At 41.3% G+C, this 115343-nt stretch carries 100 protein-coding genes, 1 tRNA gene, 3 pseudogenes and 1 other annotated feature; of the genes and pseudogenes, 65 read left to right on the top strand and 39 right to left on the bottom strand.

What is annotated here, in order from left to right; translation table 11 throughout:
- Nucleotides 1–42: 42 nt before the first annotated feature.
- From manA to ABR397_RS06625, 5 genes are all read left to right on the top strand, one after another.
- Nucleotides 43–1218 carry a mannose-6-phosphate isomerase gene (gene manA, locus ABR397_RS06645; protein ID WP_350305021.1) on the top strand — a complete coding sequence of 392 codons (1176 nt, stop codon included), beginning with the start codon at nt 43–45 and terminating at the stop codon, nt 1216–1218.
- A 136-nt stretch (nt 1219–1354) separates the two neighbouring features.
- On the top strand, nt 1355–2905 hold the full coding sequence (locus tag ABR397_RS06640; RefSeq protein ID WP_350305020.1) for a YdgA family protein: 1551 nt from the start codon (nt 1355–1357) through the stop codon (nt 2903–2905).
- Nucleotides 2906–2982: 77 nt separating this feature from the next.
- A complete protein-coding gene (gene add / locus ABR397_RS06635; RefSeq protein WP_350305019.1) occupies nt 2983–3984 on the top strand; it encodes an adenosine deaminase in 1002 nt (333 codons plus the stop codon).
- A 129-nt stretch (nt 3985–4113) separates the two neighbouring features.
- Nucleotides 4114–4515 carry a hypothetical protein gene (locus ABR397_RS06630; RefSeq protein ID WP_350305018.1) on the top strand — a complete coding sequence of 134 codons (402 nt, stop codon included), beginning with the start codon at nt 4114–4116 and terminating at the stop codon, nt 4513–4515.
- A gap of 219 nt (nt 4516–4734) precedes the next feature.
- Complete coding sequence (locus ABR397_RS06625) at nt 4735–5004, top strand: CCDC90 family protein (RefSeq protein ID WP_350305017.1); 270 nt, start codon at nt 4735–4737, stop codon at nt 5002–5004.
- Between the two features lie 21 nt (nt 5005–5025).
- On the opposite strand, the gene ABR397_RS06620 is transcribed toward ABR397_RS06625, so the two are convergent.
- From ABR397_RS06620 to ABR397_RS06610, 3 genes are all read right to left on the bottom strand, one after another.
- On the bottom strand, nt 5026–6003 hold the full coding sequence (locus ABR397_RS06620; RefSeq protein WP_350305016.1) for a bile acid:sodium symporter family protein: 978 nt from the start codon (nt 6001–6003) through the stop codon (nt 5026–5028).
- Between the two features lie 105 nt (nt 6004–6108).
- A complete protein-coding gene (locus ABR397_RS06615; protein ID WP_350305015.1) occupies nt 6109–6756 on the bottom strand; it encodes a Qnr family pentapeptide repeat protein in 648 nt (215 codons plus the stop codon).
- Nucleotides 6753–7790, bottom strand: coding sequence for an oxidoreductase (locus tag ABR397_RS06610; protein ID WP_350305014.1), 1038 nt, complete (start codon nt 7788–7790; stop codon nt 6753–6755). Before ABR397_RS06610 ends, ABR397_RS06615 begins: the two co-directional genes overlap by 4 nt.
- Before the next feature lie 164 nt (nt 7791–7954).
- Here ABR397_RS06610 and ABR397_RS06605 point away from each other — a divergent pair, with 164 nt between their 5' ends.
- From ABR397_RS06605 to ABR397_RS06480, 26 genes and pseudogenes are all read left to right on the top strand, one after another.
- Nucleotides 7955–8395 (top strand): DUF2569 domain-containing protein, encoded by a 441-nt coding sequence (locus ABR397_RS06605; protein WP_350305013.1) that lies wholly within the window; start codon nt 7955–7957, stop codon nt 8393–8395.
- 106 nt (nt 8396–8501) lie between these two features.
- Nucleotides 8502–9083, top strand: coding sequence for an electron transport complex subunit RsxA (gene rsxA / locus ABR397_RS06600; protein ID WP_088374295.1), 582 nt, complete (start codon nt 8502–8504; stop codon nt 9081–9083).
- Complete coding sequence (gene rsxB, locus ABR397_RS06595; RefSeq protein WP_350305012.1) at nt 9083–9715, top strand: electron transport complex subunit RsxB; 633 nt, start codon at nt 9083–9085, stop codon at nt 9713–9715. Before rsxA ends, rsxB begins: the two co-directional genes overlap by 1 nt.
- Entirely contained in the window at nt 9708–11807 is a 2100-nt protein-coding gene (gene rsxC / locus ABR397_RS06590) for an electron transport complex subunit RsxC (protein ID WP_350305011.1), read from the top strand. Before rsxB ends, rsxC begins: the two co-directional genes overlap by 8 nt.
- A gap of 12 nt (nt 11808–11819) precedes the next feature.
- The gene (gene rsxD / locus ABR397_RS06585; protein WP_350305010.1) at nt 11820–12899 is read left to right on the top strand and encodes an electron transport complex subunit RsxD; all 1080 of its coding nucleotides are present in this window, start codon (nt 11820–11822) and stop codon (nt 12897–12899) included.
- 9 nt (nt 12900–12908) lie between these two features.
- Nucleotides 12909–13538 (top strand): electron transport complex subunit RsxG, encoded by a 630-nt coding sequence (gene rsxG / locus ABR397_RS06580; protein ID WP_350305009.1) that lies wholly within the window; start codon nt 12909–12911, stop codon nt 13536–13538.
- Nucleotides 13535–14233: an electron transport complex subunit E gene (locus ABR397_RS06575; protein WP_350305008.1), complete on the top strand. Its 699-nt coding sequence runs from the start codon at nt 13535–13537 to the stop codon at nt 14231–14233. Before rsxG ends, ABR397_RS06575 begins: the two co-directional genes overlap by 4 nt.
- A 1-nt stretch (nt 14234) precedes the next feature.
- Nucleotides 14235–14870, top strand: coding sequence for an endonuclease III (gene nth, locus ABR397_RS06570; protein WP_350305007.1), 636 nt, complete (start codon nt 14235–14237; stop codon nt 14868–14870).
- 365 nt (nt 14871–15235) lie between these two features.
- Nucleotides 15236–17179, top strand: a complete 1944-nt coding sequence (locus tag ABR397_RS06565; protein ID WP_350305006.1) for an exoribonuclease II — start codon at nt 15236–15238, stop codon at nt 17177–17179.
- 726 nt (nt 17180–17905) lie between these two features.
- Nucleotides 17906–18355: a phage tail protein gene (locus ABR397_RS06560; RefSeq protein ID WP_023045791.1), complete on the top strand. Its 450-nt coding sequence runs from the start codon at nt 17906–17908 to the stop codon at nt 18353–18355.
- Between the two features lie 41 nt (nt 18356–18396).
- The gene (locus ABR397_RS06555; RefSeq protein WP_350305005.1) at nt 18397–19473 is read left to right on the top strand and encodes a phage tail sheath family protein; all 1077 of its coding nucleotides are present in this window, start codon (nt 18397–18399) and stop codon (nt 19471–19473) included.
- A 56-nt stretch (nt 19474–19529) separates the two neighbouring features.
- Nucleotides 19530–20846: a phage tail sheath family protein gene (locus ABR397_RS06550; protein ID WP_350305004.1), complete on the top strand. Its 1317-nt coding sequence runs from the start codon at nt 19530–19532 to the stop codon at nt 20844–20846.
- A gap of 64 nt (nt 20847–20910) precedes the next feature.
- On the top strand, nt 20911–22092 hold the full coding sequence (locus tag ABR397_RS06545; protein ID WP_350305003.1) for a phage tail sheath family protein: 1182 nt from the start codon (nt 20911–20913) through the stop codon (nt 22090–22092).
- 18 nt (nt 22093–22110) lie between these two features.
- The gene (locus ABR397_RS06540; RefSeq protein WP_350305002.1) at nt 22111–22569 is read left to right on the top strand and encodes a phage tail protein; all 459 of its coding nucleotides are present in this window, start codon (nt 22111–22113) and stop codon (nt 22567–22569) included.
- Nucleotides 22566–22745, top strand: a complete 180-nt coding sequence (locus ABR397_RS06535; protein ID WP_350305001.1) for a DUF5908 family protein — start codon at nt 22566–22568, stop codon at nt 22743–22745. The genes ABR397_RS06540 and ABR397_RS06535 overlap by 4 nt, the downstream gene beginning before the upstream one ends.
- The gene (locus tag ABR397_RS06530; RefSeq protein WP_350305000.1) at nt 22732–23415 is read left to right on the top strand and encodes a CIS tube protein; all 684 of its coding nucleotides are present in this window, start codon (nt 22732–22734) and stop codon (nt 23413–23415) included. The genes ABR397_RS06535 and ABR397_RS06530 overlap by 14 nt, the downstream gene beginning before the upstream one ends.
- Entirely contained in the window at nt 23412–24962 is a 1551-nt protein-coding gene (locus ABR397_RS06525) for a phage baseplate assembly protein V (protein ID WP_350304999.1), read from the top strand. The genes ABR397_RS06530 and ABR397_RS06525 overlap by 4 nt, the downstream gene beginning before the upstream one ends.
- A gap of 12 nt (nt 24963–24974) precedes the next feature.
- Nucleotides 24975–25397 (top strand): GPW/gp25 family protein, encoded by a 423-nt coding sequence (locus tag ABR397_RS06520; RefSeq protein WP_350304998.1) that lies wholly within the window; start codon nt 24975–24977, stop codon nt 25395–25397.
- The gene (locus ABR397_RS06515) at nt 25394–25810 is read left to right on the top strand and encodes a hypothetical protein (RefSeq protein WP_350304997.1); all 417 of its coding nucleotides are present in this window, start codon (nt 25394–25396) and stop codon (nt 25808–25810) included. Before ABR397_RS06520 ends, ABR397_RS06515 begins: the two co-directional genes overlap by 4 nt.
- Before the next feature lie 85 nt (nt 25811–25895).
- Nucleotides 25896–28616 (top strand): hypothetical protein, encoded by a 2721-nt coding sequence (locus ABR397_RS06510; RefSeq protein WP_350304996.1) that lies wholly within the window; start codon nt 25896–25898, stop codon nt 28614–28616.
- Entirely contained in the window at nt 28616–32005 is a 3390-nt protein-coding gene (locus tag ABR397_RS06505; protein ID WP_350304995.1) for a hypothetical protein, read from the top strand. The genes ABR397_RS06510 and ABR397_RS06505 overlap by 1 nt, the downstream gene beginning before the upstream one ends.
- A gap of 110 nt (nt 32006–32115) precedes the next feature.
- Complete coding sequence (locus tag ABR397_RS06500) at nt 32116–32946, top strand: tail fiber protein (protein WP_350304994.1); 831 nt, start codon at nt 32116–32118, stop codon at nt 32944–32946.
- Nucleotides 32947–33065: 119 nt separating this feature from the next.
- Nucleotides 33066–33939, top strand: a pseudogene (locus ABR397_RS06495) (ATP-binding protein); the annotation flags it as partial.
- A 24-nt stretch (nt 33940–33963) separates the two neighbouring features.
- The gene (locus ABR397_RS06490; RefSeq protein WP_350304993.1) at nt 33964–34872 is read left to right on the top strand and encodes a DUF4255 domain-containing protein; all 909 of its coding nucleotides are present in this window, start codon (nt 33964–33966) and stop codon (nt 34870–34872) included.
- A 299-nt stretch (nt 34873–35171) separates the two neighbouring features.
- Nucleotides 35172–35945 (top strand): hypothetical protein, encoded by a 774-nt coding sequence (locus ABR397_RS06485; protein WP_350304992.1) that lies wholly within the window; start codon nt 35172–35174, stop codon nt 35943–35945.
- 545 nt (nt 35946–36490) lie between these two features.
- Nucleotides 36491–37201: a hypothetical protein gene (locus ABR397_RS06480; protein ID WP_350304991.1), complete on the top strand. Its 711-nt coding sequence runs from the start codon at nt 36491–36493 to the stop codon at nt 37199–37201.
- Nucleotides 37202–37210: 9 nt separating this feature from the next.
- Here the strand turns inward: ABR397_RS06480 and ABR397_RS06475 are convergent, their stop codons facing one another.
- Nucleotides 37211–37363: a hypothetical protein gene (locus ABR397_RS06475; RefSeq protein ID WP_350304990.1), complete on the bottom strand. Its 153-nt coding sequence runs from the start codon at nt 37361–37363 to the stop codon at nt 37211–37213.
- A 723-nt stretch (nt 37364–38086) separates the two neighbouring features.
- Here ABR397_RS06475 and ABR397_RS06470 point away from each other — a divergent pair.
- Together ABR397_RS06470 and ABR397_RS06465 are read left to right on the top strand one after the other, a co-directional pair.
- Entirely contained in the window at nt 38087–43090 is a 5004-nt protein-coding gene (locus tag ABR397_RS06470; protein WP_350304989.1) for a putative adhesin, read from the top strand.
- A 382-nt stretch (nt 43091–43472) separates the two neighbouring features.
- Nucleotides 43473–43622: pseudogene (locus ABR397_RS06465) on the top strand (VapC toxin family PIN domain ribonuclease); the annotation flags it as partial.
- 81 nt (nt 43623–43703) lie between these two features.
- Here ABR397_RS06465 and ABR397_RS06460 read toward each other — a convergent pair.
- From ABR397_RS06460 to ABR397_RS06435, 6 genes are all read right to left on the bottom strand, one after another.
- Nucleotides 43704–44183, bottom strand: a complete 480-nt coding sequence (locus tag ABR397_RS06460; RefSeq protein ID WP_350304988.1) for a nuclear transport factor 2 family protein — start codon at nt 44181–44183, stop codon at nt 43704–43706.
- 14 nt (nt 44184–44197) lie between these two features.
- Nucleotides 44198–44857 (bottom strand): TetR/AcrR family transcriptional regulator, encoded by a 660-nt coding sequence (locus ABR397_RS06455; protein ID WP_350304987.1) that lies wholly within the window; start codon nt 44855–44857, stop codon nt 44198–44200.
- Nucleotides 44858–45318: 461 nt separating this feature from the next.
- Nucleotides 45319–45645, bottom strand: coding sequence for a stress response translation initiation inhibitor YciH (gene yciH, locus ABR397_RS06450; RefSeq protein ID WP_350304986.1), 327 nt, complete (start codon nt 45643–45645; stop codon nt 45319–45321).
- Nucleotides 45635–46381, bottom strand: coding sequence for an orotidine-5'-phosphate decarboxylase (pyrF, locus tag ABR397_RS06445; RefSeq protein WP_350304985.1), 747 nt, complete (start codon nt 46379–46381; stop codon nt 45635–45637). Before pyrF ends, yciH begins: the two co-directional genes overlap by 11 nt.
- A gap of 44 nt (nt 46382–46425) precedes the next feature.
- A complete protein-coding gene (gene lapB / locus ABR397_RS06440; protein ID WP_350304984.1) occupies nt 46426–47595 on the bottom strand; it encodes a lipopolysaccharide assembly protein LapB in 1170 nt (389 codons plus the stop codon).
- 6 nt (nt 47596–47601) lie between these two features.
- Nucleotides 47602–47913: a LapA family protein gene (locus ABR397_RS06435; RefSeq protein ID WP_021325448.1), complete on the bottom strand. Its 312-nt coding sequence runs from the start codon at nt 47911–47913 to the stop codon at nt 47602–47604.
- 532 nt (nt 47914–48445) lie between these two features.
- Between ABR397_RS06435 and ribA the strand changes: the two genes are divergently transcribed.
- A complete protein-coding gene (ribA, locus tag ABR397_RS06430; protein WP_350304983.1) occupies nt 48446–49033 on the top strand; it encodes a GTP cyclohydrolase II in 588 nt (195 codons plus the stop codon).
- Between the two features lie 84 nt (nt 49034–49117).
- Here ribA and acnA read toward each other — a convergent pair whose 3' ends face one another.
- Nucleotides 49118–51793 (bottom strand): aconitate hydratase AcnA, encoded by a 2676-nt coding sequence (acnA, locus tag ABR397_RS06425; protein WP_350304982.1) that lies wholly within the window; start codon nt 51791–51793, stop codon nt 49118–49120.
- A 252-nt stretch (nt 51794–52045) separates the two neighbouring features.
- Between acnA and ABR397_RS06420 the strand changes: the two genes are divergently transcribed.
- Entirely contained in the window at nt 52046–52873 is an 828-nt protein-coding gene (locus ABR397_RS06420) for a hypothetical protein (RefSeq protein ID WP_350304981.1), read from the top strand.
- A gap of 50 nt (nt 52874–52923) precedes the next feature.
- On the opposite strand, the gene cysB is transcribed toward ABR397_RS06420, so the two are convergent.
- Both cysB and topA read right to left on the bottom strand, forming a co-directional pair.
- A complete protein-coding gene (gene cysB / locus ABR397_RS06415; protein ID WP_350304980.1) occupies nt 52924–53898 on the bottom strand; it encodes an HTH-type transcriptional regulator CysB in 975 nt (324 codons plus the stop codon).
- A gap of 309 nt (nt 53899–54207) precedes the next feature.
- The gene (topA, locus tag ABR397_RS06410; protein WP_350304979.1) at nt 54208–56805 is read right to left on the bottom strand and encodes a type I DNA topoisomerase; all 2598 of its coding nucleotides are present in this window, start codon (nt 56803–56805) and stop codon (nt 54208–54210) included.
- A 510-nt stretch (nt 56806–57315) separates the two neighbouring features.
- Here topA and ABR397_RS24995 point away from each other — a divergent pair.
- On the top strand, nt 57316–57420 hold the full coding sequence (locus tag ABR397_RS24995) for a DUF2498 family protein (RefSeq protein ID WP_407072868.1): 105 nt from the start codon (nt 57316–57318) through the stop codon (nt 57418–57420).
- Between the two features lie 49 nt (nt 57421–57469).
- On the opposite strand, the gene ABR397_RS06400 is transcribed toward ABR397_RS24995, so the two are convergent.
- Entirely contained in the window at nt 57470–58303 is an 834-nt protein-coding gene (locus ABR397_RS06400) for an alpha/beta fold hydrolase (protein WP_350304978.1), read from the bottom strand.
- Between the two features lie 331 nt (nt 58304–58634).
- Entirely contained in the window at nt 58635–59681 is a 1047-nt protein-coding gene (gene sohB, locus ABR397_RS06395; protein ID WP_350304977.1) for a protease SohB, read from the bottom strand.
- A 198-nt stretch (nt 59682–59879) separates the two neighbouring features.
- On the opposite strand from sohB, the gene ABR397_RS06390 reads away from it, so the two are divergent.
- Both ABR397_RS06390 and cobO read left to right on the top strand, forming a co-directional pair.
- Entirely contained in the window at nt 59880–60644 is a 765-nt protein-coding gene (locus ABR397_RS06390; RefSeq protein ID WP_350304976.1) for a YciK family oxidoreductase, read from the top strand.
- Between the two features lie 5 nt (nt 60645–60649).
- Nucleotides 60650–61240 carry a cob(I)yrinic acid a,c-diamide adenosyltransferase gene (cobO, locus tag ABR397_RS06385; RefSeq protein ID WP_350305027.1) on the top strand — a complete coding sequence of 197 codons (591 nt, stop codon included), beginning with the start codon at nt 60650–60652 and terminating at the stop codon, nt 61238–61240.
- Nucleotides 61241–61303: 63 nt separating this feature from the next.
- Here the strand turns inward: cobO and rluB are convergent, their stop codons facing one another.
- The 3 genes from rluB to rnm form a co-directional block, all read right to left on the bottom strand.
- Nucleotides 61304–62239: a 23S rRNA pseudouridine(2605) synthase RluB gene (gene rluB, locus ABR397_RS06380; RefSeq protein ID WP_350304975.1), complete on the bottom strand. Its 936-nt coding sequence runs from the start codon at nt 62237–62239 to the stop codon at nt 61304–61306.
- A 660-nt stretch (nt 62240–62899) separates the two neighbouring features.
- Complete coding sequence (locus tag ABR397_RS06375; RefSeq protein ID WP_350304974.1) at nt 62900–63520, bottom strand: L-threonylcarbamoyladenylate synthase; 621 nt, start codon at nt 63518–63520, stop codon at nt 62900–62902.
- 27 nt (nt 63521–63547) lie between these two features.
- On the bottom strand, nt 63548–64408 hold the full coding sequence (rnm, locus tag ABR397_RS06370) for an RNase RNM (RefSeq protein ID WP_350304973.1): 861 nt from the start codon (nt 64406–64408) through the stop codon (nt 63548–63550).
- Between the two features lie 558 nt (nt 64409–64966).
- Here rnm and ABR397_RS06365 point away from each other — a divergent pair.
- The 11 genes from ABR397_RS06365 (at nt 64967) to trpA (ending at nt 76935) form a co-directional block, all read left to right on the top strand.
- The gene (locus ABR397_RS06365) at nt 64967–66025 is read left to right on the top strand and encodes a 3-oxoacyl-ACP synthase III family protein (protein WP_350304972.1); all 1059 of its coding nucleotides are present in this window, start codon (nt 64967–64969) and stop codon (nt 66023–66025) included.
- Nucleotides 66015–67745, top strand: coding sequence for an HAD-IIIC family phosphatase (locus ABR397_RS06360; protein ID WP_350304971.1), 1731 nt, complete (start codon nt 66015–66017; stop codon nt 67743–67745). Before ABR397_RS06365 ends, ABR397_RS06360 begins: the two co-directional genes overlap by 11 nt.
- Nucleotides 67735–67974, top strand: a complete 240-nt coding sequence (locus tag ABR397_RS06355) for a phosphopantetheine-binding protein (protein ID WP_350304970.1) — start codon at nt 67735–67737, stop codon at nt 67972–67974. The genes ABR397_RS06360 and ABR397_RS06355 overlap by 11 nt, the downstream gene beginning before the upstream one ends.
- Complete coding sequence (locus ABR397_RS06350; protein WP_350304969.1) at nt 67952–68665, top strand: 2-oxo acid dehydrogenase subunit E2; 714 nt, start codon at nt 67952–67954, stop codon at nt 68663–68665. The genes ABR397_RS06355 and ABR397_RS06350 overlap by 23 nt, the downstream gene beginning before the upstream one ends.
- A 9-nt stretch (nt 68666–68674) precedes the next feature.
- A complete protein-coding gene (locus tag ABR397_RS06345; RefSeq protein WP_350304968.1) occupies nt 68675–69766 on the top strand; it encodes an alpha/beta hydrolase in 1092 nt (363 codons plus the stop codon).
- 481 nt (nt 69767–70247) lie between these two features.
- Nucleotides 70248–70348, top strand: a sequence feature (Trp leader region).
- A gap of 28 nt (nt 70349–70376) precedes the next feature.
- Nucleotides 70377–71945 carry an anthranilate synthase component 1 gene (locus ABR397_RS06340; protein WP_350304967.1) on the top strand — a complete coding sequence of 523 codons (1569 nt, stop codon included), beginning with the start codon at nt 70377–70379 and terminating at the stop codon, nt 71943–71945.
- Nucleotides 71945–72523, top strand: coding sequence for a glutamine amidotransferase-related protein (locus ABR397_RS06335; protein WP_350304966.1), 579 nt, complete (start codon nt 71945–71947; stop codon nt 72521–72523). The genes ABR397_RS06340 and ABR397_RS06335 overlap by 1 nt, the downstream gene beginning before the upstream one ends.
- 15 nt (nt 72524–72538) lie before the next feature.
- Nucleotides 72539–73537: an anthranilate phosphoribosyltransferase gene (gene trpD / locus ABR397_RS06330; protein ID WP_350304965.1), complete on the top strand. Its 999-nt coding sequence runs from the start codon at nt 72539–72541 to the stop codon at nt 73535–73537.
- A 2-nt stretch (nt 73538–73539) separates the two neighbouring features.
- A complete protein-coding gene (gene trpCF / locus ABR397_RS06325; RefSeq protein WP_350304964.1) occupies nt 73540–74904 on the top strand; it encodes a bifunctional indole-3-glycerol-phosphate synthase TrpC/phosphoribosylanthranilate isomerase TrpF in 1365 nt (454 codons plus the stop codon).
- Nucleotides 74905–74938: 34 nt separating this feature from the next.
- The gene (gene trpB / locus ABR397_RS06320) at nt 74939–76129 is read left to right on the top strand and encodes a tryptophan synthase subunit beta (RefSeq protein ID WP_350304963.1); all 1191 of its coding nucleotides are present in this window, start codon (nt 74939–74941) and stop codon (nt 76127–76129) included.
- Nucleotides 76129–76935, top strand: a complete 807-nt coding sequence (gene trpA / locus ABR397_RS06315; RefSeq protein ID WP_350304962.1) for a tryptophan synthase subunit alpha — start codon at nt 76129–76131, stop codon at nt 76933–76935. The genes trpB and trpA overlap by 1 nt, the downstream gene beginning before the upstream one ends.
- 73 nt (nt 76936–77008) lie before the next feature.
- Here trpA and ompW read toward each other — a convergent pair whose 3' ends face one another.
- Nucleotides 77009–77650: an outer membrane protein OmpW gene (gene ompW / locus ABR397_RS06310; RefSeq protein WP_350304961.1), complete on the bottom strand. Its 642-nt coding sequence runs from the start codon at nt 77648–77650 to the stop codon at nt 77009–77011.
- A gap of 437 nt (nt 77651–78087) precedes the next feature.
- Between ompW and ABR397_RS06305 the strand changes: the two genes are divergently transcribed.
- Nucleotides 78088–78852, top strand: a complete 765-nt coding sequence (locus tag ABR397_RS06305; RefSeq protein WP_350304960.1) for a YciC family protein — start codon at nt 78088–78090, stop codon at nt 78850–78852.
- A 207-nt stretch (nt 78853–79059) separates the two neighbouring features.
- Here ABR397_RS06305 and ABR397_RS06300 read toward each other — a convergent pair whose 3' ends face one another.
- The 3 genes from ABR397_RS06300 to ABR397_RS06290 form a co-directional block, all read right to left on the bottom strand.
- Nucleotides 79060–79602 carry an Ail/Lom family outer membrane beta-barrel protein gene (locus tag ABR397_RS06300; RefSeq protein WP_350304959.1) on the bottom strand — a complete coding sequence of 181 codons (543 nt, stop codon included), beginning with the start codon at nt 79600–79602 and terminating at the stop codon, nt 79060–79062.
- A gap of 314 nt (nt 79603–79916) precedes the next feature.
- Nucleotides 79917–80318 (bottom strand): HVO_A0114 family putative DNA-binding protein, encoded by a 402-nt coding sequence (locus ABR397_RS06295; RefSeq protein ID WP_350304958.1) that lies wholly within the window; start codon nt 80316–80318, stop codon nt 79917–79919.
- 130 nt (nt 80319–80448) lie between these two features.
- Nucleotides 80449–82161: a SulP family inorganic anion transporter gene (locus tag ABR397_RS06290; protein WP_350304957.1), complete on the bottom strand. Its 1713-nt coding sequence runs from the start codon at nt 82159–82161 to the stop codon at nt 80449–80451.
- Between the two features lie 225 nt (nt 82162–82386).
- On the opposite strand from ABR397_RS06290, the gene ABR397_RS06285 reads away from it, so the two are divergent.
- Nucleotides 82387–82923: a septation protein A gene (locus ABR397_RS06285; protein ID WP_350304956.1), complete on the top strand. Its 537-nt coding sequence runs from the start codon at nt 82387–82389 to the stop codon at nt 82921–82923.
- A 77-nt stretch (nt 82924–83000) separates the two neighbouring features.
- Entirely contained in the window at nt 83001–83432 is a 432-nt protein-coding gene (gene yciA / locus ABR397_RS06280) for an acyl-CoA thioester hydrolase YciA (protein ID WP_350304955.1), read from the top strand.
- Nucleotides 83433–83507: 75 nt separating this feature from the next.
- On the opposite strand, the gene tonB is transcribed toward yciA, so the two are convergent.
- Both tonB and ABR397_RS06270 read right to left on the bottom strand, forming a co-directional pair.
- Nucleotides 83508–84188 carry a TonB system transport protein TonB gene (gene tonB / locus ABR397_RS06275; RefSeq protein ID WP_350304954.1) on the bottom strand — a complete coding sequence of 227 codons (681 nt, stop codon included), beginning with the start codon at nt 84186–84188 and terminating at the stop codon, nt 83508–83510.
- A 102-nt stretch (nt 84189–84290) separates the two neighbouring features.
- Nucleotides 84291–84473 carry a YciY family protein gene (locus ABR397_RS06270; protein WP_046976119.1) on the bottom strand — a complete coding sequence of 61 codons (183 nt, stop codon included), beginning with the start codon at nt 84471–84473 and terminating at the stop codon, nt 84291–84293.
- Nucleotides 84474–84722: 249 nt separating this feature from the next.
- On the opposite strand from ABR397_RS06270, the gene cls reads away from it, so the two are divergent.
- Both cls and ABR397_RS06260 read left to right on the top strand, forming a co-directional pair.
- Nucleotides 84723–86183: a cardiolipin synthase gene (gene cls / locus ABR397_RS06265; protein WP_350304953.1), complete on the top strand. Its 1461-nt coding sequence runs from the start codon at nt 84723–84725 to the stop codon at nt 86181–86183.
- A 112-nt stretch (nt 86184–86295) separates the two neighbouring features.
- Entirely contained in the window at nt 86296–86625 is a 330-nt protein-coding gene (locus tag ABR397_RS06260; RefSeq protein ID WP_350305026.1) for an HI1450 family dsDNA-mimic protein, read from the top strand.
- A 298-nt stretch (nt 86626–86923) separates the two neighbouring features.
- Here the strand turns inward: ABR397_RS06260 and oppF are convergent, their stop codons facing one another.
- The 7 genes from oppF to ABR397_RS06225 form a co-directional block, all read right to left on the bottom strand.
- Complete coding sequence (oppF, locus tag ABR397_RS06255) at nt 86924–87925, bottom strand: murein tripeptide/oligopeptide ABC transporter ATP binding protein OppF (RefSeq protein WP_350304952.1); 1002 nt, start codon at nt 87923–87925, stop codon at nt 86924–86926.
- The gene (gene oppD / locus ABR397_RS06250; protein ID WP_350304951.1) at nt 87922–88920 is read right to left on the bottom strand and encodes an ABC transporter ATP-binding protein; all 999 of its coding nucleotides are present in this window, start codon (nt 88918–88920) and stop codon (nt 87922–87924) included. The genes oppF and oppD overlap by 4 nt, the downstream gene beginning before the upstream one ends.
- Before the next feature lie 9 nt (nt 88921–88929).
- Entirely contained in the window at nt 88930–89838 is a 909-nt protein-coding gene (oppC, locus tag ABR397_RS06245) for an oligopeptide ABC transporter permease OppC (RefSeq protein WP_021325325.1), read from the bottom strand.
- A 14-nt stretch (nt 89839–89852) separates the two neighbouring features.
- Entirely contained in the window at nt 89853–90773 is a 921-nt protein-coding gene (gene oppB / locus ABR397_RS06240) for an oligopeptide ABC transporter permease OppB (protein WP_350304950.1), read from the bottom strand.
- 85 nt (nt 90774–90858) lie between these two features.
- The gene (gene oppA / locus ABR397_RS06235; protein WP_350305025.1) at nt 90859–92499 is read right to left on the bottom strand and encodes an oligopeptide ABC transporter substrate-binding protein OppA; all 1641 of its coding nucleotides are present in this window, start codon (nt 92497–92499) and stop codon (nt 90859–90861) included.
- Between the two features lie 137 nt (nt 92500–92636).
- Nucleotides 92637–94274, bottom strand: coding sequence for an ABC transporter substrate-binding protein (locus tag ABR397_RS06230; protein ID WP_350304949.1), 1638 nt, complete (start codon nt 94272–94274; stop codon nt 92637–92639).
- A 560-nt stretch (nt 94275–94834) separates the two neighbouring features.
- Entirely contained in the window at nt 94835–95479 is a 645-nt protein-coding gene (locus ABR397_RS06225; protein WP_350304948.1) for a YchE family NAAT transporter, read from the bottom strand.
- A 410-nt stretch (nt 95480–95889) separates the two neighbouring features.
- On the opposite strand from ABR397_RS06225, the gene adhE reads away from it, so the two are divergent.
- Complete coding sequence (adhE, locus tag ABR397_RS06220; protein WP_350304947.1) at nt 95890–98538, top strand: bifunctional acetaldehyde-CoA/alcohol dehydrogenase; 2649 nt, start codon at nt 95890–95892, stop codon at nt 98536–98538.
- Between the two features lie 135 nt (nt 98539–98673).
- Here the strand turns inward: adhE and ABR397_RS06215 are convergent, their stop codons facing one another.
- Complete coding sequence (locus tag ABR397_RS06215; RefSeq protein WP_350304946.1) at nt 98674–99270, bottom strand: thymidine kinase; 597 nt, start codon at nt 99268–99270, stop codon at nt 98674–98676.
- Nucleotides 99271–99911: 641 nt separating this feature from the next.
- Between ABR397_RS06215 and hns the strand changes: the two genes are divergently transcribed.
- The gene (gene hns / locus ABR397_RS06210; RefSeq protein ID WP_021325507.1) at nt 99912–100316 is read left to right on the top strand and encodes a histone-like nucleoid-structuring protein H-NS; all 405 of its coding nucleotides are present in this window, start codon (nt 99912–99914) and stop codon (nt 100314–100316) included.
- Between the two features lie 294 nt (nt 100317–100610).
- Here the strand turns inward: hns and ABR397_RS06205 are convergent, their stop codons facing one another.
- The 4 genes from ABR397_RS06205 to rssB all read right to left on the bottom strand — a co-directional run bounded on the left by ABR397_RS06205 (nt 100611) and on the right by rssB (nt 105358).
- The gene (locus ABR397_RS06205; RefSeq protein WP_350304945.1) at nt 100611–101624 is read right to left on the bottom strand and encodes an NAD-dependent epimerase; all 1014 of its coding nucleotides are present in this window, start codon (nt 101622–101624) and stop codon (nt 100611–100613) included.
- Nucleotides 101625–101632: 8 nt separating this feature from the next.
- Entirely contained in the window at nt 101633–102976 is a 1344-nt protein-coding gene (locus ABR397_RS06200) for a UDP-glucose dehydrogenase family protein (protein ID WP_350304944.1), read from the bottom strand.
- A gap of 24 nt (nt 102977–103000) precedes the next feature.
- On the bottom strand, nt 103001–103918 hold the full coding sequence (gene galU, locus ABR397_RS06195) for a UTP--glucose-1-phosphate uridylyltransferase GalU (protein ID WP_350304943.1): 918 nt from the start codon (nt 103916–103918) through the stop codon (nt 103001–103003).
- Between the two features lie 414 nt (nt 103919–104332).
- Nucleotides 104333–105358: a two-component system response regulator RssB gene (rssB, locus tag ABR397_RS06190; RefSeq protein ID WP_350304942.1), complete on the bottom strand. Its 1026-nt coding sequence runs from the start codon at nt 105356–105358 to the stop codon at nt 104333–104335.
- A gap of 156 nt (nt 105359–105514) precedes the next feature.
- On the opposite strand from rssB, the gene ABR397_RS06185 reads away from it, so the two are divergent.
- The 9 genes from ABR397_RS06185 (at nt 105515) to ABR397_RS06145 (ending at nt 113522) form a co-directional block, all read left to right on the top strand.
- Nucleotides 105515–105976 carry a YchJ family protein gene (locus ABR397_RS06185; RefSeq protein WP_350304941.1) on the top strand — a complete coding sequence of 154 codons (462 nt, stop codon included), beginning with the start codon at nt 105515–105517 and terminating at the stop codon, nt 105974–105976.
- Nucleotides 105977–106023: 47 nt separating this feature from the next.
- Nucleotides 106024–106872 (top strand): formyltetrahydrofolate deformylase, encoded by an 849-nt coding sequence (purU, locus tag ABR397_RS06180; protein ID WP_350304940.1) that lies wholly within the window; start codon nt 106024–106026, stop codon nt 106870–106872.
- 153 nt (nt 106873–107025) lie between these two features.
- A tRNA-Tyr gene (locus tag ABR397_RS06175) sits at nt 107026–107110 on the top strand.
- A 492-nt stretch (nt 107111–107602) separates the two neighbouring features.
- Nucleotides 107603–108895, top strand: coding sequence for a 3-oxo-tetronate kinase (otnK, locus tag ABR397_RS06170; protein WP_350304939.1), 1293 nt, complete (start codon nt 107603–107605; stop codon nt 108893–108895).
- Nucleotides 108888–109526, top strand: a complete 639-nt coding sequence (gene otnC, locus ABR397_RS06165) for a 3-oxo-tetronate 4-phosphate decarboxylase (RefSeq protein WP_350304938.1) — start codon at nt 108888–108890, stop codon at nt 109524–109526. The genes otnK and otnC overlap by 8 nt, the downstream gene beginning before the upstream one ends.
- A gap of 22 nt (nt 109527–109548) precedes the next feature.
- Nucleotides 109549–110328: a 2-oxo-tetronate isomerase gene (gene otnI / locus ABR397_RS06160; protein ID WP_350304937.1), complete on the top strand. Its 780-nt coding sequence runs from the start codon at nt 109549–109551 to the stop codon at nt 110326–110328.
- Nucleotides 110329–110340: 12 nt separating this feature from the next.
- Nucleotides 110341–111108: a DeoR/GlpR family DNA-binding transcription regulator gene (locus ABR397_RS06155; RefSeq protein WP_350304936.1), complete on the top strand. Its 768-nt coding sequence runs from the start codon at nt 110341–110343 to the stop codon at nt 111106–111108.
- Nucleotides 111109–111168: 60 nt separating this feature from the next.
- A complete protein-coding gene (gene denD / locus ABR397_RS06150) occupies nt 111169–112134 on the top strand; it encodes a D-erythronate dehydrogenase (RefSeq protein WP_350304935.1) in 966 nt (321 codons plus the stop codon).
- 2 nt (nt 112135–112136) lie between these two features.
- Nucleotides 112137–113522: a GntP family permease gene (locus tag ABR397_RS06145; RefSeq protein ID WP_350304934.1), complete on the top strand. Its 1386-nt coding sequence runs from the start codon at nt 112137–112139 to the stop codon at nt 113520–113522.
- A 221-nt stretch (nt 113523–113743) separates the two neighbouring features.
- On the opposite strand, the gene ABR397_RS06140 is transcribed toward ABR397_RS06145, so the two are convergent.
- The 3 genes and pseudogenes from ABR397_RS06140 to ABR397_RS06130 all read right to left on the bottom strand — a co-directional run.
- On the bottom strand, nt 113744–114430 hold the full coding sequence (locus ABR397_RS06140; RefSeq protein ID WP_350304933.1) for a hypothetical protein: 687 nt from the start codon (nt 114428–114430) through the stop codon (nt 113744–113746).
- 161 nt (nt 114431–114591) lie between these two features.
- Nucleotides 114592–114888 (bottom strand): hypothetical protein, encoded by a 297-nt coding sequence (locus ABR397_RS06135; RefSeq protein ID WP_350304932.1) that lies wholly within the window; start codon nt 114886–114888, stop codon nt 114592–114594.
- 248 nt (nt 114889–115136) lie between these two features.
- Nucleotides 115137–115343: pseudogene (locus ABR397_RS06130) on the bottom strand (helix-turn-helix domain-containing protein); the annotation flags it as partial.

Here is a 115343-nt window from a genome sequence, read left to right as displayed (position 1 = left end):
CTGAAGGAAATAGATTGATTTTTTAAAAAGAGAGCAACGACCATGTTGAAAATGATAAATCAAATCCAACACTATTCATGGGGGAGTAAAACCGCCCTGACTCATATTTATGGTGTTGAAAATCCAGATGATCTGCCAATGGCTGAACAATGGATGGGCGCCCATCCTAAAAGCAGTTCGATTGTGGTAGATCGCGAAACTGGAAAACCAGTTGCTTTAAATGAATTAATAGCCAGTGATCCGGAAAAATATCTGGGGAAAAAGGTTTCGGACAGATTTCACCGTTTGCCGTTTTTATTTAAAGTGTTGTGCGCAGCTCAACCTCTATCTATTCAGGTTCATCCTGATAAAGCATCCGCCGAAGAAGGTTTTACCAAAGAGAATAGCGCAGGTATTCCACTGGACTCACCTGAAAGAAATTACAAAGATGATAACCATAAGCCCGAATTGGTTTATGCCCTGACGCCTTTTCGGGCCATGAATGGGTTCCGTCCATTAAACGAAATTGCACAATTATTGGAAGTTGTTACCGCCGCGCATCCCAAAATTCAGTTCTTTATTCAGAAACCAGATGAACAGAATCTTGCATTTTTATTTTCCCAATTACTCCATATGAGAGGCAAACAAAAACAGCTGGCGCTGGGTGTATTAAAATCAGCATTGAACAGCCGTATTGGCGAACCTTGGGATACCATTAAAAAAATGACGGAGTTTTATCCTGACGACAATGGCCTGTTTACCCCACTTTTACTCAATGTTATTGAACTTGAACCCGGCCAGGCGATGTTTTTATGCGCCCGTACGCCTCACGCTTATCTGGAAGGTGTCGCTCTTGAGGTTATGGCAAATTCAGATAATGTCCTGCGGGCGGGTTTGACCAATAAACATATGGATATTCCTGAGTTAATGGCAAACCTTGATTTTGTATCAAAACCAATAAACACATTATTAACCCTGCCCAAAAAGCAAAAAACAGTGCAAAACTTCCCTGTTCCTGTCAATGATTTCGCATTTTCTGTTTATTCTTTATCAAAACAGCCAATTATTCTTGAAAATGATTCAGCATCGATTGTTTTTTGTATTGAAGGTCAAACAGTTATACAATCTGGAGAACACCAATTAAGCATTTTCCCAGGTGAGTCAGTATTTATCTCTGCGGCAGAAAAGGCTGTGATTATTCACGGTAATGGTTTTACCGCCCGGGTTTTTAATCAATAATGCGGATCTGGGTTTAAAGCTTAATTCATAGGCTGTTAAACGCGACGTAAATTCCAAGCGGTATTAACGGCCATTTTTATACGAAGAGAGTGCATATTTACCTGCTAAATATGCACTAAGAGGATAGATTTAGATTATGAAAAAATCGTTAGTGGCAGTAGGCGTTATTGTTGCCTTGGGTGCAGCCTGGACTGGGGCTTCATGGTATACAGGTAAACAAATCGAACAACGTATCGGCCAATCAGTTTCCCGCGCAAATGCTGAATTGGAAAAAGCATTCCCTGAAACGGGTCTGGTACTACAGAGTAAAGATTTCCATCGTGGAATGTTCAGTTCTGATGTACGACTTGTCCTGACGGTTAAAGATGGCGTTAAAAACGCAGAAATCAAGCTAGGTGAAGAGATTTCAATTAAGTCTGTGATTGATCACGGTCCTTTCCCGCTGACACAAGTGAAGAAATTCACACTTATTCCTAGCCTAGCTTCCGTTCATTCTGAACTGGAAAATAACGAAGCGCTAAAACCATTATTCGAAGTGACTAAGGGAAAATCCCTGTTCACTGCTGATTCCCGTGTTAGTTATAGCGGTTCTGTTATTTCCGATGTGGATATCATCCCCGTCGATTTTGAACAAAATGGGGCTAAATTCAATTTTTCCGGCGCCAAACTGACTTCAGATCTCAGCCGTGATCTGAAAGAGGTATCACTGGCAATAAAGAGTGACCAATTGACCATCAATAAAAACAATGAAAATTTCGTTGTTAAAGGGATTAATTTGGACCTGTCCAACAAAAAAGGCAAATTTGATATCTATGTTGGCGATCAAAACATCAACATTCAGGAAATCAGCCTGAAAGGGATCGGCAATGAAGATATAGTTCTTTCCGGTGTTAAGATAAATTCAAACATCGGTGAAGACGAAACTAATCTGAAAGGGAAAGTCACTTATAGCTTAGATAGCCTCAAACTGAAAAATACCGATTTCGGCTCAGGGAAATTTGCTATTACCGCGGATCGTCTGGATGGTGAATCTGTCCGTAAATTCACCCAAGCATACAATGATGCCACAGCTAAATCCCTTGCATCTGATGATCTCTCTTCCGATGCGGCAAACACGGCCATCATTGACGCCGTTTTTTCTAACTTTCCTATTCTGCTGAAAAACAATCCACAATTTGGTATCGAACCCCTGACCTGGAAAAATGCTAAAGGTGAAAGCAGCATCAGTTACAAAGTAAGCCTGAAAAACTTACCAAAAGATAAAAGCAATCTGTCTGCAATGAAAACCGAAGACGCTATCCGCACTTTAATTCAGGATATGTCTTTGAATGTCACCTTACCCAAACCCATGCTGACTGAGTTCGCAACCCAGGCAAAGATGATGAATGGTACGGATAAAGCGAAAGCTGAGAATGATGCGGCAAAACAGATAGAACAGTTTGAACAATTCGGCCAACTGTTTAAAATCACCACTGTTGATAAAGATGCCATCAGCATTAAGTTTAACTATGCAGACGGTAATGTAGAAATGAACGGTAAGAAAATGCCCTTACATCAGTTCATGTCTGAATACAATTTAGCCGACCCTTCTGACGATGAAGCAACGCCAGAACAAATAATGCCAGAAAGTGACACTCACAACAGTAAAAAGGTACAAATAGAAGGTACTGTGAAGCCTGCGCAATAAAACGGCCATAAACATTTTTGGTAAATTGCCAGTCAACCAATTTGACTGGCTTTTTTATATAAAAAAGGACCCGGAATATGATTGATATACAGCTCCCGCTAACAGATTTACACCGCCATCTTGACGGAAATATTCGTCCAGCGACCATTTTAGATCTCGCCCGCCAGCATAATATCCAACTTCCGGCTAATAATCTGGAATCACTCCTTCCGCACGTACAAATTATTAGCAATGAACCCGATCTCGTCAGCTTTTTGCAAAAACTGGATTGGGGAGTGGCGGTACTAGCTGATTTGGATGCCTGTCGTCGTGTCGCCATCGAGAATGTTGAAGATGCTGTCAATGCCGGGTTGGATTATGCTGAGTTACGTTTCTCTCCTTATTACATGGCAATGAAGCATCAATTGCCGGTTGAAGGCGTTGTTGAAGCCGTTATCGATGGTATCCATTCCGCCCGTCAAAATAACGATATCGATATTCGTCTTATCGGTATTCTGAGCAGAACGTTTGGTGAACAAGCCTGTACTCAGGAACTGGCCGGCCTGCTGACTCACCACCAGCATATTACTGCATTGGATCTAGCGGGTGATGAATTAGGTTTCCCCGGACATCTTTTCCGGTCTCATTTTACCAAAGCCCGTGATGCCGGCTGGCAAATAACCGTCCATGCCGGCGAAGCAGCTGGCGCTGAAAGTATTTGGCAGGCTATTCGTGAATTAGGTGCGACTCGTATTGGTCATGGTGTAAAAGCGATTACTGATCCGGCTCTGATGGATTATTTGGTTGAAAACCGTATCGGTATTGAATCTTGTTTGACATCTAACCTTCAAACAAGCACTGTTAATTCTTTATTGAACCACCCACTGAAACAATTCTTGGAAAAAGGTATTCTGGCTTCTATTAATACGGATGATCCAGCCGTTGAAGGTATTGAGATCCGCCATGAATATGAAGTAGCTGCACCTGCCGCGGGCTTATCTGCCGTTCAAATCCGTCAAGCTCAAATTAATGGGCTGGAAACCGCTTTTATCAGTGATGCAGAAAAACAGGTATTACGAGTGAAAGCAGCAAGTCGTTAAATTTAAACTTCTTTCTCAGGAGTGGGAAACCCATTCCTGATTATATTTTTCACTTGAAATATAATCATTCTAAGCTACAGGCCCAGGTGATTGCTATATGTGGTTTTTAAATATGACAGGTTCGAAATTATGAAAAATCTATTTGTTATTATGATATTCCTCTCCGCAATAGCCGGATGTTCCGATAAAAACAATCGAAATAGGCTAATGCAAACGAAAGAAGGGTTAAAATTTGAATTTTTATCCGGTGATAAATTTATCTTAACTCAAGCGTGTACAGATCAAATTGATTATTTAGGATCACATAATGGAATGAATGATGAGTTATCAGTCGTAGTGAAAAAAGATAAACCCTGTTTTCCTCGATTTAATGCTCTAATCACTAAAAACATTGGAACCCAAATGACAGTATCATTCAACGGTATTCCTATGTACACAACAACTATTCAAACCTCTTTACCTCCTTCGTTTAGAATGGGGGCCAATGATAAAAAACAAGCCATTAGTATTGTGAACACATTAAAAAATTAGATAGGTTGCCCTAAGTAGTTTTCAAAATAGCCCTGTCATATCAACACAGATTTGTCTAGGTTTAACTCAGCAATACTCTCTAAATGCACACCCTACCTGCCTTCTCTTCACAGGGTGATGGTAAACCCATTTACTGTCGTGTTGCATTTGTGCCCTTATGGTCTTATTCTTACTTTAAACGTAATCAATCAACTGTCTTATGTTTTAGAGGATGAGAGAATGACTTCACTTACAATGAGCACACTTACAGCAGTTAAAGCACTCAAAGCATCGGGTTTTAACGATGAGCAGTCTGAAAAAATCGTTGAAATTATTGCAGAACTACAAAACACAAGTGCCGCCACCAAAGCAGATCTGACAGCTGCTACCGAAAGCATTAAAACCGATATTAATACCATAAAAACAGATTTAGATTGGATGAAGAAATTGATATTAGCCGTTGGCATTGCGGTTGTCATCGCGGCATTGAAATATATCTTCATCGGTTAAAGATGGCGAGAGTATACATATCTATTTCCGCCTTAACCTCCGGGCATAACGTTGCGCTAATACCGCACACACCATCAACTGAATCTGATGAAAAATCATTAACGGCAACAACATCACGCCAACCGTCGCAGCCGGGAACAAAACATTCGCCATCGGCACACCATTAGCCAAGCTCTTTTTCGAACCACAAAAGACAATGGTAATTTCGTCTTCTTTATTAAAACCTAACCAACGAGCAAGATAAGTATTAATAACCAACACAACCGCCAGCAAAATACAGCAAACCACCCCAATCATCAGGAGTGAATAACCATCAATCTTACGCCAGATACCTTCTACCACCGCCTCACTGAAAGCCACATAAACCACTAAAAGAATTGATGACCGGTCCGTCATATTAACCAGTTTTTTATGTTTCTCTACCCAATGGGCAATCAATGGCCGTGACAAATGCCCAACAATAAAGGGAACCATCAATTGAAGCACAATGGATTTTATTGCTTCTAATGTATCAGAGCTGCCTTCATCCTGTGTATGGATCATCAACCCAACTAATATTGGCGATAAAAACACCCCCAAAATACTGGATGCCGAAGCACTGCAAATAGCCGCAGCAACATTACCACCCGCAACAGAAGTAAAAGCAATAGCGGATTGAACCGTGGCTGGTAATGCACAAAGGTAAAGAAATCCCCAATAAACTGTCGAGGTCATGATCTCAGGAACCAGCAGATTCAACCCTAATCCTATAATCGGGAATAAGACAAAGGTGCTGAGAAAGACCACTAAATGAAGCCGCCAATGCCCCATGCCGGCAATAATAGCTTGTCGGGATAATTTAGCCCCATGCATAAAGAACAGCAAAGCAATAGCAGCTGTCGTTAGCCGTTGGAACCAGACTTTAATTTCCCCCTCACAAGGCAAGAATGTCGCAATAACAACTACCGTCACTAATATCATCAAAAAAGGATCTATTTTTAACTTTTGCCACCAAGTCATTAGTTATTTTCCTTGCTTTGCAAACAGTTAGCCTGGCAAACCAAGCTAACTAATAAGAATTTAATAGCTGAACATAAACAGATTCTTAAGAAATTCTGTAGGCGCTTATTCCATCACCACGATACCAAGCCGTTCCATCAACTCCGACGCTTGATAGGTATCGATTTTCACCCCCTCCAGATCGATGCTACGGATGTCGAGTTCACCCAGCATTGAGTTAGTTAGATTACAATGTGTGAAATTTGCTGTACGCCAATCAAAAGCGGCAAACTCACCACCAGAAAGATCTGAGCCACTGAAATTCGCACCAAGAATATTCGCCCCATTCCAACGGTTTTCCCATAACTCACACTTCTCAAGAATGACCTTAGAAAAGTTGGCATAGCTCAAGTTACTTTTGGTTATGTACGCACTACAAAACCAGACACGAGAGCTGATCATATTCATAAAACGGGTCCCACTAAAGTCTGAACCTTGAGCTCTACATTCCCTGATCTCTATACCAAATGCGTTAGCATTCCCGAAATTAGCCATCGACAGATCACAGCTTTTAAAGCTGGCATCCTTTAGCACAGCATAGCTGAAGTTACACCCCATCTGACGTTCCTGGTCATAAAACTGGCAACCGATAAACTGTGTTTCGCTCAGATCGGCCCTTGAAAAATCACAATTAAGGAATTTACCGTTTTCAATTACCTCTCCGGTAAACTGGTTACGTCCAATCTTCTCATCACACAATATTAACGTTTTCATATAATGACTGTTCGTTGTTGTTTTGCAGACTCGGTACCGGCTTCAATTAATTTCATGATTTGAATGGCTTCACTTGCCGTTACCGGATTGGGTTTATCTATCGTAATTGCATCACGGATAGCAGCATAATAGGCAGAATAATTACCGGGCAATGTCGGAATATATTCAGTCACTAATTCATCTTTGCGTGACAACGTCACAATTCCATCACGAATATCATATCCCCAATCGGCATGTGGCTGCCTTTCACCGACTTTCAATCGTTCTTCCTGAGGATCAAGGCCATATTTTACATAGCTGCCTTCCATACCATGCAGCGTATAAACCGCAGACTCAGCCGCCGCTAGTGTTGTTGCATGTAGAACCACTTTAATATCCGGGTAATTCAGCAAGACATGAAAATAATCCACCGCTTCGGCTTGTGGACGGATTATCCCCAAATCAGCAGTAATGGATTGTGGTTTACCAAACAGTTGAACCGCCTGATCAAGTAAATGAGGACCTAAATCATACCAAATACCGCTTCCCTCTCCTGCCGCTTCACGCCATCTTTGACGTACAACCGGACGATAGCGATCAAAATGGGATTCAAAATATCTCAATTTTCCCAATCGATTTTCTTTAATCAGAGATTTTATTGTCAGAAAACCGGAATCCCAACGGCGGTTATGAAATACAGAAAGTAATAATCCCGCCTGTTCTGCTTGTTGCTTTAAAGATTCGGCCTGTTCAACCGTAATGGTAAAGGGTTTATCCACCACAACATGTTTACCGGCTGCCAGCGCCTGCTGTGCCAAAGGGTAATGAGTGTCATTAGGCGTAGGAATAACTATCAAATCAATTTCAGGATCATTGAAAAGATCCTCAGGGTGGGATACGACCGCAATATTTGGCCAGTCTGATTTCACTTTTTCAGCGTTACTACTGGAAACGGCAACTAATCTAACACCGGCAGTCCCGGCAATTAATGGTGCATGGAAGGTTTTGCTGGCGTAACCATAACCCACCAACCCAACCTTTAACAGATCACTCATAACAGGCCCCAAACTTATTATCCATATGCTGCAATTCAACATCAGTAAAAAATATCATCGGTGATTACCCTTACGCAAATTATCTCTGAACCAATCTATCTATTCACTAACCAGGCAGAATCGCCTACTATTTCTTTTTCACATAGCTTGAATGAGAATAGCTCATGTATAAAACTAATGATTACCACAGAATTAATGGCTGGATTCTGGCCCCGACGGCTTATCTGATCATGACCTTTCTCAGTGCCAGTGTCATGCTCGCTTTATATATTATGACTTTTTTCAGTCAGAACCTTTCGTTGAGTAGCGGGAATAATCACTTTACTTTAATGTGGTTTCTTTCTGTTGCCATTACGGCGGTAATGTGGTGTTTCACCCTATGGGTATTGAAATTGCTTTTTCACCGGTCAAAAAGATTTCCGCAAGTCTTTATTATCTGGCTGATTGTGACCATATTAATCGCATTAAAAACGTTCACCTTCTCCCCCATTCCTGATCAAATTGCGCTACGGGCATTAGCATGGCCACTATTAGCCGCCGCTATTTTTGTCCCCTACATTAAGCGTTCTTACCGGGTCAAAATGACTTTCACACAAGATCGATAACCGCAATTTTCTTCGATTGTTATCATAGCAATAGATTGCCCCACAGTAAGGTGCGGGCATTTTTATAATTTTATAAAAAGTAAACGACTTTATTTCAGGCACAGCAATGACTGACTACTTTCTTTTATTTGTCGGAACCGTATTGGTTAACAATTTCGTTCTGGTGAAATTTCTCGGCTTATGTCCTTTCATGGGCGTATCTAAAAAGCTGGAAACCGCCATCGGAATGGGATTTGCGACCACATTCGTTATGACATTGGCTTCAGTATGTTCATGGCTGGTAAATACCTTTATTTTACTGCCACTGGACTTAATCTATCTGCGTACCCTGAGTTTCATTCTTGTCATTGCCGTTGTGGTGCAATTCACAGAACTCGTTGTACGTAAAACCAGCCCGATGCTATACCGGTTACTGGGTATTTTCCTGCCGTTGATTACAACTAACTGTGCTGTGCTGGGTGTGGCGCTGCTGAATATCAATCAATCACACGATTTTCTACAATCCGCTATCTATGGATTTGGTGCTGCCGCCGGTTTCTCTCTGGTGATGGTACTGTTTGCCGCTATTCGTGAACGCCTGGCTGTTGCCGATGTCCCCGCCCCTTTCAAAGGTTCATCTATCGGTCTGATTACCGCAGGATTAATGTCCCTAGCTTTTATGGGTTTTAGTGGTTTGGTGAAATTCTGATGATATCGTTATGGATTGCTATTGGCGCGCTAAGTGCACTAGGGTTGATTTTTGGGTTAATCCTGGGTTTTGCTGCCCGTCGTTTTCAAGTGGAAGAAGATCCTATCGTTGAAAACATTGATGATATTTTGCCTCAAAGCCAGTGTGGACAATGTGGTTATCCTGGCTGCCGCCCTTATGCCGAAGCGGTGGCGAATAATGGTGAGATGATTAATAAATGCGCGCCTGGCGGCGAACAAGTCATGCTGAAAATGTCAGAACTGCTTGGCGTCGATCCACAACCACTGGATGGTGATGAAAGCATAAAAAACCCTGTCCGCAAAGTCGCATTTGTTGATGAAGAGAATTGTATTGGCTGCACTAAATGTATTCAGGCGTGTCCTGTAGACGCTATCGTCGGTGCAACCCGTGCCATGCATACCGTTGTTGAAGATTTATGTACCGGATGCGACCTGTGCGTTGCGCCTTGCCCGACTGACTGTATTACGATGATCCCTGTAGCAACAACGACTGCGAACTGGAAGTGGGATTTAAAAACCATTCCGGTAAAAAATATCACGGTTCAGCCATCCCAGGCAGCTTCCGTTAACAGTATCCCGGTTAGAAACATTGAGGTTGAACACCATGCTTAATTTGTTCAATTTACTCAACAAAAACAAAATCTGGGATTTTGAAGGTGGTATTCACCCACCTGAAATGAAGCTGCAATCCAGCCAGACACCATTGCGCATTGCACCACTGCCGGACGAGTTAATCATCCCGTTGCAACAACATTTGGGTACCGAAGGCGAATTGCTGGTTAAAACCGGTGATAAAGTACTGAAAGGCCAGCCTCTGACGTTTGGCGCTGGCCGTACCGTACCGGTTCATGCATCAACTTCCGGCACTATCATTGCCATTGAACCCTGCATAACCGCGCATCCATCCGGGTTAAAAGAGTTGTGTGTGCGTCTGCTCCCTGATGGTGCAGATCAATGGTGTAAACGCATTCAGACACCTGATTATCAATCACTTGACACAGATACAATCCTTAACCGCATCCATCAGGCAGGGATCGCCGGTTTAGGTGGCGCTGGCTTTCCTACTGCCGCCAAACTGCAAAGTAGCCGGCATGGTATTAAGACGTTGATCATCAATGCCGCAGAATGCGAACCTTATATTACCGCTGATGACCGCCTGATGCAGGAACATGCGGACGAACTCATTGAAGGCATTGGTATTCTGGAACATCTGCTTAAACCGGAGCAGATCCTGATGGGTATCGAAGATAATAAACCCGAAGCAATAAAAGCAGTTAAAACCGCTCTAAACGGCGATAAATCTATTATCGTCCGGGTTATTCCGACCAAATACCCTTCCGGTGGCGCGAAACAGCTGACCAAGATTTTGACCGGTAAAGAAGTACCTTCCGGTGGACGTTCCTCTGCTATCGGCGTTCTGATGCAAAACGTCGGGACTGTGGTTGCGATCAAACGAGCCATTATTGACGGCGAACCTTTGATTGAGCGTGTCGTCACCCTTACCGGCGAAGCAGTAGCTTCACCGGGTAACTTCTGGGCGCGACTCGGTACTCCGGTACAATTTCTTCTCCAATTAGCCGGTTTTCAACCACAATCAGAACAGATGGTAATTATGGGTGGCCCTCTGATGGGCTTCACTCTGCCTGACTTGAATGTACCGGTTGTTAAAATCAGTAACTGTATCCTGGCGCCATCACATCAAGAAATGGACTCAAATACAGCGGAAGAGGCCTGTATCCGTTGTGGGTTATGTGTGGAAGCCTGCCCTGCCAATTTATTGCCACAACAACTCTATTGGTTCAGCCGTGGACAAGAGCATGAAAAAGCCAGAGATCACAACCTGTTCGACTGTATTGAATGTGGCGCCTGTGCTTATGTCTGCCCAAGTAATATTCCTCTGGTGCAATATTACCGTCAGGAGAAAGCTGAAATTCGGGCTTTGGATCAGGAAAACCTCCGTTCAGCCGAAGCCAAAATTCGTTTCGAAGCTAAACAGGCTCGTATGGAACGGGAGAAACTGGCCCGTGAAGAACGACATAAAAAAGCCGCTGTCCAGATCGATAATACAGATAAAAGCGCTGTGCAAGCCGCGCTCTCCCGTGTGAAGGAAAAACAAGATGACGCTGGCAAAGTTGTCTCTATAGAACCGGGACAAACGCCAGACAATTCAGCAGTCATCGCTGCACGTCAGGCAAGAAAAGAGCAACTTCGTGCTCGTCAGGCAGAAAAACAGGCTACTGAAAATATCAATACTGTTACACCTGAACCAGCAGGTTCAGAAGATCCTCGCAAAGCCGCATTAGCCGCTGCGATTGCTCGTGCCAAAGCCAAAAAAGCTCAAACACAGCAAGTAACCGACATTCAGGCAGAAGCACCGCCAGCAGAAGAAACTGATCCACGCAAAGCTGCCGTTGCCGCCGCTATCGCGCGTGCCAAAGCCAAAAAAGCTCAAACACAGCAAGTAACTGAAACTCAGGCAGAAACTCCACCAGCAGAAGAAACTGATCCACGCAAAGCTGCCATTGCCGCCGCTATCGCGCGTGCCAAAGCCAAAAAAGCTCAAACACAGCAAGTAACCGACATTCAGGCAGAAGCACCACCAGCAGAAGAAACTGATCCACGCAAAGCTGCCGTTGCCGCCGCTATCGCCAGAGTTAAGGCAAAAAAAGCCGCTCAGGAACAACAGAAAATTTCAACAGAATAGTGATTGTTATCAATGAAATTCAGGCCCGTTCAAACTGACAATAAAAAGCTAAAAGTCGCAAGTTCGCCTTTTACACACAATCAGCAAAGCACCAGCCGCATTATGCTGTGGGTTGTGCTGGCAGCGATACCCGGTATTGCGGTACAAACTTACTTTTTTAGCTACGGTACATTATTCCAGATCCTGCTTGCAGTTATTACTGCCCTGTTGGCGGAATCATTTGCTCTGTCTCTGCGTAAACAGGCGATTATGACGCGTTTGCAGGACAATTCCGCGTTGCTGACAGGCTTACTTTTAGGTATCAGTCTGCCACCACTGGCTCCCTGGTGGCTGATTATATTGGGAACCGCTTTTGCAGTGATCATTGCCAAACACCTGTATGGTGGTCTTGGTCAGAACCCGTTCAACCCGGCAATGGTTGGTTATGTCGTACTGCTGATATCATTCCCTGTGCAAATGACCAGTTGGTTGCCGCCGATGGATTTGATGGCAGCACAAATCACACCGTTGGATAGCCTGATAATGATCTTCACCGGACATACTCCCGATGGAGCAACATTGCAACAGTTACAGCAAGGTTTCGATGGAATAAGCCAGGCAACACCACTGGATAGTTTTAAAACCGGTTTACTGACTCACAATATTGATGATGTTCTGCGTCAGCCAATATTACAAGGATCTCTGGCAGGCATCGGCTGGCAATGGGTCAACATTGCCTATCTTGTTGGCGGGCTTATTATGCTCAACAGAAAGATTATCAGCTGGCAAATTCCTGTGGCATTTATCGTCATGTTAGGTCTATGTTCACTCACAAGCTGGCTGATTGATCCCAGCCGTTATTCCCCACCATTATTACAACTGTTTTCTGGTGCAACCATGCTGGGCGCATTTTTCATTGCAACCGATCCAGTCAGTGCATCCACAACCCCCAGAGGCCGTTTAGTTTTTGGCGCAATGATTGGCTTGCTAGTCTGGGTCATCCGTGTTTATGGTGGTTATCCTGATGCGATAGCATTTGCTGTCTTATTGGCGAATATCACCGTGCCACTGATTGACCATTACACTCAACCCCGCGCTTACGGGCACAAATAAGGAGCCGTTATGTTAGAAACAATGCGACGTCACGGCATCACCCTGGCTATTTTCGCTGCAATCACTACCGGACTGACGGCTGTTGTGAATTCACTGACTAAAAGCACTATCGCAGAACAGGCCGCGTTACAGCACAAATCACTGCTTGATCAAGTTGTTCCACCTGCTTTGTATGACAACGATATGCAAAACGAATGCTATCTGGTCAGTGCTGATGCTTTGGGAAACAAACTACCTCATCGTCTCTATCTGGCCCGCAAAAATGGTCAGCCAGTGGCGGCAGCGTTGGAAAGTACAGCACCAGATGGTTATTCAGGGGCTATTCAATTACTGGTCGGTGCGAATTTCTCAGGAAAAGTATTAGGCGTGCGGGTGACAGAACATCATGAAACTCCTGGCCTGGGCGATAAAATCGAAACCCGGATTTCAGACTGGATCAAGGTATTCTCAGGGAAAACCGTAAAATCAGATAATAACCGCCACTGGGCGGTAAAAAAAGATGGTGGTGAGTTTGATCAATTTACCGGCGCCACTATTACCCCACGCGCTGTGGTAAACTCCGTCAAATGGACCACTCTCTATTTACAAACCGTACCTGAACATCTCTCTTCTCTGGAACCCTGTGGAGAAAAATCATGAGTGACACCAAAAACTTATTTACTCAAGGACTGTGGAAAAATAACTCCGCTTTAGTACAGCTGCTGGGATTATGTCCACTGCTGGCGGTGTCTTCCACTGCAACCAATGCGCTTGGTTTAGGGCTGGCAACCACACTGGTTCTGGTCTGTACCAACATTGCTGTTTCCAGCCTGCGTCGTTGGGTTCCCAATGAAATCCGCATCCCGATTTATGTCATGATAATCGCTTCGGTTGTCAGTACCGTACAAATGCTGATTAACGCCTACGCTTTTGGCCTGTATGAATCACTGGGGATTTTCATTCCGCTGATTGTCACTAACTGTATTGTTATTGGTCGCGCTGAAGCCTATGCTGCCAAAAATCCGATCATGCCATCTGCCATTGATGGTTTAGCCATGGGGTTAGGCGCCACTTTTGCGCTGTTTGTTCTCGGTGCGATGCGAGAAATTCTCGGCAATGGAACTCTGTTTGATGGCGCTGATCTGCTGCTGGGCAATTGGGCTAAAGTGTTACGGATAGAAATTGTTCATATGGATTCCCCTTTTCTGTTGGCTATCCTGCCACCGGGCGCTTTTATTGGCTTGGGGTTAATGCTGGCAGCGAAATACCTGATTGATGAAAAAATGAAAACCAGAGCAATAAAAGCAAAGAGCAATACAGTAGCAATGTCACCAGGACCAGAGAGCTCCATTTAATATGAACAAACAAAAGCGGATCGAAATTTTAACGCGTTTACGCGATAACAACCCAAAACCAACAACTGAATTAGTTTTCACCACCCCCTTTGAGCTGCTTATTTCAGTACTGCTTTCAGCTCAAGCGACAGATGTAAGTGTTAATAAAGCGACAGCGAAACTCTATCCAGTTGCCAACACACCTCAAGCCATTCTCAACCTTGGCGTAGATGGGCTGAAAGAGTATATAAAAACCATCGGCCTGTATAACACCAAAGCGGAAAACACCATTAAAACCTGCCGGATTTTGCTGGAAAAACATGGTGGTGAAGTTCCTGAGGATCGTGCTGCGTTGGAAGCACTGCCAGGCGTTGGCCGCAAGACAGCCAATGTGGTATTAAACACTGCATTTGGCTGGCCAACCATTGCTGTAGATACACATATTTTTCGGGTGTGCAACCGTACTCATTTTGCTCCCGGTAAAAATGTTAATGAAGTCGAAAATAAATTACTGCAAGTCGTTCCGGCTGAATTTAAAGTCGATTGCCATCACTGGCTTATTTTACATGGACGTTATACCTGTATATCCCGTAAACCTCGTTGCGGTTCTTGCATTATTGAAGATTTATGCGAGTACGATAGCAAACAAGAGCTGTAAAGGGCTAAGGGCCGTTGCGGTGAGACGAATAATCGGAAAAAGATGATTGCACTCTCACCCTCCTCTCTTTAAAGCACGCTTTGCTGCCGTCGAGGTGAAGATGGCCGCACTTCTGAAGGCCAGATTGTAAAAAATTTAGACTGCCAATTGATTTATTTTACAAATGAGATTTTCAACTTTGACTACATTATATTGCCTTTAAACTTAAAGAAAAAGTTTACCCTGAGTAACTATTATAATTTTCATTGCAAAATCCATACTGTTTTATGCTATTTTGAAGATGTTGCTTGCTCGACACCGCTTATTCGCGTAAAAATGTTGTTCCAAAACTATCTGATAATAACCCTCAACTTTCTCCGGATATTATGTTTCAAAACAATCCGCTGCTTGCACAGCTAAAACAGCAACTTCATTCCCAGACACTCCGTGTAGAGGGCCTCGTAAAAGGCACAGAAAAAGGTTTCGGATTTCTGGAAGTCGATGGGCAAAAAAGCTATTTCATTCCGCCTCCACAAATGAAAAAAGTGATGCATGGCGATCGGGTGACCGCCGCTATTCACACGGATAAAGAAAGAGAGATCGCTGAACCAGAAACATTGGTCGAGCCATTTCTGAATCGCTTTGTTGGCCGTATCCAGAAAAAAGAAAATGATAATCGTCTATGGATCGTTCCTGATCATCCTCTGCTAAAAGACGCTATCCCTTGCCGCTCGGCTAATCAAGTCACTCATCCGTTTCAAAACGGTGACTGGGCCGTCGCTGAAATGCGCCATCATCCTCTGAAAGGAAGCCGTGGCTTTCATGCAGAAATTACTGGCTACATCACCGAAGGCGACAATCACTATGCGCCCTGGTGGGTAACACTGACCCGTCATAATCTGGAACGTAATGCGCCAGAGATGACTGCCGATTGCCAGTTGAATGATGGCGATCTTGAGCGGATAGACTTAACTTCTCTGGATTTTGTCACTATCGACAGTGCGACCACAGAAGATATGGACGACGCTTTGCATGTCGCCAAACAAGATGACGGCAGCCTGAAACTCAGCATAGCCATTGCTGATCCAACAGCTTATATCGCGGCTGACAGCGAACTGGACAAGATTGCTCATCAACGTGCTTTCACTAACTACCTGCCGGGTTTCAACATCCCCATGCTGCCGCGCGATCTGTCAGAAAACTTATGTTCTCTGCGTCCTAATGAGCGCCGCCCCGCATTGGTTTGTCAGGTGTCTATTCTTGAAGATGGTCAGATTGGTGACGATATCGCGTTTTTCTCTACCTGGGTTGAATCAAAAGCGAAGCTGGTTTACGACGAAGTTTCTGACTGGCTGGAAGGAAAAGGTACTTGGAAACCTGATTCTGAATCTATTACAACGCAAATCAATCTCTTAAAAGAAATGAGTGAACGCCGTAACCAATGGCGTCATCAACATGCCCTTATTTTCAAAGATCGCCCTGATTACCGCTTTATCCTTGATGAAAATGGTTATGTACTGGATATCGTCGTAGAACAACGCCGTGCATCAAACCGTATTGTCGAAGAAGCAATGATCACTGCTAACCTATGCGCGGCAAAAATACTGCGCGATAAGTTAGGCTTTGGCGTCTACAATGTCCATACCGGTTTTGAGCCACTCCAGATTGATCAAGTGGTTGATTTATTGAAAGAAAATGGTATCGAGGAAAATGCAGAAGAGTTACTGACATTGGATGGTTTCTGCAAATTACGCCGTGAATTGGATAAACAACCAACACAATTCCTTGATAGCCGTATTCGCCGTTTCCAGACTTTTGCAGAAATTAAACCTGAACCTGGTCCTCATTTTGGTCTCGGTTTTGATGCTTACGCCACCTGGACATCACCAATCCGTAAATACAGCGATATGGTTAACCATCGCTTGCTAAAAGTGATTATTCAAAAAACGGATGCAGAAAAACCAGCAGAAGAAACCTGCCTGCAACTGGCTGAACGTCGCCGCCTGAACCGTATGGCTGAACGCGATGTGGGTGATTGGCTGTATGCCCGTTTCCTACAACCACATGCAGGAACAGAGCAACAATTTACCGCAGAAGTCATTGATATTACCCGCGGTGGTTTACGTGTCCGTCTGGTAGAGAATGGCGCGGTCGCCTTTATACCCGCACCATTCCTGCATGCAGTGCGCGATGAACTGCAATGTAGTCAAGAAACTGGCACCGTGATTATCAAAGGTGAAGCCGCTTACCAATTGAATGATATTATCAACGTCCGTATTGAAGAAGTAAGAATGGAAACGCGTAATATCGTCGCCCGTCCCGCTGCCTGACTTTTCTGACAAAACTATGTTGAATCAAACTACAGCGTAATCGCTGTAGTTTGTATTTAAAAAATCTATCATCAGATGTCAGAACTTACATCATATTCAGCTCTAAATAATGAAGGACTAAAAATGGCAACCGATACCACAGTTGAAATAATTGATAATCATTTATAATTCATTAGATAACATTCCTTTAGACAGATTAGGTTATTAATACCAGAAATAACTTTATCCATAACAATCAAAGCAATATAAAAATATTTTCTATTATATGAAAACTATAAACAACAACATTAACCACCACTCTTCGTTATTAAAACTTAATAACCTGACATATTAAACCTGATAAAAAAGCATACGTAACCTTCTGTTAATAAATCTATTTACTGAAACTCGCCATCATTTATATATCAAAATTTATAACACACTATTTATTCATCCTTTTATAGAAAAATATAACTATGTGATTGCAAAATAATTTACATTGTGATTATTTTATTGATTGATAATTTTAAATATTAATAATTAGTGTTTGAAATTTATTTGAGTTGACTATAATCCAACGTGATCATCAATGTGATCTCAAATTCACCGAATAACGTTTCTATATAAAGAGTAACCAAGAAAAACCAGGTTAGTGCGGTAGCTATTGTCTATAGCTACTGCACTAATAAAAACAAAGCAATAATCGCTTTTAATTCGCAATATAAATGAAAAATAAAGGAAATAATTATGGCCATAACTACAGATCAAATCGCTGTTGACTATCCGATTCCTACTTATCGATTTGTCGTCTCTGTTGGTGATGAACAAATCCCTTTTAACAGCGTTTCTGGGCTCGATATTACGTATGATGTCATAGAATATAAAGATGGTACTGGTAATTACTATAAAATGCCGGGTCAACGTCAATTAATCAATATTACGCTACGTAAAGGGGTATTCCCTGGGGATACTAAACTTTTTGACTGGCTTAACTCCATTCAGCTTAATCAGGTTGAGAAAAAAGACGTTGCAATTAATCTGACCAATGAAGCCGGCACTGAAATTTTAATGACCTGGAGCGTAGCAAATGCGTTCCCAACGTCATTAACCTCCCCTTCTTTTGATGCCACCAGCAATGATATTGCGGTTCAAGAAATAAAACTTACTGCGGATCGGGTAACCATTCAGGCAGCCTAAAATATTTACGCAAAATACCGCCCAATAATTGGAGGCAATATATGCCAACAACAACAACTTATCCCGGCGTTTATATTGAAGAAGACGCCTCGCTGTCACTTTCCATTAGCTCCAGCGCAACGGCAGTGCCTGTTTTTGCCGCCGCAAATAGCAATTCATTTATAAATGACTATTCCCGAATTAATAGCTGGCTGGAGTATTTGAAATTAAAAGGCGAGGAATTTAAATCCACCAACATACTTGATGTCTCATTACGCGCCTATTTTATTAATGGCGGTGGATATTGTTATCTCGTCAAAACCACAGACTTAGCAGCACAAGTACCAAAACTTGACGATGTCACATTACTGGTTGCTGCCGGAGAAGATATCAAAGAAGCCGTAAGCACACTTTGTCAATCCGGCAAAGGATTATTTGCTATTTTTGATGGCCCGCAGAATAATACCAATATAAAAACACCAGAAACAGTACTCCAACCTTATCCCACTACCCATTACGGCGCAGTTTACTACCCTTGGCTGACCGCTGAATGGGGAGAGAGAAAAGCCCCCGTTGATATTCCGCCCAGCGCAGTAATGGCCGGTATTTATGCCAGTGTTGACAATAGTCGCGGAGTCTGGAAAGCGCCAGCTAACGTCCCAATTCAGGGAGGATTACAACCTAAATATCCGGTGACTGACGACCTGCAAGCACAATATAACAAAGATAAAGCGTTAAATATGATCCGCACTTTTCCTAAGAGTGGCACGTTGGTTTGGGGAGCCAGAACACTTGAAGATAGCGATAACTGGCGTTATATCCCGGTTCGCCGCCTGTTTAACAGCGCGGAGCGGGATATTAAAAATGCCATGAGCTTCGCGGTATTTGAACCCAATAGCCAACCAACCTGGAAAGCCGTCCATCGGACTATCGATAATTATCTCTATGCCCTCTGGCAACAAGGGGGACTGGCAGGGAACAAAGCTGAACAAGCTTATTTTGTTCAAATCGGTAAAGGCACCACCATGACCGAAGACGATATCAAACAGGGCAGAATGATCGTCAAAGTGGGTATGGCGGCGGTTCGTCCGGCTGAATTTATTATTCTGCAATTCACCCAAGATGTTGCCCAGTCTTAATGGAGCGGTAACTAATTCAGGATCACCGCCTATTTACCCTATTAAAGGAAAACCTCATGGCTTCTGCAACCTATGCCACACCGGGCGTTTATATTGAAGAAGACGCCTCGCTATCGCTGTCGATTAACACCAGCCCCACAGCTATTCCCGTTTTTATTGGTAAGTTTTTCAAAAAAGACGGGAGCCAACCAGCAAAAGGAAACTGTATTAGAACCGCCAATTGGTTGGATTTTACTTCGCAGTTTTCATTATCACCCGCAGTATCAGTAAAGGCTACAGCTGAGAGTGGTGACACAAAAACCTATACCTATTCTGCCACTGTTACCGCGACTTCTTACAGCGCCTTTGCTATACAGCACTATTTTAATAATGGTGGCGGCGTTTGTTATGTATTACCGTTGATAGAAACTGAACAAAGTGCTGTAACAGCAGAATTAGCAACGCTGCCAGATCTGATTGAAAAACAACAGGAGATTACCTTACTGGTCTGTCTTGAAATGGATACAACATTAAGACAGAAAGTCTACGATGCGGTAAATTCGCTATTGCGGGCAAAAATGGGTTACTTCCTGATTGCTGATAGCAAAGACGGGACAGAAAAACCAAATACCCAGACGGATAAAACCGCTGTCTATTACCCTGATTTAGTGACCTCTTTTACTTATAGCAAACCGGCAGATGCTGATATTAAGCTAGACGGCTATGATGGTGTTGAAACTCTAGCCAAGCTGAAAACGACTTCTCTAGAACAGTACACTAAAGTTAAAACGGCAATAGATACTGCATGGAACTCTGCTAACGTACCAACAACCTCCATTATCTTACCCCCAAGCGCTGCCGTCGCGGGTGTTTATGCAGCAACTGATGCCAGCCGTGGTGTTTGGAAAGCTCCCGCTAATGCAGCACTGAATAATGCCAAACCTGCTGTAGCAATTACCGATGCTGACCAAGGCACCATGAATGATGCAGGTATTAACGCTATCCGTCACTTTACCGGCAAAGGCACATTGGTTTGGGGAGCTCGAACGTTAGATCAAACGGACAATTGGCGCTACATCCCGGTTCGACGTTTATTTAACGCGGCGGAACGGGATATCAAAAAGGCAATGCAATTTGCTGTCTTTGAACCCAATAGCCAGCCAACCTGGAAACGGGTACAAACAGCCATTGACAACTACCTCTATCAACTTTGGCAACAAGGGGCACTCGCGGGAAATAAACCGCAAGAAGCTTACTTTGTCCAGATTGGTAAAGGTATCACCATGTCCGATACTGACATTAAGCAAGGAAAAATGATTGTCAAAGTCGGTATGGCGGCAGTACGTCCGGCTGAATTTATTATCCTTCAATTTTCACAAAACGTAGCACAGTAACCGTACTGAGGCGCGGTTTAACGCCGCGTCCATTCAGTCCAGTGTTGAATAAGAGGAGACAATAATGATAACGGAGATAAAACAGTCGGGCATCACGATAGCGGAAAATTCAATATCTCTAAAACCAAACAATGAATTTATCGGTGTCCCCGTTTTTATTGGCTATACCGAAAAAAATTCAAGCAATAAAACGGCTGTAAAACTAAATAGCCTGATGGACTTTACCCAAGCTTTCGGTGAATCAGAATTAACGTATTATTCAGTACGCCACTTTTTTGAAAACGGCGGACAGCAAGCTTATATATTGTCACTGAGGATCAATGAACCGTTAAAAGATTTTCAATCATTAATTACTGCCCTACAACAAGAATGGGTGAAACAAGCCATTTCCGCAGAAAGTGAAATCACGCTGATTGTCGCACCGGATATCACCCGTTTTAATGATGCCAACGCTCAAGAAGCCCTTTGGCTACAATTCTGGCAATCAGTTCTCGACCTTTGTAAAAGCCGACGCGGTGTTATGGGATTACTGGATGCCCCGGACGATCCGAAATTAGCCGCTGATTGTCTGGCTAATCTTTCTTCAAGTGATCGCCAATGGGGCGCCGTATACTGGCCAAGGCTAAAAACCACTTACCAGAAAGACAGCCAATATATTGTACTTTCACCTACCGCTGCGGTTGCTGCCATCATTCAACGTAAAGACCATCAGAAAGGCGTATGGACTGCACCCGCTAATGTGGCTTTAGCTAAAGTGATCAGCCCGGTACGCTCTTACATTGAAGCAAGTGCCCTCCTTAATCTTAATCAAGAAGGCACTTCGTTGAATCTAGTTCGCAGCTTCCCCGGCAAAGGCATTAAAATCTGGGGATGCCGCACTCTGGACAATATGCGGGGTTCCCCTTGGCGCTACATCCAGATTCGCCGTCTGGCTTCCTATGTCGAAACCCACATGACCCAACTAGGCCGGGCCTTTGTCTTCGAACCCAATAACGCCATCACTTGGATGAAATTTAAAGGTCAGGCCCACAACTGGTTACATCAATTATGGCTAAAAGGTGGATTGCGAGGCACTCAGGAAGATCAGGCATTTGAAGTGTTATTGGGTGTTAATGAATCAATGAGTGAAGCGGATATTTTAGCCGGAAAGATGATCATGAAAATCAAACTGGCCCTGTTAATTCCAGCAGAATTTATTGAGCTGAGTCTAACGTTTGATATCCGTAACAATACCGTATCTAGCTAATCTCAACAGGGGAAAAACATGCTCAACTTATACACCCCGTCAGTATCACACCGTTTTATCGCCAGTTTTCTGTTTAACAACATTCCCAGTCCACTTGATATCGCCTTTCAGCGCATATCGGGCCTGAACCGAGAACTGCAAACCACCCAACACAGCCAGGGTGGGGAAAACGCCAGAAATGTCTGGCTAGCCGAAAAAATCCAACATGGCAGCTTGGTGCTGGAACGTGGCGTCATGACCATCACCCCACTCACCTTAATATTTGATCGCGTCCTGCGCGGCGAAAAAGCGATTTATGCCGATGTCGTCGTCATGCTGCTCAATGAACAATCTTTACCCGTGGGAAGCTGGACAGTCAGTAACGCGCTACCGGTTCGGTGGTCCACCAGCGACTTTGATGCCAATAGCAATGCCGTTTTGGTGAATTCCCTGGAATTACGTTATCAGGATATGCGCTGGTTAGGAGTGAAAGCATGACTATAGAAATTAAAGAGCTGATTATTCAGGCAAAAGTTACCGATCCAACGAATGATCAACTCGGCCCACGAACATTAGCCCAAGAAAAACTGGATAACGCCCGTTTGATTGAGATGGTGAAACGGGAGGTATTAGAGGCATTACGTGAAACAGGAGGTGATTATGAGTTTAATTGAACGCGGTTTATCCAGACTCACCCTTTCCGCCTTCAAAGACCGGGAAGGGAAAGTTTCCGTCGGCAGTTTGCAGGCCATGTATAACCCCGACACGATCCAACTCGATTATCAAACCCGCTATCAACAGGATGAAAGTGTCAATCGTGCCAGCCAAAGCAGTCGCTATGTGTTATCCCAGCCAGCCGGATTGTCATTAATTCTGCTGTTTGATGCATCAATGCCCGGTAATAACACGCCAATAGAAACACAGCTTGCGACCTTAAAATCCCTGTGTGCGGTGGATGCCAGCACCAAAGTACCCCACTTCCTGAAAATCAAATGGGGCAAAATGCGCTGGGAAAATAAAGGCTATTTTGCCTGCCGGGCCAATGGCCTTGCGATCAACTACACCTTGTTTGACCGGGACGCCACCCCATTGCGGGCCAGTGCGACCTTATCCTTGGTGGCAGACGAAAGCTTGGTTATTCAGGCTACCGAGCGACAGTTAAAATCACCTCCAGCCACTGCGGTTAGCGTAACCGATATGCTTTCCCTACCCTTGATCGCCTTAGGTGCTGGCGCTTCGCTGGCCGGTGGTATCGATTATCTCTCGCTGGCCTGGCAAAACGGTCTGGATAACCTTGATGACTTTACCCCCGGACAAACCCTACAAGCTAAGGGGGATGCATGAAAATACCCTCAGTAACCATCAAGATAGGTGGTAAAACACTCAATCAATTTACCGTGATCAGTCTGACAACCAACCATCACATCAACGGCATCCCTTCGGCCAACATCACTCTAGGTATTGCCGGGGATGCCAGTCATATTTTTGACGCCAAGACGCAGGGTGAATTGGCAAGCTGTCGGCCAAATAATGAAGTAATCGTGCAGATACAAAAAACCGTGTTATTCAAGGGTGTTATCGTGCGGCAAACGCTGGGGCTTAAAGGTCAGGACAGCATCATTACCCTGACAGCAAAACATCACCTGCAAAAATTAACCCATAGCTTTCACTCACAGCTATTCAATAAACAGAGTGATGAGGCAATTATCAAAAAACTCTTCAATCAGAATGGCATCCAAACAACGATAAAGCAGGCCCCTCAACTTAAAACCGTTCATGAACAAATGGTGCAATTTCGTTGTAATGACTGGGCATTCTTAAAAAGCAGACTGGTTGCCACTAATACCTGGCTGCTACCTGGCAATGAATCGGTTACGTTGATAACACCTAAAGCTCTGAATAGTTCAACTGTACATACGATCCACCAGCATAGCAGCGATCAGGACATTGTGCTGTTTGAAGCGGACCTGCAATGGAATAACCAACACAGCCCTAAAACAGTGAGTATACGTACCTGGGATATTGCCCAACAAAAGCTTTCTCAGGGAACTCAGGTGAAAAACAGCGGGCTTGGCAGTCACAAACTGGCGATAGACAGCATCGAAACCCTAACCAGCCAAGAATGGCAATGGGTTCTCAGCTATCCGCTGGATAATGAGCAAACCAAATATCTTGCTCAAGGCATCATGGATAACCTGCGAAGCCATAACATCTCCGGCAGTGTTGAAGTTGAAGGCAATGACCGCTATCAACCGGGTGATCTCCTTGCACTAAACGGCTTTGGTCAAGGCATGGATGGTCAAGTGATTATCACCGGCGTCAGTCAGAGGATTAATCAGCGACAAGGCTGGCGCACCCGGTTAACCTTAGGTATGCCACCAGACGTGGAACATCCCGTACCGCAAGTTAAAGAGCTGCATATCGGTATTGTGGAAAAATACCAAAAAGACAGCCAATCACTGGGCCGTATTCCGGTCAGAATACCGGCATTAAACCTAACCCAAGGTGTACTTTTTGCCCGCTTAAGCAAACCTTATGCCAGCAACGAAAGTGGATTCTGCTTCTACCCTGAACCGGGGGACGAGGTGATTATCGGTTTCTTTGAATGTGATCCCCGTTTTCCGGTGATATTAGGTTCCATGCATAATCCGAAAAATAAATCTCCGGTAGAACCCAGTGAGAAAAATCCGGTGAAAACCTTAATTATCAAACAAGGAGATAACAGGCAGGAATTAATATTCGACAATAAAGAGAACACCATAGCACTTAATTCAACTAACAACCTCATCACTAATGCCCAGGAAATTAAAATACAAGCCGAGAAATCCCTGACAGCCTCCGGAAAATCAGGGATAGATATTAAAGGCTCGAAAATCAACTTAACACAATAATAAGGTATTGAGATGACAAAAGAAATATTAGCCGATATTTATGGTCGCGGCTGGAAATTTCCGCCACAGTTTTCTCTTGAGACTGGAGTAGAAATGGCCGAAGGTGCCGAAAATGTTCGCCAAAGTATGAAAATCCTTTTTCTGACTGAACCCGGTGAGCGAATTATGCATGAAGATTATGGCTGTGGTCTGAATGATTATATGTTTGAAAATATCAGTGATGAATTGTTATCGGAGATTCAAACCCGCATTGAAGAGCGAGTACTGCGCTATGAACCCCGAGCAGAAATCACAGATATCCAAGTCAATCAGAAAACAGGCTCACCTAATACTCTACACATTCAAGTGACCTACTCCCTGAGAGGCAGCGGAATCAGTCAACAACTTGAAGGTATCCTTGAGATCGGCGAAGGCCGAGTGCAGGTGGGCTTATGAGCAAACAATTAATCATTGATGGTGACAGCCTGCTATTTGAGCCATTCTTCGGCAACCGGCAGGTCACCATTTTGGGATTAGCGACCATCAGAGGCAGCGGACACGCGCAAATCCAGGGCAAAAAGATCGCCATTGTGGGTGATGAAAAAAAGGTGCAACTTCAAGCGCAATACATTACTCCAAGCCACCCGATACCCGGCATGGGGATGGTCACCATTGCTCAATTGGATACCAGTCAACAGGTAAACTTTTGCCGCAGCCCTGCCACAGTGATTGTTGCCGGGCAGCAATTTACCGCCCGTTTTACCCCGACACAGCCGGCAAATAACCCATCAACGGGCCCGGATGTAACAGCACCCAGTATGGGAAAAGGTCGTTTTATTGCCAGTCAATATGCCGTCAATGCCGGATAAATAGCCCTTCAAAATTCATTATTAAATAACGATCTTATTCTGTAAAAAAACACCAGAAATATATTCAAATAATAGGTGGTATAATATGGGACTCATCGAATTAAAAAATAAACTCGCCGCTATCGTACCAGAGACAGAATTTAAACTTGATGAAAGAAGTACACTGGATATTTTAAACTGGCTACAAGAATACTCTAAGGAAATACCTTTCGGTCAAGAGAAAGAAAAATTCTGGGATAGCTTCTATTTTATTCAGAAAAATAGCCCTGAACAATTAGCGGATATTTACCATAACGCCAATAAAGCAAATGGTCATTTACCGGCACATCAGGCTTTTGTGTTGGCTTTTTTAAAACTATTAGAAACGACCAAAGTTTTATTTAACACTTTTCCGGCACGGCATCGTGATCTTTATTATCGGGAATTATTGGGACTGAAACCAAGAAGTGCTCAAGCGGATAGCGTCGCCATAGGCATTACCCTGAATTCAGACAACCCAGAATATCTTATCCCTAAAGGAACCCTGTTTGATGCCGGACAGGATAGCGCTGGAAACCCATTACAATATGCATCAGATGCTGATTTATTAGCGAACCAAGGGAAACTGACCGATCTGCGTTGGTATCGGAAAGATAACGGTGGCTGGAAATCAGCAATACTACTAAACCACTCAGATAATATTGAATTACCTAAAAATGGTATTAAGCTTTTTAGCCCCTTTTCCGAAGATAACTCGGTCTTGTCCGGTTATCTAATTACCTCCTCTTTATTTGCTATGTCGAAAGGAGTACGTAGTATCGAGGTAACTCTAGCAAGTGAGTGGACGGGTAATTCTGGAGACATTACTGCTCAGATCAGTTCTGGAAAACATTGGCTTTCACTATTAGTAAAAAAAGAGACCAACCTTAAACTCACCAAACTCACCTTAAGCTTATCAGCTAACGATGGACCCATCAGCCTCCCTGATGACTTAGATAATATGGAGTTTAATGCACCCGTATTAAAGCTGGGCACCACTCAGGGGCCTATACTACCCAAGATTACTGATATTGAAATTAGCATTAACGGCAGTAGTAATATGCGCTATGCCTCTGATAGTGGTATTGAAAACATAGGTACGGCTAGTTTTCCTTTTGGGCAATCACCGTCACTAGGTTCCGGTTTTAATCTGATTTCCCCTGAATGGTATGGTGTTGAAAACGCAACACTCACTATCACCCCACAATGGGTGGGATTGCCAACAAAAAGTTTTAAAGATTGGTATAAAGGGTATGAGACCAAACCAGATAATGGTGCATTCAAAGTAATGGGATATTTAGTCACACCTAAGAAAGAAACCAAACTAGAAAATACTGGACCTCAACCATTATTTGATGGTACGGATAAACCACAAGGAAAAAGCCTGAGTTTTTCTTTGCCAGCAATGAATTATCCTATTGCAGATAGTCAATCCCCAAATGACTGGCCAGCGTTTATTCGTGTAGAACTAGCTGAACAGGATTTTATGCATTCTCAGTATCAGAAAAATCTTCTGGATAAAAATCCCCCCTATACGCCTCAGATCAGCTCATTGAAAATTGAATTCAAAGCAAAAATTAAAACCGACCAATATTCCGTTTATCCCCTAACGCCTTTTGGCTGGGACAAAGCAGGAAAAGATATAGCATCACTAACCGACGACGCATTCTATTTAGGTTTTACTGATATATTACCAGGACAAACTTTATCTTTATATTGGCAGTTAGAAGGTTCTGAAAAACTCCCTTTATCCTGGTTTTACCTCAATAAAAACAACAGTTGGCATCCACTGGATAAGTTGATTGACGATAAAACTCACAACCTGTTTGATCGAGGAACCTGGCGTACTTTGTTACCCCATGATGCTTCAAATCAAACCTCTCTAATGCCAACAAATAAATACTGGCTAAAAGCTGAGATAGTTGGTGAAAAAATGCCTAATTATCCAAGCATTAAAGGTCTATTGTATAACGCGATAACCGCCACTCTAATTAACGTAGAAACCATTGAATCGGAGCACTTAATCAATGGATTAGCCATCAGCAGCATTAAACAGCCGGTCAACGCATCTGTTGCAATTAATGATATAACTCAACCCTGGACCTCCTGGGATAGTCGCCCAAAAGAAGACGAGCAAACCTTCCTAAAACGGGTTCCTACCCGGCTTTCCCATCGTAACCGAGCATTGAATTGGGACGATATTGTCACTTTACTAAAAGAGCAATTTATCAGTATATTTGATGTTAAATACCCTTCTACTAATGAATTAACCAAAATACCAGCGCCAGAAAATCGCCAATTAGTCGTTATCCCTGATAATCGTTACAAAGATAATAATGATTCACTCCGCCCAGAATTGAACCAAGCCCGATTAACTGAAATGGTCGAATGGTTAGATCGATTAAGCAGCCCTTGGACAACTATTGAAATTAAAAATCCCACATATGTTGACGTGGAGATCAACTATCAGCTGGAGTTTGCCTCAGACGTTAACTCCGATTATGGCTACCATCAATTACAACAGGAACTAAGTAGAATCTACATGCCGTGGGGAGAAAATACGGCTATTGGCGTAACACCAGGTAATCGCATTGACTATTACCAGTTATTAGCCTCAATTCAACAATCATCTCTAGTTGAACGGGTAAAAAGCTTAACTTTGAAAAAAAATATCCAATCCACGAGTGGCGTAAGTCAAAGTAGCGATAAAAATATCAAGGCTGCCGATAACGAAGTACTGATCTTAGTCTGGTCAGGTAATACTTATCCAACCCAAGGAGCTAACTAATGAGTAATAAAGATACCCTATTTCCCATCATCAAAGACGATATTGCCTTTGATACCTTACTTGCTCAGGCAAAGACCGTTATTGAGCAACAATCTGGTCAATATTGGAATGATACGGGCGAAAATGATCCCGGCATTACCTTACTGGAAGCTTGTTGTTATGGTGCCTCTGATTTAGCTTACCGCCATTCATTACCCCTGAAAGATCTTCTTACACCTAAGCAAGAAGAACGGGCACCCGATGACGGTATTTTCCCAAAGGAGTTTGGCCCACAAAAAATATTGACCTGTGGCCCCATCAACGAAGAGGATTATCGCCGGGCTTTGCTAGACTTACATAGTGATGACACCTTCAATGGTTATTTTCTCTTTAACGATGCACAACTAATACGTGATGATAAAATTAAAAATAAAGATGAGCGTTATCACTATTGGTATAACAAAGAAAAGCGTGAATATAGTTTTAAAAATTCCCAATTGGATAGAAAATTAACTCTGAAAGGAAACTATTGGCTTTACTTGCTTCCCAGCAGGGAAACTCAGAGTAATAAAGCGAATCTCGCTCTGGCAAATGAAAAGCTTAAAGGTTTTCTGAAAGATAACCGAAATTTGGGGGAATCAGTTAGTAAGATCATTTGGTTGAAACCCGTTGATCTACCATTGAGGATTGATATTCAACTTAATAATGACGTCAAAGATATCGCTGATATATTTGCTAAAGTTTATACAACGGCGGAACAAATGATTCTTGAAAAACCACAACGTTATACCACCCAAGCAATGAAAAAAATGGGTTTCAGTAATGAAGAAATTTTTGATGGACCTTATTTACATCATGGTTGGATACCTCAATTACCTCCAATCAAAAATTACGACGACTCAATGGAATTAAATCTAAGTCCTTTAGTTAATCGATTATTGACTATTAAAGGCGTTCAAAGTGTAACCCGGCTGGAATTAGATAAGAATAATGATAGCATTATTTCTCCGTTACCGGATGATAATTGGTCTTGGAAAATAGCTAAAGAATATTATCCCAGGCTGTGGGGAGAAGATCCATTAGCCTCGATTACCGTATCAGGAAACAATCTGCTCGCCATTACTGCAAAAGGTGGAATTAAAGCTTCCGTTACTAAACCACAGATAGAAGAAAAAATAATTTTAGATCATCTGATTAACACTACACCAGAGTTATTATATCAAGGGAGACATCGTAAAGTCCTAGATTATTACCCGATAAGCAATAAATTACCTGCCTGCTATGGATTACAAACCAATACAGATACCCCTCAGAAAGTACAATTGCAGCAATTTATGCTACCTTTTGAACAAACGCTAGCTAATGGTTGTGCCGAACTTGCTCTGCTGCCAAAACTATTGGCATTTAAGCAACGGGGAAATAGTGTATATGGTGTTCAGCCGCCTTTTGAAGCTAATACGATCAATCAAAAAAACCAGCAGAATATAGAATTTAATTTACAAGAAAAACTTAACAATGACGCTCAAATCTACAATAAAGGAAAAATCCAGGATCAAAACTATATTAAGGAACTGGCTATTCTTGATTATCTGTTAGGATATTTTGGTACTCATCGTGCAGCCAGACCACTGACATTAAACGCATTAGATTTTCTATCTACTCAACGTGGCTATTTGGCACAACAACCTGAACTGGCCTATCAACGTAATAATATTCGTATTGATAAAGTATCAGCACTGCAAAAACGGATTGCGGCACGGCTAGGCTTGGGTGAAGAATGTTTCAAAGAAAAACCAGAATTAGATAAGCTCCCTTTTTACTTAATTGAACATCGCCAACTTTTACCAGTAAAACCTAATAAGCAATTCGACAGTGAACAGACACCAAATAAACTGGAAATTAAAAATGATCCCAATTCTCGTCATCATCTCTTAATCATTACACAACCAAATACAGCAGGCCAATTACTACATGGTCAAGTGATTAACCTGATTATTATTGAAGGTGATAGAAAATTCACATTGCGGGGCCAAATGATCATCGACATTAAAGGAGAATCATTCTCTCTCAACATCCGTAATAGTGCTGCTCTGGAACACAATCTCAAAAGAGTACAAACCGCATTTGAGAAAGGTAATTTGCGCTGGAGCGATAGCACAATATGGATGGAAGATATGGATTATCAACTGGTTTATTCCGATGAAGTACATCAAAATAATAAAGAAGACGATGAACTCTGGATCACCTCCGGCCCACATAGTCCTTTTCCTGCTATGATCAAAGAAAATGACGAAATCACATTAAAATATGTAATTTCACCATATAAGCCACCTCATCTATCTACCGAAGCATTTGTTCGTTCTGAGTCTCCATCTGATTATATACTTAAAGCTTGTGTGAAAGAGTTTGATCGCATTAAAGGCCAGATAAAACTTAAAAAATGTAAAAATCAACAAAATAATTTCCCATCAAAAACGGAAGCATGGCGCTATCATTGGTATTTTTCTAGTGAAAAATATTCCCAGACCGATCGTTTTTCATTTGTTGTCAGTGTAGTGATTAATCACCAATTAATTGAGAATGACAATGTTGATCCTTACAAATTGGAATCTTGGGTAAAAACCGAGATTTTAACTGAATTTCCTGCTCATATTTCTACGATTATTCACTGGTTGTCACCAGAACATTTCGTGAACTTTGCCAGCACTTATAAACGCTGGCAAAACAATGGAGCCCCTTTAGGAGATGAGGCATATAAAATTTTAGAAACGTTAACCCTAGGACGTCTACCCTCAGAGTTAACAGGTATTGGTAGTATGCGAATTTCCACTGCACAACAACGTATTGAGGTAATTGGTCAATCGAGCGATCAATGGAACGAAGAAGTGGTAAAAGGTAATCAGCTATTATATATACCCTATACTAAAAGTATATTGCGGGTAGATATAGATCTTAATAAAAATAATAATAAAGAAACGTTTATTTCAGAGCATTTGTATAAACCCGCAGATAATAAAGGCAAGTTGGTATTTTTAACCGATAACGAAAAAATAGGGCCTGAATATGTCAGCTCGGAATCCAATAATGCATGGACAGATTACCATATTAAAGTAAAAAAGAATAAAAATGATATTATTACCGATGAAATATTGCATATTAAAGGAAGTAAAAAAGTAGGACTTAACTTATCATGGAAGGCAATGAATTTATATGATCCTAATGCAGATAATCGCTGGTCATTCTATTATGGATTTGTATTAGGTAATAACCAAAATCTTTCTGGTGCATCATTTTACACTGAGGAGCCGCTTATTTTATCACTGAATTACATATCTAATCCTAATGATCTTAAAGGAGAAGTGCGTACAAAATTTGGTTTTTATTTTTCCTATAATGGGAACAAGCTTTAACAATATGAAATAAGGCATCTTGTTTATTCACATATCAAAACATTTCAATAATATTGCTATTATTTTAATCTCTCTTAGTATAATAACCCACATAATATAAGGTAATAAAAATGAAAAATAAAACTAATCCGGAAAATATCAATATTGAAACACAAGGGCCTTCAATCAGTGATTTAAAAAACCGCTTTAAAGAAGGCAGTATTCCGTTACAGACGGATTTTGCCAACTTGATTGATATTGCTGATATTGGTCGTAGAGCAGTTGGCAAAGCACCCGATCAAACCGATACCCCAAATTCAGCTCTAAGACTGGATAGCCATGGTAGATTAGTCGTTAAAGCTGGCAACGGTATAACCATTGATTCAAATGGTGTCAACATTGATCCAAATAGAATATTTCCCAAAGGAATGATTGTGATGTTCTCTGGTAATAGTGCTCCTGATGGGTGGACATTTTGTGATGGTAACAACGGAACCCCAGACTTAAGAAGCCGTTTTGTCATGTGTGGTGAAACTATTTCTGAAACAGGGAAAAGCAGTAATAAAGCCAGTGGAAGTGGGGATGGAAAAAATTTTTCCAAAAACACAACATCAACTGTGGTTTTGGTAAATGTTACCGTACAAAACACAACATTAACAGAATCACAAATACCCGAGCATAAACACATTGAGAGTATGCCCTATTATAACACTCAAGGATTCGCATATGGTCATATAACTATAGGAAAAACTGACTACAAATTAGACAACTCAAATAATGGATATATATGGACAAAATCATATGGGACAGACTCATCTGGGTCAGACTATCACCCATATACATCAAATATAGGATATGGAGAAGGACATAATCATAATGCAACAGCATCATCTCCTTCACATACTCACAGTGTTGATGTAGTTCCGCCTTATTATATTTTAGCTTTTATTATGAAACTCTAACTTCATCCCACACAGAAAGACTTAAATTATCTATTTTTTACTCATTACCAAGGATATATTGATATGACTTCGGAGCCAAATCTTTTAAACCGGATTGCCATTACTATTGAAGCTAATAAATATGGATTAAACATCTGCCAATGATGCAAATTGAGATGCAGGTAGCAATTCTGGCGGATAAGCAAGCCATGTTAAAAGAAAATCTGCCGGCTAATATCGTTCAGAAAATGAATATTACTCATCTATGTCAGCGTTTTTCATTTACACCAGAAACATTACCGCTAATTCTTACAGAAGCTTATCAATACCAGTCCCTGCGACAACCGGAAGGCCAATTAGAAGAAGCAAACTTACGTAAAGCATTAAGTTTCCGCACCCAACAAAATTTCGACAAATTAGCCCAACGAATCACCCCCAAACGCAGTTTTAATGATTTAGTGATTTCAGATGCATTAACTCAACAGTTAAAAGAAATCATTGCCGCCATTAATTACCGTGACCAAATATTAAACGCAGGCTTTCAGGAAAAAATAGGTTATGGTACCGGTATTAGCGCTTTATTTTACGGTGAATCAGGGACTGGAAAAACCATGGCCGCAGAAGTGATTGCCAGGCATCTTGGCGTTGATTTGATTAAAGTGGATCTTTCCACCGTGGTGAATAAATACATCGGTGAAACAGAAAAAAATATCTCTCGAATTTTCGATCTAGCCGAACCGCCGTTTTACCTTTATTACCCGTTTTACTTATCCTGATGAAGTCTTACGCAAAGAGATGTGGCAAGCAATCTGGCCAGAACAACTTAACTTATCAGATGAAGTTAATTTTGAGTATTTGGCTAAACAAGCCGATCTAACCGGTGCTAATATCAGAAACATTGCCTTATTATCATCAATGTTAGCGGTAGATGATAATGGTGAACAAATTGAAAATAAACATATAGAGCGGGCAGTGATACTTGAATTGAATAAAACTGTCCGGCTGATTTTTTAAACATTTAATAAAATTGGAGTTAATATGACAAATATAATTAATCCTGATAATGCTATTATTTCGGTTAATAACGCATTAAATGAGATTTTATCTCAGCGTTTAAGCATCTCTGGTCAGAAAATTGATATCCGCTTTGATCTGCCAGAAGTAAACTCAATCCCATCAGAACCGACAGTCAGTGTATTTCTCTATGATATACACGAAGATCTGCAATTACGTTCTGCCGAATCAAGGCTTTATAACCCTGCAACCAGCACATTATTACCAGGGTGGGTAAATATTAACTATAACTATTTAATTACTTATTGGCATTCGAGTAAGTCAGGTGACGGCTCAAGTCCAGACAGTCAGCCAAATAATCAAGCTGCACGAGTCATGACATCTATTTTGAATGCGTTAGTTAACAACCGCCAATTATTTAAAATTCCCGGAGCATATACCAGAGTTATCCCACCACAAGAAAGTCTAAATAGCCTGGGTAACTTTTGGCAAGCGCTCGGTAATCGCCCTCGCCTTTCTTTGTTATATTCAATTACCGCACCGGTAAAACTGCAAGATATTAACGACATCATAAAACCCGTTAGCCAAATTTCCACTTTTGTAGATCAAAAATCAAATCTGGACAATTCGCCAATAAATAAATCTTTATTTAGCAAATTGTGCACCGATTTAGGTGGCACAAAAGATGTCCATCTTGCCCTTGCGAAAGTGAATTTGATAACTAGACTCGCCACAGAAAATAATGAAAATCAGAATAATAAAAATGTCACTCTTGAAGTTTCTGGTATTATCAATTCAATTTATTCACAACAAATAAGAGATATTCTTTCAAAATGGCAAAATAGCCATAGCGCCATTGTTAAGGTAAGTAACACAGGTATTATTATTAAAGGGTATTCTGAAAAACTAACTGAAATAAAGGATAATAAATAATCACAATCATATTAACTATGGCATATGAAAAAGATATTTTTTTGATATATTTTCAATTAAATCCAACAGGTGGTAACATGATGCTAAAATACAACAAGGAAGATGATTATATTAAAAAATTAGGGGGACATTAAAATGTAGAGACAGATAATCATCTTAAATTTACAATAATGCTTCACCTAAAAAATAATTTAAAATCTATTTAATACAATGTCAAACAAATGGCCTCATAGAAATATAATAGATTTGAAGATTAATTATGATAATATTTTTTCAACCTCCAACTAATAGGTAATAATATGGAAAGAGAATATAGTGAAAAAGAAAAACAAAAAAAGCGCCCGCAGTTAAATTGTGGGACTACAATAAGTGAACGTATAGCAGCACTTAATATAAATGAATTATCTAACATCAAGCAACCAGTTCCTCAGTTTGCAAGACCCTATACATCCAATAGACCTATCCCCACACCCGTGCCTATAGATTCTGAAAAATTATTAGAATCAAATAATTATGATACAACGTCTTCAACTTTAACTGTTGGAAAATATAAGTTAGAGCTGACAAGTCAAGGAAAAGTCGTTGTCTTTAGAGGTGATAATCGGACTCCTGAACAGATCGTAGCAGCAGGTGGATTCTATCCATGGTCAAAACAGAGTGCTAGCAAAATTAAAAAAGAGCTAATAAATGAATTTATTGATATTGGACCTTCAGCCCATATGATGGGGCATGTTAGGAGTCCAAATAAAAACTACGTTTCGACAGGGATGAATATGGATTCAGGTGGATTCGGAGAACAATCTAATTACCTATATAGAATGGAAATCCCTGGACTAAAACCGCAGGATATGAATGACAAAACTATTGGTGAAAAAATTAGACAAGATAAAAGGGGAATTAATTACCCTCACTTTTTAATGAGCCATTTAACTCTTGCAGAGTCAGAGTTTGTCGCAATGATACCAGCACGCTCTGAAGAACTTACATTTATCACTCCTATTCCCCTTAGTTATATAACCTCGTACAGGAAAAGGGGAACAAATACGTGGAATCTAATGTCTCTTAAGAAATAAAATCCTACAAAAATTACATTGGTATTAATACACTGTTTAGCCTCCCAGGTTAAGGAGGCTGGATTGTGAATTACAATGATGATTTTATATTTATAACACCAGTTCCAGGATGATAACATCAAATAATCCAATTTATTTCAGGAGATAAATAAACAGAGAAATTCGAAAAATATAAATATATACGAAACATGCTGAAATCATCTATTTTTACTTTTTTTCAAAAAATGCAATAAAAAATTTAACATATCAAGAATAGAAAACCAATTATACATTTTTCCCCATTACATATACATGTCGGAATATAAAATCAAAAGAATATAAATTAGAATTAATGGTATTAATAAGCAAGAACCAAATTATGTACATTTAACACATATTAGTTGAGGTTAATATTAACAAGAAAAAATAATAGGAAGTTAGAATAAAGATTAAAATATTAGCTTATGATCAAGAGGGCAATAATGTCAAATTGATTCATAAACTCCGGCTATAGAAATTAGTGTTGTTTAATATAAATTTTGGGTCATAAATGATTGGAGTGAAATATGAAAAAATATGAAATGTTAACATTAAGGCGAGATCTCGAGTCACTAGGTTATAAAAAAAAGAACAACCCATTCTTATGGGAACAAAATAAGAATACTGTTCATGAAAGTCTTTCCAATGAGTTCCCTAACAATCGAAGGAACAAGAATCATCTTAATGATTTAGCAGAGTATTGCTGGCTGGTTTATCGTAAAGCCTTTTTATCAAAGGGGCCTATGTTAATTGGTCGAGCTAATGATCTTTGGCAAGAAAAATGGCTTAAGCCGCTTGGACTTGGTAAAGGAATAAATGAGAATTTATGGAACAAAAATGCCCATGGAAATATGCTGGTAATAGACAAATGGTCCGGTGTAATCAATGATTGTTGGGTACTTGGCGGTATTCATAGACATGCAGATTTTCATCTAATGTCAACAGCAGCCCCTGCTAATTTATGGAATCACGAAGAGGGCTACCATGTCGTTACAGCGAGAGAAATATTAGGTCTTCTCAATTTTGGATATCAACGAGAAAAACGAGGTGGACAAGTGATTTATACATGTAAGAATTATTCTTCTGCCGATAGGGCGAGTCTTCTCCCCTATAATATTTTAATGAAAAAGGCAATAGGACAGGGGCCGTCTTCAATTACAAAGCTTATTTTTGAACAAGTGACAGGTTTTAACGAGGAAATTAGAGCATTCGATTATTCTAGCTTAAAACATGTGTAGATAAGAAGTTTACTGAATAAAATGACATTCACCTTCGATCCGACCGTACATTCTGGCACGCCCACGGTAAATGCATTGGACAACCGAGGCTTGACCGAGCGGGAAACCGTTTTCCACCGAGCCAAAGCTGGCGACGATACCGATATAAGAATTTCTCATCATCAGTATGATTTACACGGAAATCTGACCCAAAGCATTGACCCGCGCCCGTATGAGCTGATGCAAAAAAACCTTAAATTTAGTGATATCAATACAAATACCAATCATAAATAAATAAAATAATTTTATAAATTTATTTTCAGCCGCGTAGTCATCGTTCAGTTGCATCAATCCCTGAATACGCGGCTGAAATGCGTTAGATCATGCCACATCAGATACTCGTTTCTTAGTACCGTCTTCTTTAACGACTGCTCTTTCATCCCGCTTCCCCTACCCCATTTGTATCTGATTAATTACAAAGGATTTGTTAACCCATCCTATCATTTCAGTCATCAGGTAAATCGCTAAAACTAACCCGAATCTTACTTGCCGTTTACTCAATACGGAGGTTTCATTAAGATGCCTATCATAAAAAATAATAAATAAATACTTATATATAATTAAACAAATTAATAATTTCCACTTACATTAATTAGTATTTTACATTAATTTGATTTAATTATAATTGACCAACTTGATTAATGTGATTTTAAAGTTATTTGTTATTAATAGTAACCAATGTAAATCAGATTGGTGTGGTAGTGATTTAGTTAACTCTGATCATCATTCCCATTCATCTTTCCATTAATTTGGTAAATACATGCAGTGAAACAAAATTGTAAAAATACATGACAACATTGTAGTTCTTATTTTTCATCTATAAATATAATCAACTAGGAGGATTATATGTCACATTCCGATTATGATATTGAAAATACCAATAGTAATGCACCCTATGTAAAAGGGGAAAATAACAGCATTTTATCTCCAATAGTAGAATCTTCATCCTGGAATCAACGATATCCTGATCAAGAAGAAACAGAATATACTGTAGTCCAAGGAAAACATTGGGAATACCAACGTAATAACAATGAAGATTGCAAAGATAATAAATGTAATAAAAATAGCGATGAGGTATTTGTCTCTTTGTTGAAGGGTAATCAGAATTACCCAACTTGGATCACATCCGATGTTAAATCAACGAGCTTATACATAGTTGAAAATCTGTCTTCTTATCGTCAATATTCACCTGAATTCAAAAATTCTTTAAAAGAAAAGTTGAGCATAGTTTTTGGAAACTATTCCGAAATAAAATATTCTGATTTACTGTATACAATAAATAACATCCTTAACCTTATTTTTATAAAAGATTACAAGAAAACAGATAGCGATGTAGCAATAAATACGCTAATGGCAAAGATGGAGATTATTAACAAACTAGAAGATCTGCATAAAGATGAAGTCGCCACAGATAAAATAAAAATAGATATATGGGACGAATTAGGTATCAACCCAGAAGAACCTCTACTGAAAATATATCGTGAGGCATTTTCCACAGGCGATATCGATGACGAAATCTATTCAGATGCACTGCTAACTTTTATGTCAAATGGCAATATAGAGTTAAGCGATAAAGAAAAGTCAGATTATAACCAACGAATTAAAGATAAAGAAGATCTTTTTAATTCGTATAAACAAGGAATTGAAAAGGTAGCGAAACTAATTACCTCAACTAATATTAATCCAGGCATACCCATTACTCGCTCGGAGATTAATCAAGGTATTAATATTGGCGATGATATATTATTAGCCCAATTAGCCAAAGAAGAGATAGCACTAAAAAACCAAAATCGTACCGAATATAGCCAAGAAGATATTTTTAAACTGCAAACACTACAAGCAGCTAAATATCATTTATTAGTTTTATCTTCATTAGGTGCTCTGCTTTATCAAATTTCACCTAAAGTAGGAAAAATGACTAAAGGTCATGGTGATTATCGCGATGTTATTTTTTCCCAAAATCAAGCTGAGTTATTATTCAAAAAACATAATATTCAATATGATACTGATCATATTCTCACCCAAGAATCAAAACATATTGATATGGAAGGCTGTATTATTTTAACGGCGGCAATCATTTATCGAATGAGAAAAGAGAACGCTAATGTGGAACAAGCATTTAATTACTCCACATTAGAAACAATAAAATTATTTGAAGATGATAAGAGAAAACTTAACCCTTTCAATGAAAAAAATGTAAAGCCGGCAGGATACTATTCTTTTATCGATTTCAAAAAGAGAGATAAATTTGATTCACAATACAATTTTAATGAACAATTTAATGTTTACAAAAACCAATACAGTCATTATGAATCCATTTCACTCAGTAAATTAATATTCTCATCTCCGGCCGCGCAATTAACTGTCGAAGAAATTATTAACCCACCAGAAGAAGCTTTTCTCTATTCAGTCGAAAAGGGTATGGGAAATGTCGCCATGATAAAAATGTATCAAGGTAATTGGCTGGTTGTCTCAACAATACAAGGAGGAATAAAAGCAAAAAAATATACCCAACAGCAGGTTGACAGCCATCCCACCTTACGTGCTATGTCTAGACCCAATGCCTTATTTTTAATTGAGCTAAAAATGGAGATAGGCATCGGCATATTAATGCCAAATATGATGGTCAATACTGGGAAAAGACTTTTTCCGATTGGTTATGAGCGTTCTAACACGCTGATTGGTCTGTCAGAAACAAGCAGATATAAATATTCTTACGACGCATTTTGGAATGATTATTATGGTATAACTTCAGGAATGAATGTAGGAATTAGTTTCACTGGTTCACCTAGATTTAATTTTTATAAAGAAGAGAACTTACTTTCTGTTACCGCAACAATAATACAGCAAGGTTTAAACGATATTGCAATAAAAAGTAAACAGGCACTGGATATTACCTCTGGGTGGCATATAGCAGCAACTATTCTTATTCCTTTCTATAATGTTATCTATAAATCAACAACCGATAGTGAATATCAATTAACGGGAGAAGATATTGCTTCAATTGTCTTTGATACAGCAAATGTGCTGTTAGTTGTTGCCACTTTAGGCATGTCACTGACTGAATCAATGGCTGCAAAAGTAACGCAAACCACATTGCGCCTCAGACAAGCCGGGCTGACCGGAAGAGCTTTAATTACCGCAGTTATCAGGACATTACCGGAACATGGCATAACAACTTTACGCCAATCTTCGAGTATTATACTCGGCGGATTAATTGATCTAATCGAACCTTTACCAATCAGATCAACACTGACCTTAACTTACCGGGGAGTCATAAGCGCAGTTGGTGCAATTAGAAATAGTATTAAACTTGAGAAGAGTTTCGCTGATATTTTTGGCAAAAGCGTCAAAGGATTAGGTAAACTTAAAGATGAATGGAAAGTTAGCCATCTTCCACTCGACAAAATAGCATCTCATTCAAATGAAGGAATATATAAAGGGATCTATTCAATACGCCCTGCTAATGCAGAAGCAGTCGTAAAACAGAGCTACTATATAAAGGAATCTGGCGCTAATTATCAAGTCAAATGGGATGAAGCAAATCACACCTGGCGTGTCGTCAACCCGGCCTACCCCGAACAATTTAGTTACTGGCCTGCGGTTAAATTAGATAAAAATGGGCATTGGATTACTCATGCCGATGTATCTAATAAATTTCTTATTCTGGAGCAAAGTAAAAAAATAGATCAGGAACTTGAAGCAGCACACAGTAATATTAATCACGATAAGATATTGGATGCATTTATTCATATCAATACTGCATTCAAGAATTGTGAAAAATATGATATTGATAAACTCTCAGATATTACTGATACATTAACACCTTTTTTCGAAAAATCGCTAAAACTTGGAGATAAGACAGCTCTACTCAGCACAGAGATAGCAGATATCCAGCAGGCTTGGATCCGTGAGGTTATCTTACCATTACAAAACAATCCGAGTATTTCGATTGAAAAAATTAATGCTATCAAAACCGAACTTCCTTATTTATTAAAAGAAATATTTTCCTTTGAAAATAAAACACCTAACCAAGCAGAGATAAATAGGATTGCCCTTGCTATCGAGGTAATACCGTTCACACCGATACCAAAATATACTTCTGGTAATATCTCAAAAACGGAGAAATATACATCGATAGAGATTAACAATGTTGATATTCCTCCTGAAGGGATCACAATAACAGGTAATGAACTATTTATTAATCAAGTCACTCGTGCGCTAAACGAAATAGACAAAATACCATCTGGAAATATCGTTATTCAGGAACTTGAAAAACAGGGTTTAAATATACAACCTCCGATGATGAGTGCCATTGTACGCGAAAAAAATGGACAATTTTATGCCAAAAACAGCGCCGGTAGCAGCATCGCCTTTGATCCAGATAACCATCTGATTGGCATGGAAGAAAAAATTGCCGAGGAACCTTGGCGTTCCCGTGAACCCGCGATTGCTTTATATCATGAGATGCTACATATCTATTATAATCGTTATCCAACATGGTTTAATTCTATCGATAGTAAAATGATTGACAAGAAAGTCAGTGGTGGTTTTTCTACACTGGAAGAATCACGCATTGTGGGAACACAATATTACGTTAATGATGAAAATACATTATTTGATTTCAGTAATTCTGATTATTTACTGGAGAATAATTCAGCCCTGTTAACGGAAAATAGATTCAGAGCAGAATACGCCATATTTAAAGGCAAAAATGAGTATATTATCCGACCTTATTCTGGCAAGGGCGATAGTCAAATTCCACTGACCAATATCAAAATAAACATAAATGAATCACACCGAAATGTCATGGGCGTGGGTGATGGGAAACCTGAAAAAATGCCCAATGAATCGGCAACTGATTACCGAAACAGAGTGAGAGAATGGAGGAAAACCAATAAGAAACCAGAAACAGATATTGGAACAGGTGATATTAGAAAAACAAAAGCCGAAACCAGGATTAAACATTTACAAGAAAGCTATCCTCAATTAGAGCCGCAGAGAATTGAGTTGGGGGGTGCATTCCAATTATGGACGGTACCTAATAAGCCTGCCAACAAATTAATGTTAAGTTCACACGGATATTTTTTCTCTGATAGTGCAACTACACAAGTCCCGGCTGGGAAAACGATCCAGTTTCTTGGCCCCCACAGTAAGACATTATTGGAAGCACCAGAAAACCCATTGAATTCTCCCTTTGATGTTACATTGGGTAATAGCGGCTTGACTGTGCAACCTTACGCAACAATTAAAGCAGGCAACACAGCAAGTCTGGCTAATGTAAAAATAGGTGATAAAAATTTTACCATAAACGATATTCAAAATATGACTGCCAATGATGTTGAAAACTATCTGCTTGCTACCGGAGTAGAAGTTAATAGCTCAAACTATGGCAGGGTAAGAAATTATGGAATCAAATATTACGAAAGAATGCCTGATGAAGAAGTTAAGGCGGCAATATGGAAAAACAGAGCAAACGATACGGCAATCAATAAATATGATGCACTGGTTGTTAGCCCTGAAGCAGGAAACCGTAAAAAGCTGTCTGATATTTTTGCCCTGATGAAAACAGACGAAAGGATGGCAAAGTATGACGAAATAACTTTTGTCGCCTGTCGTGAAGAGCTTAATAGGATGAACATGAAATCTATACATGACACCGGCCTTGGCGGCGGTTATGAACCTAAGCTAGAACCAACGGTTATTATGTCACGCCGGAGACGGGAGGCGACATTCACTCCTGATGGCGCAATAATCTATTCTGTTATTACGGTAAATTTGCACCATAATCTCACAACAGAAAAAATTGTCGGTATAGCGCCTTTCTTATTTGTAGATGTAGATAATTAAAACGTACCTTTGCAGCATCTGAAATACTAAATTAAGGCGGGGAGCCCCTCCCCCTCCCTGCCTTATATTTCAGTATCAATGTAAATTTCGTGACATCATCCTGTTACACAGACATATTCGGTAGGAAACCTGCTGCTTGTATCACTGTTATATTATCCGTTTATCTACCAGCAAACTGATATGTCACTGGTATCACCTCGCTAAAGGACTCATATAAAACTTTAAATAGCCTTAAAGACCGTTATGAGACTCATATAGCGCTCTTAAAATTTTTTCCTCCATATCAAGTTTTGATCAAATAAGAGGTATAATAAAATCTCTTAACTAGAAAATCCAAATTTAAGAGGTGTGTTTGTGGCTCTAATGCTTTATACCGAATATGCTGACCACAACAGGAACACCGATCGGTGCTAATAATACAGCCATCGCCGGACATGCACTCGCGTGTGGAGTAATCTTGATGACAAATAATACCCGCGAGTCTAAGCGTGTAGATGGATTAATGATTGAAGATTGGGTAAGCTGCCCCTAAATAATGTAAAAAGCATCACGGCTGGCTTATTAGAGACACCTATAAACCAGCCATATCTACAATTTTTTATTTGCTATTAAATTACAATCCTAAATCAGATAATCCGGGATGATCATCAGGACGGCGACCTAAAGGCCAATGAAATTTTCGTTCAGACTCTTTTATCGGCAGATCATTAATACAAGCATAGCGGTTGTACATCAAACCATCTTCGTTAAATTCCCAGTTCTCATTACCATATGAACGAAACCAGTTACCTGAATCATCACACCACTCATAAGCATAACGAACCGCTATTCTATTATCAGTAAAAGCCCACAATTCTTTAATAAGCCGGTATTCATGCTCTTTCTCCCATTTTCTGGCTAAGAAATCCTGAGCCTCTTTGCGGCTATGCACGAATTCAGCACGATTACGCCAGTTAGTATCCAATGAATAAGCCAATGAAACCTTTGCAGGGTCACGGCTGTTCCATCCATCTTCAGCTAAGCGAATTTTTTGAATAGCCGTTTCCCGGGTAAATGGCGGTACCGGATGGCGAATTTCTTTTGTATCAGACATATTTTATCTCCTAATTAATTATACCCTTCATCTTTCAAGTTACTGCTTTGTTGGCTACGTTCACTTACCCCAGTCACATTGTATTTATTCAATAATGCCTTAGCGATATTCATTGCTTCCAAAGCATAATTTCTGTCATTCATTATATGGGCAGTTGTAATAGCGCCTTCTATTAGAATCAAAAATTTCCTGGCTAAATCCACCGATGAATCTGGCGATATTTCTTCACAAATAGAAAGAATGTAAGTAAAAACTTTCTTTTTATGTTCCTTAGCAATAATTCTTACCGGATCAATAGGATCAAGCCGTTCACCAGATGTATTGATAAATGCACATCCTCTGAAATCATCACTTTCGAACCATGTTTGTAATACCAGAAAAATATTCAGCAATTTCTCTTCAGGCGTCTTATATTCAGCTATTGATGCAGTAAACCACTCCATCCATCGTTCATCTCGTCGGCGAAGAACTTCTTCAACCAACCCATCTTTGGTACCGAAATAACGATAAATTGTCTTACGTGAAGAACCGGTTGTACGCGTTATCAGATCGATACCTGTCGCCGCAATCCCCCTAGTGTAAATTAATTCATCTACAGCATCCAACATGTTTTCCCTGATGTTTGCCGTCTTCTCACCTTCCATGCTTTTCATGGTAGAACGATCGTTCTCCATAGTCAACCTCTTAACTGAAAAAATAGAATAAACTTGTTATCCTTATGATTTAAAAAGCAATTTTAATGCTCGTCACATTTACCATGAAGATATTCATTTTCACAAAGAACCACCTGAAATAGGCTACAGTGCATTATGATACCAAAATCATGACGTAAAAGAATTTATGAAACAGATAATATGTTTTTTAGCAAAATCTAATTATCTTATCAGGCAAATGAGAAAATAATATCAATGTTTCTTTAATGAAAGAAAAAAGTTATTTTTGACATATTAAATTCTAATTTTTTATTATTTCATCAGAAGATGAAAATTACTTATACATAATAATCTTAATGATGATTTATTTTCATTTTTATATAGGTAAAAAATAGAGAAAATCAAGGATATAATAATCGTGATATTATTGGTAACTGACGTTAAGAAATAAGATAAATAAAGGGCGCATATCCGCCCTTCTATCAGCCACCAGCCAATTTAACTGTCATCCCTTTAGCTTCAAGTAACTGTTTCAATAAATCCCTTTTATCACCCTGAATTTCTATTTCGCCATCTTTTACTGAACCACCACAGCCACATTTTTTCTTTAATTCAGCCGCCAACTTGATCAGTGTCTGATCATCCGCGTCAATTCCGGTAATAACACAAACGCCCTTTCCTTTACGACCACTGGTTTGGCGTTGGATTCGAACGATACCATCCCCTTTCGGACGCTGAGGTTTAGTGGTTTCTTCCTGAATACGGCCCCCGTCTGTGGAATAGACCAGACGCGAATTATTATCTTGCATGAATAACTCCCGCAATAGACTGGTTGATCTGACGCAATGCCGCCGCCGGATCCGCTGCACGGGTAATCGGACGCCCGATAACCATATAATCAACACCAGCCAGTACCGCTTGTTCCGGCGTCATGATACGACGCTGATCGCCCGCTTCACTGCCCGCCGGACGAATCCCCGGCGTTACCAGTCGGAAATCCTGACCACAAGCGTTTTTCAGTTGCGTAGCTTCATGCGCAGAACAAACCACACCATCCAACCCACATTCCTGCGTGAGTTTTGCTAACCTTTCAGCCTGTTGCGCTGGCGTAATATCAATACCAATACCTTGCAGATCCGATTGTTCCATGCTGGTTAATACCGTGACGGCAATTAACAACGGCGCAGCATGACCATAAGGCAACAGCGCTTCTTTCGCCGCCGCCATCATCCTGGCGCCACCGCTGGCATGAACGTTTACCATCCAAACTCCCATCTCAGCCGCAGCAGCTACCGCTCTGGCGGTGGTATTGGGAATATCATGGAATTTCAAATCCAAAAATACGTCAAAGCCACGCTGGTGCAACGACTTAACAAACTGAGGACCATTAAGGGTAAACATCTCTTTACCCACTTTCAGGCGGCAATCCTGTGGATCAATTTTGTCAGCAAAAGCCAAGGCAGCATCCTGATTGTCGTAATCTAAAGCAACAATTACAGGCGAGCTAATCTGTTTACCGAATGATGTTAAGATATGCGATGTCATTTTTTAACCTTTTTGACCAACAAAGAAATATTACTGTGACATTGTCACTGACCATCCAACCCACGGATGGGTTTAATCGAATCCCATGAACGGCATGATGGGCAGTGCCAATAAAGTGAATGAGAAGTAAAGCCGCATTTTTGGCAACGATAATTAGGTTTGGTACGAATTTGTTCACCCACCATGTCCCGCAGCAAAATAATACTTTCTTTCGCCCGTCCTTCTTCCGCTTCCGCCAAATGGTAATCCATCAGGCGATAAAACAGGCGCATCGTCGGATGACGTTCTAATTGATGATTGATATAGATCTGCGCGACTTCATGGCCCTCTTTCTGCTCGATAATATCAGCCAGTAAAAGTTCGGCAGCTGCTCCACTATCCTCTTCGACACAACGTTTGAGGAAATTTTCCCATTCATCAATCTGATTCAGATGCTGGTAACATTCCTGGAGAATAGGTAATACCTCACTGATCAACTCTTTATCTTGCTCAAGAACAGATTTCAAAGAACCCGCCGCTTTGGTGTATTCCTGTTGGACCATAAACAGACGTCCCAACATGATAGAAACCCTGGCGCAATTTTTATCTGCCTGGACAGCTTTATTAAGGTAGCCAATAGCCTCATCAAGATCATCACCGCCCATTTCCTGCAAGGCCAGTTCGCAATAAAAATGCGCGATTTTTTCCCGTAAATCATGTTTGTCGGATCTAACTAATTTTTCAGCGATATCAATGGCTTTTTTCCAATCACTGGTTGCCTGGTAAAGCGTAAGCAGCGATTGAAATGCATTTTGCCGAAAATCTTTTTCATTCACCAACTGAATAAACATATTTTCAGCACGATCATATAAACCCGCAGACATATAGTCGCGGCCTAATTGTTGCGTCGCCAGTAAGCGCTGCTCAAATGTCAGAGAAGCGCTTTCCATGAGAGATTGATGAATACGGATAGCCCGTTCTACTTCCCCTCTGGAACGGAACAGATTCCCCAAAGTCAGATGCGCTTCAAAAGCGGAACTGTCCTCTTTAAGCATTTCAAGAAACAGATCCACCGCTTTATCTTGCTGGTTCGAAAGGAGAAAGTTAACCCCGGTAACATATTCCCGCGACAAACGATCAGCATTTTGTTGTTTATCTTGTTGAGCACTTCTGCGCCCCATATACCAGCCATAAGCAGCAGCCACAGGAAGCAACAGAAACAACAGCTCTAACATGGGAATTTATTCCTTGCTAAATACAGGCGGTGAATGAGTAACCGGAGGTTCAGCAGGTTGCTCCAGTTGTGCTTCCAGTCGCTTAATCTTGCGTTCAGCTCTTCCCAATGATAAACGAGTACGAAGATAGAATAATCCACAGATAACCCAGCCTAACACGAAACCGCTAGCGAACAATACAGCCAAAAGCGTAGATACAGAGTAATTTCCTTTAGCAATCAGATAGTTAAAAGTAACAATCTGATCGTTATTTGCTCCAAGAGTTACAGAGATGACAAAGATCACCAATACCAGTAATAAAATCAGAAAATATTTCACATTTTTTCCTGTTATCTATTGTTGCTTGGGTATTATGCCAAATAACAGACATAACGGCCCATTAAATTAGCATTTCCAGTCTGGGCAAAGGAAGCAATTTATCATGATAAACGCTTCTTTCAGCTTTTTTGCGATATCTTCCCACTAACTAAGTGTAAATAAGAAGCAATTACCTATCTAAATCCTTTTGGAAGTTAATCAACCGCCATTTTTTTGTGAGACAATAAATAACCATCGCCCAATTTGCAGCAAATAGGGTATGTCCAGAAGGAAAGGCAACATAGGGACGAGGCTCCTTAGTGGTATTCTGGACGAAGTATGCAGCTCACTCATAACACGTTGATGTTATGCCTATTACTTATACACGATTATTTGAAGATTTTTCACAGATAATTGATTGTAAATATGGCAGAATACATGTGCGTTATAATCAGAGAAAATTTCTTGTGCAGTTTCAGCTGATTTCTCAGACCGGTATTATTTTTTACAATCCATTCTTATAACGAGTCTGAATCGACATATGAACAATAAGATGCAATTAAAACAGATAGCTGAAGCTAAATTACCTACCCCATGGGGCGACTTTTTGATGATAGGCTTTGAAGAAATCGCCACGGGTCAAGATCATGTTGCATTGGTATATGGCTCTATTTCTGATAATGAACCTGTTCTTTCCAGGATCCATTCAGAATGTCTGACGGGTGATGCCCTGTTTAGCCTGCGTTGTGACTGCGGCTTTCAACTTGAAGCAGCTCTGGCTCAAATTGCTAAGGAAGGACGGGGGATATTACTTTACCACCGGCAAGAAGGCCGTAATATTGGCCTGCTAAACAAAATTCGTGCTTATGCATTACAGGATAAGGGCGCGGATACGGTAGAAGCTAATCATCAGTTAGGTTTTGCCGCCGATGAACGTGATTTTACCTTATGTGCGGACATGTATAAATTGCTGGGCGTTAATGCTATTCGTCTGCTGACAAACAATCCTAAAAAAGTGGAAATTATGACCGAAGCAGGTATTAACATTGTGGAGCGGGTTCCGTTAATTACCGGCCGCAATGCTAAAAATGCTCATTATCTGGATACCAAAGCCAGAAAAATGGGGCATTTCCTGCCATAAGAGCCTTAATTTCCACTTAATTCTACTTATTTTAGCTGACAAAGATGGCGCCAATACTGGCGCCATCTTTATAGGATATAAAAATCATTTCAACATATGACGGATGACATAATGCAAAATACCGCCGTGGTGGAAATAATCTAATTCAGTTCCAGTATCAATACGACAACGGGCCTCAACGACCACCTTACACCCATCAGCATAAGTCATTTTTACCGGTACGATCTGACCAGGTTTAAGGTTATTCATCCCAGTAATATCAATCGTCTCATCACCGCTCAGATTCAGTGTTTTACGGTTTACTCCCTGAGGGAATTCCAGTGGTAATACACCCATACCAATCAGGTTAGAACGGTGAATACGTTCAAATGATTCCGCAATTACCACCCGAACCCCCAACAACCGAGTTCCTTTCGCAGCCCAATCGCGGCTCGAACCAGAACCATATTCTTTGCCGGCAATCACAGCCAATGGTGTTTTTTCTTCCTGATAGCGCATAGCCGCATCATAAATCGCTAATTGTGTCTGTGATGAAATATGGCGGGTATATCCCCCTTCTACACCTGCAATCATCTCATTACGGATACGAATATTGGCGAACGTCCCGCGCATCATCACTTCATGGTTGCCACGCCTTGAGCCATAAGAGTTAAAATCCTTCGGATCAACGCCATGTTCCTGAAGATAACGCCCTGCCGGACTATCAGCTTTGATATTTCCTGCGGGGGAAATATGATCTGTGGTGACAGAATCACCAAGAATAGCCAGTATATTAGCGCCGTGAATATCCGTTATAGCCTCCGGCTCTGCTGTCATCTCACTAAAGAATGGCGGGTGGCGAATGTAAGTAGAGTCAGGTTGGAAGTCATAAGTTGCAGAACTGACGACATCCAGCGACTGCCATGTCTCATCACCATCAAATACTCCGGCGTACTCTTTGTGGAACATGCCAACCTTAACTTTATCAACTGCTTCAGCAATTTCTTTCCGGTCAGGCCATATGTCTTTCAAATAGATGCCATTGCCTTGTGGATCCTGACCAATAGGATCGTTAGTCAGATCCTTTTTCATACTGCCGGATAAGGCATATGCCACAACTAATGGTGGTGATGCCAGCCAGTTAGTCTTTATCAGCGGATGGATCCGGCCTTCAAAGTTCCGGTTGCCAGACAGGACCGCACCGACGGTAAGATCGGCTTGCTTAATTGCAGTTTCAATAGGTTCAGGCAATGGCCCGGAATTACCAATGCAAGTTGTACAGCCGTAACCCACCAGATTGAAACCAAGTTTCTCCAGATATGGTGTAAAACCGGCAAGTTCAAGATAATCCGTCACAACTTTCGAGCCGGGCGCCAGTGAGGTTTTTACCCATGGTTGGCATTTAAGCCCTTTCTCAACCGCTTTTTTCGCCAGTAAACCTGCGGCCATCATCACACTGGGGTTAGATGTATTGGTACAGGAAGTCATCGCAGCAATGACAACCGCACCCTCTTCTAGCTCATAGCTCTGGTTATCCAGATTAACGGGGGCTGAGGCGACTTTTCCTTGCGCTTTATTCATCTCCAGATCAATGGCTGACTGAAATGCCTGTGGCACCCGCTCTAAGGCAACTCTGTCCTGTGGACGTTTCGGCCCGGCGAGGCTGACCTCCACCGTAGACATATCCAGTTCCAGACTGTTAGTAAATACCGGCTCATCACCCGGATTTCGCCATAGGCCCTGGATCTTACAATATGTTTCAATCAGAGCAATCTGCTGTTCTGTACGCCCTGTTAACCGCATATAACTCAGCGTAATATCATCCACCGGGAAAAAACCACACGTTGCACCATATTCCGGTGACATATTGGCAATGGTTGCCCTGTCTGCCAATGGCAAGTCAGCTAACCCATCACCATAAAATTCAACAAATTTCCCCACCACCCCCTGTTTACGCAGCATCTGTGTCACTGTCAGCACAAGATCTGTCGCAGTAATCCCTTCGCGTAACTTTCCGGTGAGTTTAAAACCCACCACATCAGGGATAAGCATGGAAACAGGTTGTCCTAACATAGCCGCTTCCGCTTCGATACCCCCAACCCCCCATCCCAGAATACCGAGGCCATTAATCATGGTGGTGTGAGAATCCGTACCAACCAGGGTATCAGGATAAGCCAATTCCCGCCCGTTATGCGTTTCATGCCAAACCGTTTTACCCAGGTATTCCAGGTTGACCTGATGGCAAATCCCAGTTCCCGGCGGTACAACGCGAAAACGGTTAAATGCTTGTTGTCCCCAACGCAGAAACAGGTAACGTTCATAGTTGCGTTCCATTTCTAATTGAACATTTTGTTCAAAGGCGTTTTCCGTGCCAAATTTATCCACCATAACGGAATGGTCAATGACCAGATCAACAGGTGATAATGGATTAACCTGTTCAACATCACCGCCAAGACGCTGAACTGCATCCCTCATCGCCGCTAAATCAACGACAGCCGGAACTCCCGTAAAATCCTGCATTAATACACGAGCCGGTCGGTAAGCAATTTCCCGGTCTGCATGACCGCTATTTTGCCAATCAACAATCGCTTTTAAATCGTCATCAACAACAGAGTTGCCATCAATATTGCGCAGGAGATTTTCCAGAAGAACTTTCATTGATTTAGGCAAGCGGGAAATATCACCTAAATGTTTAGCAACCAGTGGCAAGCTGTAATAATCATACTCTTTACTTGCAGCGGAAAGTGTTGAAACACAAACCTTTTTCAAATCAAACGACATAACTCCTCCTTCTTATTATGCTGGCATCACTCAGAGCCATCTTATGATAATGGCACAAGTTAAACATAACATATAAGCAAATAATTGTTTTTTATTACCACACAATTTGTCAATTCAGATTGTCCATCAGAATTTCTATAATAAATTTTGATGATTTAGTCGGGTAAACAATTGAATGACAATCAGCTAGAATTAGTTCGCCAACAATTAAATTGGACTCTAATTATTAATTAAAAGAATAAGGACAAAATTATGGATATAAGAAACCCAATTATAAATCACCAGGATCATATAGAGAAAATCAATGAAGCCAATACGTTCTTCCATATCGATGGAGCTTATTTTAATATAGAAAATACAAACACATATAAAGAAAAAGATGGCTTAGTTCAGTTCATTGTTGCAACACAATTATCTGATCAAAAAGATGTTCAGGAAAAAACGAATAGCTTAAGTCAAACATTAATTGCTCTTTCTTCCATCGCAACTAATTATGTCAATAAACATGCAGAAAAGCATGGAGAGAAATACAAGACAGATATGGCATTCTGGACTCAAGTTGTCAACAAGCTCCCTTTAATGGGTACCAGCAAAGTCGAATCCAAAAACTACACAGACTCATTGACTGGCCTAAGTATCTCAAAAAGTTTTCTTCATTTTATCATGAATGTTGTTGTATTCGAAAATACAGATATGCTGGTAAACTTTGCTGACTTTCTTACCAAACAAGGAGAAACGATTCGTTTAGGCATACGGAAAAATAAAGGTTTTTATTCTACTATGACACTAACAGTTGCCATAGATACCTTGGTTGTCGGAGAAAAGACGGTATATATTCCAAAACTGAAACTCTATCGAATTAATTTCGATAGTAATAATTCAAACTTTTTATCAAGTTGTGCTTCGAATGAGAATGTTAATATTAATTTTGAATACTCATCTCTGATATCGGTCTTAGACTACGAAGCGCTCGAACATCCTGATCTTAAGGCCAGTTTTGATAATTTCATTAATAAGCACAGAAAAATGTCAATCGAAGATTCCGATGATTTCTTCAGTGGTGAGTTTGATCCAACCTGATAAGTAAAATACGGGAGATAATGGAAGTCATTATCTCCCTTGCTATTTTATTATATGATTAGCAATTTGATATCTTTGAACATAATTTCGATATCTTCATTTGAGCGCAAAGCAACCGCCTGATCAATAACATCACGCGTCAGGTGAGGTGCGAAACGCCACATAAAATCATACATATAACTGCGCAAGAAACTACTGCGCCGAAAACCTATCTTAGTTGTGCTGTAGCTGAATTTATCTCGCATATCAATGCAAATAAGGTCTTTATCCTGCACCGGATCAACTGCCATGCTGGCAATAACCCCAACCCCCAAACCCAACCGGACATAAGTTTTAATGACATCCGCATCAGTAGCAGTGAAAACAATTTTAGGTTTTAGGCCCACTTTATCGAATGCAACATCTAATTCAGAACGACCGGTAAAACCAAAGGTATAAGTGACCAGTTGATATTCTGCCAATTCTTCAATTGAAACATTCTTTTTACCCGCCAGCGGATGATCCTGTGTCACCACTAACGTTCTGTTCCAATGGTAGCAAGGCAACATTATCAAATCTTCGTATAAATGCAGCGCTTCAGTGGCAATAGCAAAATCAGCATTACCTTTACTCACAGCTTCAGCAATTTGCGTTGGCGACCCCTGATGCATATGCAAAGAGACCTGCGGATAACGTTCAATAAATCCTTTAATCACAGGAGGTAATGCATAACGGGCCTGTGTATGGGTAGTGGCGATATATAGCGAACCACGATTCGGATAAGTATGTTCACTGGCAACTGACCGTATTGCATCAATTTTAGACAATACTTCACGAGAAATTCGGACAACCTCTTCACCTGCGGGAGTAACATGCGTCAGGTGTTTACCACTGCGGGAAAAAATCTGAATACCTAATTCATCTTCAAGCATCCTAACTTGCTTACTAATCCCTGGTTGAGATGTATACAATCCTTCCGCCGTAGATGAGACATTAAGGTTGTGGTTTACCACCTCTACGATATAACGAAGTTGCTGCAATTTCATATTAAGCACCATCCCAAAATAAACGCTGTAAACAATTATGACTTAAAATTTGGCCTGATATTGCTGTTTGCTATTTATTATAACTAATAGAAATAATAATGTTTTCTCATATAACCACTATAACACGATTATATATTTATATAACGAATAATTGAAAAATCATAACGAAGGTTATAGGCTGCATTTTAATTCATATATTTTAAAATTCTGTTGATAGATGAAAAAAGCCAACCTATAAGGTTGGCTTAATAGAAAAAAATGACTTCATTCTTGAGAAAAAGAGCGAGTTGATTCTCTTAAAAATTATTACTATTTATCTTTCTCAACCCATTTCCCATCTACATAAAACACACTCCACCCCGTTGCCTTGCCATTTTTCTCTGAAGAAGCATATTGCTGTTTAGTTTTACGACTAAAACGGATAACAGTTTTATTACCTTCAGCATCAGCCACAGGCGCATCAGCCAGATAACATAGTTTTTCCGGCAGGCGGTCTTTAAAACGAGCCAGCTCTTCTACCAAAGGAGCTCGGGTTTCCCTCGATTTAGGAAAAGTATTCGCGGCTAAAAAGACACCAGCGGCACCATCACGCAATACAAAATACGCATCAGACTTTTCACAAGGAAGTTCAGGTAACGGAACCGGATCTTCTTTTGGTGGAGCAACTTCTCCGCTACGCAGGATCTTGCGGGTATTTTTACACGTTTCACTGGTACAGCCCATGTATTTACCAAAACGCCCCATTTTCAGATGCATTTCAGCGCCACATTTATCACACTCGATAACCGGGCCATCATATCCCTTAATGCGAAACTCGCCCTCTTCCACTTCGTAGCCATCACAAGCAGGATTATTACCACAAACATGTAATTTACGCTGGTTATCGATAAGATAGCTGTCCATCGCTGTACCACATTTTTTACAACGACGACGAGCACGTAATGCGTTTGTTTCCGCATCATCCCCTTCCAAAATGTTGAGAATTTCATTTTCAGGGATAAGGTTGATCGTCTGCTTGCAACGCTCTTTAGGTGATAACACATAACCGGAACAACCCAGGAAAACGCCAGTGGTTGCCGTGCGGATACCCATAGGACGATTGCATGTCGGACACTCAATGGAGGTAATCACCATCGGGTTGGGTCGCATCCCGCCATCTTCCGGGTCTTTATTGGCGACATCAAGCTGTTCACTGAAATCAGTGAAAAACTCATCTAAAACCCCTTTCCATTCAGCTTTATTACTTGCAACTTGATCGAGCTGATCTTCCATTTGCGCGGTAAAATCATAACTCATCAGCCCGTTGAAATTCTCTTCCAGCCGATCAGTTACAATTTCCCCCATTTTCTCTGAATAGAAACGACGGCTCTCCACCCGAACATAGCCACGATCCTGAATCGTGGAAATAATAGAAGCGTAGGTAGACGGGCGACCAATACTGCGTTTTTCCAGTTCTTTAACTAAGGATGCCTCGCTGTAACGTGCTGGCGGCTTGGTAAAATGCTGGCTTGGGAGCAGTTGTTGCAAATCAAGTTCAGTACTAATGTCAACAACAGGCAAAGTATAGTCTTCATCACCCTTGCGCAATACAGGCATCACTTTTGTCCAGCCATCAAAACGCAATGTACGGCCTTTGGCGCGCAATTCAAAATCACCCGCCTGTACCGTCAGGGTTGTGGAATCGTATTGTGCCGGTGTCATTTGGCAAGCAACAAACTGACGCCAGATAAGCTGATACAGTTTTTGCGCATCCGCATCCATGTCTTTCAGCTGTTCAGCCATGACATCAACGCTGGAAGGACGTATAGCTTCGTGCGCTTCCTGTGAATTCTCTTTGCTGCTGTAAATATTCGCTGTTTTCGGCAAGTATTTATCACCAAAATTATCACCGATATAATCACGAACCATATCCAGCGCATCCTGACTCAGGTTGGTTGAGTCAGTACGCATATAAGTAATATACCCTGCCTCATACAAACGCTGGGCCATCATCATGGTTTTTTTAACACCAAAACTTAAACGCGTGCTGGCGGCCTGCTGTAATGTGGAGGTGATAAACGGCGCACCCGGTTTACTGGATGTTGGACGATCTTCACGATCAATAACTTTGTAACGGGCTTTTTCCAGTAACGATATGGCGGCCTGAGTTTGCTCACCATTAACCGGCTTAAACGGCTTACCCTGCTTATGAGTCACTTCCATATGCAGTGAAATTTCACCTTTCGCCAGTAAATCAGCGTGTAACTGCCAATATTCTACCGGTACAAACGCTTTAATTTCGCGCTCTCTTTCTACAACAAGGCGTACCGCCACAGATTGCACGCGACCGGCAGAAAGCCCTCTGGCAACCTTTTTCCACAGTAGCGGAGAAACCATATAACCAACAACCCGATCCATAAAACGGCGGGCTTGTTGCGCATTTATCCGGTCAATATTCAATTCACCCGGATTATCAAATGCCTGTTTGATGGCATTTTTAGTAATTTCATTAAAAACAACCCGGCTAAAACGATCACTGTCACCACCAATCACCTCCCGCAAGTGCCATGCAATAGCTTCTCCTTCACGGTCAAGATCCGTTGCGAGATAAACATGATCTACTTTTTCAGCCAGTGATTTCAGCTCTGCCACGACTTTCTCTTTGCCTGGCAAAATCTGATAATCAGCTTCCCAGCCGCAATATGGATCAACCCCCATACGGCTGACTAATGCAGCTTTCTCATCTTTTTTGACCTTCTTCTTAGACTTATCGGTAGATGAGCTCGAGCTCTTTTTGCTGGCTGAGCCGCTGGTCGGCAAATCACGGATATGACCCACGCTGGATTTCACCACGTAGTCACTCCCCAAATATTTATTGATTGTTTTGGCCTTTGCCGGGGACTCCACTATTACAAGAGCTTTACCCATAGTTATCTTTACCTAATTATCTTTTCAGATGGCGGAATTCACAGCGTCCATATCACGGTGTCTACAAGCTAAAATCCCCTTTGGTATGATAGACCGCTGACAACCCTATGAGCTGTTGGCTATCCATCTTCCCCCTAATCCTAAAAGTTCGCTTCACTCTCAATAAGAATTTAGGCAGGAGAATTCCGCAATTTTGTTAAAACCTCTTTTTATATTGCGATAGATTCTCAATATATCAACTTATTTTTATTCAGATGATCTGCCCGAACTCGAAACCTGTTGAATTATTTGAGGTATTTTAGATACCGCCCATAAACTATGCAAATGAATGAAACGAATCGTAAACAAAATCTTCCATCTGCATGGTGAAAAGTTCACACTCTACCTGATAAAAAATGATGCGCAACAAATTATTTTTGATAAGGGCTGAGAAATGCGACAGAGAACGGCACCGATTAAACGTGAATAATTATCGGAAAAAGCCAACCGTATTATCCGCCAATTCAGGGTATGCTCGTAGACGATGTAGCACAAAAAGGGGATGTACTGGTATTCCGTGGTGAATCTTTTCTGGATGAAAAGAAACGAATAGGCAGATATATAAAAACCCTCTAAAACTATATCTGCCGGGTATATAAACACTTTGTACTATAAACTGTGAATATTATTTAATCTTCAGGGGAAGATCGGAGAAAAAACCCGCCATCATGACATTAAATCTCTCCGGCACTTCCCAAAATGGTCCATGACCAAGATTGATTAAATTATAAACACGACCAGCCCAGAGATTTCGGTAAGCTATTCCATTGATATAATCAATATTGACAAATAAATCGTCTGCCCCATTAACAATCGCCAGAAGAGTTGGGTTTGTTTCAACCAACAATCGTTGGTCCATGACATCTGGTGAAACGGACGCTTCGGACATATATTGCCGTGCTAAACCATCAGTCCGTGCGACTGCCGCTCTAAGAAATGGTTCACTAAGCGCGTTTTTGCCATATAGCGCCAGAGTATAATCTGTAATTTCCTCTTCAGTCAGCGAAGCCTTACCTGATATTGCCATAAACCGGCTTGGCTTAAATCCAAGACTGACATTCTCTGCACCTGGGCTAACCGGAGGTGTGCCACAAATCATCAATCCAACAATTCCAGGGAATCGCGAGATCATTTCCAACCCGATATGCCCCCCCAGCGACCATCCGAAAACAGCAATTTTATTGATGCCTAATTTTTCCAGCACTTCAATAATGCAGAGAGCATAGCCAGATACCGAATAAGTCCGGCGAGGATCCACTGCGTTTGATGACGCGCCATGCCCTGGCAAGTCAATAGTCAAAATCCGGTATTCATCACCAAAACATCTCACTTGATGACAAAAAATGTCCTTACTGCTCGAATTACCATGTATAAAAAGCACAGGTAACCCGTTACCCCCCGTATCAGCAACAGAGATGACAGCATGACTGGTATGAATATCGTACTGCGAAATAGCCATAATACTTTATTTCCTTAGGAATATTATTAATTAAGTCGTCATTTTTTGGGATATGTACAGTGCGCTCAAATGCACCGGCGGCGCGGTGTAAAAGTGATTTATACTTATTTGGAAATCAGCCGGATAGAACACATAAACGCGAAGCCAGAGTAACAATTATCAGTGTAGAAAATCCTGATTTTCATCACACAGGTGAAGTGGTATGTAAAGCAAATTATGTAACACCTGTGATGTTTTAACAGGGACAAAATATCAAGGCGCCCCTGAGCGTTAAGAAAAAACGCCGTTTCAGGTACGCCAGGATTTATTCATTCAAAGCCGGGGACTTTAATCAAAGCAAAGGCTTTTCTCCTCTCTGCCACCAGCGTAATAACAGTTTATCAACGCCTTCCATTGCACTACCCGTGAAACGCTCTACCATGCGTTTACGATGTATATAATTGACGCCAATAACTTCACAATGATCTATTTGAGCAATTAACAGATCATCACTGACACCAATTTCGTCAATCAACCCTTTTTCTTTCGCTTGTGTGCCATACCAATATTCACCTGTAGCGACACTTTCCACATCAAGCAATGGACGATGTGTATGAATAAATTCTTTGAACAATTCGTGAGTCTGATTGAGATCTGCTTGGAACTTTTTCCGGCCCTGCTCTGTATTTTCCCCTAAAAAAGTCAATGTGCGTTTATATTCACCAGCCGTATGCAGTTCTACATCAATATCATTTTTCTTCAATAATTTATGAATATTTGGAATCTGAGCGACCACCCCAATAGAACCAATAATGGCAAATGGCGCGGCAACAATATGATCAGCAACACAAGCCATCATATAACCACCACTGGCAGCCACTTTATCTACGACGACAGTCAGGCGGACACCTTTCTGACGCAGACGGGCAAGCTGGGAAGCGGCAAGTCCGTAACCATGAACCATTCCACCGGGGCTTTCAAGACGCAGCAAAACTTCATCTTTTGCATCTGCCACTGCCAGAACTGCGCTAATCTCTTCACGTAATGAATCCACTTCATGTGCGTCCATACTGCCTTTAAAATCCAGCACATAGAGACAAGGTTTCTGTAATCCTTTCTGCCCTGTCTTAGCTTCACTCTTCTTTTGCTTGGATTCGAGCTTTTGCTGTTTATTAAACTCTTTGTGCCAGATTTTTCTTTCGGCTTCTGTCATTCTAGCCTGCTGCATTTGACGCTGTTTATCCCGGTATGATTCACCAAGGTCTGTCAGTTTCAACTCGCCTTTTAGCGAAGATTTCCGCATTCCCACACCAATACCAAATATAGCCAAGGCGATAACGGCCAACACCAGCGTTATTACTTTGGCTAAAAACAACCCGTAAAGAGATAAATACTCCACAAAACCCACCTTTGTCTTCTGATAATTAATATTTTTCATTCTAACTAAAAATAGATATTAACGCCTGCAATGTTTCACCATTTACTTCTTAAACAATCAGCCTTTACAAATTTGACTCAATATATCAATTTCTGTTTTGATAGCCTGAACTGCCTCTTATGGTAATAAATCGCTCTATCAATAACAGGAAATCTTCAAATGTTACATTACCAACCTAAACATGACCTCCTACAGCAACGTATTATTTTGGTTACAGGCGCTGGAGATGGGATTGGTCGTGAAGTGGCTTTAACTTATGCCCGTTATGGAGCGCAAATGATCTTACTTGGCAGAACCACGCACAAACTGGAAGCTGTCAAAAAAGAGATAGAACAAGCAGGTGGCGCCCCTGTAGCCATTTACACCCTAGATCTACTCACCATAACAGCCGAAGAGTGTAAAACATTTGCTGACGATTTAACGAAATATTATCCGCATCTGGATGGTGTATTGCATAACGCCGGATTGCTGGGCGCCGTCGCACCAATGGCAGAACAGCCGGTTCAGTTATGGCACGATGTGATGCAAGTCAACGTCAATGCGACCTTTATGTTAACTCAGGCATTGCTTCCGTTATTATTGAAATCACCGCACGGATCATTAATTTTTACCAGTTCAAGCGTTGGCCGTGAAGGTCGCAGCGGTTGGGGAGCTTATTCCGCCTCTAAATTTGCAACCGAAGGCATGATGCAGGTTTTAGCCGAAGAATATAAACATAGTTCTCTGCGCGTTAATTGCATCAACCCTGGTGGTACACGCACAAATATGCGCGCCAACGCATTCCCTAACGAAAATTCTGCTAAACTGAAAACACCGGCGGATATTATGCCGCTATATCTTTATCTCATGGGCAGCGATAGTCTGCGTAAAACAGGCATCAGTTTTGATGCACAACCCGGACGTAAAGCAGGACCAGCTGAATAATGACAATCAATGAGAACCAGCACCAAAAAAGGCAACAACGCCTGAAAGAAAAAGTGGATTCCCGTATTGAAGCCGCCCAGTTAGAGCGGGGAATCTTCATCGTTTTTACCGGCAATGGTAAAGGCAAAACCACCGCGGCGTTCGGCACAGTGACCCGTGCGGTAGGTCATGGGTTACGTGCCGGTGTTATCCAGTTTATAAAAGGTCAATGGGAGAATGGCGAAAAAAATCTGCTGGAACAACATGGTGTGAATTTCCATGTTATGGCAACAGGTTTTACCTGGGAAACCCAAAGCCGGGAAACAGATACCGTGGCCTGCCATCAGGTATGGCGCCACGCGTTGGAGATGCTGGCTGATCCTGATTTGGATCTGGTGGTACTGGATGAACTGACTTATATGGTGAGTTACGGCTATCTTCCTCTTGAAGAGGTTATTACCGCCCTGAAACACCGGCCAGAACACCAATCCGTTATTATTACCGGCCGCGGTTGTCACCGTGAATTATTGGAAATGGCCGATACCGTCACAGAGATGCGCCCGGTCAAACATGCCTTTGATGCCGGCATTAAAGCACAAAAAGGAATCGACTGGTAAAAAAGGCCCCGTGATTACACGAGGCCCACAGAAACGAGAAGCCTAGAAACCTAAAAATAGAAATTAGCGGCCTTTTGGTGCAGTTGGACGCCCCGCATTCTGGCGGGAGCTACCCGGACGACGCTTTCCTGCCGATGGACGTGATGTCCCCTGAGTATGGCGTTTAACTGCACGGCGGATTTGGTTAGCTTTAAGACGACGTTGATCACGTTCAACCGCCACTTTGGAAACCGTCTCTTCATTCAAACCCACTAATTGACGCAAATAATTAGTCTGCTCCAAACCAAGTTCTGTCCAACCCCCGCGAGGTAAACCTTTTGGCAAACCAATATCACCATAACGCACACGAATAAGGCGGCTCACCTGTACACCCACCGCTTCCCAAAGACGACGAACTTCACGGTTACGTCCTTCTGTCAGCGTTACGTTATACCATTGGTTCATCCCCTCACCGCCCTTGAACGCGACAGTGCAGAACGATGCCGGGCCATCTTCCAGTTGAATCCCCTTAGTCAGTTGTTTCAGTTTGGCATCATCAACTTCGCCAAAAACACGAACAGCATATTCACGCTCAACTTCCCGACTTGGATGCATCAAACGGTTCGCCAGCTCACCATCCGTGGTAAACAGCAACAAACCACAGGTATTCACATCCAGACGCCCAACCGCTATCCAGCGGGAGCCCAGCAATTTAGGCAAACGATCAAAAACGGTTGGCCGACCTTCTGGATCATGGCGGGTGCAAAGTTCACCTTCTGGTTTGTAATAAGCCAGAACACGGCAAACTTCTTTTTGTGGTTCTTTGATATGTAATATCCGGCCATCAAGGCGAATTTTTGTGGCGGACTGAACTTCAATACGATCGCCTAAAGTGGCAATCTTGCCGTCAACACTGACGCGCCCTTGTTGAATATAACCTTCTACTTCGCGGCGGGAACCGTGACCGGAACGCGCGAGAATTTTCTGTAACTTTTCAGATTTTTGTGTCTTACCACTCATTGAGCAACCTCTGCTGTCGCCTTCACAGGCGTCGTGTTGTATATCAATCAATACGCCATATTGAAAAAATATTATAACAAATTGATTTTAATAAATTTTTTAACATAGAGTGTTAGAAAACAGGTCATACACTCCAGTCTGTGGCCGGGCATTCTACACTAATTTTGGAATCAATGACTCAAATAAATATGCCCATTTATCGCTCACACCGAAACTCATCGGAAAAAAACAAATATATTACAGCCACAACTAGGTTATAACATGAACCCATATTGAAATATCAATATTTACCGTAGAATCTATACCAAAATAGACTCCATTACCGCCACCTAAATACTGATAGCCGCCATACAGTTTTGAAAGTGCCTTTTCAATAAGATAATATCAGAATTCACTTTTATCTTCTATCTCATAAAAATTAACCCGAGGAAAATCATCGTCAACAAATAACCAATTAAACTTATTTTAGGTGGGAAAAATATTTACTTATCACGTTATCAAAGCCACTTAATTATTAAATACATAATGATTTCTTATTTAGTTACTATTGATAATTCGAATTAATAATAAAAACTTTAACTCAATCAAAGAATTAAAAATATAAAGTCAGTATATTATACGCTGACTTTATATTGACACTGAAAATGATTACTGCTTAACCTATAAAAATGGCGTTACATTCCCGGCACCTTCACGTATTATCACAGGCGTATCTTCAGTCAAATCAATTACCGTTGTAGGCTGCTGCCCTAAATAACCACCGTGAATAATCAAATCAACCAATTTACCCAAATTATCTTTAATCTCTTCCGGATCAGATTCAGCAAAATCATTCCCCGGTAAAATGAGACTGGTGGACATCAGTGGCTCACCCACTTGTTCAAGAAGAGACAGCGCAATTGGATTAGATGGAACACGCAATCCAATGGTTTTCCGCTTATCATTCATTAAACGACGAGGCACTTCTTTGGTCGCCCGTAAAATAAAGGTGTAATTACCTGGCGTATTATTCTTAATCAGTCGAAAAGCCGAATTATCAACATAGGCATAGGTCGATATCTCTGATAAGTCACGACACATTAAGGTGAAATTATGATGACTATCCAACTGTCGAATACGACATATCCGGGTCATCGAATCTTTATCTTCCAGACGGCAACCAATCGCATAACCGGAATCAGTTGGGTAAACCACGACCCCACCTTTTTTGAACACATCCACACTTTGCCCTATTAAGCGTGGTTGAGGATTATCAGGATGAATATAAAAAAACTGGCTCATAAATTGCCTCTTAATTTTATGCAGCCCCTACAGCGACCAGTTGCGCCATATTGGTACCACATCACCGGGTAACCACAATTTACGCCCTAACTCTATCCATGAACAGGGCTGGTGAAAATCAGAACCTAACGATGCCATCAAATCATACTCCCGTGACAATTGACCGAGATGTTTCCGCTCGTTAGGCGCCTGCCGACACTGTGCAACCTCCATTGCATCACCACCATGCTGCTTAAACCAGACAATCAAACGTTTCAACCACTTGGCAGATAAATCATATCGCCCCGGATGCGCAATCACTGCCTGTCCGCCTGATTGATGAATGGCGTCAATAGCGTGTTCAATTGTACACCATTGCGGTGGAACGTATCCGGTTTTTCCCCTCGCCAGATACTTCTTAAAGACTTTCGCAATGGTCGGCTCTTTACCGATTTCTACTAAGTAACGAGCAAAATGGCTTCGCGTCACCTGACCACCATCCGCTAACTGACTTGCTCCTGCCCAGGCATCGGAAATACCTGCCTTTGCCAGCCTGCGACCTATTTCAATGCCGCGCGCTTTCCTGAGTTCAGCCTGTTTACCCAACAATTCAATCATTGCAGTTGCCTGAATATCTATATTCAGACCCACAATGTGAATCTCCATTTTTTCCCACAGGGTAGATATTTCAACGCCGGGTATTAATTTCAAGGGTAAATGATGATTGCGGATATGTTCATGGGCCAGAGGAATAGCATTTGTCGTATCATGATCAGTCACTGCCAACACATTGACTCCCATTGCCACCGCCCGTTCAGCCAACTCTGATGGTGAAAGTAAACCATCCGATGCTGTCGTATGGCTATGAAGATCATAAATTGTCACCAACTCAGTAGTTGAATTTGTCATTATCTCTTTCTCTGCCTGAATAAATTTGAAACATATTAAGCGGATAGCTTAACGATAAAGAGGGGTATTTTACATCAAAAACAAAGAAATTTATTTAAAATCAATTAAATAATCAAGAATAAGAATGGAATCTACACAAATAAAGCACGACATTCCACTCTAACTAAATCAATAATAACAGATAAGCCATTAAAGAGATTTTACAGAGACTGGGAAAGTACTGATGGCATGTTTCAGTGTTGGGAGATAATTATCCTTTTGCCAACTAAACATGGCTGATAATAGTTCTTCATTGCTATTATTACTCATATATTTTCCTCAAAGTAAATAATTAATATTTTCTCGAAAAAAACATTGTTCAAAACTTAGAGAAATTATTTTTATCGCTTAAATTTCTGTGATTATAAATTTAACAAACAATAGATAACCATTCATTAAAATCTATTTAATATCGTTCAGGTATCAATGAAGAATCATACTTCCAGCGCCTTTGTCCGATTGGATTATGTATATTAATGCTGTAATTAGCCTTTACAGATTTAAAGATAAGAGCTATTAATGTTAGTACAAATAAAAATTGGGAGAGCTAACATGTACATATCATCAGTAGAAACATATCTTCCGGGTACTAACATTACAAATGAAGAATTGTGTGCGTTAATTAACTTCAGGCCACAGCTAATAGAAAAACTATTCGGTAACTATGGACGCCATATTTCAACAAATATACTGACGGGTAAAATTAACAATAATACATCTGATCTCATTTCAATTGTTTTAAAAAGATTAATACAGCAAAATGAAAATGGCTATCATGACATTGATTTTATTATAACATCGACAGCCACTCCTGATTATTTATTGCCAACCAGCATTAATGAGGCATGTTACAAGTTAGGGATAAAAAATATTGAAACTTATCAGATTAATGGCGGATGTTCAGGAGCTGTGCAGGCATTAAATCTCGCGAAATACATATTAAAAAGCGGCGTACATAAAAAAGGAATTGTAATAGGTGTCGAGTGCTCTAATAAGTTTGCCAATCTATTTGATTTTGGCAGTAAAAAAATTGCCCCCAAAGAGGCTGTAAATTACGTTCTCTTTGGTGATGGTGTGGGAGGGTGCATTTTATCAAGTGAAGAAACAGAAAGCGCCCTAGCTGTAAATGAAGTTAGCTACAGTTATATAGGACTGAATGAGAAAATAGGTCAACTAGTAAACTGGAAGGGAACCAAGAAAGATACGGATGATTCCCCTATGTTACAGGAAGAATACAAATTAATTGAAAAATTAGTCCCAGATCTGACCATGGATAGCTTCAAATCATTTTTAATTACCAACAAGCTAAAAATATCAGAAAAACTTTGGCTAATGCCGCCACAGCTATCCGGGAAAATGGTTGATGTGATTTGTAAGAAAATTGGATTTCCTGAGTCACATGTTTTATCCCAAGTTGCAAATATAGGAAATTGTGCAAACGCAGCATTATTCTTTCAGTTAAAAGAATTTTTTGATATAGCAAATGATGGTGAGGAAGGTATAGCCATATCTATAGAGTCGTCACGCTGGTTAACATCAAGAGTCTACCTCACAAAAGGAGGTCAATGTGTTAAATAGTATCTTAAATAAGATGATTTTAGGAAAATCAATAGAGCAGAACTTTAAACAGATTGTGAATAGCTTAGTCCTTTGCAATCTCAGCCACAAAGCATTATTGCCTTTAATGAATTATGAAGCCTTAACGCTGAACATTTATTTAAAGTTTATGAAAACTGATTACAGCAACTATTTATCATATGTATTATTAAATCAGTCTGTAATTGAAGATTACAAACCTGAAATTGTTTTTATTATTTTTGACGAAACATATTACCTTGATGAATATAGCATATGTAAACCGATAGATGACGTAAAACAAAACATTGAGAATATAAAAACCAATTTAAAAAAAATAGTTGATATTTTCATTGATCTCGGGATGGATAAAATTAAATTCTTTGTATCATCACTACCCTACTGCTCACAAAACTTGAGTCAATATATAAGCCTTAATGAAAGAAAAAGATTTCAGGTGATGATTTATGAGTTCACTGAATTTATCGAGAAAGACAATTCGGTGTCACTGATTATAGATCTGAGTGAATTTAAAGGCAATACCACAGAGAATATATATACCACACATAACACAGTCGCATCTTTAGATTTCTTAAATTATGTAGCAGAAGCGACTATAAAATTATTAAGACTCTCTTATGGTAAATCTATAAAGTGTATAATCACGGATTTAGATAACACATTATGGGATGGTGTTATAGTTGAAGATGGCTTAGAAAATAGTCTAGCTTCAAAAAAGGCCAATGAATTTAACATGTATCAAAAATGGTTGTTAAGGATGTATGAGCAGGGTGTTATTCTGGCTATAGCAAGTAAGAACGATGAGCAAATCATCAAAGAAATTTTTGATAAAAATAATGGAAAAATAAAAATCGATTGGGATAAATTTTCTTTTACGTCAATTAACTGGAATAGAAAAAGTGATAACATAAAGGATATATGCAAAAATCTGAATATTAATCCAGAACATGTTCTTTTTATAGATGACAGTAAGTATGAGTGTGAAGAGGTAAAACAGAATATCCCTGAAATTACTGTTTTTGAGTTTTCTAAAAACATAACTGAAAATATTAGAAGTTTATTAGGTTCAGATTTTTTCATTAAAGAAAAGTTAACCGATTCAGATAAGATAAGAAATATGACGTTTGCTCAAAATAGATTGCGAGAAAACCTTCATATTGTCTCAAAAAATAATAATGATTACTTAAAAAGTCTGAACATGACGTTATGTTTCACAACATCTCCAGCGTCATTTATTGAAAGAATTTCCGAATTAACATTAAGAACAAATCAATTCAATATGACAACGATAAGAATGAATATAAAGGAGGTTCACGATTTTCTTGCTGATAACGCCAATACAATTATCATATTCTCATGCAGAGACAACTTTGGTGATTATGGCGTTATTGGGTGCGCATTTCTGTCTTTCTTTGAAAAAACATGTTTAATAGAAAATATCGTCACGAGCTGCCGTGTATTAGAACGGCAAGTTGAATTTGGAGTAATGAATGTGATCATTCATATTGCCAGGGAGAATAAGTGTGAGCTGCTGACAGCTAAATATACAGAAACAAATAAGAATAAAAAATTCAAAAATTTTTATAAACAATGTGGTTTCCTAAACCAAACAGATAGTTTTTACCAAGCTAAGTTAACTGAATTGAAAATTGCCGACAAACACTACTGTGTGAACATAGAAGGGGTTCCAAATGAAATCTGATGATTTTTTGTTGTTTATAAAAGATAAAACCGGAATGCAATTTAATTCAAGTGATCTCGATTGCGACCTTTCAAGTCTTGATGAATGGGACTCATTAACCTTTATGTATATGATAATAACATTAGAAAATGAGATAAAAATCAAGTTTGAAGTCGATAAATTATTAGCATGCAGAAATTTACGTGAAATCTTCGAGGTTATGAATAATGAAATTAGCAAAAATATGTGATAATAGAAAGCAGACTCTAATATTTTTAGATCTAGCCAAAGAGGTTAAAGGGGTATCATTTGTAACAAAAGTAAATATATCAACATGTAAAATGAGTTATGCAACATCATTGTTAATTAAAGCAGTGAGTGAAGCATTTGAAGAGTTCAGTCATTTAAACTGTATGATGAAGTATGGCAGTAACATGAAATTAATTAATATGAAGGAGATCAATGCAAGGTTAACCATCTCACAAGAAAATGAATCACAAGAAGCTGGCGTTTATACCTACACTATTAAAAATACAGATAAAAAAACTGTAAAAAATATATATAGTGAAATATCTTTAATAATAAAAACAGAGCTTGCGAAACAAGATTCTTATAGAAAAATAAGGCTAATACAGAGACTACCTTTATTTATCGGAAAGTTATTGTCTAAGTTTATGATGCTTAATTCTAGGAATCAGGTAGCCCTTTTTGGTAGTTTCACTGTGACATCCTTTGGTAAGGAAAGTCAGAATATTTGCATCCCTATATCCGGCTCGACATTTACATTTACTTTGGGTTGTCCAGAACAGACAGAAAACAACACATATAAATGTAATCTAGTTATGGTTTTTGACCACAGAGTACTTGATGGCGTCGAAGCATCCAGATTCCTCAATAAAATAAAAGATAATTTCATGAAATACGAATCAAATTTTTTATGAGGCAAAAATATGAATAAGTTATATGAAATGAAGAATTATGTGATTTTACATGCGAGAACCTTGAGTATCCAAAGGAAAGTGAGTGATTTGCTTTTATCTATAAATTCGTTGTCAGATGATTCATCATCTAGCTGGGGTAATGTTTTCTGGAAGGAGGCTAAGCATTCAGAAGGAAACGGTAACTATAAAGAAGCCTTGGGATTATATAATATTGCAAGATTCCCTTATCCAGATACAACGATTCAACATCGTTCTTATAATGAATATATTAGTTTGTTTAAAAACATATATATAAATCCTCATAAACTTGAAGATAAAATAACATCTAATGGGGCTCAACGATTTTATATTAAATATGGAAAAACAAAAGACGTTGTAATCATATGTGGGGGAATTATTTCTCTGAAAGAACAGTGGGTAAACGCATTAAGTATTCTCCATTCTCTTGGTTTAACCGTTATTCTTACTGAGATGCCGAGTGTGGGGGAAAACTCAATAAGTTTTAACGCTGAATCATTCAGCATGTTTTCAGATATACTAAATTCAATAGATTTCCCTGTGGGTAAAAGGTGCCATTTACTGGCGATGAGTTTTAGCGGTTACATTGCATTAAAAAATAGTTGTACGGATAACAGAATAAACTCGATAACTATGGTTGGTGCGCCTATATATGACATCTACCATAATGTTAAATTATTTCAGAATTTACCTCGAATTACTAAGGACATTTTGATAAATAACATTAATAATAATAGTCATAAAAAAATAAGTACAGATGATGAACTGTTTTATTTTATGAATAGTGAATTCACTTCTGTTAATAAGATAAGAGAAGACCTGAGGATTTTTTATTTACAGAGTAAATATGATGAGGTTATTCCCTCAACAGAAACAACCCATCTAAAAGATAAGTGTTCATTTTTCAATAATCTTTGCTTACCCGATGTCCATGGTTCACCAAACTACCATAAGACAGTGGTTTTTTATATCATCTGGAGTGTTCTTAAGTCTATGAATAAGAATGCACTCACAAGGATTTTATTAATTGCTATGATATCAATATCAAAGCTTATATATAGATTTAAAAATATTAAAAACTGACGGACTCTACCTTGTAAATTGAGCGGGTTATATATGCTCTCGGGGATTCGCTCCCTTGCCGCCGCGATGCATCTTGAAATCCATAGGGTATACCTATATTCATATTTTTACAGCAAAGAATGGTATTCAGCCCTAAAATATAGGGCTGAACATTATCATCTTAAGTGTGAAAATGATAATATTAGTTATTTATGACAGTAGATAATAAATTTATTAATATTAGCGTCTTCTCTTATCTTGAATAAAAATGATAAGCGTTCGTTCATAATATTAAACTGCCAGAATTAGTCGGTCCTCTCCTGATAACTCATTACCCTTACCCAACCAATCGACAAAAATTTAATAGACTTTTTTTCATAAAACTCTTGACACACAAACCGCGCTCCAGTTTACTAGTACGAAAGAAATGGCAGTATTATCTCGTATATCATCTATATTTAATGCGAAAGAGGCACTGAAAATGGCTGTATTTATGATGTCTATCCGTTGGTGGCACAACTTCCCATTTAGGGCGGTATGGTCACGCACATAAATCAACAGTGCCAAATTACCAGAACCCGCCCAAAAGGCGGGTTTTTTTATATGCATAACTCATGATCAGGACGAAAAAATGACGGATAAACAATCAAAACTCACAGTCATTGAGCAGGAAACAACTTATCAGCCCGATCCTGCACGGCTATTTAATCAACTCTGTAGTAAGCGACCGGCAACGTTATTGCTGGAATCGGCAGAAATTAACAGTAAAAAAAGCCTGAAAAGTCTGTTAGTCATCGACAGTGCCTTGCGTATCAGCGCAAACGGCAATCAGGTCACTTTCGACGCCTTGACAGAAAATGGCCGAAATTTATTACCGGTTTTGGTCAAAAAATTTCCCAGCAATGTCCAATCTGAAATGACACACGATTCTCTCCAATTGATCTTTCCGCCAACCAATCACAATATGATCGATGAAGATAGTCGCCTGAAAGTCATATCTGTATTTGATGCACTGCGTGCCCTTCTTTCTCTGGCAGAATTACCATCGCAAGACAATGCAGAAGCAATATTCGTTGGCGGCCTTTTCTCCTACGACCTGGTCGCCGGGTTTGAGTCGCTACCCACAGTAAAAACCGTTCAACGTTGTCCTGATTTCTGTTTTTATCTGGCAGAAACTTTAATGGTGATCGACCATCAGAATAAAAGTGCACGCTTGCAAATCAGTCTGTTCAGTGATTCTCCAGAAGAAAAACAACGTCTTAAGCAACGGTTGAAAACATTAGCGAAACTCATCAGGGAACCCACTGAGCCAGTGCAACAAATCTCGCTGCCGACAATGAAAGTTTCATGTAATCAGGATGACGAGACATATGCAGAAATAGTGACACAATTGCAACAATACATCCGCCAGGGAGATATTTTTCAGGTGGTTCCATCACGGCGCTTTTCTCTGCCATGCCCAGCACCGCTTAATGCTTATCAAAAACTTAAACAGCGCAATCCAAGCCCTTATATGTTCTTCATGCAAGATAAAGACTTCTGTCTGTTCGGCGCTTCCCCTGAAAGCGCACTGAAATATGATGCGTCCAATCGTCAAATCGAGATTTACCCTATCGCCGGCACACGCCCCCGCGGGCGCAATGCTGCCGGAGAGTTGGATGCCGATCTGGACAGCCGGACTGAGCTGGAGATGCGTACAGACCACAAAGAGTTAGCTGAACACTTGATGCTGGTTGATTTAGCCCGTAATGATTTGGCCCGTATTTGTGAACCCGGCAGCCGCTATGTCGCTGATCTGACAAAAGTCGATCGTTACTCTTTTGTCATGCATCTGGTTTCCCGCGTGGTCGGGACATTACGCCATGACTTGGATATTTTCCATGCTTATCAAGCTTGTATGAATATGGGGACACTTACCGGCGCACCGAAAGTTCGGGCAATGCAACTTATCGCCCATTACGAAAATGAACGTCGTGGCAGCTACGGTGGCGCAGTCGGTTACTTCACCGGCAAGGGTGATATGGATAATTGTATCGTTATCCGCTCCGCTTACGTGGAAGATGGCATAGCGACGATTCAGGCCGGCGCTGGCGTAGTATTGGATTCCATTCCTTTGGCAGAAGCTGAAGAGACCAGCAACAAAGCAAGAGCCGTCATTCGTGCAATTGCTGAAGCACATCATGCAGAGGAGATTTTCTGATGGCGAATATTCTCCTACTCGATAACGTGGATTCATTCACCTATAACCTTGTCGATCAATTACGCAATAAAGGTCATCAGGTTGCTATCTATCGCAATACCGTTACAACTGACATTATTATGCAGCAATTCAAGGCGCTGCCTTCTCCGTTACTGATGCTTTCACCGGGGCCGGGTAAACCCTCTGACGCGGGCTGTATGCCTGAATTACTTAAAAAAATAATCGGCAAAATTCCGGTGATCGGCATCTGCCTTGGACATCAGGCAATTATTGAAGCCTATGGTGGAGAGATTTCCACTGCTGATCAAATCCTGCACGGCAAAGCCTCTCTGGCAGAGCATGATAATCAGGCTATGTTCGCTGATCTGGATAATCCTTTGCCCGTTGCCCGTTATCACTCTTTGGCGGGTTGCAAAATTCCATCTGAATTGACGATTTCTGCCCGTTGCGGCGACACCGTTATGGCGGTTCGCCACGACAAACATAAGGTTTGCGGGTTCCAGTTCCATCCTGAATCCATTCTCACAACTCATGGCGCCAGATTACTTGAACAAACTCTGGCCTGGGCGCTGAATTAAAAAGGAGGTATGAAAATGCAATCTATTTTCGACAAATTGTTCAATGCGCAGATACTGACACAACAAGAAAGCCAGCAACTGTTCTCCGCCATAATTCAAGGAGAATTAAGTGAGCCGCAACTCGCGGCGGTCCTTATCAGTATGAAATTGCGCGGTGAGCAGCCACAAGAGATCGCCGGCGCCGCGCAGGCGTTACTGGCAAATGCCCTGCCATTTCCGAGGCCGGACTATACTTTCTGCGATATTGTCGGAACAGGGGGAGATGGAACTAACAGCATCAATATTTCAACCGCCAGTGCATTTGTCGCAGCAGCTTGTAATATTAAAGTCGCCAAACATGGTAACCGCAGTGTTTCCAGCCGTTCCGGTTCATCTGATTTGCTGGCGGCATTTGGTATAACGCTTGATGTCAGTGCAGAATGCGCCCGCAGCGCCTTGGATGAAATCGGCATCTGTTTTCTGTTTGCGCCGCAGTATCATATTGGATTCCGCCATGCGATACCTGTACGTCAGCAACTGAAAACCCGGACGCTGTTCAATGTATTAGGCCCTCTGGTTAACCCGGCCCGCCCGCCGTTGGCATTAATTGGCGTTTACAGCCCTGAGCTGGTTAGCCCCATTGCCCGTACCTTGCAAGTCTTGGGCTATCAACGGGCAGCGGTTGTTCACAGTGGTGGAATGGATGAAGTTGCCCTGCATGCGCCAACCATCGTTGCAGAACTTAATGATGGAGAAATTACCCATTATCAATTAAATGCTAAAGATTTTGGTTTACAAAGCCATCCAATATCGGCATTAAAAGGGGGAGCGCCGGAGGAAAACCGTGAAATGCTCAGTTTATTGTTACAGGGCCGGGGTAAGAAAGCTCATGCTGATGCCGTTGCCGCTAATGTCGCCCTGTTGATGAAAATTCATGGACAGGAAAATTTACGTCATAACACTCAACAAGCTCTTGAAACCATTCACAGTGGTCTGGCTTATAAACGAGTCACCGCACTTGCTGCAAGGAGTTAATGATGCAAACTACCGTTTTACAGAAAATTGTTAATGATAAAGCCGAATATCTTATTGGACGCAAGCAACAACAACCTTTGGAAAGCTTTATTGATTCTATTGTTGCCAGCCAGCGTAATTTTTATCAGGCGCTGAGCAGTGAACAAACTGTTTTTATTCTGGAGTGTAAAAAGGCATCGCCTTCAAAAGGACTCATTCGTCAGGATTTTGATCCCATCCAGATAGCAAAAACTTATCAGCCTTATGCTGCTGCAATTTCAGTATTAACGGATGAAAAATATTTTCAGGGCAGCTATGACTTTCTCCGTCTGGTGAGTAATGCCGTTCATCAGCCGGTGCTGTGCAAAGATTTTATTATCGATCCTTATCAGGTTTATCTCACTCGTCATTATCAGGCAGATGCCATTCTGCTGATGCTGTCGGTTCTTGACGATGAGCAATATATTATGCTGTCTGAACTCGCTCATAGTTTAAATATGGGAGTACTGACGGAGGTGAGTTCAGAAGAAGAACAGATCAGGGCTGTCACGCTGAAAGCCAAAATTATTGGTATTAATAACCGCGACCTAAGAGATCTTTCTATAGATTTAAACCGTACCAGACAACTTGCGCCACAGTTACCGGAAGGAACGATTGTTATCAGCGAATCAGGTATCCACCAGCATCAGCAAATTCGTGAACTCAGCCATTATGCCAATGGTTTTCTGATTGGCAGTGCTTTGATGTCCCAGTCCAATCTTGATCTGGCATTACGTCAACTGATTCTGGGGGAAAATAAGGTCTGTGGATTAACCCGCCCACAAGACGCCAAAGCAGCATTACAAGCAGGAGCTGTTTATGGTGGTTTGATATTTGTTGAGCATTCTCTGCGTAGAATTAATATCGAACAGGCTCAACAAATCATCAATGCGGCGGCTCTCAAATATGTGGGGGTATTTCAAAATCAATCATCTACATTTATCAATCATACCGCCCGTACTCTGTCTCTCGCTGCGGTGCAATTACATGGAGCAGAAGGCGAAGTTTATATTGAAGAACTGCGGAAATTATTGCCTGAGAACTGCCAGATTTGGAAAGCGATTGATATGTCGAAAGGTTCATTTCACGCTAAAACCAGAAATATTGATCGGTATCTGCTTGATAACGGCAAAGGTGGGACCGGCAAAAGTTTCGACTGGCAATTACTTGAAAAACAATCACTCGACAATGTGATGTTGGCAGGTGGATTAAATGAAGAAAATTGCCAGCAGGCAGCAAAATATGGCTGTTGCGGGCTTGATTTTAACTCTGGTGTTGAAAGCGCGCCGGGTATTAAAAGCAGTCATAAATTGAGCAAAGTGTTTCAGCGTCTACGTAGCTACCAATAAACAACGATTCTTTGATTAATGGACAAACAGAATAATGAGTAAACTTAACCCCTATTTTGGTGATTTCGGTGGACAATATGTGCCACAGATCCTTATTCCCGCCCTTGAACAATTAGAAGCGGCATTTATTGATGCTCAACAAGATCCTGAATTCCAGCAAGAGTTTCAAGATCTGCTGAAAAACTATGCCGGCAGACCAACGGCATTAACTTTATGCCGTAATTTGACTAAAGGCACTAAAACCCGCCTTTATCTGAAACGGGAAGATCTATTACACGGCGGCGCTCATAAAACCAATCAGGTACTTGGTCAGGCATTACTGGCGAAACGCATGGGCAAAAATGAAATTATTGCGGAAACCGGCGCCGGCCAGCATGGTGTGGCAACAGCCCTTACCTGCGCACTGTTAAATATGAAATGCCGCATTTATATGGGTGCGAAAGATGTAGAACGTCAATCCCCTAATGTCTTCCGCATGCGTCTGATGGGCGCCGAAGTTATCCCGGTCCACAGCGGCTCTGCAACCCTAAAAGATGCCTGCAATGAAGCGCTGCGTGACTGGTCCGGCAGCTATGATAAGGCTCACTATTTGTTAGGTACCGCCGCTGGCCCACATCCCTACCCAACCCTAGTTCGGGAATTCCAGCGTATGATTGGTGAAGAAGCCAAAGCCCAGATTCTGGCAAAAGAGGGACGTCTGCCTGATGCTGTGCTGGCCTGCGTTGGTGGGGGCTCCAATGCCATTGGCATGTTTGCCGAGTTTATTCCTGAAACATCAGTACGTTTGATTGGTATTGAACCTGCGGGACACGGTATCGAAACGGGCAAACATGGCGCTCCGCTGAAACATGGCGAATTAGGTATCTATTTTGGTATGAAATCACCCATGATGCAGACAGATGAGGGCCAGATTGAAGAATCTTATTCTATTTCAGCCGGTCTGGATTTCCCTTCTGTTGGTCCTCAACATGCCTATCTGAACAGCATCGGCCGGGCTGACTATTTTTCCATCACTGATGATGAAGCATTAGCTGCATTCAAAACCCTTTCTCGTGAGGAAGGTATTATTCCCGCTCTCGAATCCTCTCATGCGCTGGCTTATGCTTTGAAGATGATCCAGCAAGCGCCTGATAAAGAGCAATTACTGATCGTCAATCTATCCGGTCGCGGTGATAAAGACATATTTACTGTCCATGATATTTTAAAATCCAGGGGGGAAATCTGATGGAACGTTACGAGCAGCTATTTAAACAATTGGAAAGCCGTAAACAAGGTGCTTTTGTCCCCTTTGTCACACTCGGCGATCCAAACCCAGAATTATCGTTAGAAATTATTGACGCACTGATTGCCGGTGGTGCTGATGCCCTTGAGTTAGGTATTCCTTTTTCTGATCCACTGGCTGACGGCCCAACAATTCAGAATGCCAATCTGCGTGCTTTCTCCTCAAATGTTACTCCCACTCTCTGTTTTGAATTATTGGCAAAAATTCGGACAAAATATCCTGAGATTCCCATTGGTCTATTGATGTATGCCAACCTGATTTTTCATAATGGCATAGACGAGTTTTATCGCCGCTGCAAAGATGCGGATATCGATTCTGTATTAGTTGCAGATGTTCCTGTATCAGAATCACGACCATTCCGTACCGCAGCAATGAAATATGGTATTGCCCCTATCTTTATTTGTCCTCCGAATGCGGAAGATGAATTATTACGTGAAATCGCCTCTTACGGCCGGGGATATACCTATTTATTATCCCGGGCCGGCGTTACCGGCACAGAACGACGCGCTGAACATCCTTTAAATCATTTGGTTAATAAGTTGCGGGAATATCATGCTGCGCCGCCATTACAGGGATTTGGTATTTCAGAGCCTGCACAGATAAAAGAAACGTTAGCAGATGGTGCTGCTGGTGCAATTTCCGGATCCGCCGTAATCAAAATTATTGAAACAAATCTTTCTCAACCAGAAATAATGCTGAAAAAACTCACTGAATTTGTATCAATAATGAAATCTGCAACTCAACTTTAGTATAAAAAATGGGGCAAAATCTGCCCCATCCTTTTCATATCAAACAACTTATGTTAAACAGTGGTGGTTCTTATCAGAAGTGATAACCGGCACCAAACATAAATACCCACGGATCAAGCCGGGTATCAACTTTATGGCTCTGATCGCCTGCTTTGAATTTCACATCAGTTTCGATGTTCACCCACCACACAGACGCGTTTAGCATCCAGTTCTGATCTAACTCATAATCTAAACCAACATGACCGGCCACACCCCAGGAATCTTTCAGATCCAGACTGTGTAAATTATTATCTTTAACAGCATCATTGCCATTGAATTTTTCATTAAAGAAAGTGGTATAGTTCAAACCAACACCAATATAAGGGCGGAAATTACTTTCTTTAGAGCCGAAATAGTATTGCGCCATTAATGTCGGCGGCAGACTCTTTATTTTGGCAATATTACCTGCACCCGGTAAACTTACCTGATGCTGGAAAGGTGTCCCAGCGAGTAATTCAATACCAATATTATCGGTAATCATATAACCGAAGGTTAGACCCATCTGGGTATTATTATCCGCACTCAGAGAACCTACCCCTAATACATTATCAGATCCCGTATTAGGTCTTACTGTTGCAGTACCCGTGCGGAAAAGAAAATCACCCGCTTCATGAGCAAAAGCGAACGATGGTGCTAAAGTTGCCGCTGCTAATACAAATGCAGAAAGTTTTTTCATTATTCATCCCATTCCTGTGGTTTAAAAGTCAATAAAAATATAGCCATATATTTAGAATTATGATCCAAGATAGATCACATCTTTTAAATAATTTAATAAAAATCGTATATTTGCGATATTATTATTTCAAATTGGAATTATTTTAAATTGACACAAATCAATATTTATTATTAATTATTTGAATGTTTTTTATATTTATATGCTAATTACAACATTTTATCTTTCATCTGATTATATTTCCATGATGTTTTAACAAAGTTAAATTTATGTTTGTTTTTATATTGAAAATATAATATGAAGTACTTTTCCCTTCCATCAACAATCACAGCCAATCACTAATTTATCCGCACAATCTCCTTTCAGCTATCCACATCTGCCCATAACAGAGTACAATTAACCGCTGTATATTATTGTTTAACCTGATAGGAGCTGTCTTCATGCCAATCACGGCGAATACCCTGTACCGTGACAGTTTTAACTTTTTCAAGAATCAACTGTTAAGTACTCTGACTCTGGCCGTTCTGGCGGCTCTGGTGACTACCCTATTGGGACACCTGTTTATCCCTGATAGTGAACAGATGAAGCTGCTGACAGAAGCAGAATTCACTTTTGCAACTTCAGGTAAAGCCGGTATTCAGGATATGGTGTCCCAAATGACTCCAGAGCAACAGTCAATGATCATGCGAGCGGGAATAGGAACCATTTTCTCCAGTATGATTGGCAATGTGCTACTGGTTGGTGGTGTATTGACGTTGGTCACGGCAATTTCAGCGGGAAATCGTATCTCTTCATTACAGGCAATTGGTTTATCAGCAAGCCAGTTACCAAAACTGTTCCTGCTACTGCTTATCTGCACCTTGCTGATTCAACTTGGTTTGATGCTCATGTTAGTACCAGGTATTATTTTGTCTATCGCCCTGGCTTTATCACCCGTGATTATGACCGCTGAACGTCGCAGTATTTTTACCTCTATGAAAATAAGCTGGAAACTGGCATTTGCCAATATTCGCTTGCTGGTTCCGGCAATTCTGCTATGGCTGACCGCAAAACTCTTGCTAGTGTTTATTATTGACCGTCTGACATTCATTCATAGTGAGATGGCGGGAATTATGCTTGGCGTGTTTAATAATCTGATCTCAGCTATCCTGCTAATTTATCTGTTCAGGTTATATATGCTGGTTGCCTCTTCACAACAAAAATGAATATAAAATAGTCGTTCAAACAAACCCCATAGCGATAAAAGCTATGGGGCTGACAGAGAATACAACATGAGCCAGTTTATATCCGTGTACAGCTGTGTATAAGAACTTTATTGCTATTTGGATAAGAGCAAAAAAATTCCCTGCCATACAACAGGGAATTTCTGTAGAAGAGAGGTTGCTAATTAAATACGAATTAGCACATTCCGATTAGAACCGGTAACCTACACCAACTACCCAAGTGCCTATCTTAAGATCATCCAATTTTGAATATTCATAAGATGTATCAATAGTCCAATTTGGCATAGGGTTAAATTGTAATCCCAATCCGTAGCCGACAGATGTTTTACTGTCGCTGCCACTCTTTGAACCAACATAATCTGAGACCTTAACCTTTCCATGTGCAGCACCAACCATACCGTACACGCTAACATATTCATTAAAACGATATGTAGGGCCCGCCATCAGGGAAAAATAATCCATCTCAGAATCAGCTACTTTTCTGCCACCAACATAATGATCGTAACCTAAATATGTAGATGTGAGTGAGCTAATAACACCCCAATTATCATCTAACTCGTAGCGGTACTTCAGGTTAAAGCCCTTTAGGTCATCATCAATCTTTACACCATCAACCTTTACATGGCTCTGAGCATAGCCACCAGAAATTGTACTTTCACCGCTCGCATTTGCTGCAAATGCGAATACAGATAAACCAACAGCCACCACTGAAGCTACCAGTGTTCTTTTCATTGAAAATCCCTAATATTGTATAAAATATAGAAAAAAATAATTGCGGGGAGGTATTATTTATCAGTAACCAATAGAAAACAACGCAATTCCATTTATTGTTAATTTCCCGTTTAATAAAGCAAAATACTAAACATTACAGTCGTATTTTTTTTAACAAAAAGATATACACCTTAAGGGAAGACCGGTGGTTATCTATCAGATTGGCTTTATTAGCTGTTATTATGGCTAACCAATTGTTCAACCAAGCCCCATAGTTATAAAAACTATGGGCTGACAAGTCATAAACAGGATCACACTGTATTAAATGTGCTACTTCAGGCTGCTATATTTTTAGCCCCACAAGATGACATAACTCTTTCAACTATTTCTTGCTCAATTTTTATCTCAAAATCAGTAAACAACGCCCTTGGCTTTACACTTCTGCCATTTTTTTCCAGAGCGACAAAACCATGTTGATTTAACGTCTTTAACGTAGCTGACAAGTTGCTTGGTTGCCTCCCTGACAGCTTGGCCAGTTCTGCGATTGTCTCTGGTTTCCGTTCATTTATAAGGCGCAAAAGAACAATATTATCACTACTAAGTACTTGAGCCAGAGCAATCATAGAGGTAAACCAAATCTTAGGTTCACCAGGCTGAATGACATATTCGCCTTTAACTATAGCCAGTGTGCGCCTGCGTATAAGCTCTTCATTCATCACGCCAATGAGTGCTTTCATCGTATTACCCTCTTCCAAGTAAGACGTCCAAACCTGAATCAGATTGCATTATAAAACCTCCTTGTTTGTTATGATCTAATCATATGTTTTTATCCAATGAACTTCAAGCTTAGTGAACAGCGATGAATCATTATCTTTTGATGTAATTAGAGTACCATTCGGGCTTACTTTGAATCATTCGAACGGCAAAATAGAGATCCGGCACCACAACTAGATCGTCATCACTGCTTCTCAGTTTGTTTTGTTTTATCCAGCGGGTAAGTTCTGTCCGTCTGCCAGCGAGCACCAAGGTGACACCTTTTACTTTCAATTCAGTAATCAGTTCATCAATAGCCGCAAAAACACTCACATCGTCATAGGTAAAACTCACAGCCGCATCAACAACTAACCAACCCGGACGTTTTTTCGCCCTGTCTACATGCTGCAACACCCGTTTTTTAAAATAACTGACATTGAAGTAAGTTAATGGTGAGTTAAACCGGTACATCATCACACCGTCTACCGGCTTAATTTCATTGCCCTGATTAATGGAATGAATCATCCCTTGTTCATTAACGCCTAAAAGCTGATCTGTCGGACGGAAGACAATTCGCAAAAACTGCAATAAACCAAGCAAAACAGCAAAACCAACACCGTTAATCAAACCCACCACCAACACTGAAATCAGGGTAAACAGTGATAAAGTGAATGCCTGACGATTTCGTTTCCTCAGTGACCATATCCCCCGTAGATTCAACAATGATGATGCCGAATAAATCAGCACTACACCAAGCGATGACAATGGAATATGCGCCAGGAAGCCCGTCATAAACAGTAAAACCAGCAAGATAACCACAGCGGCAATCACAGAAACCAATTGAGTTTTCCCACCAATAGCATCATTAACCGCAGTTCGGCTGCTGGCAGCACTGACAGCAAACCCTTGTGATAAAGCAGAAGCAATGTTCGCAATACCTAAGGCCCTAAGCTCTGAATCCGCATCAATCTGATAGCCGTTTTTGCTGGCGAAACTACGGGCCGTCATCATAAAACTGACAAAACTGATAACAGCAAGGTTCAGGGATGGGATAACCAAATCACGCATAATTCCAGGTTGGAAATCAGGCACTGGCACAACAGGCAACCCTCCACCGCTGACACTGCCAACAATCTGAATACCCTGTTTTTCAAGCCCAAATTGCCAGCTGACATAAGTCGTTAATACCATTGCCAACAAAGGCCCCGGCCAAGTTGGGCGCAAGAAACGTACAATAAGCAAAATCAACACTGTCGCAACCGACATTGCCAACGTTGGTAAATGTGTGCTCATTAATTTGGCGGGTAATGCGATCACCCGTTCAATCAACCCAACGGGTACGCCGGCAAAGCCAAAGACTTTAGCCAATTGATCCACAATGATTGTCAATGCCACACCGTTCATTAATCCTTTAAGGATCGGTCTTGAAAGAAAATCAGCAAACGCACCTAATCGGAAATGACTCGCCAGAACACACCATATCCCTGTCATTAAAGTCATCACGATCGTAAGCTGCCAACGTACATCTTCATTACCAAAAACCAAGGGCGCAACTGCCGCCGCAATAACGGCACACGTTGCTGCATCCGGCCCGACAATCAACTGTCTTGAAGTACCAAATAACGCATAAGTGAACATTGGCAAGATACATGCGTAGAGACCGATAATTGCACTTATTCCCATTAATTCAGCGTAAGCAATAGCAACCGGCAGAGCTACTGCGGCTACAGAAAGCCCAGCCCTTAAATCATGACTAAACCACTCTTTGCGATAATGAGAAAAATTGCCCAACCCTGGCATCCAACGCTGTAGTTTTTTCCACTGCATCTGGTTTATGCCCTCTTATTTTTCAACGGGTTTTGGCTATAATGCTGTGTTATATGTTCACTGACAACAGGAAGTTAATTACACCGCTCTTTATGGTAAAATTGTGCGAAACAGATCGATAAAAATCTTTATTTATCGATAAAAAAAGCCATACTGTTGCCGCTTAGTATATTCAACCACCAAAATCGGATAGAGTCAGCTGCCGGAATTACAATAGGTTCAAACATGAAACAACTTTTAGACTTTCTACCTTTAGTCGTATTTTTTGTTGTATACAAAATGTATGACATTTTCTATGCCTCCGGGGCACTGATTGCCGCCACCGGTTTAGCTTTAGCTATAACTTATTTCATCTACCGGAAAGTAGAGAAATCTTCTCTGATCACTTTTATCATGGTTGCTGTTTTCGGCACTCTGACCTTAGCTTTCCACAGTGATCTCTTTATTAAGTGGAAAGTCACCGCAATCTATGCCCTATTTGCATTAGCCTTGCTTGTCAGCCAATGGTTCATGAAAAAACCACTTATTCAGAAAATGCTGGGCAAGGAGTTGATTTTACCGGATTATGTCTGGAATAAACTCAATATGGCATGGGCGCTGTTTTTCATTGCCTGCGCGCTGGCCAATATTTATGTCGCATTCTGGTTACCGCAAGATGTCTGGGTTAACTTTAAAGTATTTGGTCTGACTGCCCTGACTCTGGTTTTCACCGTGCTCAGTGTAGTATATATTTATCGTCACCTACCACGCGAACAGAAGTAACCCTATTCAAATGGATACCTGCCTGTTATCGTCTGTAGGCAGGTATTGTTTTTTCATCAAATAAAGTAAAGTTTTCAATGACACAACAACAATTACCTAACGGAGAATTAGTCCTCCGCACACTGGCTATGCCCGCTGATACCAACGCCAATGGAGATATTTTTGGCGGATGGCTGATGTCACAAATGGATATTGGTGGCGCAATTCTGGCAAAAGAAATTGCGGAAGGCCGTGTTGTCACTGTCAAAGTAAATGGTATTACTTTCCTTAAACCTGTCGCTGTTGGCGATGTCGTCTGCTGCTATGCGCATTGTCTCAAAACGGGTAACAGTTCGATTACGATTAACATCGAAGTCTGGGTGAAGAAAGTAGCATCTGAGCCTGTAGGCCAACGCTATCGTGCAACCGAAGCGGTATTCACTTATGTTGCTGTTAATGAGGATAATACCCCTCGCCGGTTACCAGAAGGAAAAACCCAATTTCAACTGACCAACAGCACTGACGAATAAGCCTGATTATTAATACAAAAAAGGAGCATCCAAATTATGCTCCTTTTTTATCTATAATCTGTATTTTCCCGCCGATCAGGACTGAGATATACCGGTCATTTTGAATTCTATTGTTGTGATATAGCCCGCCGCCGGTATTTTTTCATAACGCCATTTCCTCATTGCTTTTTTTACTTCCCTGTCAAAAACATTAGGCGGATTGGCGCCAATCACTTCGATATTCTTTACCCGGCCGTCTTCATCAATATCATATTTGACTCTAACATTACCCTCAATCCCCAATGCTGCCGCTCTGGATGGATAAATGGGTAACGCTTTACTTAATGCTTTTGGCCCATTCTGTGATTTAGTTGCCGTATTAGTTGCCGGTTTATTCTGATTATTATCAGTACGGTTAGCCAATGGCTTTTCCAATTGTTCAGTTATCTTCTCAACTGGCTCCGATTGCTTTTTAACAACCTTCTTCTTCACTTCCGGTTTCGGTTTCAGCTTCTTCACCTCCGGTTTTGGGATCACCGGTTCTGGAACAGGCTCCGGCTCCTCTGGCTCGGATTCAGGCTCAGGCGCCGCGGGTTGTGAAACCGGGGTTTCTTCAGCAGCTAACTGAATCATAGCTACAGACATAAGTACAGCATCAGGCTGTTTTTCTGGTATCACAGAACAAAAAAGTGTAGCAGCAACAGAAACATGCAAACAAACTGATAATAATATTGGCCAATGTATCCAACGCATAAGAAAGTTCTTGATTAGCAGCATAATAGTCAATCCTCGAATAACTGCTAGTTTAAATGCAAATAGCAATCATATTCAATAAAGATTGTAGTTGAGCGTGAATATAAGGCCAAAAATATTATTTTTTTAATGCGTCCATTCACTATGTTGAACAAACAATAAAGCTCGCCGCTGTTTATAAACATCTAATTTACGTAGTGAATAAATCCGTAAATTACGTCTTGATTGCCCTTCCAGCCAACGGCGACGGCGGTTAGAATGCTGACGCAATCTCCGCCATCGCCCTACTTCATTCCGACTATGTCTCATACAACTATACCTGTAAAGAATATCACGCTCATTATAAGCCTTTAAAAAAGATATCCAAGGCGTATCTGAATAGTACTTTTTATGTCATATAGTGCGAAATAACCAATATCAAGTATGATGCTTGCAGTATACTTGCTGATTTTTTGGTAAATTCATCGAGTTAATTAGATCATTTATATCCCGTGTTTTGGGGAAACCGTGTTAAACGCCACCAAAGATGTCTGAACAAAACAGGATTGATTGCCGAACATGACAACCTTTTATTCCGTCCTAAGTTGGCTTGCTATTTTCTTCTATTGGCTGATCGTCGCCAGTATCACCTTACGTATTTTAATAAAACGCCGGCCTGTTACTTCCGCTATGACCTGGCTGCTGATTATTTATATCCTGCCCTTAGTTGGCATTATCGCTTACCTGTCATTTGGTGAACTGCATTTGGGAAAACGCCGAGTTGAACAAGCAAAAGCCATGTGGCCGTCAACAGCAATATGGCTTGAAGAGCTGCAAAAATCTCGTCATATCTTCGCCACGGAAAATAGCGAAGTCGCGACGCCGTTATTCCAGCTTTGCGAACGGCGGCAAGGGCTTGAAGGCGTTAAAGGTAACAAGATCCAACTGCTGACAACCTATGACAACTCACTAAAAACCATCATCGAAGATATTGAGAATGCCAAACACAGTATTGAGATGATGTTCTATATCTGGCAATCCGGCGGCTTGGTTGAACAAGTGACTGATGCCCTTATGGCCGCAGCACACCGAGGAGTCAGATGCCGCGTTATGGTGGATTCAGCCGGCAGCTGGTTATATTGCCGTAGCCAATACCCGGACATCATGCGCCAGGCGGGAATTGAATTTGTTGAAGCTTTGCCAGTCAATATTTTCCGTTTATTTCTGCGTCGGATGGATCTGCGCCAGCATCGTAAAATTATCCTGATAGACGACTACATTTCTTACACCGGCAGTATGAATATGGTAGACCCACGTTTCTTTAAGCAAAATGCCGGCGTTGGACAATGGATTGACATCATGGTGCGTATGGAAGGGCCGGTTACCACGACGATGGGGGTTATTTACGCTTGTGACTGGGAAATGGAAACAGGTCAACGCATCTTTCCACCCTCACCAGACAACAATATCATGCCATTTGAACAAGCCAGTGGGCATACAACTCAGATAATTGCATCCGGTCCAGGATTCCCTGAAGAGTTAATTCAACAATCTTTAATGACGGCTATTTTCTCTGCCCGTAAGCAATTGATATTAACCACTCCTTATTTTGTTCCCAGTGATGACCTGATGAATGCTATCTGCACTGCGGCCTTAAGGGGGGTGGACGTTATTATCATTGTTCCTCGCAAAAATAATTTCTTCCTTGTTCGCTGGGCAAGTCGTGCATTCTTTTCTGAGCTATTGAATGCAGGAGTCAAGATTTATCAATTTGAAGACGGTTTACTACATACCAAAAGCGTCTTGGTTGATGGTCAACTCAGTATGGTTGGCTCTGTTAATCTCGATATGCGCAGCCTGTGGCTGAATTTTGAGATTACCGTGGTTATTGATGATGAAAACTTTGGTAATGATCTGACTCTGGTGCAATACGATTACATGGCCCATTCTACATTACTGGAAATCCATGAATGGGAACAGCGCCCCTTGTGGCATCGGATAATTGAACGTATTTGTTACTTTTTCAGCCCACTACTGTGACTAATACCCTCGTCTTGACAAGATGGGGGTATCAATCAATGCTCCGTCATGCTTTAATTCTCCCATCATTACTGACCAATGAATTGATATGGACAACAAACCTTCACAAACAATGGATTTAGATCTCAATAACCGAATGACAGAAGATGAAACCCTTGAGAAAGCGTATGACATCTTTCTTGAGCTGGCTTCATCCAATCTTGATCCTGCGGATATTTTACTGTTCAGCTTACAATTCGAAATACGGGGCGGCGCAGAATTACTGGCACCTTCAGAGGATTGGCTGGAACATGTGGATTTCGATCTAAACCCTGATTTTTTCGCAGAGGTGATTATCGGGCTAGCAGAATCTGAGGATGCTGAGATTAATGATATTTTTGCCCGTATTCTGATTTGCCGGGAAAAATCTCACCAGATTTGCCATATTTTGTGGAAAGAGTAAAAAAACAAAGTTAGTCACTCTCTATCAAGTTACCCCCCGGCTCCCAATACAGAATATCATTACGGCACAAATTTTATTGGCGAAAAACTTTCTGTATTGTGCTTCAAATGATAAACATTAACGAATAAAAAGATGTAAATTATAACGCGGTTTCACATAGTAAGTGCAACATTCTTCGTAAAATGACGCCGAGAAAGCAACTGGCCGCCTTTCTGAAGAAGTTAGCTCCCCCGTAAAACGCCGCCCGATTGGGCGACGGTTTACGGGGCAATTGCTAATATGACAACGTCACCAATAATTACAACGGATCAACCTTCAAACAAGACACGGCATGACGGAAACTCCCCTCCATCAATGGTCGGGTTTTAGCACATTCAGGATCTGCCATCGGGCAACGTGTACGGAAAACGCATCCTGATGGCGGATTAATGGGTGACGGTAATTCTCCTTCCAACAGCTCAATGTGTTTATTTCGCTCTTTATCCGGATCAGGCACTGGTACAGCCGACATCAACGCTTTGGTATAAGGGTGCTGAGGATTATGATAAACCTCATCATAAGTGCCCAATTCCACCGCATGCCCAAGATACATCACCAGTACACGATCAGATATGTGCTTAACCACCGCAAGATCATGGGCGATAAAAATCAGCGACAGCCCCATTTCCCGTTGTAATTTCTGCAACAAGTTCACTACCTGAGCTTGAATAGATACATCAAGTGCAGATACCGGCTCATCACAAATCACCAATTTAGGTTCAAGAATAAGCGCACGAGCAATGCCGATACGTTGACATTGACCTCCAGAGAATTCGTGCGGGTAGCGGTTAATCAGATTCGGCAACAATCCAACCTTCATCATCATTGCTTTTACCCGGTCTTTGATTTCCAGCGCTTTCATCTTAGGATGATAAGTACGCAATGGCTCTGCGATAATATCGCCAATCGTCATTCTCGGGTTCAGGGATGCTAATGGATCCTGGAATATCATCTGGATATCACTGCGAATATCCCGCCACTGTTTATCATTCATATCCAGCAGGCTTCTTCCCAACCAAGTTACTGAACCACCGGAAGACTTGACCAATCCGATAACTGCACGGGCAAAAGTCGATTTACCGCAACCAGATTCGCCAACTACACCAAGGGTTTCCCCTTCGTATAACCTTAATGTTACGCCATCAACCGCTTTCAGGGTTTTTGCTGGTTGCCAAAACCATTGTTTGCCATCTTTAATATCAAAGTAAACTTTCAGATCGGCTACTTCCAACAGCACGCGTCTTTCTTCAATCGGACTCATACCAATTCTCCCGGTGCTTTAAAACAAGATCGCAAACGCCCATTGCCAAATGCCTCTAACTTTGGTTCACAAGCTACACAATGGTCCACTGCAAACTGACAGCGTGGCTGGAACGGACACCCTTTCGGCAACCGTAATAAATTAGGCGGATTCCCCAGAATTGTTGTCAGTGACTCTTCATCACCATCAAGACGAGGCACAGCATTAAGAAGGCCAATAGAATAAGGATGCGTTGGTTGATAAAACACTTCGCGGGCCGTGCCATACTCCATCGTTCTCCCCGCGTACATCACCAGTACTTTGTCACAAACACCGGCAATTACCCCCAAATCGTGAGTAATCATAATTATCGCGGTATTAAACTCCTGTTTCAGTTCATTCAGCAGAATCATAATCTGTGCCTGAACGGTAACATCAAGTGCAGTTGTCGGTTCATCAGCAATCAGCAATTTTGGCCGGCATAATAGCGCCATTGCAATCATCACGCGCTGACGCATTCCACCAGAAAACTCATGAGGATACATGCTCATACGCTTACGCGCTTCCGGCATTTTGACGGCATCCAGCATCCGAACCGATTCAAGATATGCTTCACTTTTACTCATACGTTTATGCAACATTAATACTTCTGTGAGCTGATCACCAATGCGCATATAGGGATTGAGGGAAGTCATTGGGTCCTGAAATATCATTGATATTTCTTCCGCTCTCATGCGGTTAAGTTCTTTCTCTTCCAAATTAAGCATTTCCCTGCCATTAAAAATAGCAGAGCCGCCAATCGTGCCGTTTCTGGCAAGCAATCCCATCAGCGCAAAAGCAGTCTGTGATTTCCCAGAACCAGATTCACCGACAATTCCCAGTGTCTCCCCTGCCCGCAAATCAAAATTCAGCTTGTTCACCGCAGTAACATCCCCATCCGGGGTACTAAAAGTTACGTTCAAATCTTTAACAATTAACAACGGCTCAGAACTTTTCTGGTTTTTAACGCTGTTCATGTTACCTCCTTAACGATCTTTCGGATCGAGGGCATCACGCAAGCCATCGCCGATAAAGTTAAAACAAAACAGTGTCACCACTAGAAAACCGGCAGGAAACATCAGCAACCACGGGGAAACTTCCATCGAATTCGCACCATCACTTAACAACGCTCCCCAGCTGCTTAATGGCTCCTGAGTTCCCAATCCCAGAAAGCTAAGAAATGATTCAAACAGAATCATGCTTGGAACTAATAAAGATGCATAAACCACCACCACACCCAATACGTTAGGGACAATATGGCGTAACACGATGTAACGGGTTGGCACCCCACACACCAACGCCGCCTCAATAAACTCCTTACGTCTCAAACTCAGTGTCTGACCACGGACAATACGCGCCATATCAAGCCATGACACCATGCCAATCGCGACAAATATCAGCAAAATATTCTGTCCAAAAACGGTCACCAGCAAGATCACAAAGAACATGAATGGGAATGAATTCAGAATTTCCAACAGACGCATCATCACGGAGTCTATTTTTCCACCCAGATAACCGGATAATGACCCATACAAAGTTCCAACGACTACGGCAACCAAGGCTGCGGCAATTCCAACCATCAATGAAATGCGCCCACCAATAGCAACACGTACCAGTAAATCACGACCAGAGGAATCGGTACCGAAATAATGACCTGATTCAAACTCAGGCGGCATAGACATCATAGCCCAATCAGTATCATCGTACGTAAACTGGGCCAGCATCGGTGCCAAAATCACAAACAAAGTAATCAACGATAACAAGCACAAACTGGCAATTGCTGCCCGGTTGTGAATAAAACGACGCCGTGCATCCTGCCACAAACTGCGGCCTTCAATTTCCAATTGCTCAGAGAAATTTTCCAGAGCTTCGCTGTTTTGTTTATTGACTATCATTGCGCGCTCCAATCTTAATAACGGATCTTCGGATCGATGACGGCATACAACACATCAACAATCGCATTGAACAGAATAGTCAGGCCGCCAACCAAAATCGTCAGGCTCAGTACCAACGAATAGTCACGGTTCAACGCCCCATTAACAAATAACTGCCCTATTCCCGGTAAACCAAAGATCGTTTCAATCACCATTGAGCCGGTGATAATACCGACAAAAGCAGGTCCCATATAAGAGATGACCGGCAGCAATGCGGGTTTTAAGGCATGGCGGAATATAATGATACGTAATGGCAACCCCTTGGCACGTGCAGTACGGATAAAGTTAGAGTGCAATACTTCTATCATCGAACCACGGGTGATACGCGAGATACTGGCGATATAGGCCAAAGACAATGCTACCATGGGTAAGATCATAAATTTTGGCGCCCCGCCATTCCAGCCCCCTCCCGGCAACCATTTAAGGTGAATAGCGAACCCCAGCACCAATAACGGCGCCACAACAAAGCTTGGGATAACAACCCCCGTCATGGCGAATCCCATCACGGTATAATCCCACTTTGTATTCTGATTAAGTGCAGCAATAACCCCGGCGCTGACCCCCAGCACAACCGCCATAATAAATGCCGATGCGCCTAATTTAGCCGATACTGGAAATGCCGTCGCGACCAGATCGTTAACTGTATAGTCCTTATATTTAAAAGACGGCCCAAAATCCCCTTTGGAAAGCTGGATTAAGTAATCAAAATATTGCTTATACATGGGGTCATTCAGATGATATTTCGCTTCAATATTCGCCATCACTTCTGGCGGCAATTTCCGCTCACCGGTAAATGGGCTGCCTGGCGCCAGCCGCATCATGAAAAACGAAATCGTGATAAGAATCAAAAGTGTCGGGATCGCCTCTAAACAACGGCGTAAAATAAACTTAAGCATCGCCCGTTCCTATGTGTTAGCCCTAAACCCTGGCCTTAAAATAATCTGACACTAAGGCAGCCCTTTCCGGGCCGCCCTGCAACTATTAGTGTTTGATAATATAAAAATCTTTGGTGTGTAGATTATCCAAAGGATCTTTCCCTGTATAACCACCAACATAGGGCTTCACTAACCGGGTATTCGCATAGTAATAAAGGGGAACAATGGCTGAATCTTTATCTAGCTGTGTTTCTGCCTTTTGATAAATGGCCGCACGCTCATCATCAGTTTTTACTTGCAGGGATTCTTTCATCAGCTTATCAAATTCACTGCTCTTATAATGAGAAGTGTTATTACTGCTGTAAGAAAGTAACATATTAAGGAATGAAGAAGGTTCATTGTAATCGGCGCACCAGCCAGCACGGGCTACATCGTAATTGCCCTGATGTCGGGTATCAAGGAAGGTTTTCCACTCCTGATTTTCCAAACGAATATCAACACCTAAATTCTTCTTCCAGACAGAAGCTATTGCGATTGCAATTTTTTTATGTAGATCGGAGGTATTGTAAAGCAAGTTAAATTTCAATGGATTATCTTTAGTATAACCCGCTTCAGCCAGTAATTTTTTGGCTTCCTGGTTACGTTTTTCTTGGTTCCACTCAGTAAACCACGCGGGTTTTATCTCTTTCATACCATCAATAAACGGCGGTGTAAAACCGTAAGCAGGGATATCACCCTGTGCTTTTACTTTATTTGTCACAATGTCTTGGTCCATAGCCAATTTCAATGCAGTACGGACGCGAGGATCATTAAATGGCGGTTTTTCGTTATTAATTTCGTAATAATAAGTACATAGATATGGGTTGATATGCAACTCGTTCGGGAGCTCTTTTTTCAGTTTATGGAATAGCTCAATCGGCAAATTGGCATAAGTCATATCAATTTCACCGCTGCGATAACGGTTTACATCTGTTACTTCTGAGGAAATTGGTAGGAAAGTGACCTGATCAATAATAGTATTTTTGTTATCCCAGTATGTTGGGCTACGCTCCATCACAATACGTTCATTGACCACCCATTTTTTCAGTTTGAAAGCGCCATTACCTACAAAATTCTGCGGCTGAGTCCACTTTTCGCTATATTTTTCCACCGTAGCTTTATTAACCGGCGACATTGATGAGTGAGCCAAAAGCTTTGGCAGATAAGGCACCGCTTCACTCAATGTGAGCTGTAATGTATAGTCATCCAGTGCTTTTACACCCAGAGTATCCGGTTTCTTTTTGCCACTGATGATGTCATCAATATTCGTGATATGGGCATATTGGAGATAACTTTCATAAGGAGAAGCCGTATTAGGATCAGCCAGACGCTGCCAGCTGTAAACAAAATCATGAGCAGTGACAGGGTCACCATTAGACCACTTAGCATCTTTACGCATATGGAATGTCCAAACAGTAAAGTCTTTATTTTCCCAACTGGTTGCAGAACCCGGCAAAATTTCACCATACGGCCCAACAATTACAACACCTTCAAACAGATCGCGGGCCAAATGTGATTCCGGCACCCCTTCAATCTTATGAGGGTCCAGCGATTGCGGCTCAGAGGAGTTATTACGAACTAAAACCTGTTTATCAGCTAATTGAACACCGTCAGGTACTTTTGCAGCAAATACCTGACTCGCCACTACCATACTTAGTACAGCACTGATGCTGATAGTAAGTAATTTATTCTTAGTTGTGTTTATCATCATTTTTCTACTCCAATTTTACATCGTCAGACTTTTTATCAGTCGACGGCCCAGAAATACGGGTCGGATTATCACCTGCATTCAAAAGGAACGATTTTGTTTGCAGGACCAGTAACTCTTTTGAGTAAAACTAATGTCTAGTTTTTTATCATATACAGTCGCTTAATATCCATATAATCCAATGGGTCTTTCCCTGAAAACCCTCCCACTGATGGGCTAACAAGCCGTACACTCACTCGGTAATAAACGGGAATCAATGCCGAGTCTTTATCAAGTTGAAATTCAGCTTGTTGGTATAATTTCTTACGCGCAGCCGCATCTTTAGCGACTAACGCCTGCTCCAGATAGCTATCGAAAGTTTTATTCTGGTAGAAAGTCGTGTTATTACTGCTATGAGAAAGCAACATATTTAAAAACGCAGTAGGTTCATTGTAATCCGCACACCAAGTCGCTCTGGTAACCTCGTAATTCCCTTGGTGACGACTTTCGAGAGAGGTTTTCCATTCCTGATTCTGTAAAATCACATCAGCTCCCAGATTCTTTTTCCACATGGAGGCTGCGGCGATAGCCTGCTGTTTATTTTGATCCGATGTGTTGTATAACAATGTGAACTTCAGCGGGTTTGCCTGATTAAAACCCGCCTGCGCCAGTAATTCTCTAGCACGCTTATTACGCTGTTCCTGTGTCCAGTCAGCCCACTCTGGTTTAGAAAAATCACCACCACCGATAAACGTTGGAGTAAAACCATAGGCCGGTATTTGCCCCTGCCCCATAATTTTTCCCGCAATAATCTCCCTGTCGAGAGTTAACTTAACGGCTTCACGGACTCTTACATCAGTAAACGGGGGTTTATTATTGTTAATTTCGTAATAGAACGTACAAAGATAAGGGCTGACGTGCATCTGATCAGGGATCTCTTTTTTCATTTTCCGATACAAATCCGGAGGGATAGCGCTGTTGGTGATATTTATTTCCCCACTACGATAGCGGTTAACACTGCTGGTTTCGGACTGAAGTGGTAAAAGCGTCGCTTGCTCAATAATAGTCTTACCGTTATTCCAGTATTGTGGATTCCGTTCAATCACAATCCGCTCATTCACCACCCACTCTTTCAACCGATACGCCCCATTGCCCACATAATTTTCTGGCAGAGTCCATTTATTACCCAATTTTTCAACCAGATCCTTTTTCACTGGTTTCATTGCCGTATGACTAAGCATATTGACGAAATAAGGCACGGGATGCGTCAAAGTAACCTGCAAACGATGATCATCCAGCGCTTTAATTCCCAACTGGTCAGGAGATTTTTTGCCTTTTAGAACATCATTAATGTTTTCAACGTAAGCATATTGAAGATAACTGGCATAAGGTGAACCCACCGTTGGATCAGCTAATCGCTGCCAGCTATACACAAAATCATGTGCAGTGACGGGAGTTCCATCACTCCATTTAGCATTATCACGCAGATAAAAAGTCCAGACCTTGTAATCCTGATTTTCCCAATGACTCGCAACGCCCGGAATAGTCTCTCCCTCAGAACCCGTACTGACTAATCCTTCCAGGAGATTAAGAATAATGTTGGTTTCCGGCGCACCTTCGACTTTATGTGGATCAAGTGAAGCAACTTCCGTGCCATTATTGATAATAATCTGCTGTTTATCCGCAAGCTTCACACCCTCTGGAACATCAGCAGCAAACACGGCTGTAGCAGGAAATACCAATAATAAAAATATACAGGAAATAAACTTATATAATTTTAATTGTTTGCTCTTCATTTGTTACCTCCAGTTTGGTGAGCCTGCTCATTCATTTCGCATATATCCTATAAAGGCCAGTACCTTCACATTATTTAGCTCAAAGTAACGGATTAAATATTAAAGGTGACTTATCATATCAATTGTTAAAATACCCTTCCCATATTGTAAAAACCATCCTTACAAACAACTTAATGCAATCTATTACGTTAATTGACAAAACATCCCAACAAACGGCATAACAAGTTGATATACATCACTTTATTCACATTTAACTTAACTAAAATAGTAAACAAAGGTAGTCTAGAGATGAAAATAAACATAATTTTAACAAATTGCAATCAATGCAAATTAAAAACCTACATTCATCACAAAACTACGGTGGAAGTAACCAGTTACAGATTGAACTAACAGGTAAGAATAATTTAGAAAAATATTGGGTTATTTGTATAAAATTCAGGAAGTACCAGTAAAGTAAGTGAGAAAAGCCCATAAAACAAGCTTTATAATAAAAATGACAAGAATATTATAATTTGTAATTTGACTCGAAAAAAATCCAGCACCTTTTATCGTCAATCGTATCAGAGTAACCCTGGAAATAATGCTCTGATCCCTGTCACAATCAGTTCGATTCCCAAAGACATCAATAGCAGCCCCATAATTCGGGTGATAACGTTAATGCCTGTTTGCCCAAGATATTTGACGACTAAGGGAGCTGATCGGAATAACAACCAACAGCAAAAAGCAAACAAAGCGCTGGTTAACACCAACCCAATAAAATTCTGCCACCCCTGATAGCGAGAACTCCAAACGATACAAGAGCTGATCGCCCCGGGGCCGGCCATTAACGGCAATGCCAGCGGCACAACACCAACACTCTCTCTAATGGCGGTTTCTGATTTTTCTTGCTTATTCTGTTTGTCTTCCCCAAGTTTACCGTTAATCATCGACATAGCGATGGTCACAACAAGGATCCCACCGGCAATACGGAAAGAGTCGATGGAAATGCCAAACATCCGCAGTATTAAGTCACCCAGCAGCAAAGCAGCCCATAAAATGATGGCAACAGAAATATTGGCAATAAAATTAGTTCTATTGCGGGCAGCCTGAGCTTGGTAGTGAGTCATGCTGATAAAAACCGGCAAAATACCAACAGGATTAACGAGTGCGAACAACCCAACAAAAAACTTAATGTAACCAGGAAGATCCAACAGTAAATCACCCACGAATAACCCCTCTTGAGTTACGCAGTGTTAACGATAATATTTTCATATGATCACTCACTCAAAAATCATAGAAAACTTAATTTTTTCTTTACTTTATACTGATAAAGTTCCGCTTTCCATCGACTGCGATTCATTTTCAATTTAAAATGTCTTATATAACAAATCGTTAACCAGATTTTTTCATTAGATTAAAACTCAACCTGATTAACGCTTTTATCACCCAACTCATAATAATGATCACTCAGCCAAGCTGAAAGGAATCAGCTTGAGATTTATGTGATTAAGATCAATATCTATTTAATACCAAATGGTAATCTGTAGCCATCATAAAATCACCAAGCTAAATAGTCCACAAAACTCTTATTTATTGATATTAAAAGATTTTTAATATTTTCCAGGAGTACTTCTTTATGACTGTAACTCATATTACTGAACTGAACGAGCTGGTTGCCCGGGTTAAAAAAGCACAACGTGAATTTGCCAATTTTTCTCAGGAGCAAGTTGACAAGATCTTCCGTGCAGCGGCCCTTGCAGCAGCAGACGCACGCATCCCTTTAGCAAAATTAGCCGTGGTGGAATCAGGGATGGGGATTGTCGAAGACAAAGTGATCAAAAACCATTTCGCTTCCGAATACATCTATAACGCTTATAAAGATGAGAAAACCTGCGGCATTTTGTCTGAAGACAAAACATTCGGCACCATCACTATCGCCGAACCTATTGGCTTAATCTGCGGTATCGTGCCAACGACTAACCCAACATCCACCGCTATTTTTAAGGCTCTGATCAGCCTGAAAACCCGTAACGGTATTATTTTCTCACCCCATCCACGCGCTAAAAAAGCAACCAATAAAGCAGCTGAATTGGTTCTGTGTGCTGCGGTTGAAGCTGGTGCGCCAAAAGATATTATTGGCTGGATTGATGAGCCATCTGTTGAGCTTTCCAATGCATTGATGCACCACCAGGATATCAACCTGATCCTAGCGACCGGCGGCCCTGGTATGGTAACAGCGGCATACAGCTCTGGTAAGCCGGCAATCGGCGTTGGTGCGGGTAACACACCGGTCGTCATCGACGAATCAGCGGATATTAAACGTGCGGTAGCCTCTATTCTGATGTCCAAAACTTTCGACAACGGCGTTATCTGTGCTTCAGAACAGTCCGTTATCGTAGTGGATTCTGTTTATGATCAGGTGCGTAAACGTTTCTTTACTCATGGAGGTTATCTGTTACAAGGCAAGGAACTGAAAGCTGTTCAAGATATCATCCTGAAAAACGGTAACCTAAATGCGGAGATTGTTGGTCAACCCGCAGCAAAAATTGCCGAAATGGCAGGTTTTCATGTTCCGGAAAGAACCAAGATCCTGATTGGAGAAGTCAATCTGATTGATAAAGCAGAGCCTTTTGCCCACGAAAAACTGTCGCCATTACTCGCAATGTATCGTGGCAACAATTTTGAAGATGCGGTAGAGAAAGCAGAAAAACTGGTTGAAATGGGGGGAATTGGTCACACATCCTGCCTGTATACCGACCAAGATAATCAAGCGGCACGAATCAAATACTTCGGCGATAAAATGAAAACAGCCCGTATTCTGGTGAATACACCCGCATCTCAGGGGGGAATCGGTGATCTCTATAATTTCAAACTCGCCCCATCTCTGACACTGGGTTGCGGTTCATGGGGAGGAAACTCCATCTCTGAAAACGTAGGACCAAAACATCTTATCAACACCAAAACTGTGGCGAAAAGGGCAGAAAATATGCTGTGGCATAAACTTCCGAAATCAATTTACTTCCGCCGCGGTTCACTGCCTATCGCATTAGAAGAAGTCGCAACTGATGGCGCAAAGCGTGCTTTCATCGTAACAGACCGTTTCTTATTCAATAATGGCTATGCTGATCAAGTCACTGATGTGCTGAAATCCCACGGGATAGAAACTGAAGTTTTCTTTGAAGTTGAAGCAGACCCAACGCTAAGCATTGTGCGTAAAGGCGCAGAACAAATGCACTCATTCAAGCCAGATATCATTATTGCCCTGGGTGGTGGTTCTCCAATGGATGCGGCCAAAATTATGTGGGTGATGTATGAACACCCTGAAACGCATTTCGAAGAATTAGCCCTGCGGTTTATGGATATCCGTAAACGCATCTATCGATTCCCCAAAATGGGGGTTAAAGCGAAAATGGTGGCGATTACCACAACTTCCGGTACAGGCTCTGAAGTGACGCCCTTCGCCGTTGTCACTGATGATGCAACCGGTCAGAAATATCCACTGGCTGATTATGCTCTGACGCCGGATATGGCTATCGTTGATGCCAACCTGGTGATGAATCTGCCTAAATCACTGTGTGCTTTTGGTGGTCTGGATGCAATCACCCATTCCCTGGAAGCTTACGTATCGGTCCTGGCAAACGAATACTCTGACGGACAAGCACTGCAAGCGCTAAAACTGCTGAAAGAGTTCCTCCCAGCCAGTTATCACGAAGGCGCCACGAACCCAATCGCCCGTGAACGGGTTCATAATGCTGCAACTATTGCGGGTATTGCATTTGCTAATGCTTTCCTGGGGGTATGTCACTCTATGGCGCATAAATTGGGTTCTGAGTTTCATATTCCACATGGCCTTGCTAACGCGCTGCTGATTTGTAACGTTATCCGCTATAACGCTAACGATAACCCAACCAAACAGACTGCATTCAGCCAATATGACCGCCCGCAAGCCCGCCGTCGTTATGCTGAAATTGCGGATCATCTTGGTTTGTCTGCGGCCGGCGATCATACGGCGGCAAAAATCGAAAAACTGCTGGCATGGCTGGAAGAGATGAAATCGACACTGGGTATCCCAACATCTATCCGCGAAGCCGGTGTTCAGGAAGCCGACTTCCTAGCGAAAATTGATAAGTTATCTGAAGATGCCTTCGACGACCAATGTACTGGCGCTAACCCACGCTACCCTCTGATTTCTGAGCTGAAACAATTATTGCTGGATTCATTCTATGGACGTGAATTCACAGAAACAGAGGTAACACCAGAACCTCCGGAAAAAAACGCCTGTTAACTGATTTAAACCACTTAAAGGGGGCAAATATAAGCCCCCTTTAACTTTACCTCTGCCCCATTTTTCTCAATGTTAATCCAAGCCCTCAAATGGCTTCAAGAAACTTTACAACAGACAGCAGTATAAATTGTATACTTATCTTCGTCTTTCCTTAGCCTTACTGATAGCATCCATATAGTGTTTACGGCAAACAGACACATATTTCTCATTACCGCCAATATCGACCTGTTCGCCATCATAAATGGCCACACCTTCGCCATCAAAACGTAACACACGGCTTGCCTTGCGCCCACAATGACAGATAGTTTTCAGCTCAACCAGCTTATCAGCCCACGCCAGCAGATACTGACTACCACTAAAAAGCTCCCCGCTGAAATCCGTTCTCAGCCCATAGCAAAGAACCGGAATATTATCGTAGTCAGTCACTTTACATAGCTGTTCAACCTGCGCTTTTGTGAGAAACTGACACTCATCAATCAGCACACAATGCACTTTTTCCTGCATATTTTCATTTCTGATTAACTCACCAATATCTGTCTGTTGGCTAAACAGAAATGCATCAGCAGATAATCCAATACGAGAACTGACTTTTCCTTTCCCAAACCGGGTATCAATTTCTGCGGTAAAAATCAACGTTCTCATCCCTCTCTCATTATAGTTATAAGAGGATTGCAACAGTGATGTCGATTTTCCAGCGTTCATTGCGGAGTAATAAAAATAAAGTTGAGCCATCGGCCCTGCCTCTTAACAAAATTTATAAAACCATATAGTCAGATGAGTTTATCATAAACTTTAGTGGTGATTATCCATCTCAGTAAGCTTTACCGATTGATATACAGAAATATTTAGCTTAGTGATGTCTTAATGATTCATGACCCTGATCACATCAAATGGGGAATAAAGCGCATTTGAACGACAAATGTTCATCTTTAAATTAAGAAATGAAAGCCATACTGATTTGTTGCATATTGTATACAAATTAATAAGGTGCGTGACTTACTTCCAGAAAATAGTCACAGAAAATCGGCGATAACTCATGGATTAGTCATAAGTTTTTTTTAACTTAGTATTATTCTGCCTTAGCGGGTATGATAAGAAACAGTTAAAATTACTTACCGATTTAGTATATGCTTGGTTTATAAATTAGAGAGATAATCAGGCTCCCTTTGTTAAAGGTACCCTGAACATGTTATTGTGGAATGACAATCAAAATAGCTGTATAAAAAGCGCTATATAACTTTTGTAAAGAAATTACGTTTAAAAAAAAGAGTCATTTTATCCGAATATGAGAAATTGACTATTGCAGAAAATAAAATAGCATTCTATTATTATATCCACATCAGTCATCATCATTATAATTTGAGACCAGGACAATGAGCGATTTAAAAACCCTAAATAACATCCGTACTTTACGAGCTCAAGCAAGAGAATGTGAACTTGAGTTCTTAGAAGAAATACTTGAAAAACTGACCGTCGCTGTTGAAGAGCGTCGTGAAGAAGAAAGTCAGGTAAAAGCTGAATTAGAGGAACGTTCACGTAAATTGGAAGAAGTTCGTAAAATGATTCTTGAACAAGGAATTGATCCAAGCGAATTGCTTCAGACAATGAGCGCCGGCAAATCTGCTGGTAAAACAAAACGTCCTGCGCGTCCAGCTAAATACCAATATGTTGATACAAACGGTGAAACTAAAACCTGGACTGGTCAGGGACGTACGCCTGCTGTTATCAAAAAAGCAATTGAAGACGAAGGAAAAACTCTGGAAAGCTTCTTGCTCTAACATATTGTTTTTGAATTGATTTAATTATAAAAATACCCTCTTACAAGGGTATTTTTATTATATAAACGGTTTAACTGACAAACGGATTAATGCCTGTTATATGAGCTTAAACATCATTGGCAGGCATTTAATCAAGTAACAACCTGTAGTGTCATTTCTTTGTTGTGAAGCAACGCTAGCTGGTTACTGACTTAGCCAATGCTAAGGCAAATTAATAACCAATCAGGTATAGTTATTTACTTCTCTTGTCGCTGTCAGTGATTCAATAGAAAAGGAGCCAATGGCTCCTTTTTCTTATTTGGATTGATGATAGAAATTCAAATACCACTCTACAAACTGCTTCACGCCATGCTTTAGCGGCGTATTGGGGGCAAATCCTATTTTTTGAAAAAGGTCACTTGAATCAGCACAGGTCGATAGAACATCACCATCTTGAATGGGCATAAAGTTTTTCTTAGCCTGAATGCCTAATGACTCTTCTATCGCCTCAATAAAATCACCTAGTCTAGTCGGTTGACCATTACCAATATTATAAATACAGTAAGGAGCAGAACTGGCAGATATTTGCCCATCCTCAACAATCCAGCTCTCATTTGATGCAGGAATGATGTCTTGCAACCTGATTATTGATTCAACGATATCATCTATATAAGTAAAGTCTCTAACCATGTTGCCGTAGTTATAAACATCAATAGGCTGCCCTAATAACATCGCTTTAGTGAACTTAAATAAAGCCATATCAGGACGTCCCCACGGGCCATATACGGTGAAAAATCGCAAGCCTGTCGTTGGCAACTGATAAAGATGAGAGTAACAATGAGACATTAATTCATCTGATTTTTTAGTTGCCGCATATAGTGAAATTGGGTGATCAACTGAATCGTTTGTCGAAAACGGTTGCTTTCTATTTAACCCATAAACAGAACTAGAAGAAGAATATAATAAATGTTCAATATTATTATGACGACAACCCTCCAGGATATTGATATGCCCGACGATATTCGAATCAATGTAAGCCATTGGGTTTTGCAACGAATAGCGAACACCAGCCTGAGCTCCCAGATGGATAACCCGCTGGAATTGATGCCGCACAAAAAGATCGAAAATGGCTATTCTGTCAGCTAAATCCAGCTTTTCAAATTTAAAACCCGGCTTATCAAATAATAGATCTAACCGTGCTTGTTTAAGATTCACATCATAATAGTCATTAAGGTTGTCAATACCCACAACCTCATGCCCCATTTTCAATAATCGCTGGCTCACATGAAAACCAATAAAACCAGCAGCACCTGTCACTAAGAATTTCATCGTATTACTCAGATAACTGGGTTAATGGATGCGCCACGACCAATCCCATAATAAGTAAAACCACGGGATTGCAGGCGTTCAGGATCATAGAGATTCCGTCCGTCAAAGATAACTGGCGTCCTGAGAGACTCTTTGATGACATCAAAATCCGGCGCACGGAAACTTTTCCATTCAGTACAGATAATCAGGGCATCTGCCCCATTCAGCGCCGCTTCCTTAGTCCCCATCAATGATAAATCATCACGTTGACCATAAATACGCTGAGCTTCCTGCATGGCCTCAGGATCGTAAGCCTGTATCTTAGCTCCTGCCTGCCACAACGTTTCCATCAAAACACGACTTGACGCTTCACGCATATCATCAGTATTCGGTTTGAACGATAATCCCCAGACCGCAAACGTCTTTCTGGATAAATCCTCCCCGAAATGGCGTTTGACAAAAGAAGGTAATTTGCTCTTTTGCAGTTCATTCACTTGTTCTACAGCATGAAGAATCTTGGGTTGATAGCCAATTTGCTCTGCGGTACGAATTAACGCCTGCACATCTTTCGGAAAACATGAGCCACCATAACCACAGCCTGGATAGATAAAATGATAGCCAATACGGGAATCAGAACCTATTCCCTGACGAACATGCTCAATATCCGCTCCCAGCATTTCAGCTAAGTTCGCGATCTCATTCATGAAACTGATTTTCGTTGCCAACATACAGTTCGCGGCATATTTCGTCAGTTCTGCACTGCGGATATCCATCACAATCATACGATCATGATTACGGTTAAATGGCTCATACAACTCACGCATCAGGTCAACGACTCTGTCGTTGTCACACCCAATAATAATCCGCTCAGGGCGCATACAATCTGCAACAGCGGCCCCTTCTTTAAGAAACTCCGGGTTAGAAACCACATCAAATGGGATATCAATATTGCGTTTACGCAGAGTCTCATTGACAACCGCATTAACTTTATCTGCTGTACCAACAGGAACCGTAGATTTATCAATAATAACTTTATAGCTATCCATGTACTCCGCAATAGTACGGGCAACGGCGGAGACATACTTCAAATCCGCTGAACCATCTTCATCGGGAGGCGTACCTACCGCAATAAACTGTAACTTACCGTGAGCAACACCGGCTTTTGCATCAGTGCTAAAATTCAGACGGCCTTCTTCATAATTCTTCTTAACCAGTGGCGCTAAACCAGGCTCAAAAATGGGGACTTGACCATTTTTCAGATTTTCAACTTTCTTTTCATCTATATCAATACAAAGGACATCATGCCCAACTTCAGCCAAAACCGTAGCCTGAACCAAACCAACATAGCCAATACCAAATACCGTAACTTTCATATGATACCTAAAATTTCCACAAGATTATTCTTTAGCTTGACCCTGCAAAGCCACCAGCCAATCAGTAAACTCTTTGCCTAAAACATGATGTTTCATACCATATTGGACAAACGCCTGCATATAGCCGAGCTTATTACCACAATCATGGCTTACCCCCCGCAAGTGATAAGCTTCCACGGATTCTTTTTCCATTAACATAGCAATAGCATCGGTAAGTTGAATTTCATCTCCGGCACCTGGCGCTGTTTTTGCCAATAATGGCCAAATTTTTTCAGACAACACATAACGACCAACAATAGAAAGGTTTGACGGCGCTTCTTTTGGTTCAGGTTTTTCAACCACACGCCTGATAGGTTTACTGTCTCCGGGTTGCAGATTTTCTCCCTGGCAATCGACAATACCATAACTGGCAACATCTTCATGCGGTACAGGTTCTACTAATATCTGGCTGGCTCCCGTTTCATTATAACGAACCAACATCTCGCTCAGATTATATTTAGTCAAGTCTGTACTGTACTCATCAAGAATAACGTCAGGGAGTATCACCGCAAAAGGCTCATCGCCAATTAAAGGCTTAGCACATAACACCGCATGGCCTAATCCTTTAGCAATTCCCTGACGAGTCTGCATAATAGTGACGTGATTTGGACAAATAGATTGAACTTCATCCAGTAGCTGACGTTTCACCCTTTGCTCAAGGATAGCCTCCAGCTCGAAACTGGTATCGAAATGGTTTTCAATTGAATTTTTTGATGAATGAGTCACCAGGATAATTTCATTAATGCCAGCGGCAATACATTCATTAACAACATACTGAATAAGAGGTTTATCCACTAAGGGCAGCATCTCTTTAGGAATTGCTTTCGTAGCGGGTAACATCCTTGTTCCCAATCCCGCGACGGGAATAACGGCTTTCTTTACTATTTTACTTACTGATGGCATTAATCTTTTCTCCTAATGTTTTTTGGCTGAAACAAATCCGTCTTCAGCCCAAAATCAGTGCTGGCCCTTTAAGAATCTATTCCAATAAGGCGTCATTAATTGCAGACTATTCTTGTCAATAAATCGAGAATACAGACAGCATACAAAAACCGACGCATACACAGAACACATCGCTTTGCCCGCCTTTCTGGTCACATGAATAGTGCACTCAAAAGTTATCGCTTTTATCTGCGCCGTGCTAAATTCACTCTTTGCACTAAAGAACGACAAATAAAATAGCCTGGTAGATCCCAAGCAGAATGAACCGAGTATACCAGCTAATTCTATCCGATAAACAGCGCCATTCTGTTTAATTACATCACCGTGACTTGGTGTTTAATATCTACTTTAAACAAAATCCCACCTTGGTAGTATTCACCCGGAATATATTGAAGAAAGCATCAATTTTATTTGACTATCTGTATTCCAAATCCGACATTGCCATTCAGCACTATGAGAACAAACCTGGTTCGAACAAATTGTTCTCAATGTCCCAAGAGGAACACCACTATCTAATTGGATTTGGTGATTACCCGACTTAATACTGGCATGTAACCCCGCAGAAGTAAGCAGAACCGTTTTATTGATTGTATGATAATACCCAAGCAGCAATGGAAATTGTCCTTGTAATCCTGCATCTTCCAACAAATTATTAATCCTGTTTAGAATACCTGACATACTGGGTAAACGCCGGGAATGATGGGTGATATGCTCTTGTAACAAACTGTTAAATACGACTCTGAGTAATAATGCTGAAATCACACCATACTCGGTTGAACGGCTGATATCCAGACAATAAAAAGCTAATTCATTGTCAGATAACGCAGCCATATCGAGAATTAATCCTGGTTTATCAATCATATTTAATTTTCGGTAATTAACTTTACAGTGAGCAATCACCTGAGAAACCGGGGGTTGTAACTGCTTAAGCATATTTAATGCTTCATCTGAATTATGTTTCAGTGTTAACCAATCTTTATTCAAGTTATTCTGCTCAATTGCACCAGACATAAAAACAGTTGGATGTAAATAGGCCAGCACTGTTTTTTTTATCTCATTTAGATCTGCAACAGATTTTAATAAAACATCTTTTGCACCTAAACGAAGCACTTCATCAACTTCTGCCATCTTGTTAGTTGCTGAAATAATGATAACTGGAATATTAATCCCCTCATTAGTCAATTTCGCAACAAATTCAATGCCATTCATAACCGGCATATCTAAATCACATAAAATAAGTTCAATATGAGCTTCACGTCCCAATACCTGTAGTGCAATAGCGCCATTAGATGCGACCAATACCTTAGCGCCCAACGTTCGCAAATACCCAGCCAACAAAGAACTAAAAACAGGTTCATCCTCGACAATCAGAATCTGTTTGCCTGCCAGTGCTTTTTCCATAAACACGCTCCCTTAGCTTAATATTGCGACTTTCACCTGTTCTTAGGTACTATCAATCATATTAGTTCAATAAAGTGACTATCATTTGTTCTCTTACGTTTCTTTGCAATAGAAAATGCATAAAATGGTATTTCACCCTTTACAATTGGAGTTATTTTGACAGAGTTATGCCCTTGCGGCAGTGGAATAGATTTTGCGGATTGCTGTTCCGCCTATCTCAAAAACACAAAACCTGCCCCCAACGCCGAATCTTTGATGCGTTCCAGATACAGCGCCTATGTAAAACATAATGCTGATTATCTTATTGCCAGTTGGCATCCTGACTGCCAAGCTGAAAAGTGGCGTTCAGATATAGAGCAGAGTTTTATTGCTACCCAATGGCTCGGATTAAATGTTATCGCAACTGAAAAAGGTAAAAACGACAACGAAGCCTATGTTGAATTTTCGACTTGCTTTCTTGATCAAAAAGCCCAGGATAAACAACTTATTCATGAGCGTTCACGTTTTCTTCGTATAGACCGCCGTTGGTACTATATTGACGGCGTTAAACCTCAAGCTGGCCGTAATAGCCCCTGTCCATGTGGTTCAGGTAAAAAATACAAAAAATGTTGTGGTTAAAAACACCACAGAAAAAAAGTGAAAAAGATTTAAGGATCATCCCATTCATGCCACACCAACATGTACAAAAGAAAATTCTGCGCACTATTTGCCCTGATGCAAAAGGATTAATCGCCAAAATTACTAATATCTGCTACAAGCACCAACTGAATATCGTTCAGAATAATGAATTCGTCGATCATCATACCGGCCGCTTTTTCATGCGTACTGAGCTTGAAGGAATTTTCAACGATGAAACATTCCTTGCTGACTTAGATGACGCGCTGCCGGTGGGTTCTCAACGGGAATTAAACACTGCGGGTCGGCGGCGTATTGTTATTATGGTGACAAAAGAAGCGCATTGCCTTGGGGATTTACTGATGAAAAGCGCTTACGATGGGCTTGATGTTGAAATCGCTGCGGTTATCGGCAACCACGCAACATTACAATCATTAGTTGAACAATTTGGTATTCCTTTCCATTTAATCAGCCATGAAGGTTTAGCCCGTGAGCAACACGATGAAAAACTGATTGCCCAAATCGACCAATACAAACCTGATTACGTGGTACTCGCCAAATACATGCGTGTCTTGACACCGGAATTTGTTCAGCATTACCCAAATCAGATTATTAATATTCACCACTCCTTCTTACCTGCATTTATCGGGGCGCGCCCTTATCATCAAGCGTATGAAAGAGGCGTAAAAATCATAGGAGCGACAGCCCACTACGTGAATGATAATCTGGATGAAGGTCCAATCATTACTCAAAATGTCATCAACATAGACCACACATACACAGCTGAAGACATGATGAGAGCTGGCCGGGATGTTGAAAAAAATGTACTGAGCCATGCTCTATACTGGGTACTTGCCCAACGGGTTTTTGTTTATGGCAACCGTACGGTCATTCTTTAGTAGCATCGAATCCCTTGCTTATTGCTCACAACTGACTCGTTCGGGGCAAAAAAACAGCATATGGTAACTTATTTTCAAATATAGACTTTACAGCGGCGGTTCATTTGATATGATTCCGCCCGCTGTAAGCAACAGTGATACTTTTCAAAATCTGGTGGGGTTCCCGAGCGGCCAAAGGGAGCAGACTGTAAATCTGCCGTCACAGACTTCGAAGGTTCGAATCCTTCCCCCACCACCATCACAAATACATTTTCCTGATATTTAAACAAAACTGTAAATACGCTGGTAAACGTTACGGGGATGAATAAAACAGAACTCGTACACCTTGCCTTACGCAATCTGGCCGATCAATATCTTCCTCATTACGGAGGTGACTGGTGACGAAAGCAAAATGTATCCATAGTCATATTTTTCATCACACCTTTATGTGAAAGTTAACATTTCACAACAATCCAACATAAACCTTATAAATCAAATAATTATAAGAAAAATCAACTTCACACATAGGGTGCTCGAATGTGATAGTAGTCGTATATTTGTGAAATAGCGTGTGAAATAATCATAAAGAATAACAAATTATAACAGCAACACTAGGGAACCATCATGAACCCGTCAGCACAAAAAATAAGAATTATAGGATTGGGGGAATGGGAATCGCCTGTTCATTAATACGTGCAGGCATTTCCTACATATGGGTTTGATCTAACCTCACTTAGCCGGAGAGAAAATAATGACCATTAAATTGGGCGTTATTGCCGATGACTTTACCGGCGCAACCGATATCGCAGGTTTTATGGTACAAAGTGGCTGGCGAGTCGTTCAGCTGCTTGATACACCTGATGAAAATACCATCATTTCACAGAACATTGGCGCCCAAAATATTGATGCGATTGTTATCAGCCTGAAAAGCCGTTCCTGTCCGGTAGATGAGGCAGTGAATAACGCGCTGAAATCCTGTCGCTGGCTACGCCGGAAGGCAGGCTGTCAGCAAATATTCTTCAAATACTGCTCAACTTTTGATTCCACCAGCAAAGGCAATATCGGGCCGGTAACTGATGCTCTGATGGATGAACTAACAACAGATATCACGCTAATCTCCCCAGCCCTCCCTATCAACGGTCGGACAGTTATTCATGGGCATCTGTTTGTCAACGGCCAACTACTTAACGAAAGTGGTATGCAGCACCATCCCGTCACTCCCATGACAGATGCCAATCTGATACGCCTGATAGAGCAACAAGCCCAGGGAAAAGCAGATTTGGTGGATCTGACATGTATTCATCAAGGGGAACAGGCAATCCGCGATCGGCTAAACAATTTACAACAACAAGGCATACGTTACGCGGTAACAGACGCCATGACCATGAATGACCTGCTACCTACTGCCAGAGCTGCCTTAGAACTGAAATTAGTCACTGGCGGTTCCGGTCTTGGTGCTGCACTTGCTAGCATAGATACCGGAAAACCATTGATACCACGCCAGCCAGAAGGCGCAACACCACCAGCCCAGAATAGACGTACCGTAATCTTTTCCGGCAGTTGCTCCGCTATGACTCACCAACAAGTTTCTCAATACCAAAAACGGGCTCCTGCCAAAGCCCTGGATATTAGTTCATGCATCAATGATCCTCAGTATGCCGAACGACTGGTAACGTGGATTATTCAACAACCTGAAAACAGCCTGGCGCCAATGTTATACACGACTCAACCCCCGGAAATATTACGGAAAACCCAACAACAACATGGTACAACCATTGCCAGTAAAGCAATCGAAAACATATTCTCCAGTGTTGTAAAAAGCCTGCATCAACAAGGGTTCAATACATTTATTGTCGCAGGCGGCGAAACTGCCGGTAAAATAGTACAAAGTCTGAACAGCCGACAATTCAGTATCGGTGCCCCTATTGCTCCTGGCGTACCCTGGGTACACGATTTACAACACAATTATTGGCTGGCATTGAAATCAGGTAACTTCGGCGATATTGATTTCTTCCTGCGTGCACAGGAGATGTTTCATGTGTGAACAAGCGCTACGGACAGAACTCGTCGAATGGGCCCGTTCAATGTTTTACCGAGGTTATAGTAGTGGCGGTACCGGTAATATCAGCGCTAAGTTAGCAGATGGCACGATCATCATTACGCCGACCAACTCCAGTTTTGGCGATTTGCAAATTGATCGCCTGAGCAAGCTGGATGCAGAAGGTCACTGGCTATCTGGTGACCAACCCACAAAAGAAGTTTCCATGCACCTGGCAATGTACCGCAACCGTCCCAAATGTCAGGCGGTGGTGCACCTGCACTCCCCTTGGTTAACCGCCCTTTCCTGCCTGCCAAATCTGGACAACAGCAACTGTCTACCGCCGATAACACCTTACTATGTCATGCGGATTGGTGAACTGCCGCTGGTGAAATATCTACCACCAGGAGATAAAAGAATCGGTGAAGAAATTGCGAAGCTGGCCGCAAAACATAACGCAATTCTGCTATCGAACCACGGACCCGTTGTCAGCGGAGAAACTTTACGGCAAGCTTTTTTCAACGCGGAAGAATTGGAAGATACCGCCCGGCTCTATTTGACATTATTACCACACGGTTTCACGACGCTAAATGAAAAACAAGTACAAGAACTTGAAACGCGTTACCCAAAAGACTGAGTAAACCAACAAGGAATTGATCATGGCTAAATTTGCGGCAAACTTGAGCATGATGTTCAAAGACGTGCCTTTTACAGAACGTTTTGCCCGCGCAGCCAAAGCCGGATTTAAAGGCGTTGAATATCTGTTTCCTTACGAAGCAGCGGCAGAAGATCTTGCTGCCCTGTTAAAACAGCATCAATTAACCCAAGTTTTATTCAACATGCCAGCCGGAAACTGGGCGGCAGGCGAAAGAGGAACCGCCTCTATTCCCGGACGTGAAAAAGAATTTGCGGAAGGTGTGCAAACGGCCCTGAAATACGCAGTAACGCTGAACTGCAACCAGGTTCATGCTATGGCGGGAAAGCTGAATAAACAGTTTACACCGGAACAACAGCGTGAGTGTTATATCAAAAATATTCAACATTCCGCAGATGTGATGGCAGAACATAATATCAATATATTAATTGAACCGATTAATACCCGTGATATGCCGGGTTATTTTCTGACAACTCAACACCAGGCCGAAGTATTGCTCAAAGAAATTGATCGTCCAAACGTTTTTATCCAGTTAGATCTATACCACTGCCAGATTGTGGAAGGGGATTTATTGCACACCATTGAGCGCCTATGGGGAAAATTCAGCCACATCCAAATTGCCTCTGTGCCGGAACGCCATGAACCCGATAGCGGCGAGGTAAACTACCCATGGTTGTTTAATAAACTGGATGACATGGGTTATCAAGGGTGGCTGGGTTGCGAATATCACCCCGCCGGCCACACTGAAGACGGTCTGGATTGGCTTCTCAAAGCACAGAAATAACCAGGAGAAAACATGCTCCCATCAGAGCGCAGAGACTTTATTTATCGTTATGTACATGAATATCGGACAATCTCTATCAATACACTGGTTGAATTGATGAATGTCTCGCATATGACAGTACGGCGGGATATCCGCACTCTGGAGGAAGAAGGAAAAGTGATCAGTGTCAGTGGTGGCGTGCAACTTAGCGATGTCTTACGTCAGGAACTGCCCTGGAATGAAAAAGCCCGGCTTCATCACCGGCATAAACGGGAAATTGGTCAATACGCAGTATCTATGGTTGAAGACGGACAAGTGGTTTATCTTGATGCCGGTACCACCACGTTTGAGATTGCTAAAGTGCTGGCTGAACGTTTTAACCTCACTATTATCACTAATGATTTTTCCATTACCCAATACCTGATGAACAAACCCCAGTTGAACCTGTTTCATACCGGGGGGCAAGTCGATAAGAGGAATCACTCTTGTGTTGGCCGCACCGCAGCTATGCTGCTTCGCAGCCTGAATGTGGATATCGCCTTTATTAGCACCAGCTCATGGAATCTGGAGCATGGCGTCTCCACGCCGCATGAAGAAAAAGTATTAGTTAAACAGGCAGTACTGGAAATCGCCCGCCGCCGAGTTTTGGTTTCCGACAGCAATAAATATGGCAAATACAGTATGTTTCGTATCTGCCCGCTTTCGAGTTTGGATGACATTGTCTGTGATAGCCAACTTCCGTTAAAGGTGCAGCAGCAATTACGAGAGCACAACCTGATATTGCATACCGTCAACGTATAAAAATAAGAATTCCTACCCTACAAGCAAATAGTCCCCAAGGCTATTGAACAGGAGAGTCACATGAAAGTGATAATCACTGGCGGCGCAGGTTTTCTGGGCCAGCAACTCGCCAGTGCTTTACTAGAAAACAACCAGGAATTAAATTTCGATCAGCTAATACTGACCGATATTCAACACCCTGTTTCACCGGTCAATGATCTTCGCGTCCAGTGTCTGGCACTGGATTTAACTCAGGCAAATGCGGCAGAAAAGTTGATTGATGAAAACAGCGCCGTATTATTTCATTTAGCCGCCATTGTCAGTAGCCATGCTGAAAATGATTTCGATCTAGGTTTGCAAGTTAACTTCGATGTCACCCGAAACTTATTGGCAATCGCACGGGCCAGAAATCCAAAATTGAAGTTTATTTTCACCAGTTCCCTTGCGGTATTTGGTGGAGAATTACCGGCGACTATCACCGAACAGAACGCAGTTAATCCTCAATCATCCTACGGCACACAAAAAGCCATGTGTGAATTACTGATTAACGACTATTCCCGTAAAGGGTATGTGGATGGCCGGGTACTCCGCCTGCCGACAATCAGTGTTCGCCCCGGAAAACCAAACAAAGCCGCATCCTCTTTTGCCAGTGGCATTATCCGTGAACCTTTGCGTGGCGAAAGCAGCATCTGCCCGGTTTCCCGCGATCTCACCTTATGGCTTTCCAGCCCTGAAACGGTGATCCGAAACTTTATTCATGCCGCTCAAATCCCAGCAGAGAAATTTGGCCTTTCCCGCACAGTTAATTTACCCGGTATCAGTGTCACCGTTCAGGACATGATTGATGCACTGGCAGAAATTGCCGGGCAAAAAGCAGTGGATCTGATCCGCTTCGAACCAGATGAAAACATTAACCGCATTGTCGCTGGTTGGCCGGGTAATTTTGATATCAACCGTGGGCTGTCGCTCGGTTTCCGGGTTGATCGCGCTTTCAGTGATATAATCCATGCTTTTATCGCCAATAACCTGTCCCTGAGTGGAGGCTGATTATGGCGCTCTACGTTCCGGTCATTGGTCTGGGTATAGCCGTATTTACCCTAATCTTTCTGGTATTACGTACTCGTGTTCATGCTCTACTGGCAATGCTGATTGCAGCGGTGATCGCCGGGATCTCCGGGGGTTTAACCGCCGCGAATACCATCGATATCATGACTAAAGGTTTCGGCTCTACACTGGGCAGTATTGGTATCGTCATCGGTTTGGGGGTCATGATGGGACGGGTGCTGGAAGTTTCCGGCGCAGCTGAACAGATAGCCTACAGCTTTATCAAATGGTTAGGTAAAAAACGCGAAGAGTGGGCATTAGCGATCACCGGTTATATCGTCAGCATTCCGATTTTTGTCGACTCCGCTTTCGTTATCCTCTATCCACTGGCTAAGGCCCTGGCGAAAAAAGGCAAACGCAATCTGCTGACGCTTGGCGTCGCATTGGCCGGTGGATTGGTTGTTACCCACAGTGCCGTCCCGCCAACACCGGGGCCACTGGGTGTTGCCGCTATCTTTGGCGTAGATATCGGCGCCATGATGCTGGCCGGCATGGTTTTAGCTGTTCCTTGTGTTATCGGTATCGTGTTTTATGCCAAATGGTTAGCCATAAAATATCCGGAATTTCAGCCAGTTGATGAAACAGCAGAAACTGAGGACCTGAAAGAAATCCATCAGCGCTATATAGAAGAAAAAGTAAATAAACCCCTACCCGGTCTATTTCTCTCTCTGATGCCGATTATCGTTCCTATTGTATTGATCTTCATTAAAGCCATTAATGGACTGTTATTGAGCACCAAAACTTTTTTTGGGCAAGAAAACAACTTATACTTTCAGGCATTTGATTTCCTCGGTGCGCCAGTTATCGCCTTGGCGATAAGTGTATTGCTGGCAGTTTATACCCTGATGCCAAAAGCGAACAAACATGAAGTGATTGACCGTCTGGAAGAAGGTTTGCAAACTGCCGGCATTATTTTGCTGGTGACGGGAGCTGGTGGTGCATTAGGGGCGGTATTGCGCGAAAGTGGAACCGGCACTATTTTGGCACAACACATAGCGAATTTACCTCTGACACCTGTGTTGATCCCATTTATTATTGCAACCCTGGTTCGACTGATCCAAGGTTCCGGTACCGTAGCAATGATTACCGCGGCTTCTATTTCCGCACCGATTATTAGTCAGATTCCGGGGATCAATATGCTGGTTGCCGCACAAGCGGCAACCATAGGATCCCTATTCTTCAGTTACTTTAATGACAGCCTATTCTGGGTGGTTAACCGAATGATAGGAATTAAAGATGTCAAACAACAAATGATCGTCTGGTCAATGCCAACCACTATTGCCTGGGTAATTGGCTTATGTGGCGTCATCATTCTGGATCTGGTGTTATAGACGCCTACTCACCAATAAAGCGATATTAATTCAGCCTCTCTTGTATGGGAGGCTGAATCAGATTATTGATAATCCTACGACGCTTACAGAGTTTTATTTCTTAATCATAGAAAGCCACAACTGCAATACAGGGCCTGGGTATATCTCCCGGGGATTCGCACCCTTGCCGTCGCGATCCATCTTGAAATCCATTGGGTATATACGCAACACTATCATTGTCCTTAAAAACCGCTGTTTCCGATAAGCTGCCGTAAGGTAGCCACACCAGCATTTTCTTGGATCGGGTTATTCTCAATCAACTCTTCTATTTCTTTATTCAAATCTAATCCAGGATAGGCAACATCAAACACCTCAGTTGCTGAATGGTATCCTCCACCAACTAAAAATGCAAAGGTTGCTATTGCTAATTTCTTCCTTTCCACCATAGTCATATCAGGGAATAAAATATCAGCAGCAACTAAAACACAAGATGTACTACCAGATACGGATCCTATTAATGGAGAATCACAATCAAAGGTTCTGTTAACAAACACTGACTCTACAACCCTTTTATCCTCAGCATCCAATTCATGTGTAAATGTTCTAAATAGTGGTCTACGTTTTGTAAGTTCAGGAATGGTTAAAAATGATTTTTGCTCTTCCGTAAGACTATCAAAGGTTGGAGTATCTAAAATACCTATATCTGAACGATATTGGCTGCTCTTAATATTGCTCCTTCCTCTAACTTTAAAAAGATTAGTTGGTCTGTTTTTTTCTATTATATCATTTACTTCTATCCCTTTTCCATCAAAGATAAAATCATAATTTCCAATATCCTTTGAGGAAAAATCAATAATAAAAGCTCCCAAAGACTTTATTAATAGTATTTTTTTAACAAATAATTGAGGAGTATCCGATTTTCCTTGCAATACATTTAAGATTTCATTTTTACCTGGAGTAAATCGTCCAAATTGGCCCTCTGGACTCGTATCTTTTTCAATAAAATCGTACAGTTTTCTTTGGAAATTATTTTTTTCATAGATCTTAGATATTATATTGAATAATTTTTTTGATAATTTATCTATTACACCTAAAAAAAAGATGGATTTTGTAAAACAAATGATGCAGCGAAAGACTCAAACAATGACTTATTTTTATTATTAAAATTAGTATCATGTTTAATATCCGACTGGTATTCAAATGTATGCATTCTCTTCCTTTTTTCACCAAAATAATCAACAGTGGTCAATATATCATTTCTATTTTTTATTCTGACACGATTCATGTCTTCATAGTGGTTAATGCTGTCATCCCATTGACTATAATTACTTCTTTCAAATTTCTTCTTTGTTGTTGGTTCACCATTCTTTTTTTTCGAGTCATACATAATAATCACCTCTACCTTTTCAAAGATAAAATTCTTATAACCACGAGGGTTCAACTAATAAATGAACTCATAACAACCATATCGTTTACAATAATATTTACTGGCAATCCTCAGATGCTTCCATAAATCACCTCATTTTATTTTATCTTTACAAATCTATCTAAATACCCAAGAAACTTCAAGATGCAGTTTTTAGCACCTGAAAATGGTCGTTAATTCTAGACATCAGCGATATCCGCTATATCAGGGATAGGTTCGTCTTTCGCGGCAACTTTAAGATTTTCATAATATTCAATAAATTGTTGCTGTTTCTCTGCATCGAATTTATGAGGAACACCACCAAGTTTTTATAAGAAAAACCCTGACGGTGTAGCCATTTATTCATGCCGGGAATGCTAAAGGTAATCTTCCAGAGCTGAGCAACATAGGCCACGATTTCATGGGTGTGATGGAAA

This window comes from Photorhabdus viridis (assembly GCF_040256935.1).
Classification (GTDB): domain Bacteria; phylum Pseudomonadota; class Gammaproteobacteria; order Enterobacterales; family Enterobacteriaceae; genus Photorhabdus; species Photorhabdus viridis.
Note: the sequence above shows the minus strand (reverse complement) of the source record. Positions and strands in the feature narration are given on the sequence as shown.

Coding starts and splice junctions, on each gene's coding strand:
- trpA (WP_350304962.1), top strand. CDS start 76,129: ATGGAACGTTACGAGCAGCTATTTAAACAATTGGAAAGCCGTAAACAA.
- ABR397_RS06345 (WP_350304968.1), top strand. CDS start 68,675: ATGAATAAGTTATATGAAATGAAGAATTATGTGATTTTACATGCGAGA.
- oppA (WP_350305025.1), bottom strand. CDS start 92,499: ATGATAAACACAACTAAGAATAAATTACTTACTATCAGCATCAGTGCT.
- ABR397_RS06460 (WP_350304988.1), bottom strand. CDS start 44,183: ATGTCTGATACAAAAGAAATTCGCCATCCGGTACCGCCATTTACCCGG.
- ABR397_RS06505 (WP_350304995.1), top strand. CDS start 28,616: ATGAGTAATAAAGATACCCTATTTCCCATCATCAAAGACGATATTGCC.
- ABR397_RS06135 (WP_350304932.1), bottom strand. CDS start 114,888: ATGTATGACTCGAAAAAAAAGAATGGTGAACCAACAACAAAGAAGAAA.
- ABR397_RS06350 (WP_350304969.1), top strand. CDS start 67,952: ATGAAATTAGCAAAAATATGTGATAATAGAAAGCAGACTCTAATATTT.
- topA (WP_350304979.1), bottom strand. CDS start 56,805: ATGGGTAAAGCTCTTGTAATAGTGGAGTCCCCGGCAAAGGCCAAAACA.
- galU (WP_350304943.1), bottom strand. CDS start 103,918: ATGCCATCAGTAAGTAAAATAGTAAAGAAAGCCGTTATTCCCGTCGCG.
- ABR397_RS06490 (WP_350304993.1), top strand. CDS start 33,964: ATGACAAATATAATTAATCCTGATAATGCTATTATTTCGGTTAATAAC.
- oppC (WP_021325325.1), bottom strand. CDS start 89,838: ATGATAGTCAATAAACAAAACAGCGAAGCTCTGGAAAATTTCTCTGAG.
- ABR397_RS06625 (WP_350305017.1), top strand. CDS start 4,735: ATGACTTCACTTACAATGAGCACACTTACAGCAGTTAAAGCACTCAAA.
- ABR397_RS06545 (WP_350305003.1), top strand. CDS start 20,911: ATGATAACGGAGATAAAACAGTCGGGCATCACGATAGCGGAAAATTCA.
- ABR397_RS06200 (WP_350304944.1), bottom strand. CDS start 102,976: ATGAAAGTTACGGTATTTGGTATTGGCTATGTTGGTTTGGTTCAGGCT.
- trpCF (WP_350304964.1), top strand. CDS start 73,540: ATGCAAACTACCGTTTTACAGAAAATTGTTAATGATAAAGCCGAATAT.
- ABR397_RS24995 (WP_407072868.1), top strand. CDS start 57,316: ATGCTCGTAGACGATGTAGCACAAAAAGGGGATGTACTGGTATTCCGT.
- ABR397_RS06500 (WP_350304994.1), top strand. CDS start 32,116: ATGAAAAATAAAACTAATCCGGAAAATATCAATATTGAAACACAAGGG.
- ABR397_RS06230 (WP_350304949.1), bottom strand. CDS start 94,274: ATGAAGAGCAAACAATTAAAATTATATAAGTTTATTTCCTGTATATTT.
- ABR397_RS06475 (WP_350304990.1), bottom strand. CDS start 37,363: ATGATGAGAAATTCTTATATCGGTATCGTCGCCAGCTTTGGCTCGGTG.
- denD (WP_350304935.1), top strand. CDS start 111,169: ATGAAAGTGATAATCACTGGCGGCGCAGGTTTTCTGGGCCAGCAACTC.
- ABR397_RS06480 (WP_350304991.1), top strand. CDS start 36,491: ATGAAAAAATATGAAATGTTAACATTAAGGCGAGATCTCGAGTCACTA.
- rnm (WP_350304973.1), bottom strand. CDS start 64,408: ATGACAAATTCAACTACTGAGTTGGTGACAATTTATGATCTTCATAGC.
- ABR397_RS06540 (WP_350305002.1), top strand. CDS start 22,111: ATGCTCAACTTATACACCCCGTCAGTATCACACCGTTTTATCGCCAGT.
- otnK (WP_350304939.1), top strand. CDS start 107,603: ATGACCATTAAATTGGGCGTTATTGCCGATGACTTTACCGGCGCAACC.
- ABR397_RS06535 (WP_350305001.1), top strand. CDS start 22,566: ATGACTATAGAAATTAAAGAGCTGATTATTCAGGCAAAAGTTACCGAT.
- yciH (WP_350304986.1), bottom strand. CDS start 45,645: ATGCAAGATAATAATTCGCGTCTGGTCTATTCCACAGACGGGGGCCGT.
- ompW (WP_350304961.1), bottom strand. CDS start 77,650: ATGAAAAAACTTTCTGCATTTGTATTAGCAGCGGCAACTTTAGCACCA.
- ABR397_RS06375 (WP_350304974.1), bottom strand. CDS start 63,520: ATGAGCCAGTTTTTTTATATTCATCCTGATAATCCTCAACCACGCTTA.
- ABR397_RS06555 (WP_350305005.1), top strand. CDS start 18,397: ATGCCAACAACAACAACTTATCCCGGCGTTTATATTGAAGAAGACGCC.
- ABR397_RS06620 (WP_350305016.1), bottom strand. CDS start 6,003: ATGACTTGGTGGCAAAAGTTAAAAATAGATCCTTTTTTGATGATATTA.
- ABR397_RS06550 (WP_350305004.1), top strand. CDS start 19,530: ATGGCTTCTGCAACCTATGCCACACCGGGCGTTTATATTGAAGAAGAC.
- ABR397_RS06155 (WP_350304936.1), top strand. CDS start 110,341: ATGCTCCCATCAGAGCGCAGAGACTTTATTTATCGTTATGTACATGAA.
- ABR397_RS06295 (WP_350304958.1), bottom strand. CDS start 80,318: ATGAAAGCACTCATTGGCGTGATGAATGAAGAGCTTATACGCAGGCGC.
- ABR397_RS06530 (WP_350305000.1), top strand. CDS start 22,732: ATGAGTTTAATTGAACGCGGTTTATCCAGACTCACCCTTTCCGCCTTC.
- ABR397_RS06390 (WP_350304976.1), top strand. CDS start 59,880: ATGTTACATTACCAACCTAAACATGACCTCCTACAGCAACGTATTATT.
- purU (WP_350304940.1), top strand. CDS start 106,024: ATGCCACACCAACATGTACAAAAGAAAATTCTGCGCACTATTTGCCCT.
- rssB (WP_350304942.1), bottom strand. CDS start 105,358: ATGGAAAAAGCACTGGCAGGCAAACAGATTCTGATTGTCGAGGATGAA.
- ABR397_RS06610 (WP_350305014.1), bottom strand. CDS start 7,790: ATGAGTGATCTGTTAAAGGTTGGGTTGGTGGGTTATGGTTACGCCAGC.
- otnC (WP_350304938.1), top strand. CDS start 108,888: ATGTGTGAACAAGCGCTACGGACAGAACTCGTCGAATGGGCCCGTTCA.
- ABR397_RS06560 (WP_023045791.1), top strand. CDS start 17,906: ATGGCCATAACTACAGATCAAATCGCTGTTGACTATCCGATTCCTACT.
- rsxG (WP_350305009.1), top strand. CDS start 12,909: ATGTTAGAAACAATGCGACGTCACGGCATCACCCTGGCTATTTTCGCT.
- ABR397_RS06145 (WP_350304934.1), top strand. CDS start 112,137: ATGGCGCTCTACGTTCCGGTCATTGGTCTGGGTATAGCCGTATTTACC.
- ABR397_RS06270 (WP_046976119.1), bottom strand. CDS start 84,473: ATGAGACATAGTCGGAATGAAGTAGGGCGATGGCGGAGATTGCGTCAG.
- ABR397_RS06400 (WP_350304978.1), bottom strand. CDS start 58,303: ATGGCTATTTCGCAGTACGATATTCATACCAGTCATGCTGTCATCTCT.
- ABR397_RS06300 (WP_350304959.1), bottom strand. CDS start 79,602: ATGAAAAGAACACTGGTAGCTTCAGTGGTGGCTGTTGGTTTATCTGTA.
- tonB (WP_350304954.1), bottom strand. CDS start 84,188: ATGCTGCTAATCAAGAACTTTCTTATGCGTTGGATACATTGGCCAATA.
- oppF (WP_350304952.1), bottom strand. CDS start 87,925: ATGAGTCCGATTGAAGAAAGACGCGTGCTGTTGGAAGTAGCCGATCTG.
- ABR397_RS06455 (WP_350304987.1), bottom strand. CDS start 44,857: ATGGAGAACGATCGTTCTACCATGAAAAGCATGGAAGGTGAGAAGACG.
- oppB (WP_350304950.1), bottom strand. CDS start 90,773: ATGCTTAAGTTTATTTTACGCCGTTGTTTAGAGGCGATCCCGACACTT.
- pyrF (WP_350304985.1), bottom strand. CDS start 46,381: ATGACATCGCATATCTTAACATCATTCGGTAAACAGATTAGCTCGCCT.
- ABR397_RS06420 (WP_350304981.1), top strand. CDS start 52,046: ATGGATATAAGAAACCCAATTATAAATCACCAGGATCATATAGAGAAA.
- ABR397_RS06575 (WP_350305008.1), top strand. CDS start 13,535: ATGAGTGACACCAAAAACTTATTTACTCAAGGACTGTGGAAAAATAAC.
- ABR397_RS06525 (WP_350304999.1), top strand. CDS start 23,412: ATGAAAATACCCTCAGTAACCATCAAGATAGGTGGTAAAACACTCAAT.
- trpB (WP_350304963.1), top strand. CDS start 74,939: ATGAGTAAACTTAACCCCTATTTTGGTGATTTCGGTGGACAATATGTG.
- ABR397_RS06630 (WP_350305018.1), top strand. CDS start 4,114: ATGAAAAATCTATTTGTTATTATGATATTCCTCTCCGCAATAGCCGGA.
- ABR397_RS06520 (WP_350304998.1), top strand. CDS start 24,975: ATGACAAAAGAAATATTAGCCGATATTTATGGTCGCGGCTGGAAATTT.
- oppD (WP_350304951.1), bottom strand. CDS start 88,920: ATGAACAGCGTTAAAAACCAGAAAAGTTCTGAGCCGTTGTTAATTGTT.
- rsxD (WP_350305010.1), top strand. CDS start 11,820: ATGAAATTCAGGCCCGTTCAAACTGACAATAAAAAGCTAAAAGTCGCA.
- ABR397_RS06290 (WP_350304957.1), bottom strand. CDS start 82,161: ATGCAGTGGAAAAAACTACAGCGTTGGATGCCAGGGTTGGGCAATTTT.
- nth (WP_350305007.1), top strand. CDS start 14,235: ATGAACAAACAAAAGCGGATCGAAATTTTAACGCGTTTACGCGATAAC.
- ABR397_RS06205 (WP_350304945.1), bottom strand. CDS start 101,624: ATGAAATTCTTAGTGACAGGTGCTGCTGGTTTTATTGGTTTTCATGTG.
- ABR397_RS06470 (WP_350304989.1), top strand. CDS start 38,087: ATGTCACATTCCGATTATGATATTGAAAATACCAATAGTAATGCACCC.
- ABR397_RS06260 (WP_350305026.1), top strand. CDS start 86,296: ATGGATTTAGATCTCAATAACCGAATGACAGAAGATGAAACCCTTGAG.
- ABR397_RS06515 (WP_350304997.1), top strand. CDS start 25,394: ATGAGCAAACAATTAATCATTGATGGTGACAGCCTGCTATTTGAGCCA.
- rsxA (WP_088374295.1), top strand. CDS start 8,502: ATGACTGACTACTTTCTTTTATTTGTCGGAACCGTATTGGTTAACAAT.
- ABR397_RS06285 (WP_350304956.1), top strand. CDS start 82,387: ATGAAACAACTTTTAGACTTTCTACCTTTAGTCGTATTTTTTGTTGTA.
- ABR397_RS06615 (WP_350305015.1), bottom strand. CDS start 6,756: ATGAAAACGTTAATATTGTGTGATGAGAAGATTGGACGTAACCAGTTT.
- manA (WP_350305021.1), top strand. CDS start 43: ATGTTGAAAATGATAAATCAAATCCAACACTATTCATGGGGGAGTAAA.
- otnI (WP_350304937.1), top strand. CDS start 109,549: ATGGCTAAATTTGCGGCAAACTTGAGCATGATGTTCAAAGACGTGCCT.
- ribA (WP_350304983.1), top strand. CDS start 48,446: ATGCAATTAAAACAGATAGCTGAAGCTAAATTACCTACCCCATGGGGC.
- add (WP_350305019.1), top strand. CDS start 2,983: ATGATTGATATACAGCTCCCGCTAACAGATTTACACCGCCATCTTGAC.
- ABR397_RS06305 (WP_350304960.1), top strand. CDS start 78,088: ATGCCAATCACGGCGAATACCCTGTACCGTGACAGTTTTAACTTTTTC.
- lapB (WP_350304984.1), bottom strand. CDS start 47,595: ATGTTAGAGCTGTTGTTTCTGTTGCTTCCTGTGGCTGCTGCTTATGGC.
- ABR397_RS06335 (WP_350304966.1), top strand. CDS start 71,945: ATGGCGAATATTCTCCTACTCGATAACGTGGATTCATTCACCTATAAC.
- cls (WP_350304953.1), top strand. CDS start 84,723: ATGACAACCTTTTATTCCGTCCTAAGTTGGCTTGCTATTTTCTTCTAT.
- trpD (WP_350304965.1), top strand. CDS start 72,539: ATGCAATCTATTTTCGACAAATTGTTCAATGCGCAGATACTGACACAA.
- hns (WP_021325507.1), top strand. CDS start 99,912: ATGAGCGATTTAAAAACCCTAAATAACATCCGTACTTTACGAGCTCAA.
- ABR397_RS06565 (WP_350305006.1), top strand. CDS start 15,236: ATGTTTCAAAACAATCCGCTGCTTGCACAGCTAAAACAGCAACTTCAT.
- ABR397_RS06215 (WP_350304946.1), bottom strand. CDS start 99,270: ATGGCTCAACTTTATTTTTATTACTCCGCAATGAACGCTGGAAAATCG.
- ABR397_RS06510 (WP_350304996.1), top strand. CDS start 25,896: ATGGGACTCATCGAATTAAAAAATAAACTCGCCGCTATCGTACCAGAG.
- ABR397_RS06340 (WP_350304967.1), top strand. CDS start 70,377: ATGACGGATAAACAATCAAAACTCACAGTCATTGAGCAGGAAACAACT.
- rsxC (WP_350305011.1), top strand. CDS start 9,708: ATGCTTAATTTGTTCAATTTACTCAACAAAAACAAAATCTGGGATTTT.
- rsxB (WP_350305012.1), top strand. CDS start 9,083: ATGATATCGTTATGGATTGCTATTGGCGCGCTAAGTGCACTAGGGTTG.
- rluB (WP_350304975.1), bottom strand. CDS start 62,239: ATGAGTGGTAAGACACAAAAATCTGAAAAGTTACAGAAAATTCTCGCG.
- cysB (WP_350304980.1), bottom strand. CDS start 53,898: ATGAAATTGCAGCAACTTCGTTATATCGTAGAGGTGGTAAACCACAAC.
- yciA (WP_350304955.1), top strand. CDS start 83,001: ATGACACAACAACAATTACCTAACGGAGAATTAGTCCTCCGCACACTG.
- adhE (WP_350304947.1), top strand. CDS start 95,890: ATGACTGTAACTCATATTACTGAACTGAACGAGCTGGTTGCCCGGGTT.
- ABR397_RS06605 (WP_350305013.1), top strand. CDS start 7,955: ATGTATAAAACTAATGATTACCACAGAATTAATGGCTGGATTCTGGCC.
- ABR397_RS06355 (WP_350304970.1), top strand. CDS start 67,735: ATGAAATCTGATGATTTTTTGTTGTTTATAAAAGATAAAACCGGAATG.
- ABR397_RS06485 (WP_350304992.1), top strand. CDS start 35,172: ATGGAAAGAGAATATAGTGAAAAAGAAAAACAAAAAAAGCGCCCGCAG.
- ABR397_RS06365 (WP_350304972.1), top strand. CDS start 64,967: ATGTTAGTACAAATAAAAATTGGGAGAGCTAACATGTACATATCATCA.
- acnA (WP_350304982.1), bottom strand. CDS start 51,793: ATGTCGTTTGATTTGAAAAAGGTTTGTGTTTCAACACTTTCCGCTGCA.
- ABR397_RS06640 (WP_350305020.1), top strand. CDS start 1,355: ATGAAAAAATCGTTAGTGGCAGTAGGCGTTATTGTTGCCTTGGGTGCA.